At 62.3% G+C, this 115343-nt stretch carries 84 protein-coding genes (2 of these 84 running past the window's edge); 46 read left to right on the top strand and 38 right to left on the bottom strand.

All coding sequences use genetic code 11. The annotated features are described in order from the left end of the window. The 8 genes from AC07OJ_RS05980 to AC07OJ_RS05945 form a co-directional block, all read left to right on the top strand. Positions 1-435: the 3' portion of a transporter substrate-binding protein gene (locus AC07OJ_RS05980; protein WP_065907736.1), read on the top strand. It extends 414 nt beyond the left edge of the window; only the last 435 of its 849 coding nucleotides appear in the window; its start codon lies off the left edge, out of view; its stop codon occupies positions 433-435. A gap of 52 nt (positions 436-487) precedes the next feature. Further along, complete coding sequence (locus tag AC07OJ_RS05975; RefSeq protein ID WP_065907738.1) at positions 488-1150, top strand: amino acid ABC transporter permease; 663 nt, start codon at positions 488-490, stop codon at positions 1148-1150. 11 nt (positions 1151-1161) lie between these two features. Beyond that, positions 1162-1824 (top strand): amino acid ABC transporter permease, encoded by a 663-nt coding sequence (locus AC07OJ_RS05970; RefSeq protein ID WP_065907739.1) that lies wholly within the window; start codon positions 1162-1164, stop codon positions 1822-1824. Next, complete coding sequence (locus AC07OJ_RS05965) at positions 1821-2603, top strand: amino acid ABC transporter ATP-binding protein (RefSeq protein WP_065907741.1); 783 nt, start codon at positions 1821-1823, stop codon at positions 2601-2603. The genes AC07OJ_RS05970 and AC07OJ_RS05965 overlap by 4 nt, the downstream gene beginning before the upstream one ends. Before the next feature lie 26 nt (positions 2604-2629). After that, complete coding sequence (locus AC07OJ_RS05960; protein ID WP_032896881.1) at positions 2630-3019, top strand: RidA family protein; 390 nt, start codon at positions 2630-2632, stop codon at positions 3017-3019. Positions 3020-3186: 167 nt separating this feature from the next. Further along, the gene (locus AC07OJ_RS05955) at positions 3187-3951 is read left to right on the top strand and encodes an IclR family transcriptional regulator (protein ID WP_065907743.1); all 765 of its coding nucleotides are present in this window, start codon (positions 3187-3189) and stop codon (positions 3949-3951) included. Between the two features lie 9 nt (positions 3952-3960). Further along, positions 3961-5169 (top strand): amino acid deaminase, encoded by a 1209-nt coding sequence (locus AC07OJ_RS05950; protein WP_495094192.1) that lies wholly within the window; start codon positions 3961-3963, stop codon positions 5167-5169. Positions 5170-5264: 95 nt separating this feature from the next. Next, positions 5265-6173, top strand: a complete 909-nt coding sequence (locus tag AC07OJ_RS05945) for a sugar kinase (protein WP_282398230.1) — start codon at positions 5265-5267, stop codon at positions 6171-6173. Positions 6174-6397: 224 nt separating this feature from the next. Here the strand turns inward: AC07OJ_RS05945 and AC07OJ_RS05940 are convergent, their stop codons facing one another. The 15 genes from AC07OJ_RS05940 to AC07OJ_RS05870 all read right to left on the bottom strand — a co-directional run bounded on the left by AC07OJ_RS05940 (position 6398) and on the right by AC07OJ_RS05870 (position 25498). Continuing rightward, positions 6398-6673 (bottom strand): peptidylprolyl isomerase, encoded by a 276-nt coding sequence (locus tag AC07OJ_RS05940; protein ID WP_003174397.1) that lies wholly within the window; start codon positions 6671-6673, stop codon positions 6398-6400. Between the two features lie 43 nt (positions 6674-6716). Further along, positions 6717-9254, bottom strand: coding sequence for a PAS domain-containing hybrid sensor histidine kinase/response regulator family protein (locus AC07OJ_RS05935; RefSeq protein ID WP_106803579.1), 2538 nt, complete (start codon positions 9252-9254; stop codon positions 6717-6719). 142 nt (positions 9255-9396) lie between these two features. Further along, positions 9397-11349, bottom strand: coding sequence for an acetoacetate--CoA ligase (locus tag AC07OJ_RS05930; RefSeq protein WP_495094191.1), 1953 nt, complete (start codon positions 11347-11349; stop codon positions 9397-9399). A gap of 66 nt (positions 11350-11415) precedes the next feature. Continuing rightward, on the bottom strand, positions 11416-12189 hold the full coding sequence (locus AC07OJ_RS05925; protein WP_106803580.1) for a 3-hydroxybutyrate dehydrogenase: 774 nt from the start codon (positions 12187-12189) through the stop codon (positions 11416-11418). Positions 12190-12196: 7 nt separating this feature from the next. Further along, the gene (locus AC07OJ_RS05920; protein ID WP_065907757.1) at positions 12197-13588 is read right to left on the bottom strand and encodes a GntP family permease; all 1392 of its coding nucleotides are present in this window, start codon (positions 13586-13588) and stop codon (positions 12197-12199) included. Between the two features lie 286 nt (positions 13589-13874). Beyond that, a complete protein-coding gene (locus tag AC07OJ_RS05915) occupies positions 13875-15281 on the bottom strand; it encodes a sigma-54 interaction domain-containing protein (protein WP_495094190.1) in 1407 nt (468 codons plus the stop codon). 138 nt (positions 15282-15419) lie between these two features. Beyond that, the gene (locus AC07OJ_RS05910; protein WP_201144969.1) at positions 15420-16991 is read right to left on the bottom strand and encodes an ABC transporter ATP-binding protein; all 1572 of its coding nucleotides are present in this window, start codon (positions 16989-16991) and stop codon (positions 15420-15422) included. A gap of 10 nt (positions 16992-17001) precedes the next feature. After that, complete coding sequence (locus AC07OJ_RS05905; protein ID WP_495094189.1) at positions 17002-18024, bottom strand: ABC transporter permease; 1023 nt, start codon at positions 18022-18024, stop codon at positions 17002-17004. Next, a complete protein-coding gene (locus tag AC07OJ_RS05900) occupies positions 18024-19085 on the bottom strand; it encodes a microcin C ABC transporter permease YejB (RefSeq protein WP_495094188.1) in 1062 nt (353 codons plus the stop codon). Before AC07OJ_RS05900 ends, AC07OJ_RS05905 begins: the two co-directional genes overlap by 1 nt. Beyond that, positions 19085-20944: an extracellular solute-binding protein gene (locus tag AC07OJ_RS05895; protein WP_282396927.1), complete on the bottom strand. Its 1860-nt coding sequence runs from the start codon at positions 20942-20944 to the stop codon at positions 19085-19087. Before AC07OJ_RS05895 ends, AC07OJ_RS05900 begins: the two co-directional genes overlap by 1 nt. Before the next feature lie 130 nt (positions 20945-21074). Beyond that, positions 21075-21356 carry a peptidylprolyl isomerase gene (locus AC07OJ_RS05890; RefSeq protein WP_065887453.1) on the bottom strand — a complete coding sequence of 94 codons (282 nt, stop codon included), beginning with the start codon at positions 21354-21356 and terminating at the stop codon, positions 21075-21077. Positions 21357-21443: 87 nt separating this feature from the next. Further along, a complete protein-coding gene (locus tag AC07OJ_RS05885) occupies positions 21444-22289 on the bottom strand; it encodes a helix-turn-helix domain-containing protein (RefSeq protein ID WP_065907777.1) in 846 nt (281 codons plus the stop codon). A 65-nt stretch (positions 22290-22354) separates the two neighbouring features. After that, entirely contained in the window at positions 22355-23773 is a 1419-nt protein-coding gene (locus AC07OJ_RS05880) for an aminotransferase (RefSeq protein WP_106803587.1), read from the bottom strand. A 25-nt stretch (positions 23774-23798) separates the two neighbouring features. Then, positions 23799-24899 (bottom strand): polyamine ABC transporter substrate-binding protein, encoded by a 1101-nt coding sequence (locus tag AC07OJ_RS05875; RefSeq protein WP_106803588.1) that lies wholly within the window; start codon positions 24897-24899, stop codon positions 23799-23801. A 104-nt stretch (positions 24900-25003) separates the two neighbouring features. Then, entirely contained in the window at positions 25004-25498 is a 495-nt protein-coding gene (locus AC07OJ_RS05870) for a DUF1543 domain-containing protein (protein WP_065907782.1), read from the bottom strand. 106 nt (positions 25499-25604) lie between these two features. Between AC07OJ_RS05870 and AC07OJ_RS05865 the strand changes: the two genes are divergently transcribed. Then, positions 25605-26426 (top strand): aldo/keto reductase, encoded by an 822-nt coding sequence (locus AC07OJ_RS05865; RefSeq protein ID WP_282396925.1) that lies wholly within the window; start codon positions 25605-25607, stop codon positions 26424-26426. A 52-nt stretch (positions 26427-26478) separates the two neighbouring features. Here the strand turns inward: AC07OJ_RS05865 and AC07OJ_RS05860 are convergent, their stop codons facing one another. Then, entirely contained in the window at positions 26479-26994 is a 516-nt protein-coding gene (locus AC07OJ_RS05860; RefSeq protein WP_106803590.1) for an Hcp family type VI secretion system effector, read from the bottom strand. Between the two features lie 478 nt (positions 26995-27472). Between AC07OJ_RS05860 and tssA the strand changes: the two genes are divergently transcribed. From tssA to AC07OJ_RS05780, 16 genes are read left to right on the top strand one after another with little or no spacing between them, the layout of a single operon-like run. Next, complete coding sequence (gene tssA, locus AC07OJ_RS05855) at positions 27473-29026, top strand: type VI secretion system protein TssA (RefSeq protein WP_201144958.1); 1554 nt, start codon at positions 27473-27475, stop codon at positions 29024-29026. Between the two features lie 32 nt (positions 29027-29058). Further along, entirely contained in the window at positions 29059-29556 is a 498-nt protein-coding gene (gene tssB, locus AC07OJ_RS05850; RefSeq protein ID WP_065907795.1) for a type VI secretion system contractile sheath small subunit, read from the top strand. 28 nt (positions 29557-29584) lie between these two features. Then, entirely contained in the window at positions 29585-31060 is a 1476-nt protein-coding gene (tssC, locus tag AC07OJ_RS05845; protein ID WP_495094187.1) for a type VI secretion system contractile sheath large subunit, read from the top strand. A gap of 14 nt (positions 31061-31074) precedes the next feature. Next, on the top strand, positions 31075-31476 hold the full coding sequence (gene tssE / locus AC07OJ_RS05840) for a type VI secretion system baseplate subunit TssE (RefSeq protein WP_495094186.1): 402 nt from the start codon (positions 31075-31077) through the stop codon (positions 31474-31476). Next, positions 31466-33253: a type VI secretion system baseplate subunit TssF gene (tssF, locus tag AC07OJ_RS05835; protein ID WP_495094185.1), complete on the top strand. Its 1788-nt coding sequence runs from the start codon at positions 31466-31468 to the stop codon at positions 33251-33253. Before tssE ends, tssF begins: the two co-directional genes overlap by 11 nt. Next, complete coding sequence (tssG, locus tag AC07OJ_RS05830) at positions 33217-34224, top strand: type VI secretion system baseplate subunit TssG (protein ID WP_065907802.1); 1008 nt, start codon at positions 33217-33219, stop codon at positions 34222-34224. The genes tssF and tssG overlap by 37 nt, the downstream gene beginning before the upstream one ends. Before the next feature lie 12 nt (positions 34225-34236). Continuing rightward, positions 34237-36669 (top strand): AAA family ATPase, encoded by a 2433-nt coding sequence (locus AC07OJ_RS05825; protein WP_495094184.1) that lies wholly within the window; start codon positions 34237-34239, stop codon positions 36667-36669. Next, positions 36666-38198, top strand: coding sequence for a sigma-54-dependent Fis family transcriptional regulator (locus tag AC07OJ_RS05820; protein ID WP_495094183.1), 1533 nt, complete (start codon positions 36666-36668; stop codon positions 38196-38198). Before AC07OJ_RS05825 ends, AC07OJ_RS05820 begins: the two co-directional genes overlap by 4 nt. A 41-nt stretch (positions 38199-38239) precedes the next feature. Then, positions 38240-38371 (top strand): type VI secretion protein, encoded by a 132-nt coding sequence (locus tag AC07OJ_RS05815; protein WP_120448844.1) that lies wholly within the window; start codon positions 38240-38242, stop codon positions 38369-38371. Positions 38372-38387: 16 nt separating this feature from the next. Beyond that, positions 38388-39557 carry a type VI secretion system-associated FHA domain protein TagH gene (gene tagH / locus AC07OJ_RS05810; RefSeq protein WP_495094182.1) on the top strand — a complete coding sequence of 390 codons (1170 nt, stop codon included), beginning with the start codon at positions 38388-38390 and terminating at the stop codon, positions 39555-39557. 5 nt (positions 39558-39562) lie between these two features. Beyond that, positions 39563-40042, top strand: coding sequence for a type VI secretion system lipoprotein TssJ (gene tssJ / locus AC07OJ_RS05805; RefSeq protein ID WP_065907870.1), 480 nt, complete (start codon positions 39563-39565; stop codon positions 40040-40042). Between the two features lies 1 nt (position 40043). Beyond that, a complete protein-coding gene (tssK, locus tag AC07OJ_RS05800; RefSeq protein WP_495094181.1) occupies positions 40044-41372 on the top strand; it encodes a type VI secretion system baseplate subunit TssK in 1329 nt (442 codons plus the stop codon). A 5-nt stretch (positions 41373-41377) separates the two neighbouring features. Further along, on the top strand, positions 41378-42241 hold the full coding sequence (gene icmH, locus AC07OJ_RS05795) for a type IVB secretion system protein IcmH/DotU (RefSeq protein ID WP_495094180.1): 864 nt from the start codon (positions 41378-41380) through the stop codon (positions 42239-42241). A 15-nt stretch (positions 42242-42256) separates the two neighbouring features. Next, on the top strand, positions 42257-45619 hold the full coding sequence (gene tssM, locus AC07OJ_RS05790; protein WP_495094179.1) for a type VI secretion system membrane subunit TssM: 3363 nt from the start codon (positions 42257-42259) through the stop codon (positions 45617-45619). Next, the gene (locus AC07OJ_RS05785; RefSeq protein WP_495094178.1) at positions 45616-46329 is read left to right on the top strand and encodes a PP2C family protein-serine/threonine phosphatase; all 714 of its coding nucleotides are present in this window, start codon (positions 45616-45618) and stop codon (positions 46327-46329) included. The genes tssM and AC07OJ_RS05785 overlap by 4 nt, the downstream gene beginning before the upstream one ends. After that, positions 46326-47168, top strand: a complete 843-nt coding sequence (locus AC07OJ_RS05780) for a serine/threonine-protein kinase (protein ID WP_106803601.1) — start codon at positions 46326-46328, stop codon at positions 47166-47168. Before AC07OJ_RS05785 ends, AC07OJ_RS05780 begins: the two co-directional genes overlap by 4 nt. 1 nt (position 47169) lies before the next feature. On the opposite strand, the gene AC07OJ_RS05775 is transcribed toward AC07OJ_RS05780, so the two are convergent. The 3 genes from AC07OJ_RS05775 to AC07OJ_RS05765 all read right to left on the bottom strand — a co-directional run bounded on the left by AC07OJ_RS05775 (position 47170) and on the right by AC07OJ_RS05765 (position 49194). Then, positions 47170-47505, bottom strand: coding sequence for a DUF6388 family protein (locus AC07OJ_RS05775; RefSeq protein WP_065907827.1), 336 nt, complete (start codon positions 47503-47505; stop codon positions 47170-47172). A gap of 28 nt (positions 47506-47533) precedes the next feature. After that, complete coding sequence (locus AC07OJ_RS05770) at positions 47534-47779, bottom strand: hypothetical protein (RefSeq protein ID WP_106803602.1); 246 nt, start codon at positions 47777-47779, stop codon at positions 47534-47536. Between the two features lie 95 nt (positions 47780-47874). Beyond that, positions 47875-49194: a serine hydrolase domain-containing protein gene (locus AC07OJ_RS05765; RefSeq protein ID WP_495094177.1), complete on the bottom strand. Its 1320-nt coding sequence runs from the start codon at positions 49192-49194 to the stop codon at positions 47875-47877. A 247-nt stretch (positions 49195-49441) separates the two neighbouring features. On the opposite strand from AC07OJ_RS05765, the gene AC07OJ_RS05760 reads away from it, so the two are divergent. Beyond that, the gene (locus tag AC07OJ_RS05760; RefSeq protein WP_065907831.1) at positions 49442-51517 is read left to right on the top strand and encodes a PTS sugar transporter subunit IIC/EAL domain-containing protein; all 2076 of its coding nucleotides are present in this window, start codon (positions 49442-49444) and stop codon (positions 51515-51517) included. On the opposite strand, the gene AC07OJ_RS05755 is transcribed toward AC07OJ_RS05760, so the two are convergent. Genes AC07OJ_RS05755 through AC07OJ_RS05745 form a run of 3 tightly spaced genes read right to left on the bottom strand, consistent with a single transcriptional unit; the run spans position 51514 to position 54788 of the window. Further along, the gene (locus AC07OJ_RS05755; RefSeq protein WP_201144931.1) at positions 51514-52347 is read right to left on the bottom strand and encodes a metal-dependent hydrolase; all 834 of its coding nucleotides are present in this window, start codon (positions 52345-52347) and stop codon (positions 51514-51516) included. The two genes, AC07OJ_RS05760 and AC07OJ_RS05755, sit on opposite strands and share 4 nt — an antisense overlap. A 15-nt stretch (positions 52348-52362) precedes the next feature. Continuing rightward, on the bottom strand, positions 52363-53253 hold the full coding sequence (locus AC07OJ_RS05750; RefSeq protein ID WP_495094176.1) for an SDR family NAD(P)-dependent oxidoreductase: 891 nt from the start codon (positions 53251-53253) through the stop codon (positions 52363-52365). Further along, positions 53250-54788, bottom strand: coding sequence for a flavin-containing monooxygenase (locus AC07OJ_RS05745; RefSeq protein ID WP_495094175.1), 1539 nt, complete (start codon positions 54786-54788; stop codon positions 53250-53252). The genes AC07OJ_RS05750 and AC07OJ_RS05745 overlap by 4 nt, the downstream gene beginning before the upstream one ends. Before the next feature lie 275 nt (positions 54789-55063). Between AC07OJ_RS05745 and AC07OJ_RS05740 the strand changes: the two genes are divergently transcribed. The 10 genes from AC07OJ_RS05740 (at position 55064) to AC07OJ_RS05695 (ending at position 68790) form a co-directional block, all read left to right on the top strand. After that, complete coding sequence (locus AC07OJ_RS05740) at positions 55064-56062, top strand: alpha/beta fold hydrolase (protein ID WP_106803608.1); 999 nt, start codon at positions 55064-55066, stop codon at positions 56060-56062. 306 nt (positions 56063-56368) lie between these two features. After that, positions 56369-57649: an alkane 1-monooxygenase gene (locus AC07OJ_RS05735; protein ID WP_495094174.1), complete on the top strand. Its 1281-nt coding sequence runs from the start codon at positions 56369-56371 to the stop codon at positions 57647-57649. Between the two features lie 133 nt (positions 57650-57782). Further along, positions 57783-58277, top strand: coding sequence for an alkane oxidation protein activator PraA (gene praA / locus AC07OJ_RS05730; RefSeq protein ID WP_065907845.1), 495 nt, complete (start codon positions 57783-57785; stop codon positions 58275-58277). A 134-nt stretch (positions 58278-58411) separates the two neighbouring features. Next, positions 58412-58924 carry an alkane oxidation protein activator PraB gene (gene praB, locus AC07OJ_RS05725; RefSeq protein ID WP_083221472.1) on the top strand — a complete coding sequence of 171 codons (513 nt, stop codon included), beginning with the start codon at positions 58412-58414 and terminating at the stop codon, positions 58922-58924. 202 nt (positions 58925-59126) lie between these two features. Beyond that, complete coding sequence (locus AC07OJ_RS05720) at positions 59127-60560, top strand: outer membrane protein transport protein (RefSeq protein WP_065907847.1); 1434 nt, start codon at positions 59127-59129, stop codon at positions 60558-60560. Positions 60561-60841: 281 nt separating this feature from the next. Further along, positions 60842-63367 carry an acyl-CoA dehydrogenase gene (locus AC07OJ_RS05715; protein ID WP_495094173.1) on the top strand — a complete coding sequence of 842 codons (2526 nt, stop codon included), beginning with the start codon at positions 60842-60844 and terminating at the stop codon, positions 63365-63367. Between the two features lie 156 nt (positions 63368-63523). Next, entirely contained in the window at positions 63524-64867 is a 1344-nt protein-coding gene (locus AC07OJ_RS05710; protein ID WP_495094172.1) for a 3-oxoacyl-ACP reductase, read from the top strand. 3 nt (positions 64868-64870) lie between these two features. After that, positions 64871-65761: a MaoC/PaaZ C-terminal domain-containing protein gene (locus AC07OJ_RS05705; RefSeq protein ID WP_495094171.1), complete on the top strand. Its 891-nt coding sequence runs from the start codon at positions 64871-64873 to the stop codon at positions 65759-65761. Continuing rightward, positions 65754-67052 (top strand): acetyl-CoA C-acetyltransferase, encoded by a 1299-nt coding sequence (locus AC07OJ_RS05700; RefSeq protein WP_120448826.1) that lies wholly within the window; start codon positions 65754-65756, stop codon positions 67050-67052. The genes AC07OJ_RS05705 and AC07OJ_RS05700 overlap by 8 nt, the downstream gene beginning before the upstream one ends. Positions 67053-67083: 31 nt before the next feature. Then, on the top strand, positions 67084-68790 hold the full coding sequence (locus AC07OJ_RS05695) for an AMP-binding protein (protein ID WP_065907856.1): 1707 nt from the start codon (positions 67084-67086) through the stop codon (positions 68788-68790). Between the two features lie 472 nt (positions 68791-69262). On the opposite strand, the gene AC07OJ_RS05690 is transcribed toward AC07OJ_RS05695, so the two are convergent. Further along, positions 69263-70378: a Gfo/Idh/MocA family protein gene (locus AC07OJ_RS05690; protein WP_065907858.1), complete on the bottom strand. Its 1116-nt coding sequence runs from the start codon at positions 70376-70378 to the stop codon at positions 69263-69265. A 391-nt stretch (positions 70379-70769) separates the two neighbouring features. On the opposite strand from AC07OJ_RS05690, the gene AC07OJ_RS05685 reads away from it, so the two are divergent. Both AC07OJ_RS05685 and AC07OJ_RS05680 read left to right on the top strand, forming a co-directional pair. Continuing rightward, a complete protein-coding gene (locus tag AC07OJ_RS05685) occupies positions 70770-71798 on the top strand; it encodes a WD40/YVTN/BNR-like repeat-containing protein (RefSeq protein ID WP_177410370.1) in 1029 nt (342 codons plus the stop codon). Positions 71799-71814: 16 nt separating this feature from the next. Beyond that, positions 71815-74190: an efflux RND transporter permease subunit gene (locus AC07OJ_RS05680; RefSeq protein ID WP_495094170.1), complete on the top strand. Its 2376-nt coding sequence runs from the start codon at positions 71815-71817 to the stop codon at positions 74188-74190. Positions 74191-74577: 387 nt separating this feature from the next. Here the strand turns inward: AC07OJ_RS05680 and AC07OJ_RS05675 are convergent, their stop codons facing one another. Beyond that, the gene (locus tag AC07OJ_RS05675; RefSeq protein ID WP_495094169.1) at positions 74578-79227 is read right to left on the bottom strand and encodes a hypothetical protein; all 4650 of its coding nucleotides are present in this window, start codon (positions 79225-79227) and stop codon (positions 74578-74580) included. A gap of 40 nt (positions 79228-79267) precedes the next feature. Next, entirely contained in the window at positions 79268-84091 is a 4824-nt protein-coding gene (locus AC07OJ_RS05670; protein ID WP_495094168.1) for a dermonecrotic toxin domain-containing protein, read from the bottom strand. A 139-nt stretch (positions 84092-84230) separates the two neighbouring features. On the opposite strand from AC07OJ_RS05670, the gene AC07OJ_RS05665 reads away from it, so the two are divergent. The 3 genes from AC07OJ_RS05665 (at position 84231) to AC07OJ_RS05655 (ending at position 86019) form a co-directional block, all read left to right on the top strand. Further along, the gene (locus AC07OJ_RS05665; protein WP_106805651.1) at positions 84231-84521 is read left to right on the top strand and encodes a DUF5629 family protein; all 291 of its coding nucleotides are present in this window, start codon (positions 84231-84233) and stop codon (positions 84519-84521) included. After that, complete coding sequence (locus AC07OJ_RS05660; protein ID WP_065907866.1) at positions 84508-85683, top strand: lactonase family protein; 1176 nt, start codon at positions 84508-84510, stop codon at positions 85681-85683. The genes AC07OJ_RS05665 and AC07OJ_RS05660 overlap by 14 nt, the downstream gene beginning before the upstream one ends. 156 nt (positions 85684-85839) lie before the next feature. After that, entirely contained in the window at positions 85840-86019 is a 180-nt protein-coding gene (locus AC07OJ_RS05655; protein WP_065907868.1) for a hypothetical protein, read from the top strand. A 654-nt stretch (positions 86020-86673) separates the two neighbouring features. Here the strand turns inward: AC07OJ_RS05655 and AC07OJ_RS05650 are convergent. From AC07OJ_RS05650 to AC07OJ_RS05640, 3 genes are read right to left on the bottom strand one after another with little or no spacing between them, the layout of a single operon-like run. Next, a complete protein-coding gene (locus tag AC07OJ_RS05650) occupies positions 86674-87273 on the bottom strand; it encodes a glutathione S-transferase (protein WP_282398025.1) in 600 nt (199 codons plus the stop codon). Continuing rightward, entirely contained in the window at positions 87270-90908 is a 3639-nt protein-coding gene (locus AC07OJ_RS05645; RefSeq protein WP_495094167.1) for an AAA family ATPase, read from the bottom strand. Before AC07OJ_RS05645 ends, AC07OJ_RS05650 begins: the two co-directional genes overlap by 4 nt. Next, positions 90905-92146 carry an exonuclease SbcCD subunit D C-terminal domain-containing protein gene (locus AC07OJ_RS05640; protein ID WP_065907877.1) on the bottom strand — a complete coding sequence of 414 codons (1242 nt, stop codon included), beginning with the start codon at positions 92144-92146 and terminating at the stop codon, positions 90905-90907. The genes AC07OJ_RS05645 and AC07OJ_RS05640 overlap by 4 nt, the downstream gene beginning before the upstream one ends. A gap of 138 nt (positions 92147-92284) precedes the next feature. Here AC07OJ_RS05640 and AC07OJ_RS05635 point away from each other — a divergent pair, with 138 nt between their 5' ends. The 3 genes from AC07OJ_RS05635 (at position 92285) to AC07OJ_RS05625 (ending at position 96548) form a co-directional block, all read left to right on the top strand. Beyond that, positions 92285-92560, top strand: a complete 276-nt coding sequence (locus AC07OJ_RS05635) for a hypothetical protein (protein ID WP_495094166.1) — start codon at positions 92285-92287, stop codon at positions 92558-92560. Between the two features lie 30 nt (positions 92561-92590). Beyond that, complete coding sequence (locus AC07OJ_RS05630) at positions 92591-94537, top strand: hypothetical protein (protein WP_495094165.1); 1947 nt, start codon at positions 92591-92593, stop codon at positions 94535-94537. 97 nt (positions 94538-94634) lie between these two features. Further along, complete coding sequence (locus tag AC07OJ_RS05625) at positions 94635-96548, top strand: RCC1 domain-containing protein (protein WP_495094164.1); 1914 nt, start codon at positions 94635-94637, stop codon at positions 96546-96548. Positions 96549-96643: 95 nt separating this feature from the next. Here AC07OJ_RS05625 and AC07OJ_RS05620 read toward each other — a convergent pair whose 3' ends face one another. The 8 genes from AC07OJ_RS05620 to AC07OJ_RS05585 all read right to left on the bottom strand — a co-directional run bounded on the left by AC07OJ_RS05620 (position 96644) and on the right by AC07OJ_RS05585 (position 107982). Continuing rightward, positions 96644-99685 (bottom strand): hypothetical protein, encoded by a 3042-nt coding sequence (locus tag AC07OJ_RS05620; protein ID WP_495094163.1) that lies wholly within the window; start codon positions 99683-99685, stop codon positions 96644-96646. Positions 99686-100374: 689 nt separating this feature from the next. Continuing rightward, positions 100375-102015 (bottom strand): BatD family protein, encoded by a 1641-nt coding sequence (locus AC07OJ_RS05615; protein WP_065907885.1) that lies wholly within the window; start codon positions 102013-102015, stop codon positions 100375-100377. Further along, positions 102012-103751 (bottom strand): tetratricopeptide repeat protein, encoded by a 1740-nt coding sequence (locus tag AC07OJ_RS05610; RefSeq protein WP_065907890.1) that lies wholly within the window; start codon positions 103749-103751, stop codon positions 102012-102014. The genes AC07OJ_RS05615 and AC07OJ_RS05610 overlap by 4 nt, the downstream gene beginning before the upstream one ends. Beyond that, positions 103748-104836: a vWA domain-containing protein gene (locus AC07OJ_RS05605; protein WP_106803625.1), complete on the bottom strand. Its 1089-nt coding sequence runs from the start codon at positions 104834-104836 to the stop codon at positions 103748-103750. The genes AC07OJ_RS05610 and AC07OJ_RS05605 overlap by 4 nt, the downstream gene beginning before the upstream one ends. Then, positions 104829-105323: a DUF4381 domain-containing protein gene (locus AC07OJ_RS05600; protein ID WP_065907893.1), complete on the bottom strand. Its 495-nt coding sequence runs from the start codon at positions 105321-105323 to the stop codon at positions 104829-104831. Before AC07OJ_RS05600 ends, AC07OJ_RS05605 begins: the two co-directional genes overlap by 8 nt. Then, positions 105320-106252: a DUF58 domain-containing protein gene (locus AC07OJ_RS05595; RefSeq protein ID WP_049712996.1), complete on the bottom strand. Its 933-nt coding sequence runs from the start codon at positions 106250-106252 to the stop codon at positions 105320-105322. The genes AC07OJ_RS05600 and AC07OJ_RS05595 overlap by 4 nt, the downstream gene beginning before the upstream one ends. Positions 106253-106257: 5 nt before the next feature. Beyond that, the gene (locus AC07OJ_RS05590) at positions 106258-107217 is read right to left on the bottom strand and encodes an AAA family ATPase (protein WP_017739127.1); all 960 of its coding nucleotides are present in this window, start codon (positions 107215-107217) and stop codon (positions 106258-106260) included. Positions 107218-107628: 411 nt separating this feature from the next. Next, the gene (locus AC07OJ_RS05585; protein ID WP_495094162.1) at positions 107629-107982 is read right to left on the bottom strand and encodes a hypothetical protein; all 354 of its coding nucleotides are present in this window, start codon (positions 107980-107982) and stop codon (positions 107629-107631) included. A 493-nt stretch (positions 107983-108475) separates the two neighbouring features. On the opposite strand from AC07OJ_RS05585, the gene AC07OJ_RS05580 reads away from it, so the two are divergent. Beyond that, positions 108476-113344 carry an NAD-glutamate dehydrogenase gene (locus AC07OJ_RS05580; protein WP_495094161.1) on the top strand — a complete coding sequence of 1623 codons (4869 nt, stop codon included), beginning with the start codon at positions 108476-108478 and terminating at the stop codon, positions 113342-113344. A 48-nt stretch (positions 113345-113392) separates the two neighbouring features. On the opposite strand, the gene AC07OJ_RS05575 is transcribed toward AC07OJ_RS05580, so the two are convergent. Then, positions 113393-114004 (bottom strand): hypothetical protein, encoded by a 612-nt coding sequence (locus AC07OJ_RS05575; RefSeq protein WP_495094160.1) that lies wholly within the window; start codon positions 114002-114004, stop codon positions 113393-113395. Between the two features lie 145 nt (positions 114005-114149). Here AC07OJ_RS05575 and AC07OJ_RS05570 point away from each other — a divergent pair, with 145 nt between their 5' ends. Then, entirely contained in the window at positions 114150-114728 is a 579-nt protein-coding gene (locus tag AC07OJ_RS05570) for an LOG family protein (RefSeq protein WP_065907901.1), read from the top strand. Positions 114729-114865: 137 nt separating this feature from the next. On the opposite strand, the gene AC07OJ_RS05565 is transcribed toward AC07OJ_RS05570, so the two are convergent. Further along, on the bottom strand, positions 114866-115343 hold the 3' portion of the coding sequence (locus AC07OJ_RS05565) for a TonB-dependent siderophore receptor (RefSeq protein ID WP_495094159.1). It continues 1937 nt past the right edge of the window; only the last 478 of its 2415 coding nucleotides appear in the window; its start codon lies beyond the right edge, outside the window; the stop codon is at positions 114866-114868.

The following is a 115343-nucleotide window of genomic DNA, read 5'->3' as shown; positions in this document are numbered from 1 at the left end:
AAATACAAGGAAATCGAAGACCTGCAGGCCGCCGGTGATGGCGTCACCGTCGCCGTGCTGCAGAACGTCTACGCCGAGGAACTGGTGCACCAGGCACTGCCCAAGGCCAAGGTCGACCAGTACGACAGCGTCGACCTGATGTACCAGGCGGTGAACTCCGGCCGCGCCGATGCCGCCGCCACCGACCAGTCCTCGGTCAAATACCTGATGGTGCAGAACCCCGGCCGCTACCGCAGCCCGACCTACGCCTGGAGCCCGCAAACCTACGCGTGCGCCGTCAAGCGTGGCGACCAGGACTGGCTGAACTTCGTCAACACCGCGCTGCATGAAGCCATGACCGGCGTGGAGTTCCCGACCTACAAGGCCTCGTTCAAGCAATGGTTCGGTGTGGATCTGCCGGAACCGGCGATCGGCTTCCCGGTTGAGTTCAAGTAATTCGTAAACGCTGGGGCGTCGCTGACGGCGCCCCATTCAGGTACTGCCGACCATGAACTATCAGTTGAACTTTGCCGCCGTGTGGCGCGACTTCCCCAGCTTGCTGGCGGGGCTCGGCCTGGGCCTCGAGCTGGCGCTGCTGTCGATCGCCATCGGTTGCGTGATCGGCCTGTTGATGGCATTTGCCATGCTGTCCAAACACAAGGTCTTGCGCGTGCTCGCCTCGGTCTATGTGACGGTGATCCGCAATACGCCGATCCTGGTGCTGATCCTGTTGATCTACTTTGCGCTGCCCAGCCTGGGTATCCGCCTGGACAAGATCCCCTCGTTCATCATCACCTTGTCGTTGTACGCCGGGGCCTACCTGACCGAAGTGTTCCGCGCCGGGCTGTTGAATATTCCCAAGGGCTTGCGCGAAGCCGGCCTGGCCATCGGCCTGGGCGAATGGCGGATCCGTGCCTATATCACCGTGCCGGTGATGTTGCGCAACGTGCTGCCAGCGCTGTCGAACAACTTTATTTCGCTGTTCAAGGACACCTCGCTGGCCGCGGCCATTGCGGTGCCCGAGCTGACTTATTACGCCCGCAAGATCAACGTCGAAAGCTACCGGGTGATTGAAACCTGGCTGGTCACGACCGCGCTCTACGTGGCTGCCTGTTACCTCATTGCCATGCTGCTCCGTTACCTGGAACAGCGTCTGGCGATCCGTCGTTAAGGAAGGTTTCCATGTACGAATCCCCCAGCTGGTTGCATGAGTTGTGGATCGCCCGGGACACCCTCTGGGCGGGGTTCCAGGCCAGTGTGTATGTCTCGGCACTGGCGATTATTTTCGGCACGCTGATCGGTATCGTCGCCGGGTTGATCCTGACCTACGGCAAATTCTGGATGCGCGCGCCGTTTCGCCTGTATGTCGACCTGATCCGTGGCACGCCGGTGTTTGTGCTGGTGTTGGCGTGCTTCTACATGCTGCCGGCGCTCGGTTGGCAGATCAGCGCATTCCAGGCCGGTGCCGTTGGGCTCACGCTGTTCTGCGGCTCTCATGTCTCGGAAATCGTGCGCGGCGCGCTGCAAGCCATTCCCCGTGGGCAACTGGAAGCGGGCAAGGCCATCGGCCTGACGTTTTACCAGTCCCTGGGCTACGTGCTGTTGCCCCAGGCGCTGCGCCAGATCTTGCCGACCTGGGTCAATTCCTCCACGGAAATCGTCAAGGCCTCGACCTTGCTGTCGGTGATCGGCGTGGCCGAACTGCTGCTGAGCACCCAACAGGTGATCGCACGCACCTTCATGACCCTGGAGTTCTACCTGTTCGCAGGCTTTATGTTCTTTGTCATCAACTACGCCATCGAGTTATTCGGGCGCTACATTGAAAAGCGGGTGGCCTTGCCATGAACCAACCTCAAACCAACCAACCGCTGCTGAACATCCGTGGCCTGCGCAAGCAATACGGCCAGGTCGAAGTGCTCAAGGGCGTCGACCTGTCCATGCAGCGCGGCAACGTGGTGACATTGATCGGCTCCAGCGGCTCGGGCAAGACCACGCTGCTGCGCTGCGTCAACCTGCTGGAGGAATTCCAGGGTGGCCAGATCACCCTGGATGGCGAGTCCATCGGCTACAGCGAGATTGCCGGCAAACGCGTACGTCACCCCGAGCGGGTGATTGCCCAGCACCGCGCGATGACGGGCATGGCGTTCCAGCAATTCAACCTGTTCCCACATCTGACCGCGTTGCAGAACGTGACCCTCGGCCTGCTCAAGGTCAAGAAGATGGGCAAGGACGAAGCCGTGGCTCTCGCTGAAAAATGGCTCGACCGCGTCGGCCTGCTGGAGCGGCGCAATCACTTCCCGGGCCAGCTCTCGGGTGGCCAGCAGCAGCGTGTGGCGATTGCCCGCGCGATTGCGATGAATCCCAGCCTGATGCTGTTCGACGAAGTTACCTCGGCCCTCGACCCGGAACTGGTCGGGGAGGTGCTCAGCGTGATCAAGGGCCTGGCGGAAGAGGGCATGACCATGTTGCTGGTCACCCACGAAATGCGCTTTGCCTATGAAGTGTCCGACAAGATCGTGTTCATGAACCAGGGCCGCATTGAAGAGCAGGGCACCTCGAAGGACATCTTCGAGCGGCCGCAATCGCCGCGCCTGGCGGAGTTTTTGAAGAACATTCGTTTTTAATCGATTTATTAGCAGGAGATATATTTATGAGCATTACTCGTTACGGCACCGGCAGCACCGCCGGCGGTGGCCAGCCACGTCCTTTCGCCCGCGCGGTGGAAGCGGACGGCTGGCTCTACGTCTCGGGCCAGGTGCCAGCGGTGGACGGTGAAATCATCAACGGCGGCATCATCGAACAGACCCGCCAGACCATGCGTAACGTGGTGGCGATCCTCGAAGAGGCCGGTTACGAATTGAAAGATGTGGTGCGCGTCGGCGTCTGGCTGGAAGACCCACGGGATTTCTGGAGTTTCAACAAGGTGTTCGGTGAATACTTCACCCCGGAACACGCCCCGGCGCGCGCCTGCGTGCAGGCCAACATGATGGTGGACTGCAAGGTCGAGATCGATTGCGTGGCCTACAAGAAAAAAGGCTAAATGCCCGGATCTGAAGCCCAAAGCTGATCAAATGTGGGAGCGGGCTTGCTCGCGAATGCGGTGTGTCATTAAGCGCACCTGTAACTGATCCACTGCATTCGCGAGCAAGCCCGCTCCCACAGGGGATTTGTGTTGATAGCAACATTCTGACCGGACCGAAAACCGCCATGACCGAAGACACCATCAAACGCCGCGCCAAGGGCCTGGACCGGGCGTTCGATATCCTCGATTTTCTCAAGGAAATCGGCCAGCCCCTGCGCCCGAATGATATCGCCAGCGGCATCGGCAGCCCGAAATCCACTGTCTACGAACTGGTCGCGTCCCTGCTCGAACGGCGCATCCTGGAAACGGTCGGCAAGGACGGTCACGTCTACCTGGGTCGCCAGCTGTACTTTCTCGGCCAGGCGCACTTGCGTCATTTCGACCTGACCCGCGAGGCCGACCAAGCCCTGCAGGAAATCGTCAGCCAGACCCACGAAACCGCGCAGATGTGCCTGCTCAATGGGCGCAAGTACACGGTCGCGCTGATGCGCGAGGGTGAGCGGCATTTTCGTATTTCCTCGGACATCGGCGAAAACGCGCCGATCCCGTGGACCGCGTCCGGGCGCCTGTTGCTGGGGCACTTGAGCGACCAGCAGATCATCGACCTGATCGACTACGCCGACTTCATCCTGCCGGACGGCCAGCGCCTGCCGCTCGAGACCTTCCTGGCCCAGATCCGCCAGGCCACGCTCGATGGGTTCTTCTCCTTCGACAGTGTGGCCGACACCTTTACCCATTGCTTTGCCGCCCCGGTGCGGGACGCGCAGGGCATCAGCATTGCGACCCTGTGCATCGTCGCGCCGCGCGCCGATGCGATCAAAAATTACAACGACTACCGCCGGGTGCTGATCGAAAGCGCCAACAACCTGGCCCGTCGCATCAACGAATAGGAACCTTCCATGCCTGCCAACAATGCCGTTGAAAAAGGCGCCGCCGCCGTCGGTGCCCACCTGGTCCGCGACGTCAGCCTGCCTGCCCTGGTGCTGCACCGCGAGGCCCTGGAACACAACATCCGCTGGATGCAGGACTTTGTCAGCCGCAGTGGCGCAGAGCTTGCGCCCCATGGCAAGACCAGCATGATGCCGGCGCTGTTCCAACGCCAGATCGAGGCCGGCGCCTGGGGCATCACCCTGGCCAACGCCGTGCAGGTCCGTGCTGCGTATGCCGGTGGCGTGCGTCGCGTGTTGATGGCCAACCAACTGGTCGGCGCGCCGAACATGGCATTGATCGCCGACCTGCTGGCCGACCAGGATTTCGACTTCCACTGCATGGTCGATCACCCGGACAACGTCGCCGACCTCGGTCTGTTTTTCGCTGCCCGTGGCCTGCGCCTGAACGTGATGATCGAATACGGTGTGGTGGGGGGGCGTTGCGGCTGCCGCAGCGAGCAGGAAGTGCGTGACCTGGCGAAGGCGATCAAGGCCCAGCCGGCGCTGGCCCTCACGGGGATCGAAGGCTATGAAGGCGTGATCCACGGCGAGCACGCCATCAGCGGCATCCGCGACTTCGCCGCCAGCCTGGTGCGCCTGGCTGTCGATCTGCAGAACAATGGCTCCTTTGACCTGCCCAAACCGATCGTCACCGCCTCGGGTTCGGCCTGGTACGACTTGATCGCCGAGTCGTTCGAAGAGCAGAACGCCGCCGGCCGTTTTCTCAGTGTTCTGCGCCCTGGCAGCTACGTGGCCCACGACCATGGCATCTACAAGCAAGCACAGTGCTGCGTGCTTGACCGCCGCAGCGATCTCAACGAAGGCCTGCGCCCGGCACTGGAAGTCTGGGCCCATGTGCAATCGCTGCCCGAGCCAGGTTTTGCGGTGATTGCCCTGGGCAAGCGCGACGTGGCCTACGACGCCGGTCTGCCGGTGCCGCTCAAGCGCTACAAGGCCGGGATCGTGCCGGCGGAAGGCGATGACGTAAGCGCCTGCACCGTCACCGCGGTGATGGACCAGCACGCCTTCATGAGCGTGGCGGCGGGCGTGGAGCTGCGTATCGGCGACATCATTTCGTTCGGTACTTCGCACCCTTGCCTGACCTTCGACAAGTGGCAGGTCGGCTGCCTGGTGGATGAGCAGTTGCAGGTGATCGAGTCCCTGCAAACCTGCTTCTAGTCCGCGTCGCCCCATCGCCGGCCTGGCAGCGCTTTCCCCTGCAGGCGCCCACTTGCCGGCGATGAGGCCCTAAAGAACACCAGAGATGAGTTGGCATGAACACACCCTTGCGCATCGCCCTGATCGGCGAATGCATGATCGAACTGCAACACCGCGCCGATGGCAGCCTGCACCAGAGCTTCGGCGGCGACACCCTCAACGCGGCGGTGTACCTGCGCCGCGAGCTGGGCGATAGCGGCGCCGTCGACTACGTCACCGCCCTGGGCGACGACAGTTTCAGCGATGCCATGTGCGCGCAATGGGCCGAAGAGGGCCTTGGCCTGGCGCAGGTCCAGCGCCTGCCTGGACGCCTGCCGGGGCTTTATTGCATCCAGACCGACGCCAACGGCGAGCGCAAATTCCTCTACTGGCGCAACGAAGCGGCGGTGCGCGACTGCTTCACCACGCCGGCCGCCGAGCCGATCCTGGCGGCCTTGCCGGGTTATGACGTGGTGTATTTCAGCGGTATCACCCTGGCGGTATTGGGTGAAGTCGGGCGCGCGCGTTTGCTGCAAGCGCTGGTGGAAACCCGTCGGCGCGGCGGCCGAGTGGTGTTCGACAACAACTACCGGCCGCGCCTGTGGGCCAGTGTCGAAGCGGCACGCGCGGCGTATCACACGGTGTTGGCCGAGGTGGACATCGCCTTGCTCACCGAGGATGACGAGCGCGCCTTGTTTGGCTATGCAGACAGCGAGCAGGTGTTCGCGGCCTATCCGAGTATCGCCGAAGTGGTGCTCAAGCGCGGGGCGGATGCGTGCTTGATTCGCTGCAACGGCGAGCGCTTTTCAGTGCCGGCGCTGAAGGTCGAGAAAGTGGTGGACACCACAGCGGCGGGGGATTCGTTCAGTGCGGCGTATTTGGCGGGTCGGCTGAAAGGCGGCTCACCAGAGGAGGCCGCCTTGGCCGGACATCGGTTGGCGAGCCGGGTGATTCAAGTGCCTGGAGCGCTCATCCCGCGAATTTAAGCCGCTCCGTGTGGTGAGCGGGCTTGTGGTTGTGGCAAGTGGGGGGCTTGTGGTGGTGAGTGGGCTTCTGTGGTGAGCGGGCTTGCCCCGCGTTGGAGTGCGCAGCGCTCCCAAGATTTTTGGGGCCGCTACGCAGCCCAACGCGGGGCAAGCCCGCTCACCACAACAAGCCCGCTCATCACGAAAGCCCGCTCGGCATTACTAACCACCACAGCAACAAGCGATCAATCCCGGTAAAACACCTGCACCAGGTGATACCCGAACTTGCTCTTGATCGGCCCGTGCACCACTTTTACCGGCTTCTTGAAGATCACCGCATCGATCGCCCCGACCATCTGCCCCGGCCGCACTTCACCCAGGTCCCCGCCGCGCTTGCCGGACGGGCAGGTCGAGTACTTCTTGGCCAACACATCAAACGCTTCGCCCTTGGCAATGCGTTGCTTGAGTTGTTCGGCTTCTTCGCTGGTTTTCACCAGGATATGGCGGGCTTGGGCTTTCATTGATCTCTACCAGGTGTGCGACGGCGCGCGATTATGCCTGAACTCACTCTTCGACGCTGATCATGCTGCGGATTTTTGTCGCCAGCAAGTCGATGGAAAATGGCTTGGCGACCATGTCCATGCCGTCCTCCAGGAAGCCCTGGCGCTCGGCGGCTTTTTCAGCGTAACCAGTCATGAACAGCACCTTGAGCCCCGGTCGATGCTGGCGTGCGATTTCCGCCAGCTGCCGACCATTCATGCCCGGCAGGCCGACGTCGGTGACGAGCAAGTCCACGCGCAAATCCGATTCCAGCAGCGGCAGCGCGGTGCGGGCATCGGCGGCCTGGTGCGCGGTGTAGCCGAGTTCGTCGAGCACATTCACCACCAGCATGCGCACCGCCGGGTCATCCTCGACCACCACCACGGCTTCGCCGGCCAGCGCCAGCGGTGCCTCGCTGAGGTTCGGCGGCAGGCTGCTTTCCAGGGCGGTGCCGTGCAGGCGTGGCAGGTACAGGCGCACGCAAGTGCCCTGGCCTGGTTCGCTCTGAATGGTCACGTGGCCACCGGATTGCTGGGCAAACCCATAGATCATCGACAGCCCCAAGCCGGTGCCCTGGCCGATGGGCTTGGTGGTGAAGAACGGGTCGAATGCCTTGGCCAGGATCTTCGGCGCCATGCCGGTGCCGTTGTCGCACACGCCGAGCATCACGTAGTCGCCGGCGCGCACCGGTTCAAGGGTGGTGATGTCGGTGCCGTCGAGATAACTGTTGGCGGTCTCGATCAGGATCTCGCCGCCATCGGGCATGGCGTCGCGCGCGTTGATCACCAGGTTGAGCAGGGCGTTTTCCAGCTGGCTGGCGTCGGTGTTCACCGGCCAGATGTCGTGGCCCAGTTGCACCTTGAGGCTGATGTGCGCGCCCTTGGTGCGCCGGAACAAGTCTTCCAGCGAGGCCACCAGCTGGTTGGGGTCAGTCGGGCGGCGGTCCAGCGACTGGCGCCGGGAGAACGCCAGCAGCCGATGGGTGAGGGCGGCCGCGCGATGGGCCGAGGACACCGCGGCGTCGGCGAAACGGCCGATGTCGTCGCTGCGCCCGGCAGCGATGTAACGCTGCATCAGGTCGAGGCTGCCGATGATGCCGGTGAGCATGTTGTTGAAGTCGTGGGCGATACCGCCGGTGAGCTGGCCCACCGCTTCCATTTTCTGCGCATGGCGCAGGGCATCTTCGGCGCGCTCGCGCTCGAACATTTCGTTCTGCAGGCGCTGGTTGGCCTCGGCCAGCGCCTGGGTGCGCTGGGCCACGCGTTCCTCGAGGTTCTCGTTGAGGTGGCGCAGGGCTTCTTCGGTGAGCTTGCGTTCGGTCTCGTCGATCACAAAGATGTAGAAACCATTCACCGAACCGTCATTGCTGAAGCGCGGCAGGTACTTCATCAGCGCATGGCGCGGTCGGCCGTCGCGGTGCGGGGTGATGGTCATGAAGCTGCAGGCCTTGCCCTTGAGCGCGGCGGCAATCTTGTCCGCGCGCCCGGCATACACCTCCTCGCCGAGCACTTCGCGGATGCTCTTGCCGTACAGCTCCTGGGGCGTCATGCCGTACCACTCAAGGTAGGCACTGTTGTTCAGCCGAAAGCGTTGTTCGTGATCGACATAGCCGATCAGCACCGGCATGGCGTTGATGATCAGTTGCAGCTCGGTCTGGCTTTGGCGCAAGGCCTGCTCGGTGTGCTTGCGCTCGGTGAGGTCCAGCGCGGCGCCGAGGAAGCGCGCCGGGCGGCCGTGCGCGTCCTTGTAGCAGCGGCCACGGGCAAACACCCAGCGCACCTGGCCATCGGCCTGCAGCAGACGGTATTCCTCGGCGTACTCGGTGCCGAAGGTGATGCAGTGCTTGATGCTGCGCGCCACCATGGCGCGGTCTTCGGGGTGCACGCCTTGCAGGTAGGCGCTGATGGGCAGCAGCCCGGCATCGTCGGGATCAACGCCATGCAGGTAGGCGAAGTGCGCATCGGCGATAAAGCGGTCCTCGCCGATGTCCCAGTCCCAGGTGCCCACCGCGTCGGTGGCGGCCAGGGCCAGTTGCAGGCGTTGCTCGCTGTTGTGCTGGGCCTTGAGGCTGTCTTCGGAGCGCTGTTGCAGTTCGAGGGTGACGCGCCGACGCTCGTTGGTTTCGATGGCGGTGACCAGGATGCCGGCCACGCAGCCGCTTTCGTCGCGGATCGGGCTGTAGGTCAGGTCCAGCCAGATGTCGGTATCGCGGTGGTCGCGTTGCAGCACGAAGCGCTGCTCGCTGAAGGTGCGTACCTGGCCGCTGAGTACGGCGTCGTAGACCGGTCCGGTAAAGCTTTCCAGCTCCGGCCATGTCGCATGGGCCGGCTGGCCCATCGCCTCGGGGTGCTTGTTGCCCGCCAGGCGCGCGAAGCCATCGTTGTAGAGCTGGGTGAGTTGGCTGCCCCACAGCAGGAGCATCGGCATCGGCGAATTGACGACGATATCCACGGCTGTGCGCAGGCTTTGCGGCCAATCATTGGCCTCACCGAGGGGGCTTTGCGCCCAGTCCAGCCGCGCAATCAATGCAGCAGCTTCGCTACCGGTGGATGTTCCTTTCATGAAAAAGCCCTGAGCATGACGCTTTGAAAATGACAAAGGCCGATTATCCCGTGAGTCGGGAACGGCTGACTACCCCTCGAAAAATAGCATGCATTGGGGCTTTGTCTTCAAATGAGTGCTTCAGGGCTGAAACCTTTCATCTTCAGGCCAGTTCAGGACGGTCGCGAAACTGCGCCAGCGCCTCCGGATTGGCCAGTGCGTCGGTGTTCTTGACCGGCTCGCCATGCACCACATTGCGCACCGCCAGTTCGACGATTTTGCCGCTGATGGTGCGCGGGATATCGGTGACGGCAAGGATCTTCGCCGGCACGTGACGTGGCGTGGTGTTGGCGCGGATGACCTGGCGAATCTGCTGCTCCAGCGCCTCGTCCAGCGTGACGCCGTCGTTGAGCCGCACAAACAGCACCACCCGCACGTCGTCCTGCCAGCGTTGGCCGATGGCGAGGCTTTCCACTACCTGCGGGACTTTTTCCACCTGGCGATAAATCTCTGCCGTGCCGATACGCACACCGCCCGGGTTGAGCACTGCGTCGGAGCGTCCGTGGATCAGCAGGCTGCCGTTGGGGCGCTGTTCGGCGTAGTCGCCTTGCGCCCACACGCCAGGGAACTGGCTGAAGTAGGAGGCGCGCAGCTTCTTCTGGCCCGGATCGTTCCACAAGCCAATCGGCATAGCCGGGAAATGCCGGGTGCACACCAGCTCGCCTTTTTCGCCGACCAGCGGCTGGCCCTGGTCATCCCAGACTTCGATGGCCATCGCCAGGCTCTTGCACTGCATTTCACCGCGACGCACCGGCAACACCGGGTTGCCGATTACAAAGCAGGAGACGATATCGGTGCCGCCGGACATCGACGACAGGCACAGCTCACCCTTGATTTCGCGGTACACGTAGTCGTAGCTCTGCGGCGAGAGCGGCGAACCAGTGGAAATCAGCCCCTTGAGGCTGCCCAGGTCATGGCTCAGGCGCGGTTGCAGCCCGGCCTTTTCGAGGGTGGCGAGAAACTTGGGGCTGGTGCCGAACACGCTGATGCGTTCCGCGTCGATCAGATCGATCAAGCGCTCCGGCCCCGGATGGAACGGCGAGCCGTCATACAGCACCGCCGTGGCCCCCAGGGCCAGTACCGACACCAGCCAATTCCACATCATCCAGCCGCAGGTGGTGTAGTAGAACAGACAATCCTCACGCGAAAGGTCGGCGTGCAGGCCGTGTTCCTTGAGGTGGGTGAGCAACACGCCACCTGTGCCGTGGATGATGCACTTGGGCACGCCGGTGGTGCCGCTGGAATACAGGATGTACAGCGGATGATCGAACGGCACCGGGACAAATTCCGGCTCGCCACCGGCGCGATAGAAGTCCTCCCACAGCGCGACTTTGGCCTGGGTCCGGTAGTCCTCGACCTGCGCCTGCGGCCGTGCGTACGGCACGATGATCAATTGCTGCAGGGACGGCAGGCGCTCCAGGATTTCATTCAGCTTGGTGCTCTGGTCGATGGTTTTGCCGGCATAGCGGTAGCCGGCGCAGGTGATCAGCACCTTGGGCTCGATCTGGCCGAAACGGTCGATCACGCCCTGGGTGCCGAAGTCCGGCGATGAGCATGACCAGATGGCGCCCAGGCTGGTGGTGGCGAGCATGCCGACCAGGGTTTGCCAGGTGTTGGGCATGCACGCGGCGACCCGGTCACCCACGCCGACCCCGGCCGCACGCAGGCTGCGCTGCAGGCCGGCGACGTGGGCCGCGAGTTCGGCGTAAGTCAGTTGTTCGCGCCGGCCGTCTTCGCTGATGGCAACCACGGCGGGGTGGGCATCGCGGCGGCGCAGCAGGTGTTCGGCAAAATTCAGCGTGGCGCCGGGAAACCACTGGGCGCTGGGCATCTCGCGGTCTTCGATCAGCGTGGCCGAGGGCGGGCTGCGAAATTGCACCTCGAAAAATGCCACGATCGCCTGCCAGAAGGCCGGGCGCTGGTCGATGCTCCATTGGTGCAGGGCGGGGTAGTCGTCGAGCTGCACGCTGTGGTGTTCGTTGATATAGCGCCGGAACTGGTCCATCCGCGTGTTGCGGATGCGTTCGGGGGAGGGTTGCCAGAGGATGTCGGACATCAGCACGGTCTCTAGTTCTTGTATGAAGTCAGCCAGAAATCACCGGTGTTTGGCGCATCGGACGGGTTACTGGGCCAGCCAGCCACCGTCGATGTTCCAGGCGGCCCCGCGGACCTGGGCACCCGCCTCACTGCACAGGAACAGCACCAGCTCACCCAGTTGTGGCGGCGTGACAAACTCCAGCGACGGCTGTTTCTCCGCGAGCAGATCATGCTGTGCCTGCTGTGGGTCGACGCCATTGGCGGCGCGGTCATCGATCTGCTTCTGCACCAGTGGCGTCAGCACCCAGCCCGGGCAAATCGCGTTGCAGGTCACGTTGCTGGTGGCGGTTTCCAGGCCGACCACCTTGGTCAGGCCGATCACGCCATGCTTGGCCGCGACATACGCGGCCTTGCCCACCGAACCGACCTGGCCGTGCACCGAGGCGATGTTGACGATGCGCCCCCAGCCCTTGGCCTTCATGCCCGGCAAGCTCAAGCGCGTGCTGTGGAACACCGAGGACAGGTTGATCGCGATGATCGAGTCCCAGCGTTCCGCCGGAAAATCTTCCACGGCCGCCACATGCTGGATGCCGGCGTTGTTGACCAGGATGTCCACGCCGCCGAATTCACGCTCGGCGTAGGCGATCATGTCGGCGATCTGCGCCGGGTCGCTGACGTCCGCCGGGTGATGGCCGACCTTGCCGCCGAACGCCTGCACCTGGGCAATCACCGCGCTGGCGTCGCCGAAACCGTTGAGGATCAGGTTGGCGCCGGCCTTGGCCAGGCTCAGTGCGATGCCCAAGCCGATGCCGCTGGTGGAGCCGGTAACCAGGGCGGTCTTGCCGTTCAATGTCGTCATGAAAACCTCACACAATGCCGGTGGCGTAGAAAGTACCGATCACCACGAACACCGCGAGGGTCTTGATGATCGTGATGCCGAAAATGTCCTTGTAGGCTTCGCGGTGGGTCAGGCCGGTGACGGCCAGCAGCGTGATCACCGCGCCGTTGTGGGGCAGGGTGTCCATGCCGCCGCTGGCCATGGCGGCGACCCGGTGCAGCACTTCAAGGGGGATATTGGCCGCATGCGCCGCCGAAATAAAGCTCTCGGACATGGCCGCCAGGGCGATGCTCATGCCGCCCGAGGCCGAACCGGTGATGCCGGCCAGCAAGGTCACGGTAATTGCTTCGTTGACCAGCGGGTTGGGGATGCCCTTGAGCCAGTCCGCGAGCACCAGAAAACCTGGCAACGAAGCGATCACCGCGCCGAAGCCGTATTCCGACGCGGTGTTCATTGCCGCCAGCAGCGCACCGCTGACCGCACTTTTACTGCCTTCGGCAAGCTTGCTCTTGATCGCCGACCAACCAAACACCAGCACCATCAGGATCCCCACCAGCAACGCCGCCTGCACTGCCCAGATCGCGGTGAGCTTGGCGATTTCGGTGGTCACCGGCGCACTCATGCCCGGCAGGCTGAGGCTGTGGGTCTTGCCATACCACTGGGGGATCCAGTGGGTGAACAGCAGGTTCATCACGCCGACCAGGATCAGCGGCGACAGCGCAATCCACGGGTTCGGCAGGCTGAGGTTGTCGGCGGTTTCCGGCTCGTTGCGCAACTCGGTGCCGTAGCCTTCACCGGCGCGCTGGGCCTTGTTGCGTTGGCGCGCGAGGTACAGCATGCCGGTGCAGAACACGAAGATCGTGCCAATCAACCCCAGCCACGGTGCGGCCCAGGCGGTGGTGTTGAAGAAAGTGCTGGGGATGATGTTCTGGATCTGCGGTGTGCCGGGCAGCGCGTCCATGGTGAACGAGAACGCGCCGAGGGCGATGGTCGCCGGGATCAGGCGCTTGGGGATATTGCTCTGGCGAAACATCTCCGCGGCAAACGGGTACACCGCAAACACCACCACAAACAGCGACACGCCGCCGTAGGTGAGCAGGGCACACACCAGTACGATCACCAGCATCGCCTGGCGGGTGCCGAGCAAGCGGATCGCCGCCGCCACGATGGAGCGCGAAAAGCCCGACAGCTCGATCAGCTTGCCGAACACCGCCCCGAGCAGGAACACCGGAAAATACAGTTTGATGAAGCCGACCATTTTCTCCATGAACACCCCGGTAAACGCGGGGGCAACGGCAGAAGGATCGGTGAGCAGGACAGCGCCGAGCGCGGCGATGGGGGCAAACAGGATAACGCTATAGCCACGGTAGGCAGCCAGCATCAGCAGCGCGAGGGCTGCCAGGGCAATGATCACACTCATGGTGTGTCTCCATCGGATTGTTATTTTTGTGGGGTGTTGTGGTGGGGAAGGGCTATAGCGAGATGTGTGCCAAGTGTTTAACGCATTGAAATATATAGAAATTTTTCGATTAAAACAACCGTACCGTGAGATTTGTCTCTATTTTGAGACTGCGGGAGATCCCCTGTGGGAGCGGGCTTGCCCGCGAAAGCGTCGCGCCAGTCAGCTTACAGGGCACTGATACACCACAATCGCGGGCAAGCCCGCTCCTACACTAGGGTGTCTTTGTTTGTGGAATTCCGTCTCTTTATTGAGACTGGGCAATGCCCAACGCCACCATCTTCTTGTACAGCGTCGACCTGCCGAGCCCCAGCTGCTGCGCCGCGTCCACCACATTGCCTTCACACGCCGCAAGCGCCGCGGCAATCACCTGCCGATCAAAGCGCTCGCGTGCTGCGCTGAATGTTTCACCGGCTACCGCCGGCACTGCGGTGCGCTCGACCGGGGTAAAGGTGCCAATCGCCGCGCGAATTTCCTCGGCATCCAACACCAGGTCATCACTCAACAACGCCGCGCGCTCCAGCACATTGCGCAGCTCGCGGATATTTCCCGGCCACGCATGCTGCGCCAACAACCCCAGGGCGTCACGGTCGAGTTCGTGCTGGCTGCGCAGTTCCTCCAGGATCGCCTCGCTCAGCGCCGGAATATCCTCCAGGCGTTCACGCAGTGGCGGCACCTGGATCGGCAGCACGTTCAGCCGGTAATACAGGTCTGCCCGAAACTCCCCGCGCTTGATTGCCGCTTCGAGGTCCATCGACGTCGCGGCGATCACGCGCACATCGCTGTGCAGCATCTCGTTGGAGCCCACCGGTTCGAATTCCTTTTCCTGCAGCACCCGCAGCAGCTTGCTTTGCAGCGGCAGTGGCATGTCGCCGATTTCATCGAGGAACAGCGTGCCGCCCTGGGCAATCTGGAATTTGCCCGGACGGCCCTTGCGGTCGGCGCCGGTAAACGCGCCGGGCGCAGTGCCGAAGAACTCAGCCTCGAGCAAATCATGCGGAATCGCCGCGCTGTTGATGCTGACAAATGCCTTGTGCGCCCGCGGCGAGGCGCCGTGGATCGCTTGCGCCAGCAGCTCCTTGCCGGTGCCGGTTTCGCCGAGCAGCAACACTGGCGACTCGGCACTCGCGCTGCGCCGGGCGCGGCGCTTGACTTCGAGGCTGGCCGCGCTGGTGCCGATAAAATGCGCAAAGTTGTACTTGCTCTGGCGTTTGCGCAGCAACGAACGGGTCGAGGCCAGCTCCTGCTGCATGCTCAGGTAGCGTTCGATCAGCGGCGACAGGTTGCGCAGCTCATCGAACAGCGCAAACCCAATGGCGCCAATTACCGCGCCGGCATCGTCGTGGATCGGCAGGCGCATCACCACCAGCGGGCCTTTGGGCGTGTCCTGGATATCCAGCAGGATCGGCTGGTCGTTGCGCACCACCTGGCGCAACAGGCTGTTGGAAATCACCTGTTCACACGGCTGGCCGATGGCTTCATCGGCGCTGTTCAGGCCGAAACGCTTGGCGTAGCGCTCGTTCATCCAGACGATATTCGCGTCACGGTCGACAATCACCGTGCCTTCGCTGGACTGCTCGATAATCTCGAACAACGACTGGATCGCCAGGCCACGAACCTGTTGGTAGTCCTTGAGGTTTTCGTTGATGTTCATGCTTACGCCGTCAACACAAATGGGGGATGGGCGCGATCCTGTGGCAGCGGGCTTGCCCGCGAAGGCGGCGTGCCAGTCAATAAATCCGGCACTGATACAACGCTTTCGCGAGCGAGCCCGCTCCCACAGGAGGCGCGTTTACAAGGGTATATGCGCCGCCGCCAGCAGCTCTTTGGTGTAGGGATGCTGCGGCGCGTCGAATACCGCATGGCTCGCGCCACGCTCCACCACCTTGCCGTCCTTCACCACGATCATGTCATGCGCCATGGCGCGCACCACGGCCAGGTCATGGCTGATGAACAGGTAGGTCAGGCCATACTTTTCCTGCAGTTCGCGCAGCAGCGCGACCACTTGTTTCTGCACCGTGCGATCGAGGGCGGAGGTCGGCTCGTCGAGCAGCATCAGCGCCGGCTTGAGCACCAGCGCGCGGGCGATGGCAATGCGTTGGCGCTGCCCGCCGGAGAACTCATGCGGGTAGCGGTGCCGGCTGGCAGGGTCGAGGCCCACGTCCTTGAGCACCTGGATCACTTGCGCGTCACGCTCGGCGAGGCTGCACGGCGCATGCACTTCCAGGCCTTCGCTGATGATCTGCTGCACCGACATGCGTGGGCTGAGGCTGCCGTAAGGGTCCTGGAACACCACCTGCATCTGCTTGCGCCACGGGCGCATCTGCTGGTGGTTGAGCGGGTCGAGGGCGGTCCCCTGGAAGCGGATGCTGCCGGTGGAATCCAGTAGGCGCAGGATCGCCTGGCCGAGGGTGGATTTGCCCGAGCCCGACTCGCCGACAATCCCCAGGGTCTTGCCGCGCTGCACGCTGAGGCTGATACCGTCCACTGCACGCAGGTAAGTCTTGCGCCGCAACAGTCCGCCCGTGAGGGGGAATTGCACGGTCAGGTCGTCGACCTGCAACACCGTCTCGCGCGCATCGCTGCACAGCGGTTCGCCGGCCGGCTCCGCATCCAGCAGCAGGCGGCTGTAAGGGTGCTGCGGTGCGGTGAACAAGGTCTGGCAGTCGGCCTGCTCGACGATTTCTCCGGCGCGCATCACGCAGACGCGCTGGGCAATGCTGCGCACCAGGTTGAGGTCGTGGCTGATCAGCAGCAGCGACATGCCCAGGCGCTGCTGCAACGACTTGAGCAGCAGCAGGATCTTGCGCTGCACGGTCACGTCCAGCGCGGTGGTGGGCTCGTCGGCGATCAGCAACTCTGGCTCGCAGGCCAGGGCCATCGCGATCATCACCCGCTGGCGCTGGCCGCCGGAGAGCTGATGCGGGTAAGCCTTGAGGCGCTCCTGGGGTTTCTGGATGCCGACCAGCTCGAGCAACTCCAGAATGCGCGCCTGCGCCGCCTTGCCGCCCAGGCCCTTGTGCAACAGCAGGGTTTCGCCGATCTGCTTTTCGATGCTGTGCAGCGGATTCAGCGAGGTCATCGGCTCCTGGAAAATCATCGCAATGCGGTTGCCACGCAATTTCTGCAGGGTGGCGGCCGAGGCGCCGACCAGTTCCTGGCCGCGATACTTCACCGAGCCGGTGGTTGCAGTACCGGCCTCGGGCAGCAATTGCAGGATCGAATGGGCCGTCACCGACTTGCCCGAGCCGGACTCGCCGACCAGCGCCAGGCACTCGCCGGGGCGCACATCCAGGCACAGGTTGCGTACCACGGTCTGGCCGCTGAAGGCGACGCTGAGGTCGCGGATCTCGATCAGGTTCATACGCAGTTACTCATGAGCGGGGGTCGAAGGCGTCACGCAACGCCTCGCCGATAAAGACCAGCAGCGACAGGATCAGCGCCAAGGTGAAAAACGCAGTCAGGCCCAGCCAGGGCGCCTGCAGGTTCTGCTTGCCCTGGGCGATCAGTTCCCCCAGCGACGCGCTGCCCGCCGGCATGCCGAAGCCGAGGAAATCCAGGGCGCTCAAGGTCGAAATCGCCCCGGTCAGAATAAACGGCAGGTAGCTCAAGGTGGCGGTCATGGCGTTGGGCAGGATATGCCGGCGAATGATCTTGCCGTCGCCCAAGCCCAAGGCCCGCGCCGCCTTGACGTACTCCAGGTTGCGGCCGCGCAGGAACTCGGCGCGCACCACGTCCACCAGGGCCAGCCAGGAGAACAGCGCCATGATCCCCAGCAGCCACCAGAAGTTGGGCTCGACAAAGCCCGACAGGATGATCAGCAGATACAGCACCGGCAGCCCGGACCACACCTCCAGGATGCGCTGGCCAAGCAAGTCCACCCAGCCGCCGTAGTATCCCTGCAATGCACCGGCCGCGATGCCGATGGCGGCACTGATCGCGGTGAGCGCCAGGGCAAACAGGATCGACACCCGCGCGCCGAAGATCACCCGCGCCAGCACGTCCCGCGACTGATCGTCGGTGCCCAGCCAGTTCACCGCCGAGGGCGGGCTGGGGGCAGGGCGGGTCAGTTCGTAGTTGGGGGTGTCCTCGCTGAACGCAATCGGCGGGAACAGCATCCAGCCACCGTCCTGCTTGATCAGCTGTTGCACGTAGTCACTGCGGTAATCGGCCTGGAACGGCAGTTGCCCGCCGAACTGCTGTTCGGTGTGGCGCTTGAACACCGGGAAATACAATTCGTTCTTGAAGCTGAGCACCAGGGGCTTGTCATTGGCGATCAACTCGCCGCCCAGGGTCAGGATGAACAGGCCGATGAACAGCCACAGCGACCACCAGCCGCGACGGTTCTTCTTGAAGCGTTCGAAACGCCGACGGGCCACCGGAGACAGATTAAGCATCAGGCGTTCCTCGCGGCGAAGTCGATACGCGGGTCCACCAGCTTGTAGCAGAGGTCGCCGATGAGTTTTATCAGCAGGCCAAACAAGGTGAAGATAAACAGCGAGCCAAACACCACCGGATAGTCACGCGACACGGCGGCTTCGTAGCTCATGCGCCCGAGCCCATCGAGGGAGAAGATCACCTCGATCAGCAGCGAACCGGCAAAAAACACGCTGATAAACGCCTGGGGAATCCCCGAAATCACCAGCAGCATGGCGTTGCGGAACACATGGCCGTACAGCACTCGCCGTTCGCTCAAGCCCTTGGCGCGCGCGGTGACCACGTACTGGCGGGTGATTTCGTTGAGAAACGAGTTTTTGGTGAGGATGGTCAAGGTGGCGAACCCGCCGATCACCAAGGCGCTGACCGGTAACACCAGGTGCCAGAAGTAGTCGGCGATCTTGCCGACTGTGCTCAGCTCTTCGAAATTCTCCGAGACCAGCCCGCGTACCGGGAACCAGTTCAGCGACGTGCCGCCGGCGAACACCACGATCAGGAACATTGCGAACAGGAACGCCGGCATCGCATAGCCGATCACGATGGCGGTGCTGCTCCACACATCAAAGCTGCTGCCATGGCGCACCGCCTTGCGAATTCCCAGCGGGATCGACACCAGGTAGGTGATCAGCGTGGCCCACAGGCCGAGAGATACGGTGACCGGCATTTTCTCCAGGATCAGGTCGGTCACCGTGGCGCCGCGAAAGAAACTGTTGCCGAAATCCAGCTTGGCGTAGCTCTTGAGCATCAGCCACAGGCGTTCCGGCGCGGGCTTGTCGAAGCCGTACTGTTTTTCGATGTCCTTGATCAGTTTCGGGTCCAGGCCACGGCTGGCGCGGGAGCCGCTGCTGATGCCCTCGCCGGATGAACCGCCGATTGCGCCGCCGCCGATGCCTTGCAGGTGGGCGATGGCTTGTTCCACCGGGCCGCCTGGCGCGGCCTGCACGATGACGAAATTGACCAGCAGGATAATCACCAGCGTCGGGATGATCAGCAGCAGGCGCCGCACGATATAGGCAAACATCAGCGCGTCCCTCCGCGTTTTTTCAGCTCGGCGTCCATTTGCTCATTGGTCAGCGGCGTCGGGCTGATCTCCCACCAGGTTTCCAGGGCCTCGTCGTTCTGCGCCTCGATGGCCGGGCGACCGAACCGGTTCCACCACGCGGCGGACGTGCCGGGCGGGTAGTAATTGGGGATCCACAGGTAATTCCATTGCAGCACGCGGTCCAGGGCATGGGCGTAGTTGAGCATCTGCGCCTGGGTATCGGCCTTGACCAGGCCCTTGATCAGCGTGTCGACGGCCGGGTCCTTGAGCACCATGTAGTTGTTGGCACCCGAATCAAACGCGGCCGCCGAACCGAAGTAGTTGTACAGCTCCATGCCGGGCGATGTCGTCACCGGGAAGCCGGTCACGATCATGTCGTAGTCGCGCGCCATCAGCCGGTTCACGTATTGCGAGGAGTCGATGCGGCGAATATTCAAGGTGATACCGATCTGCGCGAGGTTGCGTTTATACGGCAACAGCAAACGCTCGACGCCGTTCTGGGCATTCAGGAAGGTGAATTCCAGCGGCTCGCCCGCGGCGTTGACCAGCTTGTCGCCCTGCGGTTTCCAACCGGCCTCTTCAAGCAGGGCCAGGGCTTGCAGTTGCTTGTCGCGGATCATGCCGCTGCCGTCGGTGACCGGCGCCTTGAACACCTGGGTGAACACCTCGTCCGGCACCTGGCCGCGCAAGGGCTCGAGAATTGCCAGTTCCTCCGGGGTAGGCAACTGGGTTGCGGCCAATGGGCTGTTGGAGAAGTAGCTCTGCTGGCGGATGTACATATTGCGCATCATCTGCCGGTTGGCCCATTCGAAATCCCACAGCATCGCCAGCGCCTGGCGCACACGGCGGTCCTTGAACATCGGTTTTTGCACGTTGAACACATAACCCTGGGACGGCTGCGACATCGCTTTGGCCAAGTGCGCGCGTTGCAGGCGGCCATCGTCGAGTGCCGGGCCGTTGTAGCCGATGGAGTAACCGGTGGCGGAGAATTCACGGTTGAAATCGTAGGCACCGCCGCGCAGTACCTGGCGGGCCACTTCGGTATCGCCGAAGTATTCCAGGCTCAGGTGATCGAAGTTGTACAGGCCACGGCTGACGGGCAGGTCCTTGCCCCACCAGTCCGGATCGCGGGTAAAGGTAATGGTGTTGCCCGAATCGATCTTGCTGACCTTGTACGGGCCGCTGCCCAGCGGGGCTTCGTAGCCGCCGCCGTTGGCGAAGTCGCGGGTTTTCCACCAGTGCTCGGGGAACACCGGCAGGGTGGCGATATCCAGCGGCAGGGTACGGTTCTCGTTGCTGGAAAAATCGAAGCGCACCTGGCGCGGGCCTTCGACCTCGACGTGCTTGACGTCGGCGAACAGTGTGCGAAAGCGCAGGCTGCCCTGGGTCATCAGCAGGTCGAAGCTGTAGCGCACGTCTTCGGCGGTGATCGGCTTGCCATCGGCAAAACGCGCCTTGGGGTTGAGGTAGAAACGCAGCGACAGGCCGTCGTCGGCGCGTTCCATCTTCTCGGCCACCAGGCCATACACCGTGTAGGGTTCATCCAAGGAGCGCTGGGCCAGCGGCGCGTACAGCCAGCCGTCGACCTGGGACACGCCGATGCCTTTGTCGATATACGGCAACACGTGGTCGAAACGCCCGATTTCCAGGGCCGAGCGCCGCAGCGTGCCGCCCTTGGGCGCATTCGGATTGGCGTAGTCGAAATGGGTAAAGCCGGCAGCGTATTTGGCCGGTTCGCCGTACACCGTCAGGTAGGTTTGCGGGGCCGCGATCACGGCCGTGCTGGCCATCAGCAAGGCCAGGGTGGAACTCAGCAGAGATGAAAAAGCCAATCGCATTGTCAGCCTTGAACGCCGGGTGAAGAAGATTAGGGATTTGTACGCTAACGGCATCAACGTCGCCAGTCACCACATGCACAACGGCCCACCAAAAGGCGGGCCGTTGTTTATAGCATCAGCGCAGACTGGATCAGTCCTGGCGGCTGGTCACTTCCAGCAGGTGGTAGCCAAACTGGGTTTTCACCGGGCCTTGCACGGTGTTGACCGGGGCGCTGAACACGACGCTGTCGAATTCCTTGACCATCTGGCCTGGACCGAACGAACCCAGGTCACCGCCTTGGCGGCTGGATGGGCAGCTGGAGTTGGCTTTGGCAACTTCTGCGAAATCAGCGCCGCCTTCGATTTGGGCCTTGAGTTCGTTGCACTTGTCTTCAGTGGAAACGAGGATGTGACGGGCGGTGGCTTTGGCCATGGGGATTAACTCCTTGAGTAAAAACGGTGAGCGTACCGGATTCAGGCGGTTATTTCCTGGCAAAGTTCCCGGTAAATGCCCAGTGGCTCACGCGCGGGCCATGGCGCCGCTGCGGGTCAACCATTCGATAAACAACGCAAACAGCTCCGCCTGGGAATTGATCGCGAGCTTGGTGTACAGGTTCTTGCGGTGCATGCGCACGGTTTCCGGCGAGATCCCCAGCACCTGGGCCGTGGATTTCACCGAGTGGCCGCGCAGGATCAAGTGCGCGATCTCGCGCTCGCGCACGGTCAGCACGCCACTGGCAAACCCCATGAACGCCGCCTCGATTTGCTGGTGCGCCTGGGTCTGGGTAAACCCTTCATCACGGATCACCTTGGCCAGGCCCCCGGTGGTGCCAAAGCGGCGCAGCAATTCGCGGACCATGGCCTGGGTGGCCTGCTGCAACGCCAGTTGCGCGTCGCTGAACTGCCCGGCGCTGAGGCCCTGGAACATGCACAGCGAGATCTTGCTCTGTGGCCCCAGGTCGACAATGTAGTAACTCTCCTGGGCACCGCCGCTGCGCAGGTAGTAGGTCTTGTAGTACTCGCTGTTGAAAAAATCGTCCGGGGCGATCTGGGCCAAGTGATAGAAGCCCTCGGCCAGGCCCTTGTCGACTGCCAGGCAGAACGGGTCCAGCAGGTAGCCGCGTGAGAAGTAGCGGTGGATGATTTCGTCCTGATAGGCGCGGGGAATACCCTGCTGATAGAGCAAGTGCGGGGCCAGGCCCTGGCGCTCCAGGCTGATCATCATCGATTCGATGGGCGTGAGCACACACAGCGCGCTGGCCAGGTGTTCGAGGAAGCACGCCTCGTCCACATGGATCAGTGCCTGGGCCAGGGCGCGGTGCCAGGCTTCCAGTTGCTGCAGGGTCGGGTCGGGGGCTGTCGTCATGCTGGCCAGTCTACCCGCAGGCCAACCCCCAGGCAAAAACGCCGAGACAGGCTCGGCGTTGAAGTTCATTGGCCCTGGTACTCGCCCGTCTGGCGCAGTTCGGCGGCGGTGTCGAGGATGCATTGGCGCAGGGTCTCGACCACCTCGTCGACCTGGGCATGGGTGATGATCAGCGGCGGTGACATCACATTCAAGTGACCGATGGGGCGTACCAACAAGCCCTTGGCCTGGGCGCGAAGATGGATTTTTTCGCCGATATTGACCGCGTCCGGCAGCAGCGCCTTGGTGCGTTTGTCGGCGACAAACTCGATGCAGGCCATCAGGCGCTGGCAGCGGATATCGCCCACCAGTGGCAAATCGACCAGGGTTTGCAGGCGTTGCTCCAGGTACACCCCGACATCTTCCACATGCGCCAGCAGGTTTTCGCGCTCGATGATCTCGATATTCTTCAGCGCCGCCACGCAACTCACCGGGTGGCCGCTGTAGGTGAAACCGTGGGTAAAGCAACGGCCCTTGCCCGGCTCGCCGATCACCTGCCAGATGCGCTCGGAGAAAATACACGCGCCCAATGGCAGGTAGCCGGAAGTCAGGCCCTTGGCGGTGGTGATGATGTCCGGTTGCATGCCAAATACGTCCTCGGAGGCAAAAAACGCACCGAGGCGTCCGAAGGACGTCACCACCTCATCGGCCACGTACAGCAAGTCGTAGCGCTGACAGATCTCCCACATGCGCCGGTGGTAGCCCTTGGGTGGAATGATCACGCCACCCGACCCCATGATCGGCTCGGCAAAAAACGCTGCGACGTTGTCCGCGCCCAGGGTAAGGATCTTGTCTTCGAACTCGTTGACCAGGCTGTCGAGAAACTCCGCCTCGCTCATCCCCTGTGGCGCCCGGTAGTAATTGGGGCAGGCGATGTGGTGGAACAGGTCGCTCATGAAATCGAATTCCGGCGCGCGGTCGGCGGCCTTGTTGCCGATCGACATGGTCAGGAACGTGCTGCCGTGGTACGCGCTGAAGCGCGAAATGATGTGTTTCTTGGCCGGCTTGCCACGGCTGTTCTGGTAGAACTGCACCAGCCGGTAGGCGGTGTCCACCGCCGTTGAACCGCCGGTGGTCAGAAACACATGGTCGAGGTCGCCGGGGGCCAGGCTGGCAAGCTTGGCGCACAGCTCGATGGCGGTGACATTGGCCATGTCGCAGAACGGGTTGGAATAGGCCAGCTGACGCACCTGATTGGCAATGGCCTCGGCCATTTCCTCGCGGCCCAGGCCGATATTCGTACACCACATGCCGCCGACCGCGTCCAGGTAGCGATTGCCCTGGGTGTCGTAGATGTAGGCCCCGTCGCCGGCGGCAATATTCAGCGAGCCCTGTTCACGGTGCTCGTCGAACATATGGAAACCGTGCATGTAGTGAGCTTTGTCGGCGGCGTCCAGCTTGGCATTGTCGAACTGGGCGAAGAAAGCAGGATTTGGCAGAGTCATGGCATTTACCTTCAATGGCTGGTTTTCACTTGCCGGTCTTCACGGCATTCCAGGTACGGGTGATCAGGCGCACGGCGGCCGGTGGCTGGCTTTTTTGCGTGAACAGGCGCTGCAGGGTCGCGGCGTCGGGGTAGATCGCCGGGTTGTCGCGGATATCGGCATTCACCAGCGGCTTGGATGCCAGGTTGCTGTTGGCGTAATGGATGGTGTTGCTCACGCCGGCCATGGTCGCGGGCTGCAGGAGAAATTCGATGAATTTGTGGGCATTGGCGACATGCGGCGCATCCGCCGGGATATAGAAGTTATCGAACCAGATCAGCGAGCCTTCCTGGGGAATGAAGTAGTCCAGGTTGATCTTCGCCCCGGCCTCTGTCGCGCGCGCCTGGGAGGTGGCGTAATCGCCGGACCAGGTGGTGGCCAGGCACAGATCGCCGTTGGCCAGGCCGTTGATGAAACCGCTGGAGTCGAATTTGCGAATGTACGGTCGCACGGCCATCAACACCGCCTGGGCCGCCTTGAGGTCTTTGGGCGCGACACTGTTCGGGTCCAGGTGCAGATAGGTCAGGGCCAGCGGGATCATGTCGGTGGGCGAATCCATGAAGGTGATGCCGCAGTCGGCAAATCGCGACACGATCTTCGGATCGAAAATCATCGCCAGCGAACCGATCGGCGCATCCGGCATGCGCGCCTTGATCATGTCGACGTTATAGGTCACGCCATTGCTGCCCCAGGTATAAGGCGCGGAATAGGTGACACCCGGGTCATGGGCTTCCAGGTGCTTGAGTACCAACGGGTCGAGGTTTTTCCAGTCGGGCAGTTGCGTTTTGTCCAGTGGCTGGAACACCTTGCCCTGGATCAGCAGCGGCACCAGCGAGGCGTTGAGCAAGGCCAGGTCATAACCGGAACGTCCGGAGAGCAACTTGCCCTGCACGGTCTCGTAGGAATCGTAGGTGTCGTAGATCACCTTGATCCCCGTGGCCTTCTCGAAGTCGGCCAGGGTGGTCTCGCCGATATAATCCGCCCAGTTGTAGATACGCAGGGTGTTGTCCGCGGCGTCTGCGGCCTGGCTCAGGGCCGGCAAGGCCAGCAATACGGTGCTGAGCAGGGCGATAAAGGCTTTATGCATGGGGACCCACCTTGTGTTGTGCTGTTATCAGGCGAAGGGACTGATGGCACTGTCAGGCAGGTGGCGGGCAGGGCGCCATACCCCGTTCGGGTAGGGCGCCGGATTCAGGGCAGGACGATATAGTCGTTGCGCTGGATGATCGGCCGGTGCGGGCCCTGCACCAGGTGCAGGTAGCGGCCGTCCACGAGGTCGATGGGCAGGCAGTCGTCGATATCCAGCACGCCGTCGGTGTGAGCCTGGGACCAATGGCGCAGCATCTGTTGCTTGCCCTGGCGGGTGGCGTCCTGTTTGTTGCGCGCGACTACCAGCAGGTAATGATGGGCCTCGCCGAAGCTGTTGGCTTCATAACCGCCGAGGTTGATGAAATACAGGTGATGCGCTCCCGCCTCGGGAGCCAGGTGGCTGAGTTCGACCTTCCAGCCGTCGACGCCATCCACTGCCATCCATGAATCGATATGCACGCCCTTGGGGCTGCCGAACCAGCCGTCGCGCAGTTGCGGGTAGGTGGCTTCCAGCGTGTCCGCCGCAGCGAACACCACATCATGCACTTCAATTTTCGCCCTGGGGTGCTTGCCCCCGAGCATCACGACAAACAGCATTGCAGGTCCTTCCTGGCGACTTGGCAGAGCGCAACCATACTTCGATTGAACCCTTTTGTCCGGCCAATGCCACACTGTTAATCCGCACACTCATCAGGAGATTGTCATGCGTACCATTGATCTGGCGGGCGTTCCCGTCCCTGTCGTAGGCCAGGGCACCTGGCGCATGGGCGAGGATCCAGACCAGCACCGCGCTGAAGTCGCGGCGTTGCAACTGGGCATCGACGAGGGCCTGACCCTGATCGATACCGCCGAAATGTACGGCGAGGGCGGCGCCGAAACGGTGGTCGGCGAGGCCATCCGCGGCCGGCGTGACCAGGTGTTCCTGGTGAGCAAGGTCTACCCGCACAATGCCAGCCAGAAGGGTATCCCGCGTGCGTGCGAAGCCAGTCTCGCGCGCCTGGGTACCGACTATATCGATCTGTATCTGTTGCACTGGCGTGGCCAGTACCCGCTTGAAGAAACCGTCGAGGCCTTCGAACGTTTGCGCGAGGCGGGCAAGATCGGCCGCTGGGGTGTCTCCAATTTCGACGTGGCCGACTTGCAGGAACTTGCATCCCCGGCCTGCGCGACCAACCAGGTGCTCTACAACATCGAAGAGCGTGGTATCGAATTCGACCTGCTGCCGTGGTGGCAACAACATCACTTGCCGTTGATGGCGTACTGTCCGATTGCCCAAGGCGGAGCGTTGTTGTCCAGCACGACCCTCAAGCAGATTGCGCGCCGTCATCAGGTCTCACCCGCCCAGGTCGCCCTGGCCTGGGTGTTGCGCCAGGACGGCGTGATCGCCATCCCCAAGGCGGTCACCCCTGAGCACGTACGGCTCAACGCCGCTGCAGCCAAGCTGGTGCTGGACGAGCATGACCTTGACGCCATCGACCGCGTGTTCGGCGCCCCCAAGCGCAAGCACCCGTTGGCCATGGTCTAGCCACCTGGCCGCAACGGCGCCGTCCCTGGCTGCCGTTGCGGCACGGGTTGCCTCAGCCCGCTACCGGGCTGCGCCAGTCATCCGATCCGGACGTGCCAGAGACTTCGTGCGTCCAGACGATCTTGCGATAGGTGAAGTACACCTCCTCAAGATGAGTGAAGTGGGCATTGTCCGGGTCCTGGCAATTGGGCATGCGTGACTGGATATCGACGATGGTCGCGCCTTCAAGCTCAATGGTGAAGTAATGCTCCTGGGTGCCGGCCGAGGACGTGCGCAGCCATTCCAGCCGGCACTTGACCTCCTCGCCGCTGGTCAACGCGCTGAACAGCAGTGGTGAGGACTTATCGAACACCTTGCTGATCATCAGGGGCTTGTGGACCCTCTGGCCCGTTGGCTGGCCGGACTGCGGATCACGGGGAATGATCACCTGATGAGAAAAGGCCTGCACCAGAATCTGGTCCTCATGGCCTTCCTGATAAATATTGCCTACCGAGTCCTGGGTGAATGTACCTGCCGTTATCAAACCTTGCTTGACGCCGGTGATGGAAAGATACGCGGGTGTTGGCATGACGGTTTCCTTGCCTGATTGATGAGGTAGTTCCAACGGGCAAGTGCGCCGGTCGGAGACATACCCTTAACAAGAAGCGTGCCGGAAAGTGCGAGGGCCAATGAAAGTAATGACCTGGCAGGTTCTTGATCGAACTATTGAGTCAACAGGGGTGTTTTTAAGCGGTTTTAAGTGAGGTGTGTTGCGCATAAGTGCGCAATTAGTTGCTCATAGGCTTTGTATAAGCTGCATTTGGGGTAGGGGCGGAAGTTACGGCTTGGATGCTTGTTTACCTGTGCAATCTGCTGCGCATGCCTCAATTTACAAGGGTTGTAGGAAATTCCTTAAGTGCACTTCCCTCGCTTGCTGGATGTTCAATGCGTGGCTAAGGTTTGCGAACTTCGTTGCGAATCGAGCGAAGGTCAGGTGGCATTCTGATGCACGAATTTAATGTGCTTAGTTGGCCTTTTCTGTCTTTGGTAGTTGTGCGCGGTGCTCAATGTCTTATTCGGACAAGTTGTGTGATCATTATCTTGAAGTCGCAAAAATGCCGTGCTCGCAAACAAGTTTTGCTGGCAGCGACATGCGCTTTTCGAATGAGTATGACGCGCTCGAGACCGAGTTGGAGAAGGCGCAATCGCTGCACGGCAGCGGCCAGCCCGATTGGCACAAGGTCCTCGAAATCAGTGAGTCGCTGTTGTGTCGCCAGTCCAAGGATCTGCGCGTAGGCGTCTGGTTGACCTGGGCATTGCATCAGCGTGACTCCTTCCCCGGGTTGCTGGCCGGTCTCGGGTTGTTGCGTTATCTCTGCGAGCAGCACTGGGCGGCGCTGTATCCTGCAAAGCTGCGCACCCGGAGCGCAGCGCTGCGTTGGTTGGTATTACGGCTTGAGCCGTTGTTTGCGCAGAGTGTATCGGTACAGAGCCAGCAGCCGTTGTTTCACTGCGTACTCGAACAATTGGTGCGGCTCGATGAACTGTGGACCGAACACCTGGGAGATGACGCGCCGCTGTTGCTGCCGATTCGCCGACAACTGACGCAGCGATTGGAACGCGTTGCACACGATGAGCCGCAGGCTGCCGGGTTGAGCGGTGCGATTGCCCAGGTCAAGCAGGCCACCACTCAACTGCTGAAGCCCGAGGCAGTGGTGGAGAACGAAAAACAAGCGCACAGAGTGTTGCGCACCTTGCAGGAGCAAGCTCGTCCCTTGTGTGCCTGGTGGTTGCGACAGAGCGCCACCGACCTGCGGGCATTACGCCTGAATCGAACCTTGGCATGGCTGGCGCTGGTCAGTTATCCGGACGCCGACAACCAGCACGTCACCTCATTGCGCGGACTGGCCCCCGACAAACTCACACGATTCCAGGAGCGTTTTGCCCAAGGGCATCACGCCGACCTGATGCTCGAACTTGAGGCCAGCCTCGCCGGTGCCATGTTCTGGTTCGACGGGCTGCATAGGCTCTGGCAATGCCTGGAGGCGCTGCAGGCGGATCAGGCCATGACCGAGCTGGAAGTGTCTTTTGCCTTGTTGCTGCAACGCTTGCCCAACCTGCCCGAGTATCGCTTTCACGACGGCACACCGTTCGCCGACACGGCAACCCGCGATTGGATCGCGCTGCAGGTAACCCGTCACCTGCGCAGGCCTGAGTCACCGGCAGTCGCGGCCGATGTCGATGCCGAACCTTGGGAGAAGGCCTTGCAGGAGGCGGTGCCCAGGCTGCGCAAGGACGGGCTCAAGAGTGTCATCCCTGTGTTCAAGCAGGGCATGCACGGCGCCCACAGTGATCGTGCCCGGTTTCATTGGCGTCTCGCACAGGCTCGCGTGTGTGTACACGCGGGCAAGCATGAGCTGGCAAAGATCCAGCTCGAATACCTCGATCACGAGTTGCAACGGTCGGCGCTTGAGCGCTGGGAGCCGCAGTTGGCACTGCAGGTGGCCCAGCTCCTGCACCGCTGCTGCGACCTGATGCCACAAAACCACGCCGTGCGCGAGCGCAAGGAAGACACCCATCGCAGGCTGTGCCTCTTCGATCTTGAAGCGGTACTTGAATAGGCTTTCGAGCCACTTGAAAACGGAGCAGCACCATGGCCAAAGACGGTTCGGTAGCACCCAAGGAACGTATCAATATCACCTTCAAGCCAGCTATCGGTGGGGCGCAGGAAGAGGTTGAGCTGCCGCTCAAGCTGCTGGTCCTCGGTGATTTCACCCAGCGTGAAGACTTGCGCAAGCTTGAAGACCGCAAGCCCGTCGCACTCGACAAGAACACGCTCGACGAGGTGCTGGCCAAGCAGGCACTGAGCCTGACGCTGAATGTACCCAACCGGCTCCAGGAAGGCGACGACGCCGCCGAGTTGGCCATCCAGGTGCGTATCAACACCATGAAGGATTTCAACCCTGCGAACCTGGTCGAGCAGATTCCCCAGCTGCACAAGTTGATGGCGTTGCGTGAGGCGCTCATGGCGCTCAAGGGACCGTTGGGTAATACGCCAAGCTTTCGCAAAGCCATCGAGCAGGCCCTGGCCGATGACGTTTCCCGCGCAAGGGTATTGGCAGAGCTAGGGCTGAACAGCCCCACCGCCTGACATTCTCAGTTAAAAGGACACTGACAGCATGACCACCCAACAGAACGCGACGCCTGCACACGCCGTGGATGAATACAGCATCCTCGACAACATCATTGCCCAGACTTTGCTCGGCGCCGACGACGAAGCCTACGGGATTGCCAAGCGGGGCGTCTCGGCGTTTATCGAAGAACTGATCAAGCCGCAGAACAGCGGCGAGCCGGTCAAGAAACGTTTGGTCGACCGCATGATCGCCGAGATCGACACGAAGCTCAGCCAGCAAATGGACGAGATCCTGCACCACCCGGATTTTCAGGCGCTGGAAGCCGCTTGGCGCGGCTTGCAGTTACTGGTCGAGCGCACCGACTTCCGTGAAAACATCAAGATCGAACTGCTGAACGTCTCGCGGCAGGACCTGCTGGATGATTTCGAAGACTCACCGGAAGTCACCCAGTCGGGGTTGTACAAGCATATCTACAGCGCTGAATACGGCCAGTTTGGTGGTCAACCGGTGGGCGCGGTGATCGCCAACTACTTTCTTTCCCCCAGTGCGCCCGACGTGAAGCTGATGCAATACGCTTCCAGTGTGGCCTGCATGGCCCACGCGCCTTTTATCGCTGCCGCCGGGCCGGGCTTTTTTGGCCTGGAAAGCTTCACCGGCCTGCCTGACCTCAAGGATCTCAAAGACCATTTCGAAGGTCCGCAGTTTGCCAAATGGCAAAGTTTTCGCCAGAGCGAAGACTCGCGCTACATCGGATTGACGGTGCCGCGCTTTCTGCTGCGCACGCCTTACGATCCCCTTGAATGCCCGGTCAAGACCTTCGCGTACCAGGAAAATGTGGTGAACAGCCACGAGCACTATCTGTGGGGCAATACGGCCTATGCCTTCGCCACCCGGTTGACCGACAGCTTCGCGCGCTTTCGCTGGTGCCCGAATATCATCGGGCCGCAAAGCGGAGGGGCCGTGGAAGACTTGCCGTTGCATCACTTCCATAGCATGGGTGAAATCGAAACCAAGATTCCCACCGAAGTATTGGTGTCTGACCGGCGTGAATACGAGCTGGCGCAAGAGGGCTTCATTGCCCTGACGATGCGCAAGGGCAGCGACAACGCCGCGTTCTTCTCCGCCAGCTCGGTGCAGAAACCCAAGCAGTTCGGTATCAGCGCTGAGGGCAAGGACGCCGAGCTGAATTATCGCCTGGGTACCCAACTGCCCTACATGATGGTGGTCAACCGCCTGGCCCATTACCTGAAGGTCTTGCAGCGTGAGCAACTGGGTTCGTGGAAGGAGCGCACCGACCTGGAGCTGGAGCTCAACAAGTGGATTCGCCAGTACGTCGCCGACCAGGAAAACCCCAGTGCCGAAGTGCGTGGGCGGCGTCCATTGCGGGCGGCACGCGTCGTTGTCAGTGACGTCGACGGTGAGCCTGGCTGGTATCGCGTGAACCTCAGCGTGCGACCGCACTTCAAGTACATGGGGGCGGATTTCACCCTGTCGCTTGTTGGCAAGCTCGATAAAGCATGAGCAGGGGGCAGGGGATGACCCACAACCGAAGCCTGTTCGAACGCCTTGATCGCCCGGCAACTGCGCCAGTTTGCGGCGTGACGTCTGTAGCAGCCCACCTGGGGAAAATGCTCAGCATCCGCGCGGGCAGCGTTCTGACACTGGCGGACTATGGGTTGCCCGACCTCAATGATATGAACCAGAGCCTGCATGAGTCATTGAGCCAGTCGCGCCTGCTGATCGAGCGGTTTATCCGTGCTTATGAGCCGCGGTTAAAGGAGGTGCGGGTCATCGCGCTGCCACGGGATCACGACCCGTTGGCACTGGCATTTGTCATTGAGGCGGTGATGACGGGCGCAGGGGGCAAGCAACCGGTGGTTTTTACCGCGCGGCTGCGTAATGCCGGGCAGGTCGAGGTCTTGCCGGATGTCCTTTAATCGCTATTACCAGAGCGAGCTCAGTGCGCTGCGTCAACTGGGGCGACGTTTCTCCGAGCGCAATCCGGCGCTCGCACCGTTTCTTGCCGAGCCCGGCCAGGATCCGGATGTCGAGCGGTTGCTGGAGGGTTTTGCGTTTCTCACGGGGCGCCTGCGGCAGAAACTGGACGACGAGTTGCCGGAGCTGACCCATTCCCTCATGCACTTGTTGTGGCCCAACTACATGCGGCCGATGCCTGCTTTCAGCATCCTGCAGTTTGATCCGCTGAAGCATGCGGGGCCGGGAGTGAGTGTTGCGCGGGATACACCGGTCGAAAGTGCGGCCATCAACGGCGAGCGCTGTCGCTTCCGTACCTGTTACGCCACACAGGTCCTGCCGCTGCAACTGAGCGCTGTGGACTATAGCGTACAGGGCCAGCAGGGCCGGTTAAGCCTGCGCCTGGAGATGAGTGCCGAAGGCAATTTCAGTGAGTGGACCTTCGATCAATTGCGCCTGCACCTGGCCGGCGATCGCTATCTCGGCCAAGGGTTGTACCTGGACCTGTTGCGCCATCTCGAAGGTATCGAGGTGTTGCCCTTCGGCCAGGATGGCTTGCCGGTCTGCGACGTTGATGGCCAGGCGCTCGCGCTGCGGCTCGGTGCCGACCAGGTGAGCCCGGTGGGATTCAGCGAGGAGCACGCGTTGATTCCCTACCCGATGAATACCTTCCGCGGGTATCGCCATTTGCAGGAGTACTTCGCCTTTCCTGACAAATACCTGTTTGTCGACGTCGGTGGGCTGAATGCGCTGCGCAGCTTGCCGCCAGAGCAGCTCAGGCAGGTGCGTGGGGTGGTGATGCGTTTCGAGCTGCGCAATCCGTGCCATGGGCCCCGGCACCCCACGTTGGAGAATGTGAAGCTGTACTGCACGCCGATCGTCAACCTGTTCAAGCATGACGCGGTGCCCATCCGCCTGGACGGCAAACAGGACGAGTACCTGCTGATTCCGGGGGAATATTCGCGCGAACACGCCTGTGTGTTTTCCGTGGACAGCATCACCGGTTGGCAGCCCGGCGGGCAGGGGTATCGGACCTACGTACCGTTCGAGTCCTTCGAGCATGACGGCGCGACCGAGGCATCCAAGGCGTCACCCAGCTACAGCATCCGCCAACGCCCATCCGCACAGCACGCCGGGCTCGATACCTGGCTGGGGTTCGACAGGGCGCCGGAGCACGATCAGGAAACGCTGTCTATCGAGTTGACCTGTACCAACCACAACCTGCCCAGGCTGCTTCAGATCGGGATGATCAACCAACCGTGCGAGCAGACACCCCAAGGGTTGTCGTTTCGGAATATCAGTGCACCGACGGCGAGTTTTTCACCGCCCCTGGACCAGGACTTTCTCTGGCGGCTTATCAGCAACCTGTCGCTCAACTACCTCTCACTGAGCGACATCAATGCCCTGAGGGTCATCCTCGAAACCTATGACTTGCCGCGCTACCACGACCGGCAAGCGCAGAAGGTCAGCGAGAGACGGCTGGGCGCATTGCACTCCGTCAGGCATGTGGCCGTCGACCGATTGCAGCGTGGCCTGCCGTTTCGAGGGTTACGCATCGACCTGACGATCGATCCGCAAGGCTTTCTCGGCCAGGGCGAAGTGTTTGTGTTCGCCTCGGTACTCAATGAGTTCTTCGCACTCTACGCCAGCCTGAATGCCTTCCACGAACTACGAGTCATCAGCACACAAGGAGACGTGTATCTATGGCCACCCCGGATGGGCCAGCAACCCCTGCTTTGACGGCGCTGTCCTGCGTCATCCGTGAGTACTCGCTGTTCCAGGCGGTTCTGCAGGTGATCAAGCGTCTGCGTGTTGCCCATCCGACCTTGGATGACGACGCGCTGTATGACCAGTTGGAGTTTCAGGCCAACCCGGGCCTGGGGTTTCCCGGTCACGATATTGACCGGGTGGAGTTTTTCGTTGAGCGCGGCCTGTTGCGAGCGCGGCTGCGCCTTAACGTGCTGGGCCTGTGCGGTGCCGGTTCGCCACTGCCTGCGTTTTATGGCGAGCAGGCGTTTGCCGACAGCGTAGGCGGCAACACGACGCGCGAGTTTCTCGACCTGTTTCACCATCGCCTGCAGCGGCTGATGCTGCCTATCTGGCGCAAATATCGCTATCGGGCGTGTTTCCAGGCGGGGGCGCGAGATGCTTTTTCCGAGCAGATGTTTGCCTTGATCGGCTTGCGGGGGCCGCAGATCCGCAACGCTGTGCCATTGAACTGCAAGCGGCTGCTGCCCTACCTGGGCTTGCTCAGCCTGCGCGCGCATTCGGCAGCCTTGATCGAAACGGTGCTGCGCTACTACTTCAAGCACCGTCGCGTGCACATCGAGCAATGGGTTGAACGCACGGTGGTGATTGCCGATTCACAGCGAAATCGCCTGGGTACTGCCAACAGTGTGCTGGGTGTGGACCAAGTGCTGGGAAGTCGGGTTGCCGATCGCAGCGGCAAGTTCAGGGTGCACGTGCAAGGTCTCGACTGGCAGCGCTTTCACGGGTTTTTACCCACGGGCACGGACTATCCATTGTTGTGTTCATTGGTGCGGCTGACCGCACGGGACCCTTTGGAATATGACCTGCGCCTGGTGCTGGCCAAGGAATCGATAAGGCCATTGCACCTGGGCGAACAGAACGTTTGCCACCTCGGTTGGACCAGCTGGCTGACGCATGAATGCGCTGACGGTGTGGTCATTGTGGCCAGCAACGCTAATTAGGGATGAATCATCATGATGAATGTGGACCTGCAACACCTGATCCAGACGTTGACCGCCCAAGCCCGCCAGGACCTTGCCCGTTCAGCCGAGCGTTGTGTGGCTCGCGGCGGCACGCAAGTGCTGGTGGAAGACTTGCTGTTGGCCTTGCTGGACGATCACGAAGGCCTTCTGATGCAAGCGTTGGCGGATGCAGGGATCGACGCCGGCGAGCTGCGAGCCACCTTGCAACCCAAGGGCGAGTCGAGCGCGTCACGCAACCCGGTATTTGCCCTGGCCCTGGTGCAATGGCTGCAACAAGCCTGGATGGTTGCCCAACTGGAGCTCAAACACACCGAAGTTGATCATGGCGCCCTGTTGCTGGCGCTGTTGCGCCATCCGTTGGAGCACGCAGGCAGTGGCTATCAGGCGGTGCTGAGCCGATTGGACACGCGGCGTGTGCAGGATTTTCTGATGGCCCAGGCGCCTCGGCGTCCCTGCGCACCGAATGGCGAATCCTTGCTGGAACGCTTTACCCATGACCTGACGCGGCAGGCCCAGGACGGGCGTATCGACCCGGTGTTGTGTCGCGATGCCGAGATCCGGCAACTGATCGACATCCTTGTGCGCCGGCGCAAGAACAACCCGATTCTTGTCGGCGAAGCCGGGGTGGGGAAAACCGCAGTTGTCGAAGGCCTCGCCTTGCGTGTGGTCAGCTCGCAGGTGCCCGAACCTCTCAAGGGTGTACGAGTGCTGACGCTGGACCTGGGCTTGCTCCAGGCCGGTGCCAGTATCAAGGGTGAGTTCGAACGGCGCCTCAAGGGTGTGATCGATGAGATCAACGCGTCGGCGCAACCGGTGATCCTGTTTATCGACGAGGCTCATACGTTGGTCGGGGCGGGCGCCCAGGCCGGGTCCTCGGACGCGGCCAACCTGCTCAAGCCGGCCCTGGCGCGTGGCGAGTTGCGCACCATCGCCGCGACCACGTGGAGGGAATACAAACAGTACTTTGAAAAGGATCCAGCGCTGGCACGGCGTTTTCAGCCCGTGCTCATCGGTGAGCCGAGTGTCGACCAGGCGGTTTCGATCCTGCGCGGATTGGTGCCGGTGTATGAGCGCAGCCATGGGGTCTACGTTCGTGACGATGCCGTCGTTGCGGCTGCACAGTTGAGCGCCCGTTACCTGGCAGGGCGTCAGTTGCCGGACAAGGCGGTGGATGTGCTGGACACTGCCTGTGCACGCTTGCGCACCAGCCGGGACAGCGCGCCCGAAGTGTTGCAACGCCTGTATGCCGAACAGGCGGCAGGTGCGCTGCAACACCAGGCGTTGAGCCGTGACAGGGACACCGGGCTTGTCGTCGATGAACAGGCCTTGCAGGCGTTGAACCTGCGCATGACGGCAGTGGAATGCGAGCGGCAGCCGCTGGAGCAACAGTGGCTGGAGCGGCAAGCGTCTGCGCAACACGTGTGCCCGCGCCTGGTCGCGCAGGTCATCAGCGCCTGGACCGGCATCCCCGTTGAACAGCTGGCCCTTGAGACCAATGAGCGGGTTATGGGGTTTGCCGACGCGTTGCGTTCGCGCCTCCTTGGCCAGGAGCAAGCCGTACAGGCCCTTGATCGCAACCTGCGCGCGGTGGCCGCCGGGCTCAACAAGGTCGACGCACCCGTCGGGGTGTTCCTGCTGGTGGGCCCGAGTGGCGTGGGCAAGACCGAGACGGCCCTGGCCCTTGGTGACCTGCTGTACGGCGGCGAGCGTTTCGTCACCACCCTCAACATGACCGAGTATCAGGAAAAACATGCGCTGTCGCGGCTGATTGGCGCACCACCTGGCTATATCGGCTATGGCGAGGGCGGGGTGCTCACGCAAGCCGTGCGTCAACGTCCGTATTCAGTGGTGCTGCTCGATGAGGTGGAGAAAGCCGACCCGGACGTGTTGAACCTGTTCTATCAGATTTTCGACAAGGGGCTGGCCAATGACGGCGAAGGGCGAGAGGTGGATTTTCGCAACACATTGTTCCTGATGACCTCCAACCTCGGCAGTGAGGCCGTCGGCGACTTGTGCGCGGATGGCCGGCGCCCGGATGTGCAGGTGCTGCAAGACGCGCTTGAACCGCTGCTGCGTGCCCACTTCAAGCCTGCACTGCTGGCGCGGATGCGGGTGGTGCCGTACTACCCGCTCACCGGTGAGCTGCTGCATGAAATGGCCCGGCTCAAGTTGGAGCGCCTCGGGCAAAGGCTGCAACTGCGCAAGCTCGCCTTCAGCTACACGCCTGAGCTGGTGGCGCACATGGCTGAGCGTTGTACCCATGGTGACAGCGGTGCCCGCTATATCGATCAATGGATCGAGATCCACTTGCTGCCACAGGTGGTGGATCGGTTGCTGGAGGCCATGGCCAGTGGCGAGCCCCTGTCGCGGGTGCATGCCGGACTGGGCAGCCGTGGCGAGCCCAGCTGCGAGTTCAGCCAATGACGGATGACCGCTTGAACCCGCTGACCCATCCCGTGGCCTACGCCGAGGCGCTGCTGGCGTGGTTCGCGCGCCTGGGCATCGATGGCGACGAGACGACGTTGGCGGGTCTGTGTGTCGAGGCGGCCGCGCAACTGAGTCAGTGCGAACTCAGCCAATTGTATTGGCGCGACGAGACAACCGGCGGACTGCGCCTGATGGCCGAGCATTTGCCTGCGGGGCTGCTGGCCGCCGGGCCGGTTTTAAACGCGGACTCCGAGGGTGAGCAAGTGCTGCAGCATGTGCTCAGTCAGCGAAAGGGCCTTTGCATTGATGACCTGCCGGCCAGCGTCTACGACACCGGGTTCTTGCCCGCGATGGCGACGCCTTGGCATTCATTGTTGTGCGTGCCGCTGTTCAACCGGCAGAAGACCCTCGCGGGCGTATTGCTGTGTGCGAGCCACCACTCGAAACCATTGCACGACTACAGCGTGTCCCTCGGTCATCTGGCGAGCTTTGCCTTGATGCAACTGGCGTTGCTGCGACGGATGCGCACTGCGCAAAGTGTCGCGCAGCCGCAGGACTGTGCGCCCGTTCCTCGCGCGGCGTTGGGCTTGATCGGCAACAGCACGGCCATGGATGCCACCTGTCGACTGATCGCCAAGGTGATGGGGACCCCATACACGGTGCTGCTGCGCGGCGAAACCGGTACCGGCAAAGAGGTGGTGGCACGCGCCATCCATGCCGCCGGGCCGCGCAGCAGCAAGGCTTTTGTGGTGCAAAACTGCGCGGCCGTTCCGGAAGGCCTGCTGGAAAGCGAACTGTTCGGTTACCGCAAGGGCGCCTTCACAGGCGCCGAACGCAACCACGCAGGGCTGTTTGATACGGCGCACGGCGGCACTCTGCTCCTGGACGAGATCGGCGATATGCCGCTTTCGCTGCAGGCCAAACTGTTGCGGGTGTTGCAGGAGGGTGAAATTCGCCCATTGGGGTCCACAGCGGCGCATAAAGTCGATGTACGCATCATTGCCGCGACCCATCGCGACCTCGCCGCGATGGTGGCGCTGGGGACCTTTCGCGAAGACCTGTACTACCGGCTGGCGCAATTTCCGATTGAACTGCCGGCCCTGCGTGAGCGTGATGGCGATGTACTGCTGCTGGCGCGTGATTTCACGCAACAGGCCTGCACTGCCCTGGGGCGCGCGCCCGTGGAGTGGTCGAGTGCTGCGCTGGATCAGCTCTCCAGGCATGGTTTTCCCGGCAATGTGCGCGAACTCAAATGCCTGGTGGAGCGCGCGGTGCTGCTCTGTGACGACGGCGTGATCCTGCCGGAGCACCTGTCCTTGTCAGCGGTGCCCACCGATGAACCCGCCGACACCACGTTGCGCCAACGCCTGGAGAGGGTGGAGCGCGTATTCCTGATCGACTGCCTGCACAAGAACCGTGGCAATCGCACGCGTACCGCTCGCGAGCTGGGCGTCGCGCGCCGCACGCTGCTCTATCGGCTGGCGCGCCTGAAGATTCCCATGGGCGATGCCCGCGAGGAGGGCTGAATGAGTGCGTGCGCATACCTGATTTCCCTGGGAGGAACCTGATGCCTTTTCGTTCATGGCAAGCCGTGGTGCTTGTGTTGTGTTTGCTGGGTGGCTGCAACGCCAATTATGTCTTTGATGATGCTGACTATCGTCCGTTGGGTGATCCCCAGGCGGCCCGTCGCGGCCATTGAACAGGGAGGTCCTGCAATGCAATTAGTGCTTGAAGTGTGTGAAGCCGCGAGGGGTGAGTTGCCGGCGCGCAAAACGTTTGACGGCATCGGCGGCGTGATCGGTCGTGGCAAGGCGTGTGACTGGATCATTCCGGACACCGCGCGGTTGATTTCCAGTCACCATGGCCTGGTCAGCTACCGTGACGGTGGCTACTTCCTCACCGATATCAGCAGCAACGGTATCGGTGTGTCCGGCAGCGTGGAGCGCCTCTGCAAGGGGCAGGCGCGGTTGATCAACGAGGGCGATGTGTACCAATTGGGCGCGACGCAGATTCGAGCCCGGCTGATCGGACATCAGCGCCATCCAGGCGTCCAGGGGCAACCCATTCCCGACGATGCGTTCCTGGGGTTGGACCCACTCCAAGCGTTGGAGCGTGAACAACGCGGTGGCGAATCATCGCCGGAGCTGGACGCGTTGGACACGTGCACAGACGCGGTCGGTCACTCGATGGATCACCGGGCTGTGGACCATGACCACCTGGTCGTGCCTCAGTGGGCTGAGCCGGTCAGGGAGATTGAGTCGCCACAACCCGACAGGATTGCCCCGGCAACCACAGAGACCTTCTGGGCGCAGTTCGGCGAAGCGTTGGGCGTGCAGGTGGATACGCTCGATATTCCCGGGCGCGAAGCCCTGGCGATCAAGGCCGCCGGGTTGCTCAGGCAAACCATCGATGGTTTGCAGCAAGGCCTGCGAACCCGCGACGAGCTGTACACCGAGATGGGCCTGGATGGCTGCACTTCGGTGATGCGTCAGAACCCCTTGAAAGACTGCGGCGATCCCCAGACGGCCCTCGCGTCGCTGTTGGGTGGGGGCGATCCGCGCCAATGCCAGGCCGAGCGCGCGGTCGTCCAGGCGTGGCAGGAATTGCAAGTGCATCAACTGGCTCTGGTCGTGGCTTGCCGTACCGCCGTGCGCAGCGCATTTGCGCGCTTTGCGCCAGGCCATCTGCTGCTGTGTTTCGAACGCGAAGGTAAGCCGCGCCGTTTGCTCACCGATGGCGCGCACTGGCGCGCTTACCAACGCCACTACCGTCGGTTGAGCGACGAGGCCTGCCCGGAGGAGCCGCTATTGCGCATTGATTTTTCCAAAGCCTACACGGAGCAGGTGCGCCTGATCTCCACCCTGCACGCGGCGTACCCGGGATGATGTTCATGTATCGATTTGCATCAATGGTGGTAGCGCTGGGCCTGTTGGTCGGTTGCAGCAGCGTGTCGCCTTTTTCGACCCTGACCAAGCTGGACCTGACGTTGACGGCCAGCGACGAGGTCAACCCCGATCTTCATGGCCGTCCTTCGCCGGTGGTCGTGCATTTGCTTGAGCTGCGGCATCCCGTGGCATTCGAGCATGCCGACTTTTTCAGCCTGTATGGCCGGGCCGAACAGTCCCTGCCCAAAGACTGGGTCAGCAGCGAAGAACTGACACTGCGGCCCGGGGAGCGGTTGGCGCTCAAGCTTGGCGTTGGGCCTCACAGTCGTTACGTCGGCGTCCTGGCGGCCTATCGCGATTTGCCCCATGTGCAATGGCGGCTGGTGTTGCCGGTCATGCCAGCGCACCTGACGCGTGCCGACCTGGTGCTGGACCAGACCGGTATTCGTTTCGCCGTCCCGCACACCGACAGGCAGGAGGATTGAGATGCAGGTGCATAACGTTATCTGGCGCGAAGGCATGCTGCTCAAGCCCCAGCATTTGCAGCACAACGATCGCTACTACCATCAACAGCTCAACCGCACACGGCTACTGGCCGGTGATGCCTGGGGGTTCCTCACCCTGGAAGTCGACTTGCAGTACCTCAATCTGGGCAAGGTGGTGGTCAACCAGGCCAGCGGTGTATTGCCGGACGGCAGCCTGTTCGAGCTGAGTGGCGCGATGCAACCCCTGGTGTTGCAGGTGCCCGCCGACGCTGGCCCGCAAGCCGTGTACCTGGCCTTGCCCTTGGTGACCTTGAATCAGATTGAAGTGCGCAACCCTGGGCAAATCGATGTGCTGGCGCGCTATGTGGCCTGTGAAACCGAGATTGGCGACTCCAACGCCGGCGTCGACTCGCGCTGCCAGATCAACTGTGCACGCCCGGACCTGCGCCTGATCCTGGGAGAACAGGCCAGTGACCCGTGCTACGTGAAACTGCAGGTCGCCCAGTTGCTGGATTCGACCCGCGAAGGCGGGGTGCGGCTGGACACCGATTTTGTCCCGACGTTCATCTATCTCCACGAGGCCGGCTATGTGTCATCGTGCGTCAAGGAGGTGATCAGTCTCCTTGCAAGCCGTGGCGATGCGATCGCCGCGCGCGTCCAGGGTAATGGCACCTCCGCAGGCGCACAGGTCGGCGACTTTCTGATGCTGCAACTGATCAATCGCGCCGAATTGATTGTGCGTCACTACCTGGGCCAGACCCAGGTTCGTCCAGAGGCGGTGTACCGCGAGTTGCTCTCGATTCTCGGCGAGCTATCGACGTTTGCGACCGATAGCAAGCGTGCGCAATGGGACGTGCATTACCGGCACGCCGACCAGGGTGCGAGCTTTCGCGGCTTGATGGTCGGCTTGCGCGCCGTGCTGTCGTCGGTGCTCGAGCTGCATGCCATTGAGCTGGTGTTGCAACCGCGCCAGTACGGGGTGCTGGTCTGCCCGGTGAGTGACCTCAAGTTACTCGGGACGGCGACGTTCATCCTGGCGGCCGCCGCGCAGTGTGATGCGCAAGAGCTGCGCCATCGACTGCCCGCCCACCTGAAGATCGGCCCCGTGGAGCGCATCCGCGAACTGGTCAACCTGCATCTCGCCGGTATCAAGGTCAAGCCACTGCCGGTGGCGCCGCGACAGATTCCGTTTCATGCCAACAAGACCTATTTCATGCTCGAACTCAGTGCCCGTGACATCACGCAGTTGGAGCATTCGGGTGGTTTCGCCTTCCATGCCAGCGGCGAGTTCGCCGAGCTGGAACTCAACTTCTGGGCCATCAGGAACTGACTGCCATGAACAGGGAAAGTGAATACGCGCAGGATGAGAAAACCGTGCTGCTTGATCGCGACGGGGTCGGACCGGCGCAGGGGCCGTTGACGGATGCTCCCTCGCCACCGCGCTTCGAGCAACTGGAAGACCGGATGATCTACACCGCCCGCCTGCAGGAGGCCCAGCGCTTCAATATGGGCCCCAATGCGTTGCTGGCGGCGGCGTGGGAACTGCTGTCGCAGGTGGTACAGCTCAAGGCCAGCGCCGGGCGTGAAAACCTGCAGGCCCTCAATGAGCGGCTGTCATCCGGCGTGGCGATGTTTGAGGCGCATGCCTTGCAACAGGGCGGCGAGGCGGGCCAGGTGATGTCGGCGCGTTATGTGTTGTGCAGTGTGATTGACGAGGCGGTGGTCACCACGGCGTGGGGCAGTCGCAGTGAGTGGCCGCGGATAAGCCTGTTGAGTCGCTTTCACAATGAAACGTTTGGCGGCGAGAAATTTTTCCAGCTGCTTGAGCGGCTGTCGCGTGATCCCTTCAAGCACGTGGCGATGCTGGAGTTGATGTACCTCTGCCTGTCGATCGGCTTTGAAGGCAAATACCGTGTCATGGAGCGAGGCGGGGCCCAGCTCGATTCGGTGAGGGATGCCTTGTACCGACAGATCAAGCATGTGCGGGGTGATCGTCCCTCGATGGCGGCACCGTCCGGTGCAGCGCAGGGCCGCCATTCTCGAATACGCATGCTCTCTACCCCTGCGGTCGTGACCGTAGGGTTGGCCGCAGTGCTGGCGATGTACCTGGGTTTTGCCTGGGTACTGGGCAAGGAACGCATGACGGTGCTGCAACCTCTTCAACTGTTGGCGTCGGCTCAGGCTCGAACGCCCTTGTAACGCTGGGAGCAAGGAATGAACGCATTCTTCAAGGGCGCGGGCAGGGTGCTGCGCAAAATCTGGGTCTGGAGCCTGTTGCTGGTGTTCGCCGGCGCGCTGCTGGTGTGGTGCTTCGGGCCATTGCTGGCCGTCGATGACTATCGTTTCTGGCACAGTGCGACGGCGCGCCTGCTGACCATCAGTGGCTTGTTCCTGCTGTGGGGGCTGGCAATGGTGTTGGTGGATGCGCGCCGGTCGGCGCGGCTCAACCAGCCGGCGCACCAGGCGAAGCATCAGCACCAAGGGCTGATCAGCAATGAACGCCAGCAGGTGCGCGGACGCTTCAAGGAGGCGCTGCAGACACTGAAAAGCACCCGCCGCTACGGTGAGCGCAGCGAGCGTTGGCGCAGCGAGTTGCCCTGGTATTTGCTGATCGGTCAACAGGGCAGCGGCAAGACCCACTTGCTGGCCGCCAGTGGTCTGCAAGGTCCGCTTGATCGAACCGGGCCGGCCCCTCTGGGGGCAACCTCCTGCTGTGATTGGTATTTCGCCGACGAAGCGGTGCTGGTGGAGACTGCCGGCCGCTACCTGACGCAGCCTGACCCTTCAGTGGATGCGGCCGGATGGTCGACATTGCTGGATCTGCTGAAGGCACGGCGCAGGCCGCGGCCGCTCAATGGCGTGGTGGTGACGTTGTCGGTGGACACGTTGCTGGGCAGCAATGAGCATGATCTGGAAATGCAGGCGCGTCATGTGCATAGCCGCCTGCAGGACATCCAGCAAAGCTTGCACGTGGATGTGCCGGTTTACCTGGTGTTGACCCAGGCCGACCGGTTGGCGGGCTTTGCCGAATTCTTTGATGTGCTGCAAAGCGACGGCCCGGAGGACGTCTTCGGCGGGCGCCTGGAGACCGACGGGGCCGGCGTGGAGATCGCCCAGGTGAGAGTCGCGTTCGAGGCACTGTTGCAACGCCTTGGGGCGGAGTTGATCCCGCGTTTGCACCAGGAGCGAAACATCGAGCGACGTGGCCTGATTCTCGATTTCCCACGGCAGGCTGCCCGTCTCGGCGAGCGCTTGTGCCTGTTCGTCGAGGCGGCGTTTACCGCTCATCGCTACCAGCGTATCAATGGGTTGCATGGGTTCTACCTGACCTGTGCAAAGACGAGTGAGGTGCGCGCGCATTTTGTCCAAGCCCTGTTCAACCGCGTGATTTTTGCCGGGGCCGACCTTGCCGGGCTGCAGGCTCCGGAGCGGCATCGCCTGCGACGACGCCAAGGATTGCTGGCGTTGACGGCAGCGTTGGTCCTCGGCGCTGCGGCGGTGTTGTGGGGGCACAGTTATTCGTTCAACCATCAACGTTTGGCGCAACTGCCGGAGCTGCTCAAGCCTGCGCCACCCACGCCACCCGGTGCAGACGAGACCCTGGTATTGCTGGCGCTGCTGGACAATCGCCTGGCGGCGACGCGGGTGTTTGCCCCGTTGGCAGAGGTGCGCTGGGTGGATCGGGCTGGGTTGTACCAGGGGCAGGTGAGTCGGCCGGTGTTGGCCAACGCTTATGAGCAAACCCTGCTTCAGCAACTGCTGCCGCAGGTGAGCCGCCTGCTGGAGGAGCAGTTGCAGAACAGCCTTGGCGAGCGTGAACGACTGCTGGAGACCCTGCGCGCGTACCTGATGCTCAATCTGCGCGAGCGGCGCGACACCCGCTGGTTGACCGAGCATCTGGCTGGCCTGTGGTCTGCGCGTTATGCCGGGGATATGTCAGTGCAGACGCGGTTGAATGAGCACTTTGCGCGGTTGCTGGAGCAACCGTTCGCAGTGCCCGTGAACGAGGCGCTCGTCGCTCAGGCGCGCCAGGTATTGCGCGGTGAGTCGCTGGCAGACGTGGTCTACCGGACATTGCGCGAGCAGGCCAGCAACCTCGAACCTTACCGGTTGGCCGAGAGTCCGGTGTTCTCCCCACTGGAGCCGCCCATCCCCGGCTTCTACACCAAGAGATACCTGCAGTATTTCGAGAAGCAGGGCCCCCGGCTGGTGAATGCAATCGCCCAGGACAACTGGGTGCTCGGAGAGGGCACCGACCTCAGTCCCATGGATTTGCGCAGCTTGATGCTGGCGTTGGAGCAGCGCTACTTCAGTGAGTATGCCGATGCCTGGAGCCAGGCCCTCAGCCGCATCCGGCTGCAGGAAAGCGACGACCTGAGGCAAATGGCCGACCAGCTTGCAAGCCTCACATCAGCCCAGTCTGCATGGGTCCAGCTGTTGCAGCAGGTCCGTGAAAACACTCAGCTGTTGCCGATCCATGAACGGCTTGAGGCGATCGGCCAGCAGGCGGGCGCAGCAGGTGTGGCAGTGCCTGGCGCCTTGCTCGCGCAGGTCATCCCCGATGCCGCCCGGCGCGCGCTACAGCGTCGCTTCGAACCTTTGCATCAACTGCTTGATGAAACGCAAAATCCAGGCGCCAAGCTCACACAGGCATTGCGCCTGCTCGATGAATTACACCTGCAACTGTCGGCGCTGAACCGGGAAAGCTCGCCGGAGCAGGCCGCGTTCAAACTGGTCAAGCAACGCATAGAGGGGCAGCAGCCGCTGTTGAGCAACCTGCGCGATGCCGCTACGCGCCTGCCGTTGCCGCTCAAGGGCTGGGTCGAAGGCATTGCTGACCAGACCTGGCGTCACCTGCTCGATGACGCGTATCGGCACGTGAACCAGCGTTACCACAGTGAGGTTTACGCCTTTTACGCCAAGGCGATCCAGCGTCGATACCCGTTCAATGCGCATGCCGGCAGTGATGTTGCCTTGGGCGATTTCCAGGAGTTTTTCAAACCGCGGGGGGCTATGGCGCGCTTCCATGAGGGCTACCTGCGGCCTTTCGTCAGCGTCGAGGGCGCGCGTTTTCGCTTGCGAAGCGTGGATGGGCGCAGCCTGCCGATGTCGCGTTCACTGCTGGAGCAACTCAACAAGGCCCAGATCATTCGCCAGGGTTTTTTCACCGAGGAGCAGGGGGAGTGGGCGGTTCGATTCACCCTGGCGCCCTATAGCCTGGACCAGGCGGTGAGTCGGGCGATCCTGCAGGTGGGTGAGCAGCAGTTGGAATACCGTCATGGTCCGATCGTGCCGATGGCCTTTCATTGGCCTGGCGAGGCGGACAATCGGCGCAGCAGCCTGGTGCTGGAGCGCGGTGCGCAACGGCCACTGGGGATTGAAAAGAACAACGGGGACTGGTCGCTGTTTCGCCTGTTCGATCTGATGCAGAGTGAGCCGGCCAGCGGCAGGGAAGCGCAGATCATCAAGGCCGACCTTGCCGGCCTGCGTGCCAATTACCTGCTGACCAGCCAGCGCAATCCCAGCCCGTTCCAGATGGCGGCCTGGCGCACCTTCCGCTTGCCGGAGCAATTGTGAGCCAACGACCGGCCTGGCGCAGCGCCGGGCGTACCCTGCAAGGCAAGGCGCGCCCGCGCAACGAGGACGCGTTTCTCGATGCACCGCAGGCCGGTTGTTGGGCGGTGGCGGATGGAATGGGCGGCCACCAGTCGGGGGACGTGGCCAGCCAGCGGGTGATCAGTAGCCTGGCGGCGTTGCCTGAGGGTGGCTCTTTCGAGCAACGCATCGATGCGATCCGGGTTTGCCTGCGCGGCCTCGACAGTCATCTGGGCCAGGCGCTTGCGCAACCGGGCATCGTTGGCAGTACGGTGGTCGCCTTGCTGCTTGAAACCAGCCGTGCGGCCTGCATCTGGGCCGGGGACAGCCGCTGCTACCTGTGGCGTGGGCAGCGCCTGTACCAATTGTCGCGTGACCACTCGCTGCAACAGCAGTTGATGGACACGCAGCAACTGAGCCTGGAACAGGCCCAGGCCCATCCGAGCGCCAGGGCCTTGACCCGTGCGATTGGCGCGCGCCGACCGCTGAGCCTGGAGGTCCTGGAACTGCGCACGCGCCCAGGCGATGTGTTTTTGTTGTGCAGCGATGGGCTCTACCAAGGGCTCAGCCATGGTCAACTTGGCAGCGCCATGAGCCTGGACGCCCCCTGGCAAGTGGTGGAGCGCTTGTTCACCGACGTGTTGCGCGGGCCGGCGCGGGATGACCTCACCGCTGTGGTGATCCAGCCATGAGCGTCGCTGCAGCCTTGCCGAATCTGCTGGCGGGGCGTTATCAACTGGAGCGCATACTCGGCAGTGGGGGCATGGGCGTGGTCTATCGTGCCCGCGACCTGCTGCATGAGGCGTTTGGCGAGCCCAGCGCCGGCATCGCGCTGAAGGTGTTGGGCGAGACATTGTCCGCGTCTTCCGATGCCCATGTGTTGCTCTACAGCGAATTCGCCCTGACCCGCAGCGTGCGGCATGACCACGTGGTGCGGGCGTTCGCTTTCGAGGTCGACACGGTCCATCAGCTGGCATTCTTCACCATGGAGCTGATGCAGGGCATGACCCTGGATCGTGTGCTCAAGGGCTGCTTGCAAGGATTGCCGTGGCATGAACTGCAGCCCCTGGCCTTGCAACTGCTCGACGCGCTCGCCTGCAGCCATCGGCAAGGCATCCTGCATGGCGATGTGAAACCCGCCAATATCATGCTGGGAGAGCAGGGGCTGCGCTTGTTCGATTTCGGCCTGGGTTACGCCGAAGCGCAGGAAGCGGCGGGGCTGCCGGGCTTGAGCCGGGGCCGCTTGAACGCCTGGACACCGGCGTATGCGGCGCCGGAACTGATGGCCGGTGGCGCACTGTCGACCCGTACCGATCTGTATGGCGCTGCATGTGTGCTGTATGACTTGGCCCAGGGGCAGCGCCTCGGCGGGCGCCAGCTTGATCAGCAGCTGCCACGGCCACGACGTTTGCCCAGGCACTGTTGGCCGGCGCTGCGTTCAGCCCTGGCGGCCGATCCGGAGCAGCGGAACGTGAGCATCGCCGAGTTGCGCGAGGCGCTGGCTGGCCCTCGGCGGCGCTGGTTCCTCTAGTTCAAGGCTCCGGTGGAAAGTCATGCAATTGGCAGTACTCGTGCCAACTCAGCCCGGCCATTTGCGCGACCTCCTTGTGCACTTCGCGGCGCTGGGCTTCAAAGACCTCGCTGGAGTCGCTGGTGAGTTTGAGGGTCAACTCCCAGGCGAACAGGCCTTGTTTTTCGGCTTCTGCTTCGAACGCTTCATGCAGCCGTTCGGCTCGGTACTGTGCCAGGGTTTCGCCCTTGGCCTGGGCGGCCAAGGGGTTGAGGGTGTCCAGTTGCATGGCCACGTCCGGGTGTTCGTTCAAGAATCTGTCCAGTGCAAGCTGGTGGTTATCGCCGGGTGGTGACAAAGGTGTACTCCTGTGGGGCTGGTAGTGTTTAGTGCGTGTGACGACGGGCTCGGCGCTGTAGGTGTTTTCGCATATGGCGGCTGATCCGGCAACGTATCGGTTCCAGCAAAAACAGTAGCACGTAGGCGGCCAGCACCAGGGCAAGGTCCAGCAAGCCATCGTCGATAGGGGCGTTGAACCGTCCGATGATGTCCCTGACCGTGAACAATAGTGTGATGCCGCACAGCCAAAGCACGGCGTTGAACAGTAACGGACGCAAAAGTTTGTCTTGCATGATGAGCGAACCTCCTTGATATCGGACTCCCGCTCCTTCGGGAGGAACAGCACGTCGAGTGTAGCGCCGACGCCGCAGCCCTGAACTGGCGCAGATCAAGCCCTCGGCTGTGCCAACAGATAACGCGCCATGGCCTCGTACGCCGGCAACGTGACGGCGTCATTGGCCGCATTGGCCGCGATCGGATGGGAGGCGAACCGCACAATCACCATCTCGGCCGCAGGATCGATGTAGATACTCTGGCCATGGACCCCGCGCGCCATGAAGGCGCCATCCGGGTTGTGGGTGACCCACCACATGGCGCGGTAGCTCCAGCCTTTCAATTGACTATAGCCTGCCTGGGCAAAAGCCTGTTTGTCGCCGCCCTGGCGAATCGTTTTCAGCACCGCCTCGGGCACGATTTGCTCGCCGTTGTAGCGCCCGTTGTTACGCAGCATCTCGCCAAAGCGCGCCATGTCGCGCAGCCCGGCGTTCAAGCCACCACCGGCGAACGGTGTGCCGATGGAGTCGACGGTGAAATAGGCATCCTGTTCACTGCCCAGGCGGCTCCAGATGCGTTCGCTGAGCAGTTGGGCAACGTTGCGGCCGGTGGCACGTGCGATCACCCAACCGAGCACGTCGGTGTTGACGGTCTTGTAGCCGAACGCCTGTCCATGTTCGCCGCGCTGCCTGACGGTTTGCAGGAACTCGAAGTAGCTGCGCGGCCCGACGTAGTCCTTGGGCTTGGGCAGCGGATTGCCCGCCTGGGCATGGGCCCAGACCTCTGCGGTGGGGTCGGCATAGTCTTCGCTGTAGTCCAGCGCCGTAGTCATGTTCAGCACCTGCTCCAGCGTGGCACTGCCGAACGCGGAGTTCGCCAGTTCGGGCACATAAGTCGCGACCTTTGCCTGCGCATCGAGGGTGCCCTCGGCGACGAGCATGGCGCCCAGTGTGCCGATCACCGATTTGGTCACGGACATTGCCGCATGTTGCCCGTCTTCTTTCAATACGCCGAAATAGCGCTCGTACACCACGGCCCCGCGGTGCAGTACAACAATGCCATCGGTGTAGGTGGCATCCAGGCTCTGGCGCCAGGTCAACGCTTGGCTGGCGCCATTGGGGACGACGCGCAGTTCGTCGATGCGTGGGTCAAGACGCCGGGGCAACGCCGTGCTCGCACCGAGCCCACGGGACACATTGATCGTGGGCATCAATTGACGAAAGTTCGCCACGCTCCAGCGCATGGCCGGGAAGCGAAAATAGCTGCCATCTTCAAATCGCAGGGTTCGCTCCGGCGGTGGCGGAGCACCGACCATCCACTGGAGGCGGGCCGGGTCACTGGCTTGGGCGTCGGGAAAGCTGGCTTCGGCAGCGTTGGCCACGGTGGTTGAAAGACCCAGCAGCGCGCCGGTCATGAGGGGCAGGATTTGTCGCATCAACAGGCACCTTGATCGCGGGTAAGACACACGGAGCAAGGCCTGGGCTCGAGTCCGTTCGAGAATGACAGGGCAAAGGATGGGCTAACTGACCGTACCCGACAAGCGCCAACGGACAGCGTGAACGGGGAATGTTGCGTGTGCCGCGGCAAAAGCCTTTCGCTCCCGGCATCAGGACGTGTAGCGTAACGCAGGGTTTTCAGGCCTGCCAGCCACGGGCAGGGTGCGATGGGCAGAGGGACGGGTCATGGCGCAAACGCTGTTCAAACTTTTCTTTACCCAACGTCTGGCCGCCTTGGCCAGTACCGAGTCGCTGCGCGCGATCCGCGAAGGGTTGTTGTGGATCCTGCCGTGCCTGCTGGTCTCGGCAGCTTTTCTGATCCTGTCCGAGTTCGCCCGTGTGCTGGGCTTCGACCCACAAGTGGTGGCGTTCCTGGCCGCGCTGCACAACCAGATCAGTTCGGTGATTCCGCTGCTGGTCGGTGCGTCCATCGGCTACATGTTGGCGATCCAGTATCGGCTGCCCCAATTGCCGGTGGCATTCCTGTGCCTCGCCCATGTGGTGGTGGCGACGTTTATCCTGCGCGAATACCCCCGGGCCTCGGCGACGTTCGTGCTGTTTATCGCCATCGCCTCGCCGCTGCTCAATGTGCCGGCCATTGCCTGGCTGCACCGTTACCGCTGGACACGCCTGGTCAATGAAGACCTGGTCGGGCACAACCTCAGGGGCACGATCAACATGGTGCTGCCCGGAGCGATCACGGCCTTGGCGCTGGTGGTGGTGCTGTCCTTGTTGTTGCAGGTTCCTTACGTCGCGCAGATCCAGGGGCCGCAAGTGCTGGATGCACTGGAGTCGCCCTACGGCAGTGGTTTATTCGTGACCCTGATGAACTCGCTGTTGTGGTTTTTCGGGATTCACGGCGTGTACGCCATGCAGCCGCTGTTCAATGTGCTCGACCAGGCGGTGGCCCTCAACGGTGCGGCGTTGGCGGCGGGCGAGCCGATCAAGTATGTGCTGAACGGTGGCTTGCTGGGCTGTTTTGCGTTTATCGGCGGCTCCGGTGGCGCGTTGTGCCTGCTGGTGGCGATCCTGCTGTTTTCCAAGAGCCAGTCCATGCGCCTGGTGGCGATGGCGAGTGTGCCGCTGTCGCTGTTCAACGTCAGCGAGGTGCTGCTGTTCGGCTTGCCGATCATTCTCAACCCACGCCTGTTCATACCCTTTTTGATTGTGCCCGCGCTGAATGCGACGGTGGCGCTGACGGTGGTGCAAATGGGCTGGGTGTCGCCGGCTGTGGCGAGCGTGCCGTTCACCGCACCGGTGCTGCTCAACGCCTACCTCAGCACCCACGGCGATGTCGCGGCCGTCGCGCTGCAAATCGCGCTGCTGGGCCTGGGCACGCTGGTGTACGCGCCGTATGTCCGGGCGATTCATCGCCAGGCCACCGAAGGCGGCACGGTCTACCTCAAGTCCCTGGACATGACCTTCCGTGGCCTGGAGGAAAAAGGTCGGCTGCGCGAACTGGACCCGGTATTGGCGTCCCACCGGACCCTGGCGCGCCAGGCCAGCGAGCTGAGCCATATCCAGCAGATCAGCGACTATGAGTTCTACCTGGAATTCCAGCCTCAGGTCTCGACCCGGACCGGGCTGTGCACCGGTTGCGAGGCGTTGATGCGCGCGCGCGACGCCCAGGGCACCGTGCATTCGCCGTGGGAGTTCCTGCAATGGCTGGCCCAGGCGCGGCTGATGCCGGACGTGGATATGTGGGTGGCGTCGCAGGCGGTGCGCCAATACCAGAAGTGGCAGAAGCTGGGCTTCGGGTTGCCGATGACCATCAATATTTCCAGCGCCACCTTGACCGACGCCGCCTATGGCGAGCGTCTGGTGGAGATCCTGGCCCAGGCCCATGGCCAGGTCTCGGTGGAGATCACCGAAGATGCGCTGGTCTCGGACATCCAGGCTACCCGCCAGATCATCCAGAAGCTGCAGGCCATTGGCGCCAAGGTGTATATCGACGACTTTGGCACCGGGTTTTCGGCGTTGAGCTACCTGCACCAGTTCCCGGTGGACTTTATCAAGATCGACCGCAGCTTCGTGGTCGCCCAGCACGACCCCAAGGGCGCCCAGGTGATGACCGGCATGCTGCGCTTTTGCGAGGCGCTGAACCTGGGCGTGGTGGTGGAGGGGGTGGAAACCGCCGAGCAGTTGGCTTTCCTGAACGGCGGCACCGAATTGATCATCCAGGGCTGGTATTTCAGCAAGGCGCTGCCCGGCGATCAGTTGCAAGGCTTTGTACGCGAGCGTGCGGACCTGGCGAAGGTTTAATAGCTGCGCCGGGTCTGTTCGATGTCCTCGACCAGGCCGTCGATCGCCGCCAGGCGCGCGCGGTTGTCGTGGTCCCAGGGATGGAAGCCGGGTTTGAAGTAGTGCAGCCACGGCACCAGCATCCGTGGGAAAACCCCCTTGGGTCCGTAGAGAAACTTCAGCATGCGCCAGAACCCCTTGAGGAATCCGACGGACTGGCGGTCGGCAATCAGCAGGCGCACGTGGAAATCCAGCACCACCAGCCAGAAGAACACCGTGGTGGTCAGCATGGTGCCGGTGCGCAGCAGGTAGCGTTTGGGGCCGGGCTTGATCACGCGGTTCCACACATCGAAGGCCACGGCCTTGTGCTCGGTTTCTTCCAGCGCGTGCCAGTACCACATCTGTTGGTAGCCCTTGAGCGAGTCGCCAAAGCGTGACGGGTCGCTCAGCAGGATTTCCGCGAGCATCGCCGTGTAGTGTTCAAGCGCGATGGTGATCGCCAGGTTGAACGACGGCGCGAAGTGTTTCTTTTGCAGGTCGAGGATGAATTTCAGGCGCCGGTCCAGGGTGTGTGCGGGCAGGCCTGCAGCTTGCAACAAGTCGTTGTAGGCCACGTGTTCACGGCTGTGCATGGCCTCCTGGCCGATGAATCCCTGGATCTCTTTCTTCAGTTGCGGATCATCGATGCGCTGGCGGTAATGGCGCACGCTGTCCATGAAAAACAGCTCGCCCTGGGGAAACAGCAGCGACAGGGCGTTGAAGAAATGCGTGATGAACGGGCCCTGTTCGTGCCAGTTGGTGATGCGCTCGGCAGGCAGGTCGAAATGAATATCGCGACGGATCGGCAACATGGTGCGTGCTCCTGTTCAGAGTCTGGGCTCGTCGTTGGTTTCAAACACTGGCGTGCGCGGCTTGGGCGCCATGCGCCGGCTGGCAAACACCACCAGCGCCTGGTACGCCGCCGGCAGGCAGCGGGCGAGCAGGTCGAGAAAGTACGCGTCGCGGCCAATCAGCACGCGGCGTTTATTTTTGCGCACGCCGTGCAGGATCACCTTGGCGGCCTGGTCGGCGTCAGTGATGAAGAGCTTTTCGAAGTCGGCGCGGGCCTGCTGTTCGCTGTGGATCAGAAAGCCGGTCATGTTCGCGTCGATTCGGCTGCTGCGGCAGATATCGGTGCGAATGCCGCCCGGGTGCACGCAGGTGGCCGAGACGCCGCAGCGCTGCATGTCGAGCTCCTGGCGCAGGGACTCGGTAAAGCCGCGCACCGCAAACTTGGTGGCGTTGTAGCCGCTCATGCCGGGCTGCGCGAACAGGCCGAACACGCTGGACGTGTTGATCACGTGGCCCTCGCCGGACGCTTTCAAATACGGCAGGAACGCCTTGGTGCCATGGACCACGCCCCAGAAATTGATGCCGACGATCCACTCCAGGTCGGCGTAGTCGACGCCCTCGACAGTACTCGACAAGGCCACCCCGGCATTGTTGAACACCAGGTTGACCTGGCCGTGTTCGGCCACACAGCGCGCGGCCCAATCCTGCATGGCCTGGCGGTCGGCAACATCCAGCACCTGCAGGGTGATGTGTACGGGTGAGAGGGTCGAGGCCTTGATCATCTGCAGCGTCTGTTCCAGCCCTTCGCTGTTTTTGTCCGACAGCGCCAGGTGGCAGCCTTCCCGTGCGAGGGCCAAGGCCAGGGCACGGCCCATGCCGGACGCGGCGCCAGTAATTGCCGCCACGCGGCCATTGAAGGTCTTCATGACAGGCTCCCTTCTGCAGTGGAGTGAGGCGCTTGGACGGCACGCGTCGGCGCATTGATCGGCACCAGGCTGGCCACGTAGTCCTTGAGCGCAAACTGGCGGGTCACCTGCTTGAAGCGCCAGGTCGAACCCGGCCACAAGGTGGTGTTCTTGCCGGTGCGCGGGTCGAGGTACCAGCTGCGGCATCCGCCGGTGTTCCAGATGGTGCGCTTGAGCTTGTCCTGCAGTTGCTGGTTGTAGGCGCTTTCCACCGCCGGCTTGACGTCCACACTGGCAATGCAATGGCGCTGCATCTGCCGAAGCGCGTCGAGGATGTAAGTGACCTGGGCCTCGATCATCAGGATCATCGAGTTGTGTCCCAGGCCGGTATTGGGCCCGACAATCAGGAACAGATTGGGATAGCCCGGCACGGTGGTGCCTTTGTAGGCGTGGGCGCCGTCGTGCCAGGTGTCCATCAGGTCCACGCCGTTACGCCCAATGATGCAGTCGCGGGGCAGGGGATCGGTGGCCTGGAAGCCGGTGCCGAAAATCAGGCAATCGGCCGGGTGCTTGATGCCGTCGGCAGTGATCACGCCGTCGGCTTCGATGCGTGCCACGGCGTCGGTCACCACCTCGACATTGCTGCGCGACAACGCCGGATAGTAGTCATTGGAGATCAGCACGCGCTTGCAGCCGATGGTGTAGTCAGGCGTCAACGTCTTGCGCAGGGAAGGGCGGGCGACTTGTTTGTGCAGGTGGCGCAGGGCGATTTTCTGCACCATTTTCATCAGCCGCGGATGCAACGCAAAGCCGACCACGCGGCCTTCCAGGGCCCAGTAAAACGCGCCGCGCACCAGGCGCTGGGTGAAGGGCAGGTGCTTGAACAGCCAGCGTTCGAACGGGGTAATTGCGCGGTCAGGCTTGGGCATGATCCACGGCGGCGTGCGCTGGAACAGGTCCAGGTGAGCCACCTGTGGCGCGATCTGCGGCACAAACTGAATGGCACTGGCGCCGGTGCCGATCACCGCCACGCGCTTGCCTTTCAGCGAGTAGTCGTGGTCCCACTGCTGGGAATGAAAGCGTTTGCCCTTGAAGTTCTCCAGCCCTGGAATATCCGGCAATGCCGGGCGCGACAAGCCGCCCATCCCCGACACCAGCACCCGCGCACTCACCTGGCGACCATCGTTGAAGCTCAGTTGCCAGCGTTGCTGCTGTTCATCGAATACGGCGCGTGTCAGGCCCATGCCGAAGCGCAGGTAGGGCTTGAGCTCGAAGCGCGTGGCGCAGCGTTCCAGGTAAGCACGGATTTCCGCTTGGGGCGCGAATTGCCGCGTCCAGTCCGGGTTGGGCGCAAACGAAAACGAATACACGTGCGACTGCACATCACAGGCGCAGCCCGGGTAGTGGTTGTCTCGCCAGGTGCCGCCGAGGGTCTCGGCCTGCTCGGCGATAAAGAAGTCGGTGAAGCCGGCTTCCTTGAGCTTGATGGCCATGCACAGGCCAGCAAAGCCTGAGCCGATGATGGCGATATCGATCAAATCACTGTGGGCATTCATAGGCAGGCCCTCGTAGGCATCGGATGTGCTCCTGTTTTTGTTTTGTCTTTTAGATAGAACACCATTGCAAAGGAAAATTGAATTATTTATTTTAAAAAAGATTTTAAATAATCTACCTGAAAATATCGCCTACGCTAGTCACTGGCTCCTCATGTGCGACTTGTCCGACGGACGAGCAGGGTCTGCACGTAGTTTAGGTCCAGGGTTGGACGATAGGCCGAGGCCTGATCAATTCCGGTCAGGTTCCCGGCAGCAGGGAAGCAGAGGACCGAGCTATGGCTGTCGAATGGATGATTGCTGCGGCGGTGTTTATCGGCGTGAGCGCGCTGTTGTGGGGCGTCAGTGCCTGGATGACACGGCGTATTGAAGCCGCTGTTCCGATCAACGGGCGCTTCGTGGAGGTCAACGGCGAGCGCTTTCATTATGTAGAAGAGGGTAAAGGCCCGCCGCTGGTGATGATTCACGGGCTGATGGGCAGCAGTCGCAACCTGACCTATGCCTTGTCCGGGCAGTTGCGGGAGCAGTTCCGGGTGATCACCCTCGATCGTCCGGGGTCAGGTTATTCCACCCGTCATGCCGGCACTGCTGCCGACCTGCCGGCCCAGGCGCGACAGGTCGCGGCGTTTATCAACACGCTGGGCCTGGATAAGCCCCTGGTGCTGGGACATTCCCTCGGCGGGGCGATTTCCCTGGCGCTGGCCCTCGACCATCCCGACGCCGTATCAGGCCTGGTCCTGGTGGCGCCGCTGACCCATCCCCAACCGACCTTGCCGCTGGTGTTCTGGTCGCTGGCAGTACGCCCTGCCTGGCTGCGTCGCTGGGTGTCGCACACCCTGACCGTGCCGATGGGCCTGCTGACCCGCCGTGCAGTGGTCAAGGGCGTGTTCGCGCCGGACCCGGCCCCGGAGGATTTCGCCACCCGTGGCGGCGGGCTGCTGGGCATGCGCCCGGACAATTTCTACGCCGCCTCCAGCGAGATTGCGCTGGTCAATGATTATCTGCCAGGCATGGTCAAGCGCTACCCGCAGCTGACGCTGCCCATCAGCCTGATCTACGGGGCCCGGGATAAGGTGCTGGACTTTCGCCAGCACGGCCAGGCACTCGCCGACAAGGTGCCGGGCTTGAAGATGCAGGTAGTGGAGGGCCGCGGCCATATGCTGCCGATCACTGCCACGGCGCGTGTGGTCGAAGCGGTGCAGCACCTGGCCAAGCGCATGCGACCCGGCGAAACCGCGACGATTCTGCAGCCGTCCTTTGCGTTGGCGAGCAAATAGTCATGCCTCACGTTGCGGGTTCGAACGTCCGGAATGCCTGCTCTAGAGACCTGACCAAACGGCTGAAAAAGAGACTGCTCAGTCACGTAAAAAAGGCCTCGAAAAAGTAGTTGACGACCTATCGATTCCGCGCTATTTATTTAAAAAAATATTTCAATATTTATTTTGAAATGATTTTTGAAATGCCTAAGAGCGAATAAAAATGAAAAAAACGTCTTTTATCGCATGGTTGAATTCCCGGAGCATCCATCGCTCCCTGAACCTGTTTTTTGTAACCCTGCCAACCCGTCTCATCCGGAGGCTGCCATGAATCAGACACTGGCAGCCCCAAGCGTATGGACCGACGGCAAGCGTCACCTGTGGTGGCTGGGGATCATGCCGCTGGCCACTCCGCTGTTGTCTGGCGCCCTGGCGATCACCACCGGTATCCAGCAACTGTGGTGGGTCGGCGTGCTGGTGATCTTCGGCCTGATCCCACTGATCGACGGCCTGCTCGGTGAAGACGTCAGCAACCCGCCCGAATCAGCCGTTGGCCACCTCGAATCCCAAAGCTACTACCGTTGGATCGTCTATACGGGCGTGCTGTTTGTGATTTCGTCGGTGGTGATCACCGGGTGGCTGGCCGCCGGCGGGATCGACTGGATCATCCAGGGTGGCCTGTTGCAGGCTGCCGCGAACCTGGACCCTTCCAGCTGGCTGTCCCACGCCGCCAGCTACATCACCGCCCGTACTCAACTGCATGGCGAACCGAGTTGGTTCACTTACCTGGGCATGGCGATGTCGACCGGTGCCGCAACCGGTATCGCGATCAATACCGCCCATGAACTGGGGCACAAGCACAACGCTTTGGAGGTGTTTCTCGCCAAGGTGACCCTGGCGCCGACCTTCTACGGGCACTTCTACACCGAACACAACCGTGGCCATCACGTGCGTGTCGCCACACCGGAAGACCCGGCCAGTTCGCGACTGGGTGAAAGTTTCTGGGCCTTCCTGCCGCGCTCGGTGTGGTTCAGCGCACGCTCGGCCTGGAACCTGGAGCGCGAGCGCCTGCGCAAACTCGGCCTGCCGGCCTGGCACTGGAAGAACGCTGTACTCAGTGCCTGGATGTACAGCGTGGTGTTGTGGGGGGCGATGATCTACTGGCTCGGGGCGGCGGTGATTCCCTTCCTGATCATCCAGGGCATCTACGGCTTCTCCCTGCTGGAAGTGGTGAACTACGTGGAACACTACGGCCTTAAACGCCAGAAGTTGCCCAATGGCCGGTATGAACGTTGTTCGCCTCGGCACTCCTGGAACAGTAACCGTATTGTCACCAATATCTTCCTGTTCCAACTTCAGCGGCACTCTGATCACCATGCCAACCCGACACGCAGTTACCAGTCGTTGCGCCACTTTGATGAGTCGCCGCAACTTCCCTATGGGTATGCGAGCATGATTGTCTGGGCGTATGTGCCGTACTTGTGGCGCCGTCGCATGGACCACCGCGTTCTTAATCATTACGCCGGGGATATTTTCCTGACCAACCTTCAGCCCTCACAACGGTTGAAGTACCTGGAGAAGTACAGCAACAGCGCTACGCCGTTCTAAGTGTAAGTAACATGTTGTTGGCGTACTCGGGGCCTGCGTGCCGCGCAGGCCCCTTGCGCCCAAGGTTTATCGATTGAGTTGCACGTAAGTTGTTTGACCCGAACAAAAATAATTAAAGGGAAGGACGTACACCATGCAATCACCTGCCAAGTTCACCACCCACATCGTATTGGCCGCGCTGGGGCTTATCGCCTATCACCAGGCCCAGGCCGCCCGCATCGAACCGGCCGGCAGTGCCTTTACCGCCCAAGGCCCGATCAGTTTTTCCAAGGGCGCGCTGATCAGCGCCGATTGCACCATCAAGGTGGCCGGCAAAGTTGCGGCCGATGGGTCATCGGTGGATGTCGAGAAAGTTGAATTCGATGGCGGCCTCAAGTGCAGCCGTGTCGAAGCCACCAACTTGCCCTGGGTGTTGATTGCCAAGGACACCAAGAGTGGCTCCATGTCGAAGATCAGCGTAGATGTCCACGCCTTCGGCCTGGGCGGCAAGTGCGGGCCTTCTACCGCCGATGGCACCTGGGATAACGCCACCGGCAAGTTGGAGGCGGCCAATGTGCCGATTGGCGAAGACTGCAAGATCAAGACAGTGTCGATCAAGATGCCGCCGAACTTCAAAGTTGTGGAATAACACTGGACTGTTGTAGCAGTCATTGAATTGAGATTTGGCTGGAAAGGGAAGTTCCGCTTTGTTTCACCGTGACCTCTCGTTCATGGCCATTACCCCTGGCGAAATGAATTCGCCATAACATGTGAGGAAAAACAATGAAAAGCCTTAAAACCCTCGTTTGTGCAACGTCCTTTGCTCTGAGTTTCGGCGCAGCCTCGATGGCCAGTGCGGCGTCGATCGTTCCTAATGGACCGTTCACCAATTTGACCGGCAGCATTACCGTACTGTCGCCGTCTTCGTCCGCCCCTGTTACTTGCACCCTTACTGCCAGCGGCACTGTTGCAGGTGGTGTAGCGACTATTTCAAACGCTACTTTCACTGGCGGCATTCTGTGCCCATTGGCGCAACTGAAAAGTCTGCCTACCCCAGGCTGGGTGTTGACCGCTACTAGCCTCACCGCCGGCACTCTGTCCAATGTGGGCTACGTGATCAATGGTGCTCCTCCGCTGATTCCTCGGTCGGACTGCGGTCCTACCGGCATTGCAGTGACCTGGAATCAATCCACCCACGTTCTTGGCGCCACCAATCAAACCCTGCTTGGTCAGGGAACTGGCAACTGCACTATTCAATCGCTCACTGTTAACGCACCAGGCCTGACTGTTCAATAACCCGTTGGGTTAGAACCAGGGGCTGATCACCCGCTGTAGGCAGGTGCCTCGAAAGAGGCACCTGTTTGAAGTAAATAAGGCGTGACACCCGCAGCATCTTAAAAACGTATCAGCGATATGACGCGCAGGTGCTTCAACAAGTGCCTAGCATTTTTAAGACGCTTCCGCAGAGTCGGCCGTTGATAATAATAAGGAGTGCCGCATGAACAATAAGAAATTACAAGTGCAGGTCGCGCTGGGGCTGGCGTTGTTGGGTGGGATGGCGGTAACAGTACCAGCTCAGGCCGGTGGTTTTGCTACTCCGACCGTGGGCGCCGCTGGTTGGGGGCGTGGCTTCGGTGGGGGATCGCTGTTCAAGGATGATCCAGGCGCGGCTTACAACAACCCAGCAGCAATGGCTTTTATTGATCATAGCGTTGCGCAGTTCACCGTTGACTATGCTCGCATCAATATCAAATACAAAGGTCAGGCCTATGACCTCAATGGTAACCCTCTGGAAAAAACACCTCTGAACCCGGACGGGTCTTTTGGTACGCCTTATTCTCAAGGTGACGGCGGTGAGGGTGGTTTTACCGCCTGGCTGCCTACCGGTTTCATGGTTATACCGATCAATGATCGTTTCGCTTTCGGCCTGAGCCAAGTAGTGCCTCAGGGTATGCGCAGTACCTGGGATCAGGACTGGAAGGGGCGTGATTTTGCCGTCGACACCAAGATCGAAACGGTAGGGCTCACCGGCTCTTTATCGTTCAAGGTCAACGATCAGTTCTCCATTGGTGCGGGGGCGATCGTCCAGCACAGCAAGGGCTTCGTCAGCCAGAACATTGACCTGCTGGGGGCGGCGGCTGCCTCGCCAGCGGGCATTCCTTTCCCGTCAGGCGTAGGCGACGCATTGATGCGCGTCAAGGTCGATAACACGTCCGTGGGCTGGTTCACAGGCGTCGTCTGGAAACCCACCGAACGTGACACCCTGGGTTTGAACTACCACGCGAAAATCAAGAACAAGATGGAGGGCAAATACAACATTCGGGCTGATGCAGCGTTGAAAAGCCTGATGACTGATCCTGCGTTGCCCGATGGCACGACGCTGGTGGGGGTCCTTTACCCCGGCTTGAGGTTGCAACCGGACGGCGCCAACGCCGAGACTCAGTTGGATATCCCGGCGAATGCTTCCTTTGACTGGGTGCATGAAGTCAATGAACGGTTGACCCTGGGCGTCAGTGCGACCTGGACTCAATGGTCATCCTTCAAGGCTTTGACGCTGACATCGGACGGTAACCTGATCGTATCGATTCCCTACAAGTATCGCGACGCCTGGCAGTACTCTTTCGGCGGCGATTACAAGCTCACCGACGACCTGACCTTGCGCAGCGGTGTGTCGTTTGACCAGACCCCTACACGCAACTCCACACGTGACCCGCGTATCCCCGACGGGGACCGGATCTTCGCTTCGCTGGGGTTTGGCTACAACGTCAGAGCCATTCCTGGTTTCAGCGTTGACGCGGCCTACTCGCGGCAGTTTGTGCAGGACGTGAAACTGAAGACACAAAACCAAGACCGCCTGGGTGGATCGCGACTTGATGGCAAATCCGAGGGCAAGGGAGAAGTGGTCAGTCTGTCAGCGACCTATCGGTTCTGACCCAAACGGTGTGACGCCGTCATGACGTAGTTGGCTCATCAGGCTGCCTCTTCATGCAGTCGCTTATCGACGGGTTGCCCACGCGACCCGTTCCGATTTTCTGATCCCATCAACCCATCAGGCTGACCCATTCAGCCGCCAATTTTTTCGCCCAAGCATTAAATAAAAATTTCAAAACAAAATTTGAATTTAGCTTTCCAAGTTTGTAGTGTGGCTTTACGCCGCAGGTCAATCCGACCTTCCGCACGTAAACCACGCCCTGAATCGAGTCGAGGTATCCCATGGTTATCTGGTTATTGGTGGGTTTCGCAGCTGCGATTGCCCTGGCGTATCGACAAGCCGCTGCCACCCTGTGGTTGGGCGCTGGCCTGGTCTGGTTGGCGATTGGTTACCTGTTCAACGTGGTGGCGGCGTTCGGCGCCACCGTCGCGGCGGTGCTGGTGGTGTTACCGGCGTTGCTGATGACCCTCAAACCGCTACGCCGCACGTTGTTGACCAGCAAGGCCCTCGGCCTGTTTCGTACGATCATGCCGGCGATGTCCGACACCGAACGCGCGGCCATCGAGTCCGGCACCGTGTGGTGGGACGCCGAGCTGTTCAGCGGCAAGCCTAACTGGCAGCGCCTGCTGCAAGCCGCGCCGGCCAGCCTGAGCGCGGAGGAGCAAGCCTTCCTCGACAATGAGGTGGAAACCCTCTGTGACATCGCGAACGACTGGGAAACCACCCAGGTCTGGCAGGACATGTCGCCCGAAGGCTGGCAGTACACCAAGGACGCCGGCTTCCTCGGCATGATCATTCCCAAGCAGTACGGTGGCAAAGGCTTCTCCCACTATGCGCATTCGCAGGTGGTGATGAAGCTGTCGACGCGCTGCTCGGCGGCGGCGATCTCGGTGATGGTGCCCAACTCCCTCGGTCCGGCCGAGCTGCTGTTGCACTACGGCACCGATGCCCAACGCAATTACTACCTGCCGCGCCTGGCGCGGGGTGAAGACATCCCGTGCTTTGCGCTGACCAGCCCGTATGCCGGCTCGGACGCCGGGGCGATTCCCGACCTGGGCATCGTCTGCAAAGGCACGCATGAAGGTGAGGAAGTCCTGGGTTTCCGCGTGACCTGGGACAAGCGCTACATCACCCTGGGCCCGATCGCCACGGTGCTTGGCCTGGCGTTTCGCGCCGAAGACCCGGAAGGCCTGTTGGGCGCTCCCGGTTCGCTCGGCATCACCTGCGCGCTGATCCCGACGTCGCACCCAGGCGTCAACAGTGGCCGTCGCCACTGGCCGCTCAACGCGGTGTTCCAGAACGGTCCTACCACCGGCAAGGATGTATTCATCCCACTGGAATGGGTGATCGGTGGCCGCGAGCAAGTCGGTAACGGCTGGCGCATGTTGATGGAATGCCTGGCCGCCGGCCGCGCGATTTCCCTGCCTTCGGCCAACGTCGGTCTGGGCAAGGTCGCGGTGCGCGGCACCACGGCCTACGCGGCGATGCGCAAGCAGTTCGGCCTGCCCATCGGCAAGTTCGAAGGCGTGCAGGCACCGTTGGCGCGCATGGCCGGGCACTTGTATGCCTGCGATGCGGTGCGCAAGGTCTCGGTGGCGTCCCTGGACGCCGGTGAGAAACCGTCGGTGATCTCGGCCATCGCCAAGTACCACGTCACCGAACGGGCGCGGATTATCGTCAACGACGGCATGGACATCGTCGCCGGCAAGGGCATCTGCATGGGGCCCAATAACTTCCTGGCGCGCGCCTACCAGCAGAGCCCCATCGCCATCACGGTGGAAGGCGCGAACATCATGACGCGCTGCCTGATCATCTTTGGCCAGGGCCTTATCCGCTGCCATCCTTATGTGTTCCGCGAGATGGAAGCGGCGCGCCACCCGGACCGGCGCAAGGCCCTGGAAGATTTCGACAGCGCGATGTTCGGCCATATCAGCTTTGTGTTGGCCAATACCGTGCGTGCGGCGGTGCATTCCCTTACGGGCGGGCGGCTGATTTCCGCCCCGGCCAAGACCGACCCGGCGTTGGCGTCCTACTATCGCCAGGCCAATCGCCTGTCGGTGGTGCTGGCGCTGATCTCGGATATTTCCATGGGCGTGCTGGGCGGTGCCCTCAAGCGCAAGGAAAGTATCACCGGGCGCCTGGGCGATATTCTCTCGCAGCTGTACATCCTGTCCTGCGTACTCAAGCGCTTCGAGGACGACGGTCGGCCCCAGGCGGATTTGCCGCTGGTGCATTGGGCGGCGCAGGACGCGTTGTTGCGCGCCCATGAAGCGCTGGCCGAAGTGCTCGACAACTACCCGTCGAAAGCCGCCGCCGCAGTAGTGCGAGGCTTGAGTTTCCCGTTCGGCATTCCCCTGCACAAACCCTCGGATCGCCTGCTGGCCCAGGTGGCCGATGTGGTGCAGACCCCCGGCGAAACCCGCGACCGTCTGCTGGCCAATTCCTACATCCCGCGTCCGGAAATCGACAAGCTGGCCTACGGCGAACTTGGCTTCCGCCTGTTGCCGCAAGTCGAGCTGATCGATGCTCGCCTCAAGCCTGCGGTCAAGCAGGGGCTGATCGAGCCGATGCCGATCTCCGCCACGGCCTTCACCGCCTGGCGCGTCAAGGCGCGGGCGCTGGACCTGATCAGCGACGACGAAGACAGCTTGCTGGGGCGCTACGTGGAATACGCCGATCACGGCATCCAGGTGGACGATTTCCCGCAGGACTTCGGCTTGCTGGAGGCGTTGCAACAGCGCAAGCAAGCGCTGGAACCGCCGGCAAAGCGCAAGTCCAGCCAGGGTGAAAACGCCTCGGTCAATTGAGTGGTACTGAATGAACACGCTCAGTGTGGGGGAGGCTTGCCTGCGATGCAGGCGACTCGGTCTATCAGTCAAGCCGAGCCGCTGCCATCGCAGGCAAGCCAGCTCCCACATTGATCGGGTTTACAAGGCAGGAATGTGTTGTGAGTGGATCTATCTATGAGTGACAGCTATCTAGCGTTCGTCAGTTCTCCTTGGGGCCGCCGCCTGGCCGGGGCCATCGGTTTGCCCCAACCCTTGCCGTTGCAACGCCATCGCAGCGGCCAGCAAGGCCTCGCCAACCCGGTGATCCTGGCCGGGGCAGGGCGCCTGGCCGACGAAGTGCAGCGCATTTTCGGCGACACCGACACGGTCACCGCCACTGCGGCCACGCTCAAGGCGCCGTCCACGGTGAAAGTGCAGGGCGCGGTGTTCGATGCCAGCGGCGTGACCGACCTGCAGCAACTCGACGAGCTGTATGTATTCTTCCACGCCAACGCCAAGCGCCTCGGCCAGCACGGTCGCGTGGTGGTGCTCGGCACGGCGCCCGAACATTGCGCCGACTTGCCCCAGGCCATCGCGCAGCGCGCCCTCGAAGGCCTGGTGCGCTCATTGGCCAAGGAGTTGCGCCGGGCCATCACCGTGCAGTTGCTGTACGTGGCGCCGGGGGCCGAGGCGGCGCTGGACAGCAGCCTGCGGTTCTTCCTGTCGCGCCGGTCGGCCTATGTGTCCGGGCAAGTGGTGCGCCTGGAAGCCCCGGTGGACGGTCACGTCACGGTCAATTGGGACAAGCCCTTCGCCGGCCGCCGCGCGCTGGTCACCGGCGCGTCGCGTGGCATTGGCCTGGCCATCGCCCAAGTGCTGGCGCGTGACGGTGCCCATGTGGTCTGCGTGGACGTGCCCCAGGCCCACGACGCGCTGCAGCAAGCCGCCAGCAGTGTCGGCGGCTCGGCCCTGCCGCTGGATATCACCGCTGCCGATGCCTCCGCGTTGTTGCAGACGCATATCAGCCAATACGGCGCCTTCGATGTGGTGGTGCATAACGCCGGGATCACCCGCGACAAGACCATCGCGAAGATGACCGAGGCAGCCTGGCGCAGTGTGCTGGCGGTCAACCTCGAAGCGCCGTTGCAACTGAGCCAGGCGCTGCTCGACCACCAGGGCCTGAACGCCGGTGGGCGCATCGTGTGCGTGTCGTCGATTTCCGGCATCGCCGGCAACCTCGGGCAGAGCAACTACGCGACCTCCAAGGCCGGCGTGATTGGCCTGGTGCAAGGCCTGGCCCGGCAGGCAGCGGCGCAACAGGTGACGGTGAATGCCGTGGCGCCGGGGTTTATCGAAACCCAGATGACCGCAAAAATCCCGTTGATGATTCGCGAAGCGGGGCGGCGCATGAACTCGATGTCCCAGGGCGGCCAGCCGATCGATGTGGCCGAGACCATCGCCTGGCTGGCACACCCGGCATCCGGCGCCGTCAATGGCCAGGTCGTACGCGTGTGCGGGCAAAGCCTGCTGGGAGCCTGAGCCATGGACTACGTGACGCAGATCATCGACCCGCCACCCTCGCGCACCCGCCTGCTGCTGGATGGCGTGCGCGCCCTGCGCAAGCCCAAGCTCGACGGTGTGCCGGTGCTGCCCAAGGAGCGCCTGGTGCGCCCGGCGGTGGAGCTGAGCGCCACCGGCATTGCCGGCTATGGCCGTGCGTGTGGCTTTCGTCACGAGCAGGGGGTGCCGTTGTCCTACCCGCATGTGTTGGCGTTCCCGTTGCATCTGATGCTGTTGACCCGGCCGAGCTTCCCGTACCCGGCCAGCGGCATGGTGCACCTGGCCAACCGCATTCGGCAGCACCAGCGGTTGCACCCAGGCCAGGCGTTGCGCATCGAGGTGTACGCCGAGCGCTGGGTCGCGCACCCCAAGGGCCAGGCATTGAGCATCGCCACTCGTGCCTACAGTGCCGATGCGCTGGTGTGGGAAAGCGACAGCCTGTACCTGCGCCGCGACGTGAAGAACCCGCTCGGCGAGCCGTGGGGCGAGTCGCTGGAGTTGCCGGAAGAGGGCCTTTTGCGCACGCAACGCTGGGTATTGCCGGCCGACCTGGGCCGACGTTTCGCCAAGGTGTCGGGGGATTTCAACCCGATCCACACCTCGGTGATCGGCGCGAAAATCTTCGGTTTTCGCCGCGCCATCGCCCATGGCATGTGGACCCTTGGCCGAGCGCTCGCCGCCCAGCAACCGCCGGGAGGCCTGGACCAGGCCGAAGCCCATTGCGATTTCAAACTGCAGATCTACCTGCCCGGCCAGGTCGCCCTGTGGAGCCACCCCGTGACCGGCCCGCGCCGTGCATTCGAGGTGCGCAATGCCGCCGGCGACAAACCCCATATGCGTGGGCTCTTTATTTGGATAGCCTTAGATGAGTGACTACAGCTTCAACCCGGCTCCGACCCGCCGCGTGGCGATCATCGGCGGCAACCGCATTCCGTTTGCCCGCTCCAACACCGTGTACGCGCATGACAGCAATCAGGATTTGCTGGTGGCGGCGCTGCAAGGCCTGGTCGACCGCTACAACCTGCACGGCCAGCGCCTGGGCGAGTTCGCCGCCGGCGCGGTGATCAAGCATTCGCGCGATTTCAACCTGGCGCGCGAGTCGTTGCTGTCCACCACGCTGTCGCCGCAAACCCCGGCCTACGACGTGCAACAAGCCTGCGGCACCGGCCTGGAAGCGGCGCTGCTGGTGGCGAATAAGATTGCCCTGGGCCAGATCGAAGTGGGCATCGCCGGCGGCGCTGACACCACCTCCGATGCGCCCATCGGCATCAACGAATCCCTGCGCCACACGCTGCTGGCGGCCAATCGCGCCAAGGGCATGGGCGACAAGCTCAAGGCATTGCTGAAAGTGCGCCCGTCGATGTTGTTCAAGCCGCTGCTGCCCCGCAACGGTGAGCCGCGCACGGGCTTGTCGATGGGCGAGCACTGCGAAGAAATGGCCAAGCGCTGGCAGATCAAGCGCCTGGCGCAGGACGAACTGACCCTGACCAGCCACCAGCGTCTGGACGCTGCCTATAAACGCGGCTTTTTCGACGACTTGATCAGCCCCCATCGCGGCCTGGCCCGCGACAATAACCTGCGTGCCGACGCGAGCCTGGAGAAGCTCGCCGGCCTGTCCCCGGCCTATGACCGGCAGAACGGCACGCTCACGGCCGGCAACTCCACGCCGCTCACCGATGGCGCCTCGGTGGTGTTGCTGGCCAGTGAAGAGTGGGCGGCGGCCAATGGCTGGGCGGTGCTGGCCTACCTGCGCACTGGCGAAACGGCGGCGGTGAATTTCGTCGACGGCACCGAAGGCCTGCTGATGGCTCCGGCCTATGCAGTGCCGCGCATGCTCAAGCGCGAAGGGCTGAGCTTTGCCGACTTCGACTTCTTCGAGATTCACGAAGCCTTCGCCGCCCAGGTGCTGTGCACGCTCAAGGCTTGGGAGGACGCCGATTATTGCCGCGAGCGGCTAGGCTTGGAGGCTCCGCTCGGCCCGATCGAACGCAGCAAAATGAACGTCAACGGCGGCTCGCTGGGCTGTGGTCACCCGTTTGCCGCCACCGGTGGCCGGCAGTTGGCTGCGCTGGCCAAGGCCATCCATGAGCGGGGTGGCGGTCGCGGCCTGATTTCGATCTGCGCGGCGGGCGGGTTGGGCATTACTGCCATCGTCGAAAAGTAGCTCTATCAAAAACAACAACAAGGAGACTGCCATGAACGCTGTAAGCCAGGAACAAACCGAACGGATCTGGTTGAACGCTTACCTGCCCGGCGTACCGGCAGACATCGATGCCGCTATCGAGGACTACCCGTCGTTGCGCGAGGTGTTCGTGGAGCACCTGGAGAAGTTTCGCGAGCGGGTTGCCTACGTCAGCATCGGCACTGAAATGACCTACGCCGACTGGCACGTGCAAGGCATTGCCTTTGCCGCCTGGCTGCAAGGCCAGGGCGTACAGCCGGGCGACCGCGTGGCGCTGATGATGCCCAACTGCTTGCAGTACCCGATCTGCCTGTTGGGCACGATCCTGGCCGGCGCGGTGGTGGTCAACGTCAACCCGCTGTACACCTCCCATGAGCTCAAGCATTTGCTCAAGGACAGCGGCGCCGAAACCGTGGTGATTTTCGAAAACTTCGCCCACACCCTGGAAAAAGTCATCGGCGGCAGCAGCGTCAAGCGCGTGGTGGTGGCGGCCATCGGCGACTTGCTCGGTACGCTCAAAGGCGCGGCGATGAACTTCATCCTGCGCCGCGTGCAAAAGCAGGTGCCCACGTTCAACCTGCGCGGCGCGGTGCGTTTCAATCAGGTGCTCAAGCAGGGCCGGGGGCTGAACCATTTTCCGGTGGGCATGCACCTTGATGACCTGGCTTTCCTGCAATACACCGGCGGCACCACGGGCGACGCCAAGGGCGTGATGCTCAGCCACCGCAATATCATTGCCAACCTGCTGCAGGCCAAGGCCTGGGTCGGCGATCAACTGGACCAGGACAAGCAGGAAACCAACGTCACCCTGCTGCCGCTGTATCACATCTTTTCGCTGACGGTGAACTGCCTGATGTTCATGTGCCTGGGCGGGCGCAACATCCTCATCGCCAACCCGCGGGATGTGAAGCGTGTGCAGATGATCCTGCGCAAGGAGCGCTTCAACGGGATTGCCGGGGTCAATACGCTGTTCAATGGCTTGCTGGAAAACCCGGAGTTCTGCGCGCGGGACTTTTCCGACCTGCGCATGGTGATCGCCGGTGGCATGGCCACGCACACGGCGGTGGCCAAGCGCTGGAAGGAAGTCACCGGGCTGCCGATCATCGAAGGCTACGGCCTGACCGAGTGTTCGCCGGTGGTGAGCATCAGCCCGATCAACATCGCCCGCATGCGCGAGATGGACTTCACCGGCAGCATTGGCGTGCCGCTGCCGTCGACCTGGGTGCGGTTTGTTCGCGAAGACGGCGAGCTGGCCGAACTCGGCGAGCAGGGCGAACTGCAAGTGCGCGGCCCGCAGGTGATGCAGGGTTACTGGCAGCGGCCGAAGGAAACCGCCGAGGTGCTGGATGCCGAAGGCTGGCTGTCGACCGGTGATATCGGGGTGATGGATGAGCGCGGTTATATCCGCCTGGTGGACCGCAAGAAAGACATGATCCTGGTCTCGGGCTTCAACGTATACCCGAATGAAATCGAGGACGTGGTCGCCTTGCACCCCGGCGTCGGGGAAGTCGCGGCGATTGGCGTGGAAGATGGCGTGACCGGCGAGAAGGTCAAGATCATCGTGGTGCGCAAGGACCCGAACCTGACCCAGGAGCAGATCCTCGCCCATTGCCGTGAATACCTGACGGGCTACAAGATGCCGAAGTATGTGGAATTCCGAACCACGGAATTGCCGAAAACCACCGTCGGCAAAGTCCTGCGCCGCGCCTTGCGGAGCTGAAGGTCCGGCCCCTGTGGGGAGCGGGCTTGCCCGCGATGGCTAGGGTGACAGACACACCGCTATCGCAGGCAAGCCAGCTCCCACATTTGGGGTGTATTCCAAGGTTGGAACCGGGTTGTGCCGTCGGTGGAAATGTGGGCGCCGCACCGCGAATCCCAAGCCGAACAACGATCAAAACTGTGGGTGCGGGCTTGCTCGCGAAAGCGGTGTGTCAGTCAATGAATAGGGTGACTGATCCAGCGCCTTCGCGGGCAAGCCCGCTCCCACATTTGGCTCGTATTCCAAGGTTGGAACCGGGTTGTGCCGTCGGTAGAAAAGTTAGTGCAGCACTCCGGATTCCAAGTCCGAACAACGATCAAAACTGTGGGAGCGGGCTTGCTCGCGAAAGCGGTGTTTCAGTCGATGAACAGGGTGACTGATCCAGCGCCTTCGCGAGCAAGCCCGCTCCCACATTTGGGGTGTATTCCAATGTTTAGACCGTGTCCACTGTTACCCAGCGTTCTTCACGGGCCGCGACGCGAATCGCGGTGGCCAGCCTTTCCACTGCCCACGCGGCGTCAAAGTCGGTGCCGTCCGCCCCCTGGCCGGCCACGGCCATGATCAACTCCTGGACTTCCAGCGTCTTCAGTTCGTTGTAACCCAATTGGTGCCCGGCCGCCGGGCTGAACGCTGCGTAGCCGGGCAGGGCGGGGCCGGCCAGCAGGCGCTGGAAACCGTCCTGGCCGGCACGGCACAGGCGCAGTTCGTTCAAGCGCTCCTGGTCGAAGGCCAAGGTGCCCAGGGTGCCGCTGATCTCGAAACTCAGGTGGTTCTTGTAGCCATGCTTGAGCCAACTGCTGCTCACCGTGCCGCGCGCGCCATTGGCGAAGCGCAGCAGGGCATGCACCTGGTCATCCACCGCGATGGCTTTGCGCTCATCGCTGCCGTGTACCGCAGGGCGCTGGGCGTGGACGGTCTGGGTGTCGGCGCACACGCTGGCGACATCCCCCACCAGATAGTGCGCCATCGACAGCAAGTGGCTGCCCAGGTCCGCCAGCGCGCCGCCGGCATGCGCCACTTCGCAGCGCCATGACCACGGTGACGCCGGGTCGGCCATGAAGTCTTCGCTGAACTCGCCCTGGAAGCTGATGATTTCGCCGAGATCGCCGTTGGCAATCATCTGCCGAGCCAGGCCGATCATCGGGTTGTGCTGGTAGTTGTAGCCGACCCGCGTCACCACCCCGGCCGCACGGGCGGCACGGCGCATGGCGTCGGCTTGTTCGAGGCTGACGGCCAGCGGTTTTTCGCAGTACACCGCCTTGCCGGCCGCAATTGCGGCCATGGCCATGGGGTAATGCAGGTGGTTGGGGGTGGTGATGGCCACGACATCGACGGCAGGATCATCGATCAGCGCCTGCCAGTCACCGTGGGCCTGGGCAAAGCCCCAGGCCTTGGCGCAGCGCTGGGCGCGCTCGGTATCGGCATCGGCCAGCGCGGCCAGCTTGAGGTGTACCGGCAGGTCAAATACCGCCCGGGCGTTATTGAATGCCAGGGCATGGGCGCGGCCCATGAAGCCTGTGCCGATCAAGCCGATTCCGAGTTCACGCATAGCCGTGGTCCTTTGGTTTATTGTTTTCAGGTGGCTATTAATGGAATAAAAATTCACATAATTCAAGATATGGAATAAAAATTCATTGAGCGGAAGGTTGATCGTTCCCACGCTCTGCGTGGCAATGCAGCCCCTGACGCTCCGCGTCACTCGTCACGCCTCGGCAGCGGTAAACGATCAATCAGTGCGACTGATGGCGCCATATTCAGCACGTGGCCAAACGCCGCCAGTTAACAAAAGATAACGTAGCGCCGATTGTCAGACGATTCGAAAGCCCGATAGGATGGCCCCTGCTTCCTTCAGGCGCTCTAGATTGCAGGTTTCAGGCGCCAGGAAGGCAAGACGACCTAACAATAATAAATCGGGAGAAAGGTCTATGAGTGAGCCTGTCATGGGTTGGGTTGTTTGCCGCCCACGCGCCGCACGCAAGGTTGCGTTGCTGGCCGCAGCGCTCTCGCTGTTTGGGGCAGTCGCGTTGCCGACTGTTGCCCAGGCCGCCAGCGATACCACTTTTGCGATTGAATCCCCCAAGGCCGCCAAAGGCCTGATGATCGATGTCGTCCATGCCGGCAAGCGTCTGGTGGCCGTCGGTGATCGCGGGCATATCCTCTATTCCGATGACCAGGGCAGTACCTGGACCCAAGCCAAAGTGCCTACCCGGCAGCTGCTCACGGCGGTGTTTTTCGTCGATGACAAGCACGGCTGGGCAGTCGGCCATGATGCGCAGATCCTCGCCAGTGCAGACGGCGGCGCCACCTGGACCCAGCAATACCAGGACCTCAAGCGCGAAGCGCCACTGCTCGACGTGTGGTTCAAGGATGCCGAGCACGGCCTGGCGGTGGGCGCCTACGGTGCGCTGATCGCGACCGACGACGGCGGCAAGACCTGGGCAGACGTCAGCGACCGCCTCGACAACGAAGACCAGTTCCACCTCAACGCCATTGCGCACATCAAGGACGCCGGCCTGTTTATCGTCGGCGAGCAGGGCAGCATGTTCCGCTCCAGCGACGACGGCCAGACCTGGGAAAAGCTCGAAGGCCCCTACGAGGGCTCGCTGTTTGGCGTGATCAGCACGGCGCAGCCGCAGACCCTGTTGGCCTACGGCCTGCGCGGCAATCTCTACCGCTCCACCGATTTCGGCAGCACCTGGGAGCAGGTTGAACTGCCGGCGGCACGCGGTGCCCTGGAGTTTGGCCTGTCGGGGGCGACCTTGCTCGACGACGGATCGCTGGTGGTGGTCGGCAATGGCGGCAGCGTGGTGGTCAGTCATGACGACGGCCAGACCTTCAGCGTGTTCAATCGCCCGGACCGCATTTCCCTCTCGTCGGTGACGGCAGCAGGCAATGGCAACTTGATTCTGGCCGGGCAGGGTGGCGTGCGTGTTGCCACTGCGACTGGCGCTGAACTGGCAAAACAATAAAAAAGGCGGGGAAAGAATGAGCAGTCATCACAACGATAAAGCGACCTTTCTTGAGCGCCTGATCTTCAACAACCGTCCGGCAGTGATCGTGATCTGCCTGCTGGTGAGTATTTTCCTGTTCTGGCAGGCGACGCTGATCCGCCCGTCCACCAGCTTTGAAAAGATGATCCCCCTCAAGCACCCCTTCATCGAAAAGATGATGGAGCACCGCAACGACCTGGCCAACCTGGGCAATACCGTGCGCATCTCGGTGGAGGCCAAGGACGGTGACATCTTCACCAAGGAGTACATGGAGACCCTGCGGCAGATCAACGACGAGGTGTTCTACATCTCCGGCGTCGACCGCTCGGGCCTCAAGTCGCTGTGGAGCCCCAGCGTACGCTGGACCGAAGTGACCGAAGAAGGTTTTGCCGGCGGTGAAGTGATTCCGCAGAGCTATAACGGCTCGCCGGAAAGCCTCGACCAGCTGCGCAACAACGTGCTCAAGTCCGGCCAGGTCGGGCGCCTGGTGGCCAACGATTTCAAGTCGAGCATTGTCGACATTCCGCTGCTGGAGTCCTACCCGGACCCGCAGGACCAGGGCAAGCTGCTGGCCCTGGACTACCAGAAGTTTTCCCACGAGCTTGAGGACAAGATCCGCACCAAGTTCCAGGAACAGAACCCCAACGTGCAGATCCACATCGTCGGCTTCGCGAAGAAGGTCGGTGACCTGATCGACGGGTTGATCATGGTGGTGCTGTTCTTCGGCGTGGCCTTTGTCATCACGCTGATCCTGCTGCTGTGGTTCACCAACTGCCTGCGCAGTACCATCGCGGTGCTCAGCACGACGCTGGTGGCGGTGGTCTGGCAGCTGGGGCTGATGCACTTTTTCGGTTTCGGCCTCGACCCGTATTCGATGCTGGTGCCGTTCCTGATTTTCGCCATCGGGATTTCCCATGGTGTGCAGAAGATCAACGGTATCGCCCTGCAGTCCAGTGAGGCCGACAACGCGCTGACGGCCGCACGCCGCACCTTCCGGCAACTGTTCCTGCCGGGCATGATCGCGATTCTCGCCGACGCTGTGGGCTTCATCACGCTGCTGATCATCGACATCGGCGTGATCCGCGAACTGGCCATCGGCGCCTCCATCGGCGTGGCGGTGATCGTGTTCACTAACCTGATCCTGTTGCCGGTGGCGATCTCCTATGTCGGCATCAGCAAACGCGCGATTGCCAAGAGCAAAAAGGACGCCAACCGCGATCACCCGTTCTGGCGCCTGCTGTCGAATTTCGCCAGCGCCAAGGTCGCGCCGGTGTCCATCATACTGGCGCTGATCGCCTTCGGTGGCGGCCTGTGGTACAGCCAGAACCTGAAGATCGGCGACCTGGACCAGGGCGCCCCGGAACTGCGTCCGGACTCGCGCTACAACAAGGACAACAACTTCATCATCAACAATTACTCCACCAGCTCCGACGTGCTCGTGGTGATGGTCAAGACCAAGGCCGAAGGCTGCTCGCGCTACGAAGCCATGGATCCCATCGACCAGTTGATGTGGAAGATGCAGAACACCGAAGGCGTGCAATCGGCGATCTCGCTGGTGACCGTGTCCAAGCAGATGATCAAGGGCATGAACGAGGGCAACCTGAAATGGGAAACCCTGTCGCGCAACCCCGACGTGCTCAACAACTCCATCGCCCGTGCCGATGGCCTGTACAACAACAATTGCTCGCTCGCCCCGGTGCTGGTGTTCCTCAACGACCACAAGGCCGCGACCCTCGATCGCGCCGTGCATGCGGTGCAGGACTTCGCCAAGGAGAACAACAAGGACGGGCTGGAATTCCTGCTCGCTGCCGGTAACGCCGGGATCGAGGCCGCCACCAACGAGGTGATCAAGGAGGCCGAGCTGACCATCCTGATCCTGGTCTACCTGTGCGTGGCGACCATGTGCATGATCACCTTCCGTTCCTGGGCGGCGACCCTGTGCATCGTGCTGCCGCTGGTGCTGACCTCGGTGCTGGGCAACGCGCTGATGGCGTTCATGGGCATCGGCGTCAAGGTCGCGACCTTACCGGTGGTAGCGTTGGGCGTGGGGATTGGCGTGGACTACGGCATCTACATCTACAGCCGCCTGGAAAGTTTCCTGCGTGCAGGGTTGCCGTTGCAGGAAGCCTATTACCAGACGCTCAAGTCGACCGGTAAAGCCGTGTTGTTCACCGGCCTCTGCCTGGCGATTGGCGTGTGCACCTGGATCTTCTCGGCGATCAAGTTCCAGGCCGACATGGGCCTGATGCTGACCTTCATGCTGCTGTGGAACATGTTCGGTGCGCTGTGGCTCCTGCCAGCACTGGCGCGCTTCCTGATCAAGCCCGAGAAGCTCGCGGGGCAGAAGGGCAACTCGCTGTTTGCGCACTGAGGCAGGACTTGGGGCTATTGGGGTTCTTGTGGAAAGTGGGATTGGTTGTGGCTAGTGGGCTTCATGTGGAAAGTGGGATTGGTTGTGGTTAGCAGGCTTCATGTGGAGAGTAGGATTGGTTGTGGCTAGTGGGCTTCATGTGGCGAGCGGGCTTGCCCCGCGTTGGGCTGCGTAGCAGCCCCATCCTCACACACTGCGGTTTGTCTGAAATAACGCGGCGGATGTAGTGGGGGCGCTGCGCACCCCAACGCGGGGCAAGCCCGCTCGCCACAACAGCCCCGCTCGCCACAACAGTCCTGCCCATCACAAGAGGACTGCTCATCACAACAGCCCTGCCCATCACAGGGGACTGTTCATCACAACAGCCCTGCTCGTCAGCCTTTTCCCTCACGGCGCGAGCGGCAGGAACCAGCGCTCGGCCAACGCCTTGCCCAGCAAGCCGCGGTGCACGTCCACCACCGCCTGCGGGCTTTGCGCGCGGGCCAGTTGCGAGTAGTAACTCACCTTGCGTTGCTCACGGGTTTTCAGGTGGGCGGCGGTGTAGTGGGCCTTGGGTGTATCGGCCGCCGGGTAGTGGAAATGGGCGTACCACAAGGGGTAGCCTCCCGCGTCGTTGACGGCGTATTCCTGCACAAAATCCCGACGCTCGCCGCGAAGTTGAATGCGCTCTCCGAGTAGCGCCATGTGCGCGCGCTTCTGTTCGATCAGATACTCCAGATTACCGTGCGTCGGCGGCAGTTCCAGGCTCAGTTGAATGCGCAGCGCCTGGCCACGCTCATTCAGGCGTACCGCCGCCTGGCGCATGTCATTTTCCAGGGCCAGGTCGGCCGGTGCTCGGGCCTCCGCGGGTTGGGCCTGGATCGCCAGGTGCAGTTCGGTGGCCAGCTTGTCGTAGCGCACCGACTCGTGCAGCAGCACTTCCTGGACTTCCTGCGGGTGCCGGGAAACTTTCTTGTACTGCTCGCCGCGCTGCAGGTGTTCCTCGAGCATGCCCAACAGCTTGCGCGCCTCGCCCTTGACCAGGCTCAAACTGCGCGGCACGCCTGGCGAGCGCGGTGGCGTCGCGTCCTTGAATTCGATCCATTGCTCGCCCCGCTGTGAATAGGTGCCAAACACTTCACCGGTGAGCTGCGAACGAAGCTCGACAGTTTCCAGGGTACCCACGGGTTTGACCTCGCCGATAAACGTGCCTTTTTTCGCCGTGCGAATGACTTTTTTCTGCGCTTTGCCGGCGACTATCGGCGGGCGTCGGCTCGGGCGCGGAGCGGGTTGGGCAGCGGGTTTGATTTCACTGGCGAGCTGCTTGGCGGCTTCCTGGTACAACCCCTCCACCAGCTTGACCAGCTTGGCGAAATACTCACCGTCCAGTTCGTCGACATTCACGATCCCGACCCCCTGCAAGGAGTCCAGGCCGCGGCCGTAATGCTCCACCAGGCTTTCGAGCACGTTGATGCGTTCCTCGGCTGTCACCTCAAGCTCGTTCAGCTCGCTGTGGGTGCGCAAGTGCTCCTGCAGCGGCTCAAGGATATCGATCATGACGGTGACCAAGGGGTGGCCTGGGTGTTTATGGGTCATCAGCTCGAAATTCCGCATCAGCAGATCCTTGACCGCCAATGCACTGATTTCCGGAGGGCGATCCAGCGTCAGCCGGCGGTAGTGGTCGCTGCCGTCGTCGCCTAGCTTGAACAGTTCGTCGAGGTAGCGATCACGCAGTTCAAGCCAGTGGATCGAGCGTTCATTGATGGCAATCAGGCTGCGCACAAACTGTTGATACGCGGCGAAGTCGCCGAGCACGGCCTCGGCCAGGCGCGGCGCTTTGGCCATGAAGTGAGCGTGGGAGCGATACAGCGCGCCACGATCCTTCTCGGCCACCACCACATGCTTGCGCGCGTTGTTGACCATGTTTTCCAACAGGCCTGCGACGGAATGCGGCGGCAGGGGTATGTTCAATTCGTTGCGCTCTTTCAGGCTGTCCAGTTGCTGCTGGTAGTCCCGGGTCTGCTCTTGCAGGGCCGTGTCGAATCGCTGGCGGCTGTCAGCCGCTTGCGCTTCGCTGAAGCGTGGGTCTTCGGCGGTGCGGGTCATGACCCCCAGGATAATATCGATTCGCTTTTGCTGGTCCGCCTGGCCCTGGACGAACCGTTCATAGTTGTCCTGCAGCTCGCGGATGCGCTGCGCACGCCGTTGGCGATCGGCGGCAATCCGCTTGGTTGGCATGCCGCCGCGCAGGTGCAGGCGCGTGTCCACCGACCACACGCCGTGTGCATCGCTGCGCAGGTAAGGGCCATACACTTCGGCATCGCCTGGCATCACCACACGGGTTTCGCCCTGCGGCTCCAGGCTGACCTGCAACCACTCGCCGTTGGCTAGCGCATACCACCGGTTTTCGACCCTATAGAGCCCGCGTCGCGGCCCGTTCAATACCGGTTGGGGCAGGGGTGACGGCCGCGGCGCCTTGAACGTCGCGAGACGGCTGCGCTGGGCCGGGGTCAGGCGCTGGCGTGCCTGCGCAAAGCCGAAGTCCAGCACCGTGCTGTGTTTCTGCGCCAGCGCCCCGGCCAGCAGGACGGCGCCTTCACGAATGCTCGGTGCGGCTGGTTGCGGCCATTGCTCCGCGACCCACGGGGTGAGGGCCGAGGGCAGCGCCAGCTCCCTGAGGCCGGCTGCCAGCGGTGGCGGTGTTGGCACCACCACGGGAGCGGCCTCCAGCAACAGCAGCCCGAGGTTGAGCAGCAGGTCGACAGTGGCCAGCTCCCGTGCGTGCGGGTCCGTGGCGGCCAGCGCCGGAATGTCCTGACCCAGGCTGGCCATCAGCCCCAACAGCCAGCCGGTGAGCATGGCCGGCCCGCGCAGCAGGGGCAGCAGCAGGTTGCCGAACAACAGGCTGCTGCCTTCGCGCAGCACCTGCCAGCGGCTTTCGCTGTTGGACACCGACGCGCGGTCGGCTTGTTGCACCAGCGCCCGCGCATGATCGCTGAACAGGTAGGTCATCAGGCGTCCGGTCACCAGGCACTGCTGCAGTTCGTCGTTGATGCCATCAGCGGACAACGTCGCCGGTGTCGGTGTGCCCAGGGTCGAGAACTCATCGCCCTGGCCGAAGCGTACGTAGTGGGGCTCGCGAAACCCGCCATTGGCGTAAATCGGCCGGGCCGTGTCACTCAGCCAGGTCAACACGCTGTCCTGCAAGGGCCCAGGTTCGGCGATGGCTTCAAACAACGCCTCGCGGCTGGCAAATTCCTGCAGGGTTTCGGCGTACAGCGGTCGGTACAGCACATGAGGACCGAGGGCGGTGTCGCGGGCTTCGATCAGGTACATGGCGCTGACCGGGTCCGGCTGGGCGCCTGGCATTTGCAGCAGCGCCAGGTGACGGATCACCACCGGATTCTGATCGACCTGCTGGCCGGCGGCTGCCGGCTCCATCACGGCCGCCACCAGGCGCGCACCCTGAGGGCTCAGCCCGGCTTGCTGTTTCAGGCTCAATTCCAGTGCCAGCAGCGGCAGTTGCACGGCTTGCTGCGCGGCGAACAGCGCTTCACGCTGGCGTGCCTCGGGGCTGTCGCCAAGTAACCGGGTTTCGAGCAGGCGTGGGTAGTGCTGGCCAATGTCCACGCGTTCCACCAGGCCGCCGGTGCCCATCAGGTAGTCGGCGGTCAGCCACGCCGGCAAGGGCAGGCCTTGCCGGTTGGCGAGGGTCACGCTGGCGCTGGGACGGCTGGACAGGTTGTCGATCGCCAGCTCGGTCAGGCTCACGCGTTCGTGGCGGATGATCCCGGCGGTGCCTGGGTAGCCGGCGGCCACGGAGAAGGTCAGCAGCAGGTCGTCGGGGTGCAGGGCCGCGACCGACGGCGGCGTCGGCGCGTGATTGGCAAAGGTCACGGCATCCCCTTGCAGCGCTTGCAACAGCGCGTTGACGGTGTAGGTGCGGATGTCGTCGATATCGCTGAGCACGGTACGGCCCCCCGCGCGCTGTTTGGCGGTGGCCAGTGCCAGGGTGTAGCGGCGGTAAGCGGCCTGGTCGTCGGCGCTGGCGCTTTGCAGCCAGGCCGGCAAGTGGGTGCGCAAGGTTGCCAGGGCAGGCGCGGCCGGCGCGTCGCGGAAGAATCGCCCAGGGTCAGTGATGTCGTTATACAGCGTCTGCCACACCCTGAAGGGCTGGCCGGTGGGCAGGCTCAGGTTGCCGAGGTCTTCGAGTTGGTGATTGAGGATCAACGACGCCTGGTGCTCGAAGAGATCGCCGTCGATTTCGTAGCGTTGCAGCAGGATATCCTCGACCTGGTACTGACGCCCCAGGCGTTGGCCCACGGCCTGGATCAGCACATCCACGCTGGCGAACGTCTCGATACCCGTCTGCGGGCTGCACAGCAGCACCGACGTCTTGCCATTCAGCGCGCGGGCCAGCAACAGGTCCGGGCCGAGCAGGCTGACGCTGCGCGCCGCGTCCTTGAGGGTGGCTTGCAGCCCGTAGGCGTACACCGCACGGTCGCCATGGAGGGTGAGGCGGTCCTCGCGCTCAGGGTTGGTCAACACCTGGTCGAGGGTCTCGCGGGCCGTTTGATCCAGCTCGGCCTGGCGCAGGGCGGCGACGCGCAGGGTGTCCTTCAACACGTCGGCCAGCCAGCGCCAGTGGCCGGCATCCCAATAGGCGGCGAGGGCGTTTTGCAGTGCGATGCTCAAGGTCTGGGGGATCTCGCCAATCAGCGTGGCGATGACCTGCATATCGAGTTTTTCCGGGGTCAATCCCGGCAGTTTCAGGCGCTTGGGCGGCTCGTCGGAGAGGTACCAGGCCAGGCTGCCGACATCCCTGAAGTCCAGCGGCACGCCGCTGGCCAGGGCGTCATGCACCACCGGCATAAACGGTTGCAGCAGCCAGCTGCGGCGTTGCGGCCTGGCCAGCCGCGTGCGGCTCAGGTCCAGCGTCAGGGTCGGGTACCGCTCGCTAAGGGCGGTGGCGAGTTGCTGGCGAATCACGCTTTCCAGCGTCGGGCGATCAGCGAAGCGCGCGCTGACGGCGTGCGCGATAGAGTCGGTGGATTGCATACACATCCTTTTGGCAATTCGATGCCATTCATGGCGGGTTCTAGGCAGGGAGCAGGCTCAGGAACAGGCGTTGGTCGAGTGGCGGGGTGATCGGGTTGTACACATCACGCACGATGGCGCGGTTGTCGTTTCCGGCCTGGGCGAGCAAGTCCTTGAAGGTGATAAAGCGGTGTTCGGGACGCTTGAGATGGGCCTTGGTGTACTCAGCCGCCGGCACACCGGCACGCGCGTAGTGAAAGTGTGCGTACCAGAGCACCGTGAGCGCGTTTTTCTCGCGTACCGCAAACTCGGTCACGTAGTCGCCGGCCGCAGTGCGTTGCGGGCCGTGGACCAGGCCGATATCCACGGCGGCGTGGATGCGCAGGTAGTCGATATTTGCCTGGCGGGGCCGCTGGGCCTTGAGCCCTTCGATGCAGTGTTGCCGGCCCTGGGTGCGCAATTCGCCAGCACGTGTGCGCAAGCGCTCGACCGTCTGCGGTTCCTGGTGCTGCCGCTGGATCTCATCGGCAATCGACTCGATGCGCTGGGCCTGATACTGGAGCATGTCGTCCCAGTCGCGGGGATTGAGGTCGTCGCGGCGTTGCGGGTCCTTGAGTTTGTTCTTCTGGAACTTGATGGAGCGCTCGATCGCGCCGACTTCCTCCAGCAACTGCTGGGACTGGGTACGCAAGCTGGCCAGGGAACGGGTAGGAGGCTTTTCTGCCGGGCGGCTCGGCGGCGCGTCGACGATCTCGACCCAACCTTCTCCCGGGTGTTCGATGAACCGGCCGCTGGGCTGCTGAGTGATTGGGTTGCGAGTGATGATGGTGGGGAAAGGCGTATCTGCGTCAGGCGCTTGCAGTTCACCTACCAGTGCGCCCTTGTCCCGGGACTTGAACACGCGTTTTCCGGGAACGGCGATTTTCAGCGGCTTGAACACTCCCGTCTGCGGCGGCAGGAACTCATCCTCGCGCAACACATCGGCCAAGTCGGCCTCGGCCGCGCTGCGTACCGTTTCGAGGCGTTCGATCAGCAGCGGCATATAGCGCGGGATGATCAACGGGGAATTGATGTCCATCAGCGCGCGGTAGATCTGCAGGCGGTGGCTGTAATGGTCAATCAGGTTGAGCAGCACCGCCTTGCGTTCGGCGACGGTGAAGCCCTCGGTGGCCAGCAGGTCAAGGTGGGTGTTCACCCTTGAGGACTCGACGGTGTGCAGCAGTCGCTGGTTCTGGAAGAAATACAATTCCTCGGCGGTGTGCGGTTCGAATGTCAGGTCGATGCTCAGCAGTGCCAGCAGGTCGAGGGTTTCCAGGGTCGCGGTCACGCGGTTGTAGAAGCGTCGGGCAGGCACTGCACTGAGGTACTTGTAGCGCTCTGCGGGCCCGCTCTTGAGATCACCCGCGAGTGTTTCGAGCGCATTCTCGATGTCGAGCACCGCCTTGAAATGGCGCTCGCTGGCGGCAAAGTTGGTTTGCACCAGATCATAGACATAACGGATGGCTGCTGTGTCGCCCGGCCTGCCGGCCAGTTCAACCAGGGATTCACCCTGGTCAGAGAAAAAGGTGCTGCGGTGCAAGGCGTCCGTGAAGGCGATGTGTAACTCATCACTGGCGAGCATGCTCGTGTAGACCTCCTGCGCATTGGCTTCATAGTCGAACTTGCCGTCCGCCACCTTGATTTTCCGGTAGGCCTCCAGCAGGTCGCGGCGATGCTGCTGTTGGGGGCCGGCGGTACGTTCGAAGCGTTCCAGCAGCACCTGGAAGTTCACCTTGGCGCGGGCCCTGGAACGCGCGGTGGCGGCATGCGCCTGGATAAGCACCGGGTTCTCGGGCGCGGCCCGCAGGGCTGTGTGGGCAACCAGCAACTGCTGGTCGAGTGATTCAAGGAGGGCCTTGGCGGGGAATATCCCGTCGACAAAGCTCAGTTGCTCACGACTGACCGCCGCTATAAGGCCCTCAATGCGTTTGGCGTGCTCGTGTGCTTGTGCGCGTTGTTCTTCAATCTGCACCAGTTTGGCCTTGAACCGGTTCTTGGGCCCGCCACCACGCAGTTTCAGCCCCAGGTCCAGCGACCAATGGCCCTGGCCGTCGGTCTTGAGTTCAAAGCCCGGATGCTCAGGTTTTTGCGGATGCACGATAAATAACGCGTCGGTTTCGGCTTGGATGTTCACCTCGAACAGCAAGCCGCCCACTGAGGCATGCCAGCGTCGGTCGATGCTGTACAGCCCTCGGTGCGGACCAATCTCTACGGGCGTCGGCGGCGGCACGGGCCACGCCACATTGAGTTCGCGCAGGGCGTCCAGCAGGCGCCGACGCGAGGCATCCCGGGCGTTGGAATGGATAAAATCCACCAAGGTCTGGTCGCCCGCCACCGGTTCGGATGGCAGGCCGATGGGGCCGTGCTCGATCAGCGTGGGGGCCGACGGCGCAGAGGCCGGGCGGCGCAGGGCGGCGAGGGGCAAGGTCGGTTCGCCCGGCGTGCGCGTGGGCAGGCGCGGCGCGGGGTCGGTGGGCGAGGCCGCGTGCAGCACCAGCAGGCCGATATTGAGCAACACGTCGACCCAGGCCAGTTCCCGCGCAGCCGCGTCATCACTCTGCAGGCCGCCGAGGTCGTGCTTGAGGCTGACCGCCAATTGCAGGATCCAGCCCACGGCCATCGCCGGGCCGCGCAACAGCGGCATCAACAGCGCGTTGAACAGCAACCAGCCGCCCTCCAGCAGCACGGCCCAGCGGCTTTCGGCATTCGACACCGAGTCGCGATCGGCCAGGTCCACCAGGGCCCGGGCATTGCTGCCGTAGAGGTATTGCAGCAGGTTGCCGGTCGCCAGTGATTGTGCGAGCGAGCCTGGCACTTCGCCGCCGTTGAGGTCCTGCGCCAACTGCGCGGGCGGTGGTGCGGGCCACTGTACGGTGTCGTCACCCTGGCCGAAGCGCAGGATATGCGGGCTCTGAAAACCGCCGTGGCTATAGATCGACCGCGTCTTGTCCGGCAGCCAGGCCAGCACACTGTCTTGCAGGGCGCCAGGCTCGGCAATCGCGTCGAACAATGCCTGGCGACTCGCGAACTGGTGCAGCGCGTCCGGGTACAACGGTCGATAGAGCAGATGCGTGCCATTGCCCTGGTCTCGAGGCTCGATGATGAACATGCTCGCGACGCTGTCCGGCCGCGCGTCGGGCGTGCGCACGAAGGCCAGCGGGCGGATCACGATGTCCTGGCCCTCTACCACCCGGCCGGGTGCGCTGCGCTGCAACACGGCCTTGACGTAGCGATAACCCTGGAAGGTCAGGCCGTGCTCCTGGCGAATCGCCTGTTCCAGCGCCTGGCGTGGCAGCTGCACGCTCAGTTGCTCGCCAAACAGGGCTTCGCGCCGGCGTATGTCAGGGCTGTCCCCCAGCAGCCACTCGCGGATTTTTGCCGGGTACTGCCGGCCAATGTCCACTTGGCGAATCAGCCCCGGCGTGCTGTGGAATACGCCCTTTTCCCCGAGCACATAATCCTCGTTGAACCAGGCGGGCAGGGCGGCACCCGAAGTGTCGCGCACGCTCATGCGGCCCTGCGGCGCAGCGGCGAGGTTGTGGATGGCCAGTTCGGTCAGGCTCATGCTCACCGGGGCCAGGTAGCCGCTGTGCAGGTCGCCTACCGGGACATGGAAGGTCAGTTGCAGGTTTTCCGGTTCCACGCTGGACTCGGGATGATCGCGGCGCATCTGCTCGCGCAGGGTGCGCACGGTGAAGGCCTGCAGACTCTCGACGCCGTCGAGAAACGACGCGCCAGCGTTTTCTCGCTGCACTCGCGCCTGGTCCACCAGCCCCTGGCGATAGGCAAAGCGCTGGTCGGCACTGGCCGCTTGCAGCCAGTCCGGCAGCGCCGCCTGGAGACGCGCCTGGTGCGTCGGGTCGGGGACCGGGGTGGCGAGGAAGGCCGGTACCGGGTCGGTGGCGTCGGCGAAGCGTTGCTCCAGGGCGCGTACACCGTCAGTGGCCGGCAAACGGAGGGCGTCGAGGTCGTCCAACTGCTGGTTCAGCAGCAAGGCGGCCTGGATATCGAACAGGTTGCCATCGGGCTCGTAGTGCTTGACCTGGATCTTCTCGGCCAGCAACGCGGCGGCCAGGCGTTGACCCCAGGCCTGGTTGAACGCGTCCACTGAGGCAAAGTTTTCAACGTTGCCCGAGGCCTGGCACAGCAGTACGTGGTCGCCTTGCACCAACAACAGGTCACTGCTCAGCAGGCGCGTGGTGCGGCCCTGGTGGATCACGCAGCCCTCCAGGCAGTACGCACGCACACCCTCGCGTTCGCGGCGATCGGGTTGGCGGCTGACGGCGTAGAGCATGTCTTGGGCGAGCCCGGCTGGCAGCAGGCTGGCGGTGCTCTTGAGGTTGTCGGCCACCAGGTCGCCGAGCCATTGCCAGCGGCTGGCACCGGTGTCGGCGGCGCCGTTCCAGTAGCGGGTCAGGGCATCTTGAAAGGCGATGGGCAGGGTGAAGGGCAGGTCCGCAATCACCCGTTCGATCACCGCCATGTCCGGCTCGCGCGGGCCGTTGGCCTCATAGGTCAAGTGCAAGGGCGGGCGCTGGGACAGGAAGCAGCGGCGCGTGTCGATCACCTCGGTCATGTTCAGGGGCGTGCCGTGGCCCAGGTAATCGAGGATGACATCGCTCAAGCGCCGCAGGTCCCAGCCGCGTCGTTGGTTGGGGACGGCCAGCTTGACGCTGGACATGTCCAGCACCAGTGAGGGGAATTGTTCCAGCAGGCGTTCGTGCACGTGCTGGTCGACCACCTGGCGCAACGTCGGGCGCCCGGTGAACTGCCGGGCCACGGCCCGGGCGAGTGTGTCGCTTCGATGAGGTAGCAACAGTGGGGTGGCGGGTGTGTCTTGCGGCATAAACGAGTCCATTCTGTCAGGGGGTAGTCCCTAGAATCGCAAGCCACGGCGCAGCGGGTGCGGTAGCCCGCTATCGCGACACGACGGCACCGCCGGATTGGCCTATCATCAAGGTTTTTTCCACTGATGAATGATCCTGATGACTGTCCGCAGCCTCTCTAATGAACTTGCAACCAGCGACATGCTCGAAATCGATGGCCTGCATGCCTTTGACTTCGAACTCGACGACCAGAAGCTGTCGATCAAGTGCATGGATGGCCGCGTTGAAAAACGCTGGTCCTTCAGCCTGGCGCAAGTGCAGGCCGCAACCTTTGATGAAGCCTTGCAAAGTTGGACCCTCACCGGTGATTCGGGCGAGCACCGCCTGGTGTGCATGGCCGCCTTCACCGGCAACAATAACGACGAGGAAGACGAGCATGATGATGCGTAAATTCTGGCCCCTGCTGATGGCCGGCAGTGTCGGCGCGATGTCGGTACAGGCCGCGCCGGCCGACACTTATGAACTGTTGGTGGGCAGCTACACCGCCGGCACCAGCCAAGGCATCTACCGGTTGCAGTTCGACAGCCGCACCGGCCAGTTCCAGGGCGAGCCGGTGCTCGCGGCCAAGGCAGCCAACCCCTCGTGGTTGACGGTGTCCAAGGACCAGAAGCATCTGTTTGTGGTGAATGAAAACGGCCCGGGCCAGAAAGACCCGGTGGGCCGTGTGAGCAGCTACAGCATCGACCCGCAGAACCATCAGCTGACTCTGGTCAACCAGGTGCAAAGCCTGGGCAATGAGCCTACGTATTCCAGCGTTGCGGCTGACGGCCGTTACCTGTTCGTGGCCAACTATTCGGTGTTGGAAGACCCGGGTGGCAGCCTGGCCGTGCTGCCGGTGGACGCCAGTGGCAAGCTGTCGGCGCCGGTGCAGTTGAGCGGGCACCCGGCCAGCCGCGTGAACCCTGAGCGCCAGGCGTCCAACCATGTGCATTCGGTGGTGTCGTCGCCGGATGGCAAGTACGTGTTTGTGCAGGATCTGGGGGCGGACAAGGTCTTTGTCTACCACTACGACCCCAAGGCCAACCACGAACTGCCGCTGACCCCGGCCGATCCAGCCTTCGTGCAATTACCGCCAGGCAGCGGTCCGCGTCACTTGCTGTTCAGCGCCGATGGCAAGCATGCCTGGCTGACCACCGAGATGAGCGCCCAGATCGCCGTGTTCGACTACCACGACGGCAAGCTCAACCAGACTCAACTGCTCGATTACGCCGCCGGGCAACCGGTGTCCGACAAAGCCGGTGCCGCGCTGCATGCGTCCAGTGATGGCAAGTTCCTCTATGTGAGCAATCGCGGCACGGCCAATCAACTGCTGGTGTTCAGCATTGACCCGGCGACCGCGCACCTCAAGGAGCTGCAGCGCCGCTCCGTTGAAGGCGATCACCCGCGCGAGTTCAGCCTGGACCCGAGTGGCAAGTTCCTGCTGGTGGCCAACCAGAAAAGCAATGCAATCGTAGTGGTCGAACGTGACCCCAAGACCGGCCTGCTGGGTAAAACCGTGCAGAAACTGGCGATCGATGCACCCAGCGACCTCAAGTTTCTGGTGCGTCAATAAGCCACAGGCCCCGCACGGCGGGGCCTGACTCCTTGTATTAATTCTATTAATAGCGGCTACTGTTTCAAAGCATTTCTAAGGTTTAGCCCTCGGGCGTAAGTTGGGTTCCAAGGCCTTCCCCGGCCACTCAACCAAACGAACACAAGGGTTACCGACATGAACTTGAACCTCTTCTCCATCATCGCCGCGTCCGCTGTTTCCGCCACCGTAGCCTTGCCTGCTGCCGCCAGCGTGGACGTTGCCGGTAAAAAATCCAGCACCAGCGCCTACACCCAGAAATACCTGCAACAAAGCGCCAACTTCTACGCCGCACTGGACCACAAGACCCAACACTGATTGCCAGGCAACACAGATCAAATGTGGGAGCTGGCTGTCCTGCGATGAACTCAACTCGGTGAATCAGTTGGACCGAGTCGTCAGCATCGCAGGCCAGCCAGCTCCCACATTTGATTGTGTGGATGGCAGGTTATGGTGTGTTGGCAAGTGATGGTTGTGGTTGTCAGGTGATGGTGTGCTGGCAGGTGATGGTTGTGGTTGTCAGGTGATGGTGTGCTGGCAAGTGATGGTCGTGCTTGTCAGGTGATTGGGTGCTGGCAGGTGATGGTGTGGTTGTCAGGTGACTGGGTGCTGGCAGGTGATGGTTGTGCTTGTCAGGTGATGGTGTGCTGGCAGGTGATTATGGGGTTGGCAGATCTATTGTGGCGAGCGGGCTTGCCCCGCGTTGGGCTGCGAAGCGGCCCCATTGCAAGCGCCCGGGTTTGACCTGACACACCGAGGCGCCGGGTCCTGGGGCTGCTGCGCAGCCCAACGCGGGGCAAGCCCGCTCACCACAAGAAGCGAGCTCACCCCAAGAGGTCCTTTCACCATGAGAGGCGAGCTCACCCCCTAAGAGGTCCTTTCACCATCAGAGGCCAGCTCACCCCAAGAGGTCCTTTCACCATGAGAGGCCCTTTCACCCCAAGAATCCCGCTCCCGCATTTTGATCTGCGCTCAGCCTGAAGGTTTTGCCATTACTGCTGCAAACAGCGGCGACTCCAGAAAGCGTTGCAACCAGGTTTGCAGCCTGTGATAAGGAGTACCGGCAAACCACTCGCGATCCACATGGGCAAACTGGCGCACAAACGGTGCCAGTGCGACGTCGGCCAGGCTTAAATGCCCGGCCAGCAAGTAGTCATTTTCCGCCAGCAACCCCTCCAGCTGCTGCAAAAACACCTCGCCTTCGGCCCGATAGTGTTCCATCGGCTGCTGCGGGTAGCGTTCGGCATACTTGTATCGATTCAAGTGATGTTTGAACACCTGGTCATTCTCGGCAATCAGTTCCAGCACCCGCGGGTCACCCCCGAGCAACCAATCCTCAGGGTCATGCTGCGCCAAGGCCCATTGCATGATCTCCAGGCTTTCCTCGATCACCCGACCGTCGACGCACAGCACCGGTACCGTGCCCTTGGGCGATAGCGCCAGCATCGCGGCCGGCTTGGCCTTGAGGCTCACCTCGACGATCTGCACCGGCACGCCGCAATAGCGCAACGCCAACCGCGCCCGCATGGCATACGGGCAGCGCCGGAACGAATACAGCAGCGCCTCGCTCACTTGACCTCCAGGGTGCTCAAGCCATTGCCCTGGCGCTTGACCTGGATCTGCACCGGGATGCGTTCGTGCATCTCCTGCACGTGGGAGATCACCGCGACTTTGCGGCCCTGGGCCTGCAGGCCATCGAGGGCGTCCATCGCCAATTGCAGGGATTCGGGGTCGAGGCTGCCGAAGCCCTCGTCGATAAACAGCGACTCGATCTTCAACGTACTCGACGCCATCGATGCCAGGCCCAGCGCCAGGGCCAGCGACACCAGGAAAGTCTCGCCGCCCGACAGTGAATGCACCGAGCGCAGTTCATCACCCATTTCCGTATCCAGTACCAACAGGCCGAGCATGCTGCCGCCGCGCTTGAGGCGATAGCGGCGCACCAGTTGGCGCAATTGCACGTTGGCGTGGTGCACCAGCAGGTCGAGGTTGTAGGTCTGGGCGATCTTGCGGAAGGTGTCGCCGTTGGCCGAGCCGATCAGTGCATTCAGGCGGGCCCAGCGTTGCCATTCGTCATAGGCCCTGGCGATCTGCTCGCCGAGGGCATGGTTGGCGTCCTGGCGGCGCTGGTCTTCGGACTGGCGCGCGCGCAGTTCGGCGCAGTGTTTCTCGCCCTCGGCCAGTTGCTGGTTGAGCGCGGCCAGGGTGCTGTCGAGGTGTTCGGCCTCCAGGTTGCCGTTGTGCAGGGCCTGGTGCTCGGCGAGGCGTTGCTCGCGTTCCTGCAGCAGGACCTTGGCCTGTTCGACGGCTTTTTCGCTGTGCTGCAGCTGTTGGCGCAGCGCGTTGATGTGCGCCTCGTCGAGGGCCAGCAAACGGGCCAGGCCTTCGTCGTCCAGTTCGGGGTGCAGCGCGCGCCAGGCCTGCAGGCGCGTGGCGAGACCCTGTTGCTCGGCTTGCAGCGCCTGCTGGCGTTCCTGCTGGGCCTTGAGGTCGGCGGCCAATTGGATCAAGGCGTCGCGCGTGTCCTGCAGTTGCTGGTTGGCGTCGGTTTCGCTCTGGCGTGACTGCGCCACCGCCTGGTCGAGTTGCTGCTGCCAGTGTTCGGCGCTGGAGTGCTCGCCGAGCAGGGCGCTGAGTTTTTCTTCGGCGGCCTGCCGTTGTGCGGCCAATTCCGCGACCTGCTGGAGCAGGGCGTCGAGCTGCTGCTGGCGATGTTGCTGGTGGGTTTGTTCTTTTTCGATGGCCTGCTGGCGCTCCTGCTGCTCAGCCAGTTCATCGCGCTGATGGCCCAGTTGCTCCAGGCGTTGGCTGACCTGCTGGTCCAGCTGCATGAACGTCGCGGCCGGTTCGCGGCGCAAGCCTTCGAGGGTATCGGCGGGCAACACGCTGGCGAAGGCGTTGAGTTCTTCGTCGAGGCGCTCGCGGTCGTTGGACAGCTCGCGCTGTTGGTCCACCAGCAACTGGCGGGCCTGCTGGCTGGCATCCTGGGCTGCCTGCAGTTGTTGCTGCAGGCGGCCGGCGTTTTGTTGCAGGTTGAGCAGGGCGCCTTGGCGCTGTTCGTCCTGGGCGATGTTCTGGGTCAGTTGGCTGAGTTGCTGGGTCAGCCAGTCGCTGCGCTTGGCCGTGTCCTGATTGAACAGCGCGGCCGCCAGCGGATGCGCATCCAGGCTCGGCTTGAGGCCTTGCTGTTGGCTGACCACCTGCTCCTGTTGTTGCAGGAATTCCTTTTGCTGGGCAATCAGGCCGCCGACTTCGCCGCGCAGCTCGGTGAGTTTTTCCTTGAGCGTGTCGACGGCTGTCTGCGCCGCCGCCTCTTCGCTGTCGTCATGCCGACCGAGGCTTTGCAGCAAGGCTTCGGGCTTGTGATACGGGTGCTCATGGCTGCCGCACACCGGGCACGGCTGGTCATCCTGCAACTGCTCGCGCAACTCCTCGACGCTGGCACTGCGGGCCAGGCGCTGGCGTTCCAGCAATTGCTTGGTCACCGTCAGGGTTTGCTCGGCGACGGTCAGCTCGGCCTTGGCTTGCAGGCCGGCCTGGTTCAGTCGTTCGCGTTGTTGCTGGGCGTCCGCGAGTTTTTGCGTCAGCGCGCGGGCCTGCTGGTCCAGCTGTTGCTGGCTGTCCCACAACCGCGTGAGGTCTTCAAAGGCGCGCTGTTGCTTGCGATTGTCCTGTAGCAGGCTGGCCAGCAATTGGATCTGCTCGGCCACGGCATGGGGTTCGGCACCCGCTTCCTGATACAGCAGGTCCAGGGCGTCGCGTTGCTCGGCGAATTTTTCTGCGGCGCGGGTGGCCCGCTGTTCCAGTTGCGGCAGTTCGGCCTGGCCTTTGTTCAGGCGATTGCCAATCAGCATCAGCTGTTGCAGACGGTCGCGATAGGCGCTCCAGGCATCGCTCAGCGGCGCGAGGACGGCGCTGCGCTCAAGCTCGGCGGCCAGCCGCTGCAGGCGCTCGGCAACGTGGGTGTGCTTGTCCTGCAAGCCCTTGAGCAACGCCTGGCCTTCGGTGCAGGCGGTTTCTTGCTGGAGTTTGTCTTCGGTGCGCTTGGCCAGGTCCTTGGTCAAGTGGGCGAGGGTGTTGTGTTCGGCGAAGGCTTGCAGCAGCAGCGGGGCGGCGTCAGCTTGCTGCTTGAGGGCCTCGGCCAGCGCGGCGTGCGCGGCCGCCTGCTGCTGGAGTGCCTGCTCCTGGCGGGTCTGCAGCTCGGCCTGTTGCGCCAGATGCGCCTGAATCTGCGCGGCCAAGGGCGTGAGCAGATTGTCGAGTTCGGCCTGGCGCGCAAAGTGGTGGCGCTGCGGCGCCAGCTGGTCCAGGCGGCTCAGGTCCTGGCGTTGCGGGCCCAGGCTGTCCCACTCGGCCTGCGCGCGCTGCAATTGCTCGGTCGCGCTGAGCTGGCGGTCTTGCCACTCACGCAGCTCCTTGAGCCAGGTGTGCTGCAGTTCCAGCTGCTTGAGTTGCGCCTGTTGCGCCTTGAACTGCTGTTGGGCAGCGTCGAATTGCTCGTCGAGTTCGGCGCGGGCCTCGCCGGCCAGGGGCACCACACCGGTGGCCTGGTCCTGCAGGTGTTTGTGCGCGTCCTTGGCTTCCTTGGCCTTGTCGAACGCGCGGCGACCGAGCTGGGTGTAGAGCGCGGTGTCGGTGAGCTTTTCCAGCAGTTCGCTGCGCTCGTTGTCATTGGCCTTGAGGAACGCACTGAATTCGCTTTGCGCCAACAACACGGCGCGGGTGAACTGCTCGAAATTCAGGCCCAGGGCCAATTCCAGCTGGGTCTTGTATTCGGTTTTCTGGCTGGCCAGCAGTTGGTCGCTGTCGAGGTCGATCAGGCTTTGGCGGCTGTTCTGCAACTTGCCGCTGGCCTTGTCGCGGGCGCGATTGGCTTCCCAGCGCGCGCGATAACGACGGCCATTGACGCCGACGAAATCCACCTCGGCATAGCCGCCGCCGGTACCCCGTCGGACCAGGGTGCGCGGGTCACCGATGGAAATATCCGTGTCGGCGTCCGGCATCTTGGCCTGGCCGGTATCACCCAGGCGTGGCACCGCGCCAAACAGCGCCAGGCACAGCGCATCGAGCAGGGTACTTTTACCCGCACCGGTCGGCCCGGTGATTGCGAACAACCCGGCACTCGCCAGCGGCTCGGCGGTAAAGTCGATCTCGAACGGGCCGGCCAGCGAGGCGAGGTTTTTCAAGCGGATGGCAAGAATCTTCATGGCTGTTCCCCCGCGTGTTGCACTTCCTGGAGCAGCACGGCGAAATCCTTCAAGGTCTGTTCATCCACCTCGCTGCCGTAGCTGTCCTGCCAGGCGCGGCTGAACAGCTCCTGGGGCGTGAGCTGGTCGAGTTCGACCAGGCGCTCTTCGTCGGTGTCGTCACTGCCGCGCTTGCCTGCATAGTCGGCGGCGATGCGCACCAGGCGCACGGCCTTGCCTTGCAGCGCGGTTTCGATTTGCTGGCGCAGGTCCGGTTGCGGTTCGTCGAGGCGCACGCGCACTTCCAGCCACGGATGGCGCTGCGTTTCGGCGAGCAGGTCGATGTCGGGCAAATCCGCCAGCTGTTTGAGGATGTCCGCCAGTGGCGCGGCCTCCAGGCGCTGCAGGTTGACCGAACGCGGGATCAGGAGCGGCTCGACACTCACCAGGCACTGGCCCTGGAAGGTCACATCGAGAATCTGATGCTTGTAGCCGATTTCGGAAAAAGACAGCGGAATCGGCGAGCCGCTATAACGAATACGCTCTTCGCCATTGACCCGTTGCGGCTTGTGCAAATGGCCGAGGGCCACATAGTTCACGCTGTTATCAAACAAGCTGGCCGGCAGCGCCTCGGCGTTGCCGATGATCAGGCTGCGCTCGGAATCTTCCGACACCGAACCGCCAGCCATGTGCGCGTGACTGATGGCTATCAACGGCTGGCCTTTTTTGCGTTTGGCATTGGCCGCCGCGATCAACCGTTCATGCACCTGGCCAATCCCCCGCAGGTAATCGTCACCGAGGTGGGCGCCGGTGACTTCCGCCGGGCGCAGAAACGGGAGCGCCAGGCACCAGGCGGCGACCTTGCCGTTGGCGCCGGGCAGCGGGATCAGCAGGCGTTCGGCGTCCAGCTCGCCATCCTCCAGCCACAACACGCGGCCCAGGGCATGAGTGCGCAGGCGCCGCATCAACGGGGCGGGCAGTTCGATGCGCGAGCCGGAGTCGTGGTTGCCGGCGATCATCACAATGGTCAGTTTCGGGTTTTGTTCGTGGGCGCTGATGATGAAGTCATACAGGCGCTCCTGGGCCTTGAGCGGCGGGTTGACCGTGTCGAAGATATCGCCGGCGATCAGCAGCACATCCGGGTGCTGGGTGCCGATCTGGCGCAGCAGCCATTCAAGGAAGCAGGCGTGTTCGAAGTCGCGTTCCTGGCCGTGCAGGTTTTGGCCAAGGTGCCAGTCGGAGGTGTGGAACAGACGCAAGGCGAACTCCGTGGGGAAGATGAAGAGGAGGGGGAGTTTACCTGTAAATGGCGCGATTCTTTCACCCTCCGAATGCTCAACGGTGAACGTCAGGCGGGTTCGCCCTGGAAACCTCTGACTCAGGGGGAGAGATAGCGCATGGCCACAGACGCTATTCGTATCGTTTGTCGGCGCAGGACGGCAGTTGTTATTGCGTACATACGTGCTTGTTTCAATCTTGAATCATCAGATGAACGGTCGCCTCACCTGTTAAATATGACAGTAGACAGTCCATTTTCGGCAGCGCTTACTGTCTGTGCGTGTTTAGAGCAGGACAATATTCAACTTCATTATCCCAAAGACAATGGCGAAGGGCTGGTGCGTGAACGTGGTGAGGATCTGATTATTCGCGCGGTGACTGAGTCTGAGGGTTAGTGTGATTTTCTAATAACTGAGGCTTATCTCATGTCAATTCCTGTAGCAACTAATGTGACGATTATCGGTGAGGCCGTTGCGGGTGCAGTGGTCCGCGGTAGTTATTTTTACGTTGATGATGTTCCCGAGCAAAACTCTATCTATCGCTGGTATATAGACGGCGTTAACTATCTCACTGCCAGAAGCCTCGACTTTCAAATCCAGGCCTCCCTCAGCGGGGCAAAAATCAGGTTTTCGGTAACGCCGATGAACGCCGATGGTGAAACCGGTATAGAAACTTTTTCGATGGAGATTGCCGTCGTAAACGGCTATCAAAATATCTCCGACGAAGAGCACCGTAATAGTTTTATGTCACAACGCGGTCATTGTTCTTATTATGTGCCCGACCCTAACGATAAAGTTTTCGTCGCGAGTGCGTTGGCTTTTTCGCTGACCGACGGCAAAACGCAAAGTGTGCATGTTAGAGGACGTGCTGATCATGCCGGTCAACCGCCACAGGCAATACGCGATTACCTGAAAAACAATCCAGCCACGCGTATGTTCTCGACCGAACGGGATTTTGCTGCACTGGTGCCGGTCTTGGGCAGTACCAAGCGGCTGTTATTGTGGGGGACTAATATGGACAATATTCCCCCGCAACTGGATTTGAATAACATTAAGTACGTGTATAGCAATCGCACCGCAGTGGCCTTTATTTACGACAATCCGGCGCCAGGGAAAAACACCATCGGTGCCTTTGGCAACGCCGCGAATGGCGGGGTGGTACCAGAGGATATTCAACGCAAACTGCTCTTCGATCTGCCCAAGGCAATCTATGCAACGGAATCTGCATTTTCAGTCGTCACTCTCAAGGGGAACGTCTATGCCTGGGGAAATGCTGCGGCCGGAGGCAGTATCTCGCAGGCGGCTGAGAACTATTTGATGGCGATGAAGGTTGAGCGGATTGTCAGCACTGCCGGTGCGTTTTGCGCCATTGGTCCGCAAACCGTCAATGACCCTGAAATCAAACACGTCGTGGCGTGGGGTGACGCAGCCAACGGCGGGCAAATCTCTTCCGAGGTCCTGACGTACATCCTTGACCAGGACGGTGTTGAGCAGGTGGTGGCTAACCGCAATGCATTCTGCGCCATTACCAAATACCGCAGAAGAGCGATCAGTTGGGGCGCTGCAGCCTATGGAGGCACCATGAATGAAGATGCCAAAAGACTCGCTGCCGGCGGCAATATCCTGTTATGCCGGGGGTCTGCCTGGGCGTTCTGCATGTTCAATAACTCCGGGCTGTCCGCCTCTTGGGGCCAGGCGGGTTACGGTGGGCTTGCCGGTCAAGACGATGGGCAAGAAAACGATGCGGGGAAAGTCTTTGAAAAAAGCGGAGAAAAGTACCGCATTGAAGCGCTCTTCGACGATATGCACGTCAACGATTGGTATCAACAACATCGCTCGCCGACACGCCACAACGCCACCTGTGATCCAAGTGCTACCCCAGGTGCCAACTTAGGCGAAATTGTCACCCCTAATGGCATCATCAGCCTTTACTCCAATGACTCCAGCTTCTTCATGGTTGCCAAGGAATCCGATGGGAGTACCAAGGATCTGTTTTCGTGGGGCCAGCCCACGGGAGGTGGCGCTATTCCACCCGCCACCCGGCAAGTGCTGATGGGCAGTCTAATAACGGATGTGCACTGCACGAATGGCGCCTATGGCGTGATTAGCACACAAGGCTCTGCCAGTGGCGCGGTCAACGCATTTGGCGGTGGCACTGCTTATCAGGATGCAGGTGACGTTCCGGGTGAACTGCAAGAGTACATGAGGGCAAATGTGAGTGGGTTGTACGCGTTGAAGTTCTTGCCGCCTTATGCCCCTACCGGCGCACGATCAGCGTCAGCCTTCGCCGCCAGGCGAACAGATGGACAGTACGTGGTGTGGGGGGGCGGAACAAGTGTGACGGATGAGTTGTATAACCCGGTCGATTCATGAGGGCGTACGTTTTGGACGGCGCTCAGCGGCTTGCGTTTTTGAAGGCCGTTGCGGAGGGCTGCCAACACTTTTTATTCCCAGAGTTGGAGAGTCAGTCATGAGTAACGTGAAGAAAAAGGCGGTTGTTGATGCAGTCCCCACTGCCAGTGAAGTGCAGGTTCTGGGCGATATCTTAGTGCACGCCACGGTGCGTGGTTTTTATCGGTATGACGCGAATGGTGCCAGCCATGAAGGGCTGTCAAGCTTTTATTGGTACCTTAATGGGCAACGCCTGGAGGCGGAAGGGCAGCGGGACTTCAACATCAGGCCTTCCGATGAGGGTAAGTATCTGCAGTTTTCGGTGGTGCCTGTTGACTCGAATAACGTAGCAGGCAGCGAATATTTTTCGCCTCAGTACCTAATTGTTTCAGGCTTCCAGGGTATATCGGACGAGGAAAACGAGTGGTGTTATTTAAAACAGCGCGGTAATTTTTCATTTCACGTCCCGGAACCCGCAGACAGGCTGTTTGTTTCCAGCGGTGGGGTGTTCGCGTTGCTTGAGCCCACCAGCGGCGATGTTCATTTGGAAGGACAGACCGGCTGGGGGTTGCCTGTGCCGCCCGCGATCGTGAACTTTCTAAAGAATAATAAAGCGATAAAGTTGTTTTCGGCAGAGTTCAGTTTTGCCGCCTTGGTGAGTGTCGGCAGTACCAATCAATTATTATGCTGGGGCAACACCGTTCCCCCCACGGCGCCTATTCTTCGGGGCGTAAAGTCGGTTTACAGCACCCGAAGTGCGTTTGCCGTGATCCATGACAATCCTGCTCCAGGCGCAAACAGTATTGCTGCGATTGGCCCGGTTAATAATCCGGCCTCGACGGTGCCTGACCAGATCCAGCGAGAGTTGTGGTTCGACCCGCCCGAAGCCATCTACGCCGCAGACGATGCATTTGCGGTGCGAACTCGAAACGGCAGGGTGTATGCCTGGGGGCAACCCAATAATGGCGGCAACATTCCGCCCGATGTGCGCGCGCAACTGGATGCGATGTTTGTGACTCGAATAGTCGCGTCGGCGGTTTCGTTCTGCGCCATCGGAAGAGATGGCGACATTGCGGTGTGGGGTGCCGTCGACGGTGGTGGAACCATTCCCTCTGACAGATTGCTCAGAATCCTTGACGATGGTGGCGTGCAATCGGTTATTGCTGCGACGGCATCGTTCTGTGCCATCACGCGAGATAGGCGTAGAGCGGTCAGTTGGGGCAGGGCTGCTGAAGGCGGCGATATGAATGCCAGCGCCGCTGCACTCGCCGCACGTGGCAACATCATTTTGTGCAGGTCCGCACGTTGGGCGTTTCTGATGGCCAACAGTAGCGGCCAGGCGGAGGCTTGGGGAGCGCCTCAATATGGCGGCGCGCCCTTGACGGCTCAAGAAAAAGACAGCTACAGACAGGTGATCGAGGGTGCAAACGCCGAACCGGGTTATCCTCGCCGGCGGGGCGAAAGCGCCGAAGCGCCGAGACTGCGCAGGAACGTTTCGTCCTCGGCGATCATTGTCGACGGTAATCTCAGCCTGTATGGCAACGATGTCAGCTTCTTTTTACTGAGCCGTCGTGATGACGGCACCACCAACGCTATTGTGCTGACAGGGCTGAACACCCATGGCGGGACAATGGACCCGGCGGTGCGCCAGATACTGATGGCCAGCCTGATTCGTGATGTCTACTGCACCAATGGTGCGTACGGCGTTATCACTACGCAGGGAGGTACCGACGGGGCGGTATCCGTCTGGGGAGCCACACTGGCGATGGAAGATGCCGGTGAGATTCCTCCAGAGCTGTCTGAATACCTGCTCAGCGGGGTAACGGAGCTGTACTCTATCAAGCGTTTCCCCTACGTGGTCCTGCCACCGCCACCTCCTCCTAGGCCTCCGCATACTGATCCTTCCTTTGCAGCACGTCGCGTCGATGGTACTTACGTATTATGGGGCGGGAATGTCAGGAACCAGTATTTCGACCCGAGGGCTGCACGCTAGCGCTGCTCTTTATCCAGTCGCCCACATAAACAACCCGCGCATGTCGCGGGTTGTTTATGCGGGCAGGTTGGGCATTTTCACCTATGCGAGGTGGCTCACTGCACGAGGGCTACCTCCCGTATTTGGATCTGGTCCATGAAAAAGGTGCTGGTTGCATTAATAGAGAACGCTATTTTTGCCTGCAGTGTTTGTGTGGGCGGGGTCGCAGCCGTTGTAAAGATATGGCTGAACTTCTCCCAATTGCGGTCCGGGGTCATGATCCTCGTAACCGTCGTGTCACCTAAGCTGATCTTGGCTGTCGTCTGGGAGGCACTACCGGTGGTTTTGCAATAGAAACTGACTTCGTATCGGGTGGCTGCCTTCAAGTTTTCAAAGGTTTTCTGTATGCCGGGCTCAATGGCTTCAAAGTTGCTTTTGGTTGCGCGCCAGACGACATTTTCGGCGCCCTCAATCATCAGGTCTCCCTTGCCGTTGACGCTGTTCATCCAGCCGTTCCAGTTGAAGTTGTAGAAGTCGGTCAGGTCGCGGAAATAATCGACCCGGACGTTGTAGATTCGCGTCGGGAAGGCTACGGCCAAGGCTTTACTCAGGCTTTGAGAGAATCCGACCCATACCTGGATGGTCAGCGAGGATCGGTCCATGAGCCGCTGGAGAGCCTCGATGGGGGTTGGCGGTTGCAGTCCGCCGATAGCGTCAGCCTCGCCCAGGCGGTGGGATATATAGGTCATCTCGTGATAGGCGTCGCCGTTGTTCAATGTTCCGTGGTATTCCATCCAGATACGGCTGTCGGGATGAATGAACGGCCACACCGATGTCAGGGTGCGAGCCCCGGCTACCAACTGCGAAAGTACCAGGTCAACGGCGTCGCCGACGCCCTGGATAAACGGGGTGGGCAATCCGGTCAGCGGCAGCAGTTCCAGATTCAATATTTCCGATTCGTAGGGAATGGCACCGCGGAAAAAATGGTACTGCACGCTGATGCGGTTGCCGCCTTCGCGAATACCTTTGGCGATAAACTCACTTGGGATCGGGGCGCTGACCTCGTTGGTGACGGGGTCGCCCTGTACGTCTGTGGCGTAGCTACCAATGCCATCCGGGCTGAGCCAGTCGACAAAAATTCGATCGGTCGCGTGCATCGGCCGGAATTTCAACAACACGTTCGCGCCCGACAAGGCTGCCAAGGGGTCGAGACGGTCCGGGAAGCGTTGGGCTTCAGCGACTTCCGGAGGCTCCAACTCGACACCCGGGCCAACGGTGAGGTTCAGCACCTCCGAGCGCAACACCTGCCGGGGGGGGCCGACGCGTTCCAGGCTGTAGCTGATGCGCAGGCTGCCGTTGAGGTTGAAGTCGAGGATGGTGCGGCTGACCGGGAATGCCAGGGACCGGCCGGCCGTTGCGGGGTTGATCACGATGGTGCCATCGGCCGAGCCGCCAAGAGCCGAACCGACGCAGCTCCAGTGGTACACGTTGCCGTCTTGGGCCCCGAGGTAGGGCAAGGTCAGCACTACGTCAGGTCCGATGATGTGGTCCGGGTTGATATTGTTGCCTTCGGTACCTTCCAGTTGTGGCAGTGGCATGTCAGCGACACGCTCGCCCACTTGGGCGCCTACCTCAGTCGATTTGCGCGGGGTGACACCGTTGGTCACCACGTAGTAGAAATAAATCAGGCCCAGGCCGTTGAAACGTTGCAGGTCCTCCTTCTTCACGCGGCGGCTGCCACCCTGGGCGCCCGCCAGTTGAGAGTCGATATAGGGGGTGCCACCGCCGCCGGGTATGCGGCGCTCGATGTGCAGGGTCTCCAGCCAGTCGGGGTCGTGCGGTTCGTAGAAAGGTATGGTGACGGTGATGTCATGGGCTGGGTCAATCAAGCCCAGTTCGATCGGGTTGATCGTCACCCCCGGCATCAATACCGGCGTGCCGATCACGGTGACGGTGTTGGTGCCGGACTGGCCCAGGGATTCGCCACTGGCGGTTTGCCAGAGGAACGACACCCGGAACGAGCCGCCGACCAATTGTTGGATAGTTTCACGGTCAACGGGCACCGTGGTCGAGCCTCGGTTGTTGTCTATCGCCGCCGGCAGCGCGAAGTCCCGCGTTGAGCCATCGGCCAGGGTGGCGAACAGGCTGACGAAAATCTGGTGCCGTGGGTTTGGCGCGGGGTTTTCTCGGACGGTGAAGACCAGTACTTCAAAGATCGAGTCGCTTTGGGTGTCGAAGTCGATCTGGTAGGACTCCTCGTCATCGACCAGGAAATTCGGTGCTTCCAGCAGGCTGGGGTCCAGTTCGCTCATCAGGATGTAAGGCTTGGAATACGCGTATTTTTCCCCGGACATGTTCTCCACCACATCCTGCACCCGAAAGCGCAAGTTCAGGGGCCCCATTAGGCCGCCCTGGAGGATGATGTCTTTACTGACGAACACCCGGATCGGTCCGCTGCCAGCCGCCTCTGCAGGGCTGACGATGTGTATGACGAAGATGCCGTCCCAGGACAGTTCGATGCGGTCGTTCTGGCGGATATGTTTATACGGTTCGATCAGGCACCACACCCCGCGTTCGGCAATAGGCGGATTGATCGTCGAGCCTTCCGGCAAGCCCTCGACGGTCATCACCAGGCCGGTATGCCACGGGCAGCCCGGGTCAGTATCAGTGCCGCCGGGGCGAGTGGTCTTGATCAGGATGGTTTGCAGCGGCGAGGTGCTCTCCTGGCCGGAGCTGGGGCGCAATACCCGGCCGTAGATCTGTATCTCGCCTTCCGGAACGTGCTCTCTGGGCACGAACAGGCCATACCTTTGCTCGTCCTCGAAGACATTATCGGCCGCTACTGGGTTAAGCAGGTCCTCCAGGTAAAGGGCGTAAAAGTCGAAAAAGTTCCAATCGAACCACTTTTCAAACACGAAGTAGGCATACGGGGTGATATGGCGGATGGCCAGGCCGTACACGCCGTTTTCCGGGTAAAGGGTGGCGTGCAGGGGGATATGGGGGTAGGCGGAAAAAGGCGGGTCGAGGTCTTCGACCCGCCGGGGGCTGTTGGCCGTTGGATTGTGGGTGTTGTAGGCCACCATGTCCTGTGACAGCAGCAGCGGTGGGGCTTCATCACCGCGGGAATCGGCGGCGGGATCAACGGGTAGATTGGACATGGAACAGACTCCTTGCTGGAGGGGATGCGCGCGGAAACGGGCGCGCATGAGGCAAGGAAAATCAGACACCCGCCGGGGGTGGGCGTCTACCTGTCAGAATTGACAGTGGCGACGGATGGTCTGTCGTCTCCTGTGGGAGCGGGCTTGCTCGCGACTGCGGTGGGTCAGTCAGTGCAGGGGGAACTGATAGACCGCCTTCGCGGGCAAGCCCGCTCCCACATTTTTGAACCGTGGCCACTGGTGCCCAGCGATGCTTCAGGGATCTGGACGCCAACCGCGTCTAGGCCAATGACGGCCATGAGCTGCGAGTCCTTCACGGGCGACGGAGTTCTGCCTCGCTTGCGCTAACCCATGTGGGAGCGGGCTAGCCCGCGAAGGCGGTGGGTCAGTCAAATCACTAGCGACTGACACGCCGCTTTCGCGAGCAAGCCCGCTCCCACATTTTTGAACCGTGGCCACTGTTGCCCAGCGATGCTTTACGGATCTGGACGCCAACCGCGTCTAGGCCAATGACGGCCATGAGCTGCGAGTCCTTCACGGGCGACGAAGTTCTGTCCCGCCTGCGCTAACCCATGTGGGAGCGGGCTTGCCCGCGAAGGCGGTGGGTCAGTCAAATCACCAGTGACTGACACTCTGCATTCGCGAGCAAGCCCGCTCCCACAGGGTTTTGTGGTCTGGCTGATTTCGGCTTACTTGGGGTACAGCGGCGGCAGGCTGGTGGTATCGGTCGCGGGATCGAGTTCACGCTCGGCCATCGGGATGGCCTTGATCGCGCGCCACAGGTCTTCGCCCAGCCAGTACTGGCCGCTCTCGCTGTACAGCGCGCCATTCAGCCCATCCAGCGCATCCGACAACGGCACAAATCGCGCGGCCATGTCCGCCAGGGTTTCCGGCTGCTGGCGCGCCCAGGCGTCCAGCGCCTGGCGCGTGGCTTGCGGGTCGTTGGCCTGGGTGGCGCGCTTGAGGTCGTCGAGCAGGGAGCGCGGGCTCGGGCCGGTTTGCGCCGCGCGCAGCACCGCCGGCTGCCAGCGTGCACGCCACCACAGGCCGAAGCCCAGCAAGGTGGTGCAGGCCAGGATCAGCGTACTCAGTTGCCACAGCCACAGGCGGCTGTCGTCCGGAGCGGTGATGATGGTCGGCGTGGCGGGGGTGTCCACCACCAGGCTCGGGTTGTTCGCCACTTGCAGGGTGCGCGCCGGCAGGCTGGTGCGTTCCAGATGGTCCTCGTGGGTGTTCCACCACACCACTTCGACGGCGGGCAACTCCAGGGCGCCGACGCGATTGGGCACCAAGGCTTCACGGTCTTCACGGCTACCGATCAGGCCGCGGTCGTTGGTCTGGTTGCCAAGCACCGGCTGGTCCGGGTAACGCCGCAGGCCGTTGATATCGGTGCTGGGCAGGGCCGGCAGTTGCGCACTGGACAAACCCTCGGCCTTGACCGTGAGGCTGCGGGTCAGCGAGTCACCGACCTGCACGTGTTCGGGCTCGGGGTTCCAGCTTTCGCTCAGGGTCAGGCTGCGTGCCGGCAGCCAGGCGGCGTCGGCGGGGTAGAGCTCCGGCTTGGGTTTGACCGTCAGCGACAGGGGCGTCGAACTCACGTGGATCAGCTTGCCGGGCTTGGTGCCCTGCAAGGTGTTTTCCTGTGGCGGGCGCGATTCCACCAGGGTCGCGCTGAAGGTCTGGGCGGGAACCTCCAGGGCGCCGCTGTGCTGCGGGTAGATCGCGTAGCGGGTTTCGATCACGCCATGGCGAATGCTGTTGATGACTTTCTCGTAGGTGCGCGACTCGCCCAACTGCTCGACCCGCGCATCCGGGATCTGCAACGGCGTGAGGCTGCTGTCGTCATACAGCGACACCGAGTGGTACACGCGCACGGTCAAGAGTGCCTGGGCCTGCACGTACACGCTGGTCTGGTCGAGGTTGGCCTCGACGAACACCGGCGCCAGTTCCGCGCTGCTGTCCTGGCTGGTGGTTTCGACCACTTGCAGGCTGATCGGCTGGGTCTTGTACTCGCCCACTTGCAGCGGCGGGATCACCACGGTGCCGTTTTGCTTGGGCAGCAGGGTGATGATCCAGCGCGTGGTGGCGTGGTTGTCGCCGCCCAGGGTGGTGAGCTGGTTGAGTTGGCGCGTGCCGCTGACTTCGAACTGCTCGTCCAGCGGCGACAGGTCGGGTTTGCCGAACTGGGTGACGTCGCTGGATTCCACCGTCAGCTCTACCGTCTCGCCGGAATTGAGGCGGCTGCGGTCGACACTGGCGACCAGGCTCGCCGCCTGGGCGTGGCCTGCCGACAGCGCGAGCAAAAGCAGTAGGGTCGTGCGGCGGCTCATCGAGTCTTGTCCTGATGTTGTTGCTGTTCGTACCAGAATTTACGCCGCAGCAGTTCGCCGGGGTTGTCCGGAATCTCCCGCAGCCACTGCTCCAGCGCCTGGCGATGCTCACCGTCGAGGCTGGCGTCGGCAGGGCGCAGTGGCGGGGTGGTGGTCTGCTCATCCCCGAGTTCGCTGCCCGGTACTTCGTTACCGCCGGGTTGTGGCGTGGCGCCGGCCTTGGTATCACCGGTGCCGGCTTCGCCCTGTCCCTGGGACGACTGCTCGCCACCCGTGGCACTTTGCCCGCTGGCGCCTGGTTGCGCAGTTTGGCCGGGTTGCGTGGTTTCGTCATCCTGGTTTTTTGCCGGTTTTTGCGGCTCGGGGTTTGCCTGCTCCTGCATCAGGGTTTCCACCAGGGCCTTGTTTTTCAGGGCCGGCTGCAGGTCGGGCTGGGCTTCCAGGGCCTGTTCGTAGGCATCGATCGCCGCCTCCAGCTCGCCCGACTTGGCCAGGGCGTTGCCACGATTGTAGTGGGCGTAGGCGTCATTGCTCTGGGCGAAACGCTTGATGGCCTCGGCATAGTTGCCGGCTTCGTACAGTGCGACGCCTTGCCATTGCGGGTCTTCGAAGTGCTCCGCGGCTTCGGCGGGGCGTTTTTTCTTCAGCAGGTATTGGCCTTGCTGGTCGGGGCGCAGCCACAGGTCCTGCAGGCCGAAGGCATAGCTGGGTTGCGGTGCGCCCAATAGCAGCAGCGGCAGGCAGAACAGCCAGCCACGCCGCCCGGCGCAGGCCGCGAGCAGCAACAGCGGGAGCAGCAGCCAATAACCCTGGTCGGCCCAAGTGTCGAGGTGCAGCAGTTGGCCGTCGTTGCGCAGGGTCTGCGGCGGGTCCAGCACGCCGAGCTGGCGCAGGTCTTTGTCGTCCAGGCGCGCGGCGCGGTAACGGCCGCCCATTTCGCTGGCGAAGGCCTTGAGCGTCGGGCTGTCGAGGCGCGGCACCAGGATCGCGCCCTGTTCGTCCTTGAGGAATTCGCCGCTTTCCTGAGTCACCGGCGTGCCTTCGCGGCTGCCGATGCCGAGGATCGACAGGCTCGGCGCCTGGCCGCTTTGCAGCAGCAGGCGGATGCCTTGGCGTTCCTGTTTGGACAAGGAAGAACCGATCAGCAACAGCCGGCCCTGGCCCAGGCCACCTTGCTTGAGCAGGCCCAGGGCTTTTTCCACCGCGAGGTCAGCGCGGTGGCCGACTTCGGGCATCAGCGAGGGGCGCAGCGCATCGAGCAGGTTGCGGCTGGTGGCCAGGTCGTCGGACAGCGGCACCAGCGTGTGGGCACTGCCGGCGTACACGACGATGGCGGTTTGCGCATCCGTGCGCGCCTGCAACAGGTCATACAGCTTGCGCCGCGCCTGTTCCAGGCGGTTTGGCGGACTGTCGGTGGCGAGCATCTCCGGGGTCAGTTCCAGCAGCACCACCAAGGGATCAGAAGGTTTCTGGCTGGACTGTTCGACCCGCTGCCAGCTGGGGCCAAGCAATGCCAGCACGGCCAGCAGCCAGGCGATGCCGAGCACCACCCACGGCGATTTGCTTTCGCGGCCATTGCCGCCGCTGAGCAGCACCGCATGAAAGGCCGGCGGCAGGATCATCTGCCAGCGCCCGGCGCGTTTTTGCCGGTGCCACAGTTGCCACAGCAGCCAGCCGAGCAGGGGCAGCAGCAACAGCCACCAGGGACGGAACCAGTGCGGCCACAGGTCGATCATCGACGCCTCCGCAGACGCAGGCGTTTGAGGCGCTGGCGCCATTCGGGATGCTGCTGCAGGAAACGCCCGCGGGTCGACAATTTGTTCAACAACCGTTGCAGCGCGTTGTTCGGCCAGCGTTCCTGGATCACCAGCAGCATGCTCAATACCAGTGCCAGCGCCAGCGGCGCGCTGTACAGCGCGAGTGCCGGGCGGGCCTGGGTCGGTTGCTGTTCGACCGGTTCGAGTTTGTCGAGGGTGTCCTTGATCGCTTGCAGCTCTTCGCCGTCGCGGGCGCGGAAGTACTGCCCGCCGGTGGCCTCGGCAATCGCCTTGAGCGCGGGCTCATCGAGATCCAGACTCGGGTTGACGCCGAGGATGCCCAGCGAGCCGGTTTGCTCAGGGTCGGCGCCGATGCCGATCGGGTAAATCTTCACGCCTTCTTCAGCGGCCAGGCGCGCGGCAGTGAGCGGGTCGATCTGCCCGGCGTTGTTGGCGCCGTCGGTGACCAGGATCAGCACGCGGCTTTGCGCCGGGCGCTGGCGCAGGCGTTTCAAGGCCAGGCCGATGGCGTCGCCGATCGCGGTGTTCTTGCCGGCGATGCCGATGCGCGCCTCGTCCAGCCAGGTGCGCACGGTGTGGCGGTCAAAGGTCAGCGGCGCCTGCAGGTAGGCCTGGCTGCCGAACAGGATCAGGCCGACGCGATCACCTTCGCGCTCTTCCAAAAAGTCGCCGAGCAGATGCTTGACCAGGCTCAGGCGGCTGACGTCATCGTCCTGCCAGTGCATGTCGGGAAAATCCATCGAGCCGGACACGTCCACCGCCACCAGCAGGTCGCGGCCGCTGGCGGCGATTGGCAATGGCTCGCCGAGCCATTCCGGGCGCGCGGCGGCGGTCAACAGCAGCAGCCACAGGACCACGAACGGTGCCTGTTGGCGCCAGCCCGGCAGATTGACACGGGCACGGCGCCGGGCCAGGCCTTCGAGGTCGCTGAGGTAGCTGACCTTGAGGGCCGGCTCGCCGCTGTCGGCCACCGGCAACACCAGGCGCATCAGCCACGGCAAGGGCAACAGGATGAAGATCCACGGCCAGGCGAACTCAAACATGTTTGCGAATCCAGGTGTCGACGGCCTGGGTGAGGCCGGCGATGGCCTTGTCGTCGAGTTTGCATTCGGGTTTGTAGGCGCCTTCGACCAGCACCATCCAGCGCGTCAGGCCGGCGGCGGGGCAGCGGTTGTCGAGGAATGCCAGCCATTTGCGGCCGTTGAGGGTGTGGCTTTGGCTGTAGGGGTAGTCGTTGCGGCACAGGCGCTTGAGCAGGCCGTTGAGTTGTTGCAGCCAGGCACCGGCAGGGGCGCCGTCGTAGGGCTTGGGCATCAGCGCCAGCTCCGCCAGGGCGGCGATGCGCAACGGATCCAGTGGTTGTTCGGCGCGCGCCACAGGACGCCGCGCAGGCAGGAAACGCCGCAGCGACCACAGGCCCCAAGCGAGCAACGGGATGATCACCAGCAACAACCACCAACCCGGCGCAGGCGGCCAGAAGCCGATGCTCGGCGGCGCGATCAGCGGTTGCAGCTGGTCGAGGCTACTCATTGCTTTTTAACCGGGCGTTGAGGGTTGAGGTACTCGCGCAGTTGCTCGACCATTTCGCTCTGGGTGCTCAGGGGCATCAGCAGGATGCGCAGTTTTTGCGCGAGCAGTTCCCAGCGGGCGATGCGCGCTTCGGCCTGGGCCTTGTAGGCCTGGCGCAGGTCGAAGTTCAGCGTGTCCAGCTCCAGCTGCGCGCCGCGTTCGGCAAAGCGCAGCAGCCCGGCGGCGGGCAGGGCGTGGTCGAGCGGGTCGGAAATCGGCAACAGCAGCAGGTCGCAATGGCGTGACAACAGACTCAGTTGTTGTTCCGCGCCTTCGGTCAGCGCGCGCTCGTCGCAAATCACGATAACCAGGCTGCCCGGGCGCAGCACTTCGCGGCCCCGACGCAGGGCCATGCCCAGGGCGTCGGCTTCCGGGCGGCTTTCGGTGTTGAGGCTCTGATTGACACGCACCAGGCGGTTGAGCAGTTGCAGCAGGCTTTGCTTGCTGCGTCGCGGCTTGATTTCGTAGTGCTCGCTGTCGCCGAACACCAGCCCGCCCACGCGGTCGTTATGCCCCAGCGCGGCCCAGCCGATCAGGCTGGCGGCCTGGGCGGCGAGTACCGACTTGAACATCTGCCCCGAGCCGAAAAACAGCCGGCAACTTTGCTCGACCATGATGAAAATCGGCCGTTCGCGTTCTTCGTGAAACAGTTTGGTGTGGGGCTCCTGGGTGCGTGCGGTGACGCGCCAGTCGATGGTGCGCACATCGTCGCCGGCCTGGTACACGCGCACCTGGTCGAAGTCGACACCGCGCCCGCGCAATTTGGAGTGATGCAAGCCGATCAGCGGGCTGCGCTGGCTGGGGGTGGAAAACAGCTGCACTTCGCGCACGCGGTGGCGCATCTCAATCAATTCGCTGAGTGTGACGCGGATTCCATCGCTTGCGTTCATGGGGTTCAAGCGACGGCAACGACGTCGAGAATGCGTTGCACCACGCGGTCCTGGTCAATACCGGCCGCTTCGGCCTCGAACGACAGAATGATGCGGTGGCGCAGCACGTCGAACAGCACCGCCTGGATATCCTCCGGGCTGACAAAGTCACGTCCGGCCAGCCAGGCATGGGCGCGTGCGCAGCGGTCGAGGGCGATGGAACCACGCGGGCTGGCGCCGTAGGCGATCCACTCGGCCATCTCCGGGTCGAACTTGGCCGGGGTGCGCGTGGCCATGACCAGTTGCACCAGGTATTCCTCTACCGCATCGGCCATGTACAGGCCGAGGATTTCCTTGCGCGCGGCGAAGATCGCCTGCTGGCTGACGCGGCGCTCGGGCTTGGTCTCGCCATTGAGCGCCTCGCCGCGCGCCTGCTGCAGGATGCGCCGCTCGACGGCGGCGTCGGGGAAGCCGATCTTGACGTGCATCAGGAAGCGGTCGAGCTGGGCTTCGGGCAACGGGTAGGTGCCTTCCTGCTCGATGGGGTTTTGCGTGGCCATCACCAGAAACAGCGGCGACAGCTCGTAGGTGCTGCGCCCGACACTGACCTGGCGCTCGGCCATGGCCTCCAGCAACGCCGACTGCACCTTGGCCGGCGCACGGTTGATTTCGTCGGCCAGCACCAGGTTGTGGAAGATCGGGCCTTGCTGGAACACGAAACTGCCGGTTTCCGGGCGATAGATCTCGGTGCCGGTGATGTCGGCGGGCAACAGGTCGGGGGTGAACTGGATACGATGGAACTGCGCTTCGATGCCTTCGGCCAGCTCTTTGATCGCCTTGGTCTTGGCCAGGCCCGGTGCGCCCTCGACCAGCATATGGCCGTCGGCGAGCAGGGCGATCAGCAGGCGATCGATGAGTTTTTCCTGGCCGAGAATCTGCGTAGAAAGAAAGGTTCGCAGCGCGAGCAGCGCTTCACGATGTTCCATCGATGACGGTTCCTGGAGAGATGAGCCTGCACGTCTTGCAACAAACGACAGCCTGGGGCGCCTACTTTAATGCATGGCAGGGGGCGGCGACTAACGGCGTGACGAGTATTTTTGGGAAAACTTGTAGGAATTTTGTGTGGGCGCGCAAATTGCTCCTTTGTGCTGTGGCAATAGGGCTTATCTGGCAATAGGGTCTCTTGTGGTAATAGGGCTTTTTTTGTGGTGAGCGGGCTTGCCCCGCGTTGGGCTGCGGAGCGGCCCTAAAACCAGAGAACGCGGTCCCCCTGGGGGAATGCGGCGATCTTGATGGGGCTGCTGCGCAGCCCAACGCGGGGCAAGCCCGCTCACCACAACAGGCCCGTTCACCACACAACAAGCGCGCTCATCACAACGAGCCAGCTTGCCCGGCCACTACGTCCGGATAAACGTACCCGTGCCTTTGAGGATGTTCTGCAAGGTCGCTTCAACTTCGGCCAGGTCCGAGGCAGCAGTGCCATGGCTGATCTTCAGTTGATCCTTGCCACCCAGTGCATCGGCGTCGCCGGCAGCGAGTTCGACCAGCAATGCCGTGTCACTCAGGGTGACTTTCAGGCCGTCCAGGGTCGACGGCTCGTAGTCCCAGGTCAGCTCCACCTCGTCTTCGTCGGGGTAACGGGTGAGCATGAACATCTCGCCGTTTTTGCCGTGGCAGCAGAGCATGGCCATGTTGTCTTCTTCTTCGTCGCACGGAGTGGCCATCAGGGCGTCGGTCTTGATTTGCAGCATGGGGAATCCTGTCTGGGGTAGGGCATTGCGCGGGCAATTGTGCCATTGCGGCGAATTTTGTGCTGCATCCCGTGTCAGACCCAGTGCATGACCTGACGGGCTGAATCAGTCATTTCCGGTACTCGCGGGCGGGGAAAACCCCTGTTTTTCTGCGAAAAAATCCGGGTTGCCCAAGTCGCAACCACTGGCCTGCTTACCGATGACCGAATATGTCGCAGCGTCGCAAGCAGCTGTCTTCCTACAGTCGTTAAGCTGCGCAACGGATGTGCATGTGCCAGGCGCCTGACCTGCCCGTCGTACCGTCACCTGGCAAGGTGCGCATCTTATGGAAGTTGTATGTGACCTCATTGTCTTGTCCAGCTTCACCCACCTGTCACCCTGATTCGTTTAAGGTACTTATCCACTTGTATCGACGAACAGAGCTGACGGTCTCCCCGCAAGGGGATAACACGCGACGCTTCCATCAATAACAAGCCCAAGCGGAGTACCACAGATGGCGTTCTTCACCGCAGCCAGCAAGGCCGACTTCCAGCATCAACTGCAAGCGGCACTGGCGCAGCACATCAGTGAACAGGCACTGCCACAAGTGGCGCTGTTCGCTGAACAATTCTTCGGCATCATTTCCCTGGACGAACTGACCCAGCGTCGCCTTTCCGACCTGGCCGGTTGCACCCTGTCTGCCTGGCGCCTGCTTGAGCGCTTTGATCACACCCAACCGCAAGTGCGGGTCTACAACCCCGATTACGAACGTCATGGCTGGCAGTCGACCCACACCGCGGTCGAAGTGCTGCACCATGACCTGCCGTTCCTGGTCGATTCGGTGCGTACCGAGCTGAACCGCCGCGGCTACAGCATCCACACCCTGCAGACCACCGTGCTCAGTGTACGCCGTGGCAGCAAGGGCGAGCTGCTGGAAATCCTGCCCAAGGGCACCCAGGGCGAAGGCATCCAGCAAGAATCGCTGATGTACCTGGAAATCGACCGCTGCGCCAACGCCGCCGAACTGAACGTGCTGAGCAAAGAGCTTGAGCAGGTACTCGGCGAAGTACGTGTGGCCGTGGCCGATTTCGAACCGATGAAAGCCAAGGTCCAGGACCTGCTGGCCGGTATCGACGCCAGCCGGTTCGTGATCGATGGCGAAGAAAAAGCCGAGATCAAGAACTTCCTGGAATGGCTGGTGGGCAACCACTTCACCTTCCTCGGCTATGAAGAATTCGTGGTACGTGACGAGGCGGACGGCGGTCATATCGAATATGACGCCAATTCCTTCCTCGGTCTGACCAAGCTGCTGCGTGCCGGCCTCACCGCCGATGACCTGCGCATCGAAGACTATGCCGTTGCCTACCTGCGTGAACCGACCGTGCTGTCGTTCGCCAAGGCCGCGCACCCAAGCCGCGTGCACCGTCCGGCCTATCCGGACTACGTGTCGATCCGCGAGATCGATGCCGACGGCAAGGTCATCAAGGAACACCGCTTCATGGGCCTGTACACCTCCTCGGTGTACGGCGAGAGCGTGCGGGTGATCCCGTATATCCGTCGCAAGGTCGCCGAAATCGAACGCCGCTCGGGCTTCCAGCCCAAGGCGCATTTGGGCAAGGAACTCGCCCAGGTGGTCGAGGTACTGCCGCGTGACGACCTGTTCCAGACCCCGGTCGACGAGCTGTTCAGCACCGTGATGTCGATCGTGCAGATCCAGGAACGCAACAAGATCCGCGTATTCCTGCGCAAAGACCCGTACGGTCGTTTCTGCTACTGCCTGGCCTACGTGCCGCGCGACATCTATTCCACCGAAGTGCGCCAGAAGATCCAGCAAGTGCTGATGGATCGCCTGAAGGCTTCGGATTGCGAGTTCTGGACCTTCTTCTCCGAGTCCGTGCTGGCGCGCGTGCAGCTCATTCTGCGGGTCGACCCGAAGAACCGCCTGGACATCGACCCGCTGCAACTGGAAAAAGAAGTGGTACAGGCCTGCCGCAGCTGGCAGGACGACTACTCCAGCCTGGTCGTCGAAAGCTTCGGCGAAGCCCAGGGCACCAACGTGCTGGCCGACTTCCCGAAAGGCTTCCCAGCCGGTTACCGCGAGCGTTTTGCTGCGCATTCGGCCGTGGTCGACATGCAGCACCTCAACAGCCTCACCGAAGCCAACCCGCTGGTGATGAGCTTCTACCAGCCGCTGGGCCAGGTCTCCGGCCAGCGCGAGCTGCATTGCAAGCTCTACCACGCCGATACCCCGCTGGCACTCTCCGACGTGCTGCCGATCCTGGAAAACCTCGGCCTGCGCGTGCTGGGTGAATTCCCGTACCGCCTGCGTCACGCCAATGGCCGCGAGTTCTGGATCCATGACTTTGCGTTCATCGCCGCCGAAGGCGTGAACCTGGATATCCAGCAACTCAACGACACGCTGCAGGACGCGTTCGTGCACATCGTGCATGGCGACGCCGAGAACGATGCGTTCAACCGCCTGGTACTCACCGCCGGCCTGCCGTGGCGCGACGTGGCGCTGCTGCGTGCCTACGCGCGCTACCTCAAGCAGATCCGCCTGGGCTTCGACCTCGGCTACATCGCCAGCACCCTGAACAACCACACCGACATCGCCCGCGAGTTGACCCGGTTGTTCAAGACCCGTTTCTACCTGGCACGCAAGCTCACCGCCGACGACCTGGAAGACAAGCAGCAACGCCTGGAACAAGCGATCCTCACCGCGCTGGACGACGTCCAGGTGCTCAACGAAGACCGCATCCTGCGTCGCTACCTGGACCTGATCAAGGCCACCCTGCGTACCAACTTCTACCAGACCGACGCCAACGGCCAGAACAAGTCGTACTTCAGCTTCAAGTTCGACCCGCGTGCGATTCCTGAGCTGCCCAAGCCGGTGCCGAAGTTCGAGATCTTCGTCTACTCGCCGCGTGTCGAAGGCGTGCACCTGCGCTTTGGCAACGTTGCGCGCGGCGGCCTGCGCTGGTCCGACCGTGAAGAAGACTTCCGTACCGAAGTGCTCGGCCTGGTAAAAGCCCAGCAAGTGAAGAACTCGGTGATCGTGCCGGTGGGTGCGAAGGGCGGCTTCCTGCCGCGTCGCCTGCCACTGGGCGGCAGCCGCGACGAGATCGCGGCCGAGGGCATCGCCTGCTACCGCATCTTTATTTCCGGCCTGCTGGACATCACCGACAACCTGAAAGACGGCGCCCTGGTACCACCGGCCAACGTCGTGCGCCATGACGACGATGACCCGTACCTGGTAGTGGCGGCGGACAAAGGCACCGCGACCTTCTCCGACATCGCCAACGGCATCGCCATCGACTACGGCTTCTGGCTGGGCGATGCATTTGCCTCCGGTGGTTCCGCCGGTTACGACCACAAGAAAATGGGCATCACCGCCAAGGGCGCGTGGGTCGGCGTGCAGCGTCACTTCCGTGAGCGCGGCATCAATGTGCAGGAAGACAGCATCACCGTGGTCGGCGTCGGCGACATGGCCGGTGACGTGTTCGGTAACGGCCTGTTGATGTCCGACAAGCTGCAACTGGTCGCGGCCTTCAACCACCTGCACATCTTCATCGATCCAAACCCGAACCCGGCGACCAGCTTCGTCGAGCGCCAGCGCATGTTCGAACTGCCGCGTTCGGCGTGGACCGACTACGACACCAGCATCATGTCCGAAGGCGGCGGGATCTTCTCGCGCAGCGCGAAGAGCATTGCCATCTCGCCACAGATGAAAGAGCGCTTCGACATTTCGGCCGACAAACTGACCCCGACCGAGCTGCTGAACGCCTTGCTCAAGGCGCCGGTGGACCTGTTGTGGAACGGCGGTATCGGTACTTACGTCAAGGCCAGCACCGAAAGCCACGCCGACGTCGGCGACAAGGCCAACGACGCACTGCGTGTCAACGGCAACGAGCTGCGCTGCAAGGTGGTGGGCGAGGGCGGTAACCTCGGCATGACCCAGTTGGGTCGTGTGGAATTCGGCCTCAATGGCGGCGGTTCCAACACCGACTTCATCGACAACGCCGGTGGCGTGGACTGCTCCGACCACGAAGTGAACATCAAGATCCTGCTCAACGAAGTGGTGCAGGCCGGTGACATGACCGACAAGCAGCGCAACCAGCTGCTGGCGAGCATGACCGACGAAGTCGGCCACCTGGTGTTGGGCAACAACTACAAGCAGACCCAGGCCCTGTCCCTGGCCGCCCGCAAGGCCTACGAGCGCGCAGCCGAGTACAAGCGCCTGATGAGCGACCTGGAAGGCCGTGGCAAGCTGGACCGCGCCATCGAGTACCTGCCGACCGAGGAGCAGCTCACCGAGCGCGCGTCCAACGGCAAGGGCCTGACGCGTCCAGAGCTGTCGGTATTGATCTCCTACAGCAAGATCGACCTCAAGGAAGCGCTGCTCAAGTCGCTGGTGCCGGACGACGAGTACCTGACCCGTGACATGGAGACCGCGTTCCCACCGAGCCTGGTCGCCAAGTTCTCCGAGGCCATGCGTCGTCATCGCCTGAAGCGCGAGATCGTCAGCACCCAGATCGCCAACGACCTGGTCAACCACATGGGCATCACCTTCGTGCAGCGCCTCAAGGAGTCGACCGGCATGAGCCCGGCGAACGTGGCTGGCGCCTATGTGATCGTGCGTGACATCTTCCATCTCCCGCACTGGTTCCGTCAGATCGAAGCCCTGGACCACCAGGTCTCTGCCGACGTGCAACTGGAGCTGATGGACGAGCTGATGCGCCTGGGCCGCCGTGCTACACGCTGGTTCCTGCGCAGCCGTCGCAACGAGCAGGATGCCGGGCGTGATACCGCGCACTTCGGTCCACACCTGGCCGCGTTGGGCCTCAAGCTCGACGAACTGCTGGAAGGCCCGACCCGCGAAGGCTGGCAGACCCGCTACCAGGCCTACACCGAAGCCGGCGTGCCGGAGTTGTTGGCACGCATGGTGGCCGGTACGACTCACCTTTACACCCTGCTGCCGATCATCGAAGCCGCTGACGTGACCGGTCACGATGCCGCCGAAGTAGCGAAAGCCTACTTCGCCGTGGGCAGCGCCCTCGACTTGCCGTGGTACCTGCAGCAGATCAGCGATCTGCCAGTGGCCAACAACTGGCAGGCCCAGGCGCGCGAAGCGTTCCGCGACGACGTGGACTGGCAGCAACGCGCGATCACCATCGCGGTACTGCAAATGGCCGATGCGCCACAAGACATGGAAGCCCGCGTGGCCCTGTGGCTTGAGCAGCACCAGGACATGGCGGATCGCTGGCGCGCGATGATGGTGGAAATTCGTGCTGCGGTCGGCACGGACTACGCCATGTACGCGGTCGCCAACCGTGAACTGCTGGACTTGGCGTTGAGCGGTCAGTCGGTACTGCAACCGGCTTGATCCAACCGCTGGACAGAAAGCCCCGCATCGTAAGATGCGGGGCTTTTTTTATGGCGTGGCAGTCCCCAGGCACGGCTGGATAACTTTTTTCAGCTCGGTGTTATTGGCTGGCAGTACAAACGTTGCGGTCAGCGGCTTGCCCCCCTCCTGGGCTGGCGCCAATGACAGTGTCAGGCTTTGACCCCGTGAGGCATCACTGGCCCAGTAGGCGAGTTCGTCGCGGGGCACGGAGCCGCGGAGTACAAAAATCGTGCTGACCTGGAAAACCCCGCCGTGGGTCCACACGCCATTGATCGAGTGATCGACGCTGGCGCGGGTTCCCGTCGTGATGCGCAGTGGTCCGTCTTTGGCGGCACCCTTGCCTTCAAAAGGCGCAACGTCGAAGCCCAGCGACTGCGGGGAGATCTCCAGTTCAATACCCGCCGATGGGTTCTGCGGGTGACAGCTGATCGCCAGGTTGGCCTTGGCGCTATACCCGTCATAGGCACTGGCACCAAAGGTGCGGGCCGTCAGCATCGGAGCGTCGGCGTAAGGTTGCTCAAGCAACCAGACGGGGTGTGCCGGGGTGATCACTTGCGTGGCGTCGTCACCGAGATGGGCATGCGCATTGAGTGCTGGAATAAAAGCGCTGGCGATCAGGGTACGGATAAGGGGTCGCATAGGGGCACTCATCGGCAAAGGAATGTTGATAATACGGCCACCCATTCTGCCGATTGCTCGCCGACAGGGCTGTCAGTCAATACGCAAAGAACCCGGCGTGGTTTAATCCACCGGGTACTCAACAACATTCAGCAAGCGAGGGTCTATGCGACTGTGTATTTTTTCCGGCTCAAGCCCAGGCCGGTTGCCGGTGTATGCCGAAATGGCCACTCAATTGGGTGAGGCGCTCGCCAAGGCCGGTATCGGCCTGGTCTACGGTGGCGCTTCGGTCGGTTTGATGGGCGCGGTGGCCGACGCGGCGCTGGCCAGTGGCGGTGAAGTGATTGGTGTCATGCCGGCGTTCCTGGCCGATAAGGAGCTGGCCCACACCGGCCTGGCAGACCTGCGGATCGTCGGTTCCATGCACGAGCGCAAGGCGCTGATGGCGGATCTGTCCGACGGCTTTATCGCATTGCCTGGCGGCATCGGCACGTTTGAAGAGTTGTTTGAGGTGTGGACGTGGGCGCAACTGGGCCAGCACGCCAAGCCTTGCGCACTGTTGAACATCAACGGGTTTTACGATGGCTTGGCCGCCTTCCTCGACAACGTGGTCAGCGAGGCGTTTTTGAAGCCGGTGCACCGCGACATGTTGATTGTCGAACCGAACGTGGAGCGTTTACTGGCGGCAGTGCGCGACTATACGGCGCCTACCGTGGCCAAGTGGATCGAGCGCGAGCAAACCTGAGGCCGCAAGCGCCTGGAGTCGGGTGTGGCGCAGCGCCTCTTCGCGACGCCACGTGCTGTTGATCCAGCGCCCCTTGCTGCCGACTTGAGGGCAAACCCGATGGCGCGGGCCCTCGCCATCGGTTGTCAGCGGCTGCCTTACCAGTCGTAGGTCAGTGTCGCGGTCACATTGCGCCGTGGGCCGTAGTAGCACGCGGTGGTGTTGGTGCAGGCGGTGATGTAGTCCTTGTCGAACAGGTTGCTGGCATTCAGCGCGATGCGGGTGCCTTTCAAATCATTGGCCAGCTTGCCCAGGTCGTAATGCACGGCGGCGTCGAACACGGTGACGTTGCCGCTCTGGATACGGTCGCGGGCGGCGGTGGTGGAGACGGCGGAGCTGCCCCACAACACGCCGGTGTAGCGTGCGCCGGCGCCCAGGCCGAGGCCGGTGAACGGGCCGTCATCGAGGGTGTAGTCCAGCCACGCCGACGCCTGGTGGCGCGGGGTGAAGGGCAGTTCGTAGCCTTTATCGGTGTAGGCCGAGGTCACGTAGCCGCTCTGGGTGATTTCACTGTCGGTGTAGGTGTAAGAGGCAATCAGCGACAGGTTGTGGTTCAGTACCGCCTTGCCTTCCAAC

This window comes from Pseudomonas sp. GW821-FHT09C08 (genome assembly GCF_059418125.1).
Note: the sequence above shows the minus strand (reverse complement) of the source record. Positions and strands in the feature narration are given on the sequence as shown.

Coding starts and splice junctions, on each gene's coding strand:
- AC07OJ_RS05860 (WP_106803590.1), bottom strand. CDS start 26,994: ATGCCAACACCCGCGTATCTTTCCATCACCGGCGTCAAGCAAGGTTTG.
- AC07OJ_RS05755 (WP_201144931.1), bottom strand. CDS start 52,347: ATGTTGCCGATCCGTCGCGATATTCATTTCGACCTGCCTGCCGAGCGC.
- AC07OJ_RS05745 (WP_495094175.1), bottom strand. CDS start 54,788: ATGAATGCCCACAGTGATTTGATCGATATCGCCATCATCGGCTCAGGC.
- AC07OJ_RS05625 (WP_495094164.1), top strand. CDS start 94,635: ATGAGTAACGTGAAGAAAAAGGCGGTTGTTGATGCAGTCCCCACTGCC.
- AC07OJ_RS05735 (WP_495094174.1), top strand. CDS start 56,369: ATGAATCAGACACTGGCAGCCCCAAGCGTATGGACCGACGGCAAGCGT.
- tssJ (WP_065907870.1), top strand. CDS start 39,563: ATGTATCGATTTGCATCAATGGTGGTAGCGCTGGGCCTGTTGGTCGGT.
- tssK (WP_495094181.1), top strand. CDS start 40,044: ATGCAGGTGCATAACGTTATCTGGCGCGAAGGCATGCTGCTCAAGCCC.
- AC07OJ_RS05765 (WP_495094177.1), bottom strand. CDS start 49,194: ATGCGACAAATCCTGCCCCTCATGACCGGCGCGCTGCTGGGTCTTTCA.
- AC07OJ_RS05600 (WP_065907893.1), bottom strand. CDS start 105,323: ATGAGTAGCCTCGACCAGCTGCAACCGCTGATCGCGCCGCCGAGCATC.
- AC07OJ_RS05695 (WP_065907856.1), top strand. CDS start 67,084: ATGAACGCTGTAAGCCAGGAACAAACCGAACGGATCTGGTTGAACGCT.
- AC07OJ_RS05925 (WP_106803580.1), bottom strand. CDS start 12,189: ATGACGACATTGAACGGCAAGACCGCCCTGGTTACCGGCTCCACCAGC.
- AC07OJ_RS05660 (WP_065907866.1), top strand. CDS start 84,508: ATGATGATGCGTAAATTCTGGCCCCTGCTGATGGCCGGCAGTGTCGGC.
- AC07OJ_RS05665 (WP_106805651.1), top strand. CDS start 84,231: ATGACTGTCCGCAGCCTCTCTAATGAACTTGCAACCAGCGACATGCTC.
- AC07OJ_RS05965 (WP_065907741.1), top strand. CDS start 1,821: ATGAACCAACCTCAAACCAACCAACCGCTGCTGAACATCCGTGGCCTG.
- AC07OJ_RS05825 (WP_495094184.1), top strand. CDS start 34,237: ATGATGAATGTGGACCTGCAACACCTGATCCAGACGTTGACCGCCCAA.
- tssC (WP_495094187.1), top strand. CDS start 29,585: ATGACCACCCAACAGAACGCGACGCCTGCACACGCCGTGGATGAATAC.
- AC07OJ_RS05945 (WP_282398230.1), top strand. CDS start 5,265: ATGAACACACCCTTGCGCATCGCCCTGATCGGCGAATGCATGATCGAA.
- AC07OJ_RS05885 (WP_065907777.1), bottom strand. CDS start 22,289: ATGACGACAGCCCCCGACCCGACCCTGCAGCAACTGGAAGCCTGGCAC.
- AC07OJ_RS05635 (WP_495094166.1), top strand. CDS start 92,285: ATGGCCACAGACGCTATTCGTATCGTTTGTCGGCGCAGGACGGCAGTT.
- AC07OJ_RS05685 (WP_177410370.1), top strand. CDS start 70,770: ATGGGTTGGGTTGTTTGCCGCCCACGCGCCGCACGCAAGGTTGCGTTG.
- AC07OJ_RS05610 (WP_065907890.1), bottom strand. CDS start 103,751: ATGATCGACCTGTGGCCGCACTGGTTCCGTCCCTGGTGGCTGTTGCTG.
- AC07OJ_RS05690 (WP_065907858.1), bottom strand. CDS start 70,378: ATGCGTGAACTCGGAATCGGCTTGATCGGCACAGGCTTCATGGGCCGC.
- AC07OJ_RS05710 (WP_495094172.1), top strand. CDS start 63,524: ATGAGTGACAGCTATCTAGCGTTCGTCAGTTCTCCTTGGGGCCGCCGC.
- tssG (WP_065907802.1), top strand. CDS start 33,217: ATGGCCACCCCGGATGGGCCAGCAACCCCTGCTTTGACGGCGCTGTCC.
- AC07OJ_RS05905 (WP_495094189.1), bottom strand. CDS start 18,024: ATGCTTAATCTGTCTCCGGTGGCCCGTCGGCGTTTCGAACGCTTCAAG.
- AC07OJ_RS05770 (WP_106803602.1), bottom strand. CDS start 47,779: ATGCAAGACAAACTTTTGCGTCCGTTACTGTTCAACGCCGTGCTTTGG.
- tssB (WP_065907795.1), top strand. CDS start 29,059: ATGGCCAAAGACGGTTCGGTAGCACCCAAGGAACGTATCAATATCACC.
- tssA (WP_201144958.1), top strand. CDS start 27,473: ATGTCTTATTCGGACAAGTTGTGTGATCATTATCTTGAAGTCGCAAAA.
- AC07OJ_RS05580 (WP_495094161.1), top strand. CDS start 108,476: ATGGCGTTCTTCACCGCAGCCAGCAAGGCCGACTTCCAGCATCAACTG.
- AC07OJ_RS05590 (WP_017739127.1), bottom strand. CDS start 107,217: ATGGAACATCGTGAAGCGCTGCTCGCGCTGCGAACCTTTCTTTCTACG.
- AC07OJ_RS05865 (WP_282396925.1), top strand. CDS start 25,605: ATGCGTACCATTGATCTGGCGGGCGTTCCCGTCCCTGTCGTAGGCCAG.
- praB (WP_083221472.1), top strand. CDS start 58,412: ATGAAAAGCCTTAAAACCCTCGTTTGTGCAACGTCCTTTGCTCTGAGT.
- AC07OJ_RS05740 (WP_106803608.1), top strand. CDS start 55,064: ATGGCTGTCGAATGGATGATTGCTGCGGCGGTGTTTATCGGCGTGAGC.
- AC07OJ_RS05655 (WP_065907868.1), top strand. CDS start 85,840: ATGAACTTGAACCTCTTCTCCATCATCGCCGCGTCCGCTGTTTCCGCC.
- AC07OJ_RS05815 (WP_120448844.1), top strand. CDS start 38,240: ATGCCTTTTCGTTCATGGCAAGCCGTGGTGCTTGTGTTGTGTTTGCTG.
- AC07OJ_RS05760 (WP_065907831.1), top strand. CDS start 49,442: ATGGCGCAAACGCTGTTCAAACTTTTCTTTACCCAACGTCTGGCCGCC.
- AC07OJ_RS05930 (WP_495094191.1), bottom strand. CDS start 11,349: ATGTCCGACATCCTCTGGCAACCCTCCCCCGAACGCATCCGCAACACG.
- tssF (WP_495094185.1), top strand. CDS start 31,466: ATGTCCTTTAATCGCTATTACCAGAGCGAGCTCAGTGCGCTGCGTCAA.
- AC07OJ_RS05960 (WP_032896881.1), top strand. CDS start 2,630: ATGAGCATTACTCGTTACGGCACCGGCAGCACCGCCGGCGGTGGCCAG.
- AC07OJ_RS05615 (WP_065907885.1), bottom strand. CDS start 102,015: ATGAGCCGCCGCACGACCCTACTGCTTTTGCTCGCGCTGTCGGCAGGC.
- AC07OJ_RS05605 (WP_106803625.1), bottom strand. CDS start 104,836: ATGTTTGAGTTCGCCTGGCCGTGGATCTTCATCCTGTTGCCCTTGCCG.
- AC07OJ_RS05575 (WP_495094160.1), bottom strand. CDS start 114,004: ATGCGACCCCTTATCCGTACCCTGATCGCCAGCGCTTTTATTCCAGCA.
- AC07OJ_RS05940 (WP_003174397.1), bottom strand. CDS start 6,673: ATGAAAGCCCAAGCCCGCCATATCCTGGTGAAAACCAGCGAAGAAGCC.
- AC07OJ_RS05705 (WP_495094171.1), top strand. CDS start 64,871: ATGGACTACGTGACGCAGATCATCGACCCGCCACCCTCGCGCACCCGC.
- AC07OJ_RS05570 (WP_065907901.1), top strand. CDS start 114,150: ATGCGACTGTGTATTTTTTCCGGCTCAAGCCCAGGCCGGTTGCCGGTG.
- AC07OJ_RS05880 (WP_106803587.1), bottom strand. CDS start 23,773: ATGACTCTGCCAAATCCTGCTTTCTTCGCCCAGTTCGACAATGCCAAG.
- AC07OJ_RS05875 (WP_106803588.1), bottom strand. CDS start 24,899: ATGCATAAAGCCTTTATCGCCCTGCTCAGCACCGTATTGCTGGCCTTG.
- AC07OJ_RS05645 (WP_495094167.1), bottom strand. CDS start 90,908: ATGAAGATTCTTGCCATCCGCTTGAAAAACCTCGCCTCGCTGGCCGGC.
- praA (WP_065907845.1), top strand. CDS start 57,783: ATGCAATCACCTGCCAAGTTCACCACCCACATCGTATTGGCCGCGCTG.
- AC07OJ_RS05910 (WP_201144969.1), bottom strand. CDS start 16,991: ATGAACCTGATCGAGATCCGCGACCTCAGCGTCGCCTTCAGCGGCCAG.
- AC07OJ_RS05955 (WP_065907743.1), top strand. CDS start 3,187: ATGACCGAAGACACCATCAAACGCCGCGCCAAGGGCCTGGACCGGGCG.
- AC07OJ_RS05920 (WP_065907757.1), bottom strand. CDS start 13,588: ATGAGTGTGATCATTGCCCTGGCAGCCCTCGCGCTGCTGATGCTGGCT.
- tssM (WP_495094179.1), top strand. CDS start 42,257: ATGAACGCATTCTTCAAGGGCGCGGGCAGGGTGCTGCGCAAAATCTGG.
- AC07OJ_RS05935 (WP_106803579.1), bottom strand. CDS start 9,254: ATGAAAGGAACATCCACCGGTAGCGAAGCTGCTGCATTGATTGCGCGG.
- AC07OJ_RS05620 (WP_495094163.1), bottom strand. CDS start 99,685: ATGTCCAATCTACCCGTTGATCCCGCCGCCGATTCCCGCGGTGATGAA.
- AC07OJ_RS05890 (WP_065887453.1), bottom strand. CDS start 21,356: ATGGCCAAAGCCACCGCCCGTCACATCCTCGTTTCCACTGAAGACAAG.
- AC07OJ_RS05675 (WP_495094169.1), bottom strand. CDS start 79,227: ATGCAATCCACCGACTCTATCGCGCACGCCGTCAGCGCGCGCTTCGCT.
- AC07OJ_RS05750 (WP_495094176.1), bottom strand. CDS start 53,253: ATGAAGACCTTCAATGGCCGCGTGGCGGCAATTACTGGCGCCGCGTCC.
- AC07OJ_RS05720 (WP_065907847.1), top strand. CDS start 59,127: ATGAACAATAAGAAATTACAAGTGCAGGTCGCGCTGGGGCTGGCGTTG.
- tagH (WP_495094182.1), top strand. CDS start 38,388: ATGCAATTAGTGCTTGAAGTGTGTGAAGCCGCGAGGGGTGAGTTGCCG.
- AC07OJ_RS05950 (WP_495094192.1), top strand. CDS start 3,961: ATGCCTGCCAACAATGCCGTTGAAAAAGGCGCCGCCGCCGTCGGTGCC.
- AC07OJ_RS05680 (WP_495094170.1), top strand. CDS start 71,815: ATGAGCAGTCATCACAACGATAAAGCGACCTTTCTTGAGCGCCTGATC.
- tssE (WP_495094186.1), top strand. CDS start 31,075: ATGACCCACAACCGAAGCCTGTTCGAACGCCTTGATCGCCCGGCAACT.
- AC07OJ_RS05975 (WP_065907738.1), top strand. CDS start 488: ATGAACTATCAGTTGAACTTTGCCGCCGTGTGGCGCGACTTCCCCAGC.
- AC07OJ_RS05870 (WP_065907782.1), bottom strand. CDS start 25,498: ATGCTGTTTGTCGTGATGCTCGGGGGCAAGCACCCCAGGGCGAAAATT.
- AC07OJ_RS05700 (WP_120448826.1), top strand. CDS start 65,754: ATGAGTGACTACAGCTTCAACCCGGCTCCGACCCGCCGCGTGGCGATC.
- AC07OJ_RS05970 (WP_065907739.1), top strand. CDS start 1,162: ATGTACGAATCCCCCAGCTGGTTGCATGAGTTGTGGATCGCCCGGGAC.
- AC07OJ_RS05820 (WP_495094183.1), top strand. CDS start 36,666: ATGACGGATGACCGCTTGAACCCGCTGACCCATCCCGTGGCCTACGCC.
- AC07OJ_RS05900 (WP_495094188.1), bottom strand. CDS start 19,085: ATGTTTGCCTATATCGTGCGGCGCCTGCTGCTGATCATCCCGACGCTG.
- AC07OJ_RS05895 (WP_282396927.1), bottom strand. CDS start 20,944: ATGCGATTGGCTTTTTCATCTCTGCTGAGTTCCACCCTGGCCTTGCTG.
- AC07OJ_RS05630 (WP_495094165.1), top strand. CDS start 92,591: ATGTCAATTCCTGTAGCAACTAATGTGACGATTATCGGTGAGGCCGTT.
- icmH (WP_495094180.1), top strand. CDS start 41,378: ATGAACAGGGAAAGTGAATACGCGCAGGATGAGAAAACCGTGCTGCTT.
- AC07OJ_RS05780 (WP_106803601.1), top strand. CDS start 46,326: ATGAGCGTCGCTGCAGCCTTGCCGAATCTGCTGGCGGGGCGTTATCAA.
- AC07OJ_RS05670 (WP_495094168.1), bottom strand. CDS start 84,091: ATGCCGCAAGACACACCCGCCACCCCACTGTTGCTACCTCATCGAAGC.
- AC07OJ_RS05595 (WP_049712996.1), bottom strand. CDS start 106,252: ATGAACGCAAGCGATGGAATCCGCGTCACACTCAGCGAATTGATTGAG.
- AC07OJ_RS05715 (WP_495094173.1), top strand. CDS start 60,842: ATGGTTATCTGGTTATTGGTGGGTTTCGCAGCTGCGATTGCCCTGGCG.
- AC07OJ_RS05585 (WP_495094162.1), bottom strand. CDS start 107,982: ATGCTGCAAATCAAGACCGACGCCCTGATGGCCACTCCGTGCGACGAA.
- AC07OJ_RS05915 (WP_495094190.1), bottom strand. CDS start 15,281: ATGAACATCAACGAAAACCTCAAGGACTACCAACAGGTTCGTGGCCTG.